The sequence below is a fragment of the Bradyrhizobium sp. MI1.4 genome, assembly GCF_055811315.1.
On the sequence record NZ_JBVVPP010000016.1, the window covers coordinates 1 to 109,158 of the forward strand.

128 protein-coding genes, 3 tRNA genes and 4 pseudogenes (1 of these 135 only partly in view) are annotated in these 109,158 nt (G+C 60.5%); 80 read left to right on the forward strand and 55 right to left on the reverse strand.

Going from position 1 to position 109,158, the window contains the following annotated elements; genetic code table 11:
* Window positions 1-286 (forward strand): transposase (locus AC0L23_RS19370; protein WP_473357250.1); only part of this gene is annotated, 286 nt, incomplete at its 5' end.
* 392 nt (window positions 287-678) lie between these two features.
* Here AC0L23_RS19370 and AC0L23_RS19375 read toward each other — a convergent pair.
* A tRNA-Thr gene (locus tag AC0L23_RS19375) sits at window positions 679-753 on the reverse strand.
* A gap of 165 nt (window positions 754-918) precedes the next feature.
* On the reverse strand, window positions 919-1,428 hold the full coding sequence (locus tag AC0L23_RS19380; protein WP_035961364.1) for a hypothetical protein: 510 nt from the start codon (window positions 1,426-1,428) through the stop codon (window positions 919-921).
* Between the two features lie 283 nt (window positions 1,429-1,711).
* On the opposite strand from AC0L23_RS19380, the gene AC0L23_RS19385 reads away from it, so the two are divergent.
* Both AC0L23_RS19385 and AC0L23_RS19390 read left to right on the forward strand, forming a co-directional pair.
* Window positions 1,712-2,197 carry a hypothetical protein gene (locus tag AC0L23_RS19385; protein ID WP_446480733.1) on the forward strand — a complete coding sequence of 162 codons (486 nt, stop codon included), beginning with the start codon at window positions 1,712-1,714 and terminating at the stop codon, window positions 2,195-2,197.
* 42 nt (window positions 2,198-2,239) lie between these two features.
* Window positions 2,240-2,767, forward strand: a complete 528-nt coding sequence (locus AC0L23_RS19390; RefSeq protein WP_473357251.1) for a hypothetical protein — start codon at window positions 2,240-2,242, stop codon at window positions 2,765-2,767.
* A 45-nt stretch (window positions 2,768-2,812) separates the two neighbouring features.
* Here the strand turns inward: AC0L23_RS19390 and rlmB are convergent, their stop codons facing one another.
* Window positions 2,813-3,643: a 23S rRNA (guanosine(2251)-2'-O)-methyltransferase RlmB gene (gene rlmB / locus AC0L23_RS19395; protein WP_473357252.1), complete on the reverse strand. Its 831-nt coding sequence runs from the start codon at window positions 3,641-3,643 to the stop codon at window positions 2,813-2,815.
* Between the two features lie 205 nt (window positions 3,644-3,848).
* On the opposite strand from rlmB, the gene AC0L23_RS19400 reads away from it, so the two are divergent.
* Window positions 3,849-3,934: transfer RNA gene (locus tag AC0L23_RS19400), tRNA-Tyr, on the forward strand.
* A gap of 25 nt (window positions 3,935-3,959) precedes the next feature.
* Here AC0L23_RS19400 and AC0L23_RS19405 read toward each other — a convergent pair.
* Window positions 3,960-5,039: a tyrosine-type recombinase/integrase gene (locus AC0L23_RS19405; protein WP_473357253.1), complete on the reverse strand. Its 1,080-nt coding sequence runs from the start codon at window positions 5,037-5,039 to the stop codon at window positions 3,960-3,962.
* 144 nt (window positions 5,040-5,183) lie between these two features.
* On the opposite strand from AC0L23_RS19405, the gene AC0L23_RS19410 reads away from it, so the two are divergent.
* Window positions 5,184-5,405 carry a hypothetical protein gene (locus AC0L23_RS19410; RefSeq protein WP_473357254.1) on the forward strand — a complete coding sequence of 74 codons (222 nt, stop codon included), beginning with the start codon at window positions 5,184-5,186 and terminating at the stop codon, window positions 5,403-5,405.
* A gap of 318 nt (window positions 5,406-5,723) precedes the next feature.
* Here AC0L23_RS19410 and AC0L23_RS19415 read toward each other — a convergent pair whose 3' ends face one another.
* The 12 genes from AC0L23_RS19415 to AC0L23_RS19470 all read right to left on the reverse strand — a co-directional run bounded on the left by AC0L23_RS19415 (window position 5,724) and on the right by AC0L23_RS19470 (window position 10,792).
* A complete protein-coding gene (locus tag AC0L23_RS19415; RefSeq protein WP_473357255.1) occupies window positions 5,724-5,972 on the reverse strand; it encodes a hypothetical protein in 249 nt (82 codons plus the stop codon).
* The gene (locus AC0L23_RS19420) at window positions 5,969-6,208 is read right to left on the reverse strand and encodes a hypothetical protein (protein WP_473357256.1); all 240 of its coding nucleotides are present in this window, start codon (window positions 6,206-6,208) and stop codon (window positions 5,969-5,971) included. Before AC0L23_RS19420 ends, AC0L23_RS19415 begins: the two co-directional genes overlap by 4 nt.
* A 1-nt stretch (window position 6,209) precedes the next feature.
* On the reverse strand, window positions 6,210-6,548 hold the full coding sequence (locus AC0L23_RS19425) for a hypothetical protein (protein WP_473357257.1): 339 nt from the start codon (window positions 6,546-6,548) through the stop codon (window positions 6,210-6,212).
* Window positions 6,545-7,309, reverse strand: coding sequence for a hypothetical protein (locus tag AC0L23_RS19430; RefSeq protein WP_473357258.1), 765 nt, complete (start codon window positions 7,307-7,309; stop codon window positions 6,545-6,547). Before AC0L23_RS19430 ends, AC0L23_RS19425 begins: the two co-directional genes overlap by 4 nt.
* A complete protein-coding gene (locus AC0L23_RS19435) occupies window positions 7,302-7,508 on the reverse strand; it encodes a hypothetical protein (RefSeq protein ID WP_473357259.1) in 207 nt (68 codons plus the stop codon). Before AC0L23_RS19435 ends, AC0L23_RS19430 begins: the two co-directional genes overlap by 8 nt.
* A gap of 38 nt (window positions 7,509-7,546) precedes the next feature.
* Complete coding sequence (locus AC0L23_RS19440) at window positions 7,547-8,065, reverse strand: hypothetical protein (protein WP_473357260.1); 519 nt, start codon at window positions 8,063-8,065, stop codon at window positions 7,547-7,549.
* A gap of 7 nt (window positions 8,066-8,072) precedes the next feature.
* Complete coding sequence (locus tag AC0L23_RS19445; protein ID WP_473357261.1) at window positions 8,073-8,255, reverse strand: hypothetical protein; 183 nt, start codon at window positions 8,253-8,255, stop codon at window positions 8,073-8,075.
* 123 nt (window positions 8,256-8,378) lie between these two features.
* On the reverse strand, window positions 8,379-8,600 hold the full coding sequence (locus tag AC0L23_RS19450; RefSeq protein WP_473357262.1) for a hypothetical protein: 222 nt from the start codon (window positions 8,598-8,600) through the stop codon (window positions 8,379-8,381).
* Entirely contained in the window at window positions 8,597-9,292 is a 696-nt protein-coding gene (locus AC0L23_RS19455; RefSeq protein WP_473357263.1) for a TerC family protein, read from the reverse strand. Before AC0L23_RS19455 ends, AC0L23_RS19450 begins: the two co-directional genes overlap by 4 nt.
* A 21-nt stretch (window positions 9,293-9,313) precedes the next feature.
* Window positions 9,314-9,820, reverse strand: a complete 507-nt coding sequence (locus AC0L23_RS19460) for a tellurite resistance TerB family protein (RefSeq protein ID WP_473357264.1) — start codon at window positions 9,818-9,820, stop codon at window positions 9,314-9,316.
* A 175-nt stretch (window positions 9,821-9,995) separates the two neighbouring features.
* Window positions 9,996-10,304 (reverse strand): hypothetical protein, encoded by a 309-nt coding sequence (locus tag AC0L23_RS19465; RefSeq protein ID WP_473357265.1) that lies wholly within the window; start codon window positions 10,302-10,304, stop codon window positions 9,996-9,998.
* A gap of 170 nt (window positions 10,305-10,474) precedes the next feature.
* Window positions 10,475-10,792, reverse strand: a complete 318-nt coding sequence (locus tag AC0L23_RS19470; protein WP_473357266.1) for a helix-turn-helix domain-containing protein — start codon at window positions 10,790-10,792, stop codon at window positions 10,475-10,477.
* Between the two features lie 98 nt (window positions 10,793-10,890).
* Between AC0L23_RS19470 and AC0L23_RS19475 the strand changes: the two genes are divergently transcribed.
* From AC0L23_RS19475 to AC0L23_RS19645, 35 genes are all read left to right on the forward strand, one after another.
* On the forward strand, window positions 10,891-11,091 hold the full coding sequence (locus AC0L23_RS19475; protein ID WP_473357267.1) for a helix-turn-helix transcriptional regulator: 201 nt from the start codon (window positions 10,891-10,893) through the stop codon (window positions 11,089-11,091).
* 430 nt (window positions 11,092-11,521) lie between these two features.
* Entirely contained in the window at window positions 11,522-11,884 is a 363-nt protein-coding gene (locus tag AC0L23_RS19480; protein ID WP_473357268.1) for a hypothetical protein, read from the forward strand.
* A gap of 107 nt (window positions 11,885-11,991) precedes the next feature.
* Window positions 11,992-12,426: a hypothetical protein gene (locus AC0L23_RS19485; RefSeq protein WP_473357269.1), complete on the forward strand. Its 435-nt coding sequence runs from the start codon at window positions 11,992-11,994 to the stop codon at window positions 12,424-12,426.
* Between the two features lie 54 nt (window positions 12,427-12,480).
* Window positions 12,481-12,969, forward strand: coding sequence for a GcrA family cell cycle regulator (locus AC0L23_RS19490; RefSeq protein ID WP_473357270.1), 489 nt, complete (start codon window positions 12,481-12,483; stop codon window positions 12,967-12,969).
* A complete protein-coding gene (locus AC0L23_RS19495; protein WP_473357271.1) occupies window positions 12,966-13,133 on the forward strand; it encodes a hypothetical protein in 168 nt (55 codons plus the stop codon). The genes AC0L23_RS19490 and AC0L23_RS19495 overlap by 4 nt, the downstream gene beginning before the upstream one ends.
* Window positions 13,130-13,597: a hypothetical protein gene (locus AC0L23_RS19500; RefSeq protein ID WP_473357272.1), complete on the forward strand. Its 468-nt coding sequence runs from the start codon at window positions 13,130-13,132 to the stop codon at window positions 13,595-13,597. Before AC0L23_RS19495 ends, AC0L23_RS19500 begins: the two co-directional genes overlap by 4 nt.
* Window positions 13,594-14,325: a PD-(D/E)XK nuclease family protein gene (locus AC0L23_RS19505; RefSeq protein ID WP_473357273.1), complete on the forward strand. Its 732-nt coding sequence runs from the start codon at window positions 13,594-13,596 to the stop codon at window positions 14,323-14,325. Before AC0L23_RS19500 ends, AC0L23_RS19505 begins: the two co-directional genes overlap by 4 nt.
* Before the next feature lie 58 nt (window positions 14,326-14,383).
* Complete coding sequence (locus AC0L23_RS19510) at window positions 14,384-15,076, forward strand: hypothetical protein (protein ID WP_473357274.1); 693 nt, start codon at window positions 14,384-14,386, stop codon at window positions 15,074-15,076.
* A 109-nt stretch (window positions 15,077-15,185) separates the two neighbouring features.
* Window positions 15,186-17,330, forward strand: coding sequence for an AAA family ATPase (locus AC0L23_RS19515; RefSeq protein WP_473357275.1), 2,145 nt, complete (start codon window positions 15,186-15,188; stop codon window positions 17,328-17,330).
* 207 nt (window positions 17,331-17,537) lie between these two features.
* On the forward strand, window positions 17,538-18,143 hold the full coding sequence (locus AC0L23_RS19520; RefSeq protein ID WP_473357276.1) for a hypothetical protein: 606 nt from the start codon (window positions 17,538-17,540) through the stop codon (window positions 18,141-18,143).
* Between the two features lie 997 nt (window positions 18,144-19,140).
* A complete protein-coding gene (locus AC0L23_RS19525; protein WP_473357277.1) occupies window positions 19,141-19,320 on the forward strand; it encodes a hypothetical protein in 180 nt (59 codons plus the stop codon).
* A gap of 70 nt (window positions 19,321-19,390) precedes the next feature.
* The gene (locus tag AC0L23_RS19530) at window positions 19,391-19,624 is read left to right on the forward strand and encodes a hypothetical protein (protein WP_473357278.1); all 234 of its coding nucleotides are present in this window, start codon (window positions 19,391-19,393) and stop codon (window positions 19,622-19,624) included.
* A 94-nt stretch (window positions 19,625-19,718) separates the two neighbouring features.
* Window positions 19,719-19,886 carry a hypothetical protein gene (locus AC0L23_RS19535; protein WP_473357279.1) on the forward strand — a complete coding sequence of 56 codons (168 nt, stop codon included), beginning with the start codon at window positions 19,719-19,721 and terminating at the stop codon, window positions 19,884-19,886.
* A gap of 28 nt (window positions 19,887-19,914) precedes the next feature.
* Window positions 19,915-20,199 carry a hypothetical protein gene (locus AC0L23_RS19540; protein WP_473357280.1) on the forward strand — a complete coding sequence of 95 codons (285 nt, stop codon included), beginning with the start codon at window positions 19,915-19,917 and terminating at the stop codon, window positions 20,197-20,199.
* Window positions 20,177-21,472 (forward strand): PBSX family phage terminase large subunit, encoded by a 1,296-nt coding sequence (locus AC0L23_RS19545; RefSeq protein WP_473357281.1) that lies wholly within the window; start codon window positions 20,177-20,179, stop codon window positions 21,470-21,472. The genes AC0L23_RS19540 and AC0L23_RS19545 overlap by 23 nt, the downstream gene beginning before the upstream one ends.
* The gene (locus AC0L23_RS19550) at window positions 21,472-21,651 is read left to right on the forward strand and encodes a hypothetical protein (protein WP_473357282.1); all 180 of its coding nucleotides are present in this window, start codon (window positions 21,472-21,474) and stop codon (window positions 21,649-21,651) included. The genes AC0L23_RS19545 and AC0L23_RS19550 overlap by 1 nt, the downstream gene beginning before the upstream one ends.
* 1 nt (window position 21,652) lies before the next feature.
* Window positions 21,653-23,890 carry a hypothetical protein gene (locus AC0L23_RS19555; protein ID WP_473357283.1) on the forward strand — a complete coding sequence of 746 codons (2,238 nt, stop codon included), beginning with the start codon at window positions 21,653-21,655 and terminating at the stop codon, window positions 23,888-23,890.
* A gap of 181 nt (window positions 23,891-24,071) precedes the next feature.
* Window positions 24,072-24,329, forward strand: coding sequence for a hypothetical protein (locus tag AC0L23_RS19560; RefSeq protein WP_473357284.1), 258 nt, complete (start codon window positions 24,072-24,074; stop codon window positions 24,327-24,329).
* Window positions 24,298-24,693, forward strand: coding sequence for a co-chaperone GroES (locus AC0L23_RS19565; RefSeq protein ID WP_473357285.1), 396 nt, complete (start codon window positions 24,298-24,300; stop codon window positions 24,691-24,693). The genes AC0L23_RS19560 and AC0L23_RS19565 overlap by 32 nt, the downstream gene beginning before the upstream one ends.
* A 14-nt stretch (window positions 24,694-24,707) precedes the next feature.
* On the forward strand, window positions 24,708-25,541 hold the full coding sequence (locus AC0L23_RS19570; RefSeq protein ID WP_473357286.1) for a hypothetical protein: 834 nt from the start codon (window positions 24,708-24,710) through the stop codon (window positions 25,539-25,541).
* A 4-nt stretch (window positions 25,542-25,545) separates the two neighbouring features.
* Complete coding sequence (locus AC0L23_RS19575; protein ID WP_473357287.1) at window positions 25,546-25,995, forward strand: hypothetical protein; 450 nt, start codon at window positions 25,546-25,548, stop codon at window positions 25,993-25,995.
* A gap of 79 nt (window positions 25,996-26,074) precedes the next feature.
* Entirely contained in the window at window positions 26,075-26,695 is a 621-nt protein-coding gene (locus tag AC0L23_RS19580; protein WP_473357288.1) for a hypothetical protein, read from the forward strand.
* Between the two features lie 15 nt (window positions 26,696-26,710).
* Window positions 26,711-27,619 (forward strand): phage major capsid protein, encoded by a 909-nt coding sequence (locus tag AC0L23_RS19585; RefSeq protein WP_473357289.1) that lies wholly within the window; start codon window positions 26,711-26,713, stop codon window positions 27,617-27,619.
* A 100-nt stretch (window positions 27,620-27,719) separates the two neighbouring features.
* Window positions 27,720-28,649 carry a hypothetical protein gene (locus AC0L23_RS19590; protein ID WP_473357290.1) on the forward strand — a complete coding sequence of 310 codons (930 nt, stop codon included), beginning with the start codon at window positions 27,720-27,722 and terminating at the stop codon, window positions 28,647-28,649.
* 61 nt (window positions 28,650-28,710) lie between these two features.
* Entirely contained in the window at window positions 28,711-29,004 is a 294-nt protein-coding gene (locus tag AC0L23_RS19595; protein ID WP_473357291.1) for a hypothetical protein, read from the forward strand.
* Entirely contained in the window at window positions 29,004-30,944 is a 1,941-nt protein-coding gene (locus AC0L23_RS19600) for a hypothetical protein (RefSeq protein WP_473357292.1), read from the forward strand. Before AC0L23_RS19595 ends, AC0L23_RS19600 begins: the two co-directional genes overlap by 1 nt.
* Window positions 30,944-31,297 carry a hypothetical protein gene (locus AC0L23_RS19605; protein ID WP_473357293.1) on the forward strand — a complete coding sequence of 118 codons (354 nt, stop codon included), beginning with the start codon at window positions 30,944-30,946 and terminating at the stop codon, window positions 31,295-31,297. The genes AC0L23_RS19600 and AC0L23_RS19605 overlap by 1 nt, the downstream gene beginning before the upstream one ends.
* On the forward strand, window positions 31,297-32,253 hold the full coding sequence (locus AC0L23_RS19610; RefSeq protein ID WP_473357294.1) for a phage adaptor protein: 957 nt from the start codon (window positions 31,297-31,299) through the stop codon (window positions 32,251-32,253). Before AC0L23_RS19605 ends, AC0L23_RS19610 begins: the two co-directional genes overlap by 1 nt.
* On the forward strand, window positions 32,250-33,659 hold the full coding sequence (locus AC0L23_RS19615) for a hypothetical protein (RefSeq protein WP_473357295.1): 1,410 nt from the start codon (window positions 32,250-32,252) through the stop codon (window positions 33,657-33,659). The genes AC0L23_RS19610 and AC0L23_RS19615 overlap by 4 nt, the downstream gene beginning before the upstream one ends.
* Window positions 33,656-34,096, forward strand: coding sequence for a hypothetical protein (locus AC0L23_RS19620; protein WP_473357296.1), 441 nt, complete (start codon window positions 33,656-33,658; stop codon window positions 34,094-34,096). The genes AC0L23_RS19615 and AC0L23_RS19620 overlap by 4 nt, the downstream gene beginning before the upstream one ends.
* Window positions 34,093-34,503: a hypothetical protein gene (locus tag AC0L23_RS19625; RefSeq protein WP_473357297.1), complete on the forward strand. Its 411-nt coding sequence runs from the start codon at window positions 34,093-34,095 to the stop codon at window positions 34,501-34,503. The genes AC0L23_RS19620 and AC0L23_RS19625 overlap by 4 nt, the downstream gene beginning before the upstream one ends.
* Window positions 34,503-35,252: a hypothetical protein gene (locus AC0L23_RS19630; protein ID WP_473357298.1), complete on the forward strand. Its 750-nt coding sequence runs from the start codon at window positions 34,503-34,505 to the stop codon at window positions 35,250-35,252. The genes AC0L23_RS19625 and AC0L23_RS19630 overlap by 1 nt, the downstream gene beginning before the upstream one ends.
* Window positions 35,252-36,499 (forward strand): hypothetical protein, encoded by a 1,248-nt coding sequence (locus AC0L23_RS19635; RefSeq protein WP_473357299.1) that lies wholly within the window; start codon window positions 35,252-35,254, stop codon window positions 36,497-36,499. The genes AC0L23_RS19630 and AC0L23_RS19635 overlap by 1 nt, the downstream gene beginning before the upstream one ends.
* On the forward strand, window positions 36,499-38,442 hold the full coding sequence (locus AC0L23_RS19640) for a hypothetical protein (RefSeq protein WP_473357300.1): 1,944 nt from the start codon (window positions 36,499-36,501) through the stop codon (window positions 38,440-38,442). Before AC0L23_RS19635 ends, AC0L23_RS19640 begins: the two co-directional genes overlap by 1 nt.
* Window positions 38,443-38,503: 61 nt before the next feature.
* On the forward strand, window positions 38,504-39,904 hold the full coding sequence (locus AC0L23_RS19645; protein WP_473357301.1) for a hypothetical protein: 1,401 nt from the start codon (window positions 38,504-38,506) through the stop codon (window positions 39,902-39,904).
* On the opposite strand, the gene AC0L23_RS19650 is transcribed toward AC0L23_RS19645, so the two are convergent.
* Entirely contained in the window at window positions 39,870-40,919 is a 1,050-nt protein-coding gene (locus AC0L23_RS19650; protein ID WP_473357302.1) for an acyltransferase family protein, read from the reverse strand. The two genes, AC0L23_RS19645 and AC0L23_RS19650, sit on opposite strands and share 35 nt — an antisense overlap.
* Before the next feature lie 102 nt (window positions 40,920-41,021).
* Here AC0L23_RS19650 and AC0L23_RS19655 point away from each other — a divergent pair, with 102 nt between their 5' ends.
* The 5 genes from AC0L23_RS19655 to AC0L23_RS19675 all read left to right on the forward strand — a co-directional run bounded on the left by AC0L23_RS19655 (window position 41,022) and on the right by AC0L23_RS19675 (window position 43,900).
* Window positions 41,022-41,582, forward strand: a complete 561-nt coding sequence (locus AC0L23_RS19655; protein ID WP_473357303.1) for a lysozyme — start codon at window positions 41,022-41,024, stop codon at window positions 41,580-41,582.
* Between the two features lie 4 nt (window positions 41,583-41,586).
* Window positions 41,587-41,739 (forward strand): hypothetical protein, encoded by a 153-nt coding sequence (locus AC0L23_RS19660; protein ID WP_473357304.1) that lies wholly within the window; start codon window positions 41,587-41,589, stop codon window positions 41,737-41,739.
* A gap of 13 nt (window positions 41,740-41,752) precedes the next feature.
* Window positions 41,753-42,133 carry a hypothetical protein gene (locus AC0L23_RS19665; RefSeq protein WP_473357305.1) on the forward strand — a complete coding sequence of 127 codons (381 nt, stop codon included), beginning with the start codon at window positions 41,753-41,755 and terminating at the stop codon, window positions 42,131-42,133.
* A 366-nt stretch (window positions 42,134-42,499) separates the two neighbouring features.
* The gene (locus tag AC0L23_RS19670) at window positions 42,500-42,940 is read left to right on the forward strand and encodes a hypothetical protein (RefSeq protein ID WP_473357306.1); all 441 of its coding nucleotides are present in this window, start codon (window positions 42,500-42,502) and stop codon (window positions 42,938-42,940) included.
* A gap of 33 nt (window positions 42,941-42,973) precedes the next feature.
* On the forward strand, window positions 42,974-43,900 hold the full coding sequence (locus AC0L23_RS19675; RefSeq protein WP_473357307.1) for a metallophosphoesterase: 927 nt from the start codon (window positions 42,974-42,976) through the stop codon (window positions 43,898-43,900).
* A gap of 85 nt (window positions 43,901-43,985) precedes the next feature.
* Here the strand turns inward: AC0L23_RS19675 and AC0L23_RS19680 are convergent, their stop codons facing one another.
* On the reverse strand, window positions 43,986-44,138 hold the full coding sequence (locus tag AC0L23_RS19680; RefSeq protein ID WP_473357308.1) for a hypothetical protein: 153 nt from the start codon (window positions 44,136-44,138) through the stop codon (window positions 43,986-43,988).
* 97 nt (window positions 44,139-44,235) lie between these two features.
* Here AC0L23_RS19680 and AC0L23_RS19685 point away from each other — a divergent pair, with 97 nt between their 5' ends.
* From AC0L23_RS19685 to AC0L23_RS19700, 4 genes are all read left to right on the forward strand, one after another.
* A complete protein-coding gene (locus AC0L23_RS19685) occupies window positions 44,236-44,517 on the forward strand; it encodes a DUF6378 domain-containing protein (protein ID WP_473357309.1) in 282 nt (93 codons plus the stop codon).
* 69 nt (window positions 44,518-44,586) lie between these two features.
* Window positions 44,587-44,766, forward strand: coding sequence for a hypothetical protein (locus AC0L23_RS19690; RefSeq protein WP_473357310.1), 180 nt, complete (start codon window positions 44,587-44,589; stop codon window positions 44,764-44,766).
* Window positions 44,767-44,773: 7 nt separating this feature from the next.
* Entirely contained in the window at window positions 44,774-45,898 is a 1,125-nt protein-coding gene (locus AC0L23_RS19695; protein ID WP_473357311.1) for a hypothetical protein, read from the forward strand.
* A 10-nt stretch (window positions 45,899-45,908) separates the two neighbouring features.
* Entirely contained in the window at window positions 45,909-47,150 is a 1,242-nt protein-coding gene (locus AC0L23_RS19700; protein WP_473357312.1) for a hypothetical protein, read from the forward strand.
* Between the two features lie 288 nt (window positions 47,151-47,438).
* Here the strand turns inward: AC0L23_RS19700 and AC0L23_RS19705 are convergent, their stop codons facing one another.
* From AC0L23_RS19705 to AC0L23_RS19740, 8 genes are all read right to left on the reverse strand, one after another.
* Window positions 47,439-47,651, reverse strand: coding sequence for an FtsB/FtsL family cell division protein (locus AC0L23_RS19705; protein WP_473357313.1), 213 nt, complete (start codon window positions 47,649-47,651; stop codon window positions 47,439-47,441).
* 14 nt (window positions 47,652-47,665) lie between these two features.
* The gene (locus AC0L23_RS19710) at window positions 47,666-47,884 is read right to left on the reverse strand and encodes a hypothetical protein (protein ID WP_473357314.1); all 219 of its coding nucleotides are present in this window, start codon (window positions 47,882-47,884) and stop codon (window positions 47,666-47,668) included.
* A gap of 20 nt (window positions 47,885-47,904) precedes the next feature.
* Window positions 47,905-48,096: a hypothetical protein gene (locus tag AC0L23_RS19715; RefSeq protein WP_473357315.1), complete on the reverse strand. Its 192-nt coding sequence runs from the start codon at window positions 48,094-48,096 to the stop codon at window positions 47,905-47,907.
* Between the two features lie 22 nt (window positions 48,097-48,118).
* Window positions 48,119-48,298, reverse strand: a complete 180-nt coding sequence (locus tag AC0L23_RS19720) for a hypothetical protein (protein ID WP_473357316.1) — start codon at window positions 48,296-48,298, stop codon at window positions 48,119-48,121.
* A complete protein-coding gene (locus AC0L23_RS19725; RefSeq protein WP_473357317.1) occupies window positions 48,295-48,537 on the reverse strand; it encodes a hypothetical protein in 243 nt (80 codons plus the stop codon). Before AC0L23_RS19725 ends, AC0L23_RS19720 begins: the two co-directional genes overlap by 4 nt.
* Before the next feature lie 44 nt (window positions 48,538-48,581).
* The gene (locus AC0L23_RS19730; RefSeq protein WP_473357318.1) at window positions 48,582-49,637 is read right to left on the reverse strand and encodes a hypothetical protein; all 1,056 of its coding nucleotides are present in this window, start codon (window positions 49,635-49,637) and stop codon (window positions 48,582-48,584) included.
* 185 nt (window positions 49,638-49,822) lie between these two features.
* Window positions 49,823-50,854 (reverse strand): LLM class flavin-dependent oxidoreductase, encoded by a 1,032-nt coding sequence (locus AC0L23_RS19735; RefSeq protein ID WP_473357319.1) that lies wholly within the window; start codon window positions 50,852-50,854, stop codon window positions 49,823-49,825.
* Between the two features lie 155 nt (window positions 50,855-51,009).
* The gene (locus tag AC0L23_RS19740) at window positions 51,010-51,936 is read right to left on the reverse strand and encodes a LysR family transcriptional regulator (RefSeq protein ID WP_473357320.1); all 927 of its coding nucleotides are present in this window, start codon (window positions 51,934-51,936) and stop codon (window positions 51,010-51,012) included.
* Window positions 51,937-52,046: 110 nt separating this feature from the next.
* On the opposite strand from AC0L23_RS19740, the gene AC0L23_RS19745 reads away from it, so the two are divergent.
* Genes AC0L23_RS19745 through AC0L23_RS19755 form a run of 3 tightly spaced genes read left to right on the forward strand, consistent with a single transcriptional unit; the run spans window position 52,047 to window position 55,170 of the window.
* A complete protein-coding gene (locus AC0L23_RS19745; protein WP_018458110.1) occupies window positions 52,047-53,405 on the forward strand; it encodes an MFS transporter in 1,359 nt (452 codons plus the stop codon).
* A complete protein-coding gene (locus tag AC0L23_RS19750) occupies window positions 53,402-53,899 on the forward strand; it encodes a GAF domain-containing protein (RefSeq protein ID WP_473357321.1) in 498 nt (165 codons plus the stop codon). The genes AC0L23_RS19745 and AC0L23_RS19750 overlap by 4 nt, the downstream gene beginning before the upstream one ends.
* Before the next feature lie 17 nt (window positions 53,900-53,916).
* Complete coding sequence (locus AC0L23_RS19755) at window positions 53,917-55,170, forward strand: metal-dependent hydrolase family protein (RefSeq protein WP_247371713.1); 1,254 nt, start codon at window positions 53,917-53,919, stop codon at window positions 55,168-55,170.
* Between the two features lie 2 nt (window positions 55,171-55,172).
* Here the strand turns inward: AC0L23_RS19755 and AC0L23_RS19760 are convergent, their stop codons facing one another.
* Window positions 55,173-56,153 carry an NADPH:quinone oxidoreductase family protein gene (locus tag AC0L23_RS19760; protein WP_473357322.1) on the reverse strand — a complete coding sequence of 327 codons (981 nt, stop codon included), beginning with the start codon at window positions 56,151-56,153 and terminating at the stop codon, window positions 55,173-55,175.
* A 56-nt stretch (window positions 56,154-56,209) separates the two neighbouring features.
* Window positions 56,210-58,267: an ATP-dependent helicase gene (locus AC0L23_RS19765; protein ID WP_473357323.1), complete on the reverse strand. Its 2,058-nt coding sequence runs from the start codon at window positions 58,265-58,267 to the stop codon at window positions 56,210-56,212.
* A 127-nt stretch (window positions 58,268-58,394) separates the two neighbouring features.
* Between AC0L23_RS19765 and AC0L23_RS19770 the strand changes: the two genes are divergently transcribed.
* Window positions 58,395-58,985, forward strand: coding sequence for a TMEM175 family protein (locus AC0L23_RS19770; RefSeq protein ID WP_247299708.1), 591 nt, complete (start codon window positions 58,395-58,397; stop codon window positions 58,983-58,985).
* Window positions 58,986-58,994: 9 nt separating this feature from the next.
* On the opposite strand, the gene AC0L23_RS19775 is transcribed toward AC0L23_RS19770, so the two are convergent.
* On the reverse strand, window positions 58,995-59,381 hold the full coding sequence (locus tag AC0L23_RS19775) for a YciI family protein (protein WP_018458115.1): 387 nt from the start codon (window positions 59,379-59,381) through the stop codon (window positions 58,995-58,997).
* A 197-nt stretch (window positions 59,382-59,578) separates the two neighbouring features.
* Between AC0L23_RS19775 and AC0L23_RS19780 the strand changes: the two genes are divergently transcribed.
* Entirely contained in the window at window positions 59,579-59,758 is a 180-nt protein-coding gene (locus tag AC0L23_RS19780; protein ID WP_473357324.1) for a hypothetical protein, read from the forward strand.
* A gap of 29 nt (window positions 59,759-59,787) precedes the next feature.
* The gene (locus AC0L23_RS19785; protein WP_473357346.1) at window positions 59,788-59,991 is read left to right on the forward strand and encodes a hypothetical protein; all 204 of its coding nucleotides are present in this window, start codon (window positions 59,788-59,790) and stop codon (window positions 59,989-59,991) included.
* Between the two features lie 7 nt (window positions 59,992-59,998).
* Here AC0L23_RS19785 and AC0L23_RS19790 read toward each other — a convergent pair whose 3' ends face one another.
* On the reverse strand, window positions 59,999-60,712 hold the full coding sequence (locus tag AC0L23_RS19790) for a substrate-binding periplasmic protein (RefSeq protein ID WP_473357325.1): 714 nt from the start codon (window positions 60,710-60,712) through the stop codon (window positions 59,999-60,001).
* Between the two features lie 361 nt (window positions 60,713-61,073).
* Between AC0L23_RS19790 and AC0L23_RS19795 the strand changes: the two genes are divergently transcribed.
* Both AC0L23_RS19795 and AC0L23_RS19800 read left to right on the forward strand, forming a co-directional pair.
* Window positions 61,074-63,485: an ATP-binding protein gene (locus AC0L23_RS19795; protein ID WP_473357326.1), complete on the forward strand. Its 2,412-nt coding sequence runs from the start codon at window positions 61,074-61,076 to the stop codon at window positions 63,483-63,485.
* A gap of 352 nt (window positions 63,486-63,837) precedes the next feature.
* A tRNA-Gly gene (locus AC0L23_RS19800) sits at window positions 63,838-63,911 on the forward strand.
* Window positions 63,912-63,983: 72 nt separating this feature from the next.
* On the opposite strand, the gene AC0L23_RS19805 is transcribed toward AC0L23_RS19800, so the two are convergent.
* The 5 genes from AC0L23_RS19805 to AC0L23_RS19825 form a co-directional block, all read right to left on the reverse strand.
* Window positions 63,984-64,109, reverse strand: coding sequence for a hypothetical protein (locus AC0L23_RS19805; protein ID WP_368507841.1), 126 nt, complete (start codon window positions 64,107-64,109; stop codon window positions 63,984-63,986).
* 85 nt (window positions 64,110-64,194) lie between these two features.
* Window positions 64,195-64,857, reverse strand: a complete 663-nt coding sequence (locus AC0L23_RS19810) for a hypothetical protein (protein WP_473357327.1) — start codon at window positions 64,855-64,857, stop codon at window positions 64,195-64,197.
* A 251-nt stretch (window positions 64,858-65,108) separates the two neighbouring features.
* The gene (locus AC0L23_RS19815) at window positions 65,109-65,384 is read right to left on the reverse strand and encodes a hypothetical protein (RefSeq protein WP_085351254.1); all 276 of its coding nucleotides are present in this window, start codon (window positions 65,382-65,384) and stop codon (window positions 65,109-65,111) included.
* A 168-nt stretch (window positions 65,385-65,552) separates the two neighbouring features.
* Window positions 65,553-65,726 (reverse strand): hypothetical protein, encoded by a 174-nt coding sequence (locus AC0L23_RS19820; protein ID WP_162847287.1) that lies wholly within the window; start codon window positions 65,724-65,726, stop codon window positions 65,553-65,555.
* A gap of 73 nt (window positions 65,727-65,799) precedes the next feature.
* Window positions 65,800-66,096 (reverse strand): hypothetical protein, encoded by a 297-nt coding sequence (locus AC0L23_RS19825; protein ID WP_245288494.1) that lies wholly within the window; start codon window positions 66,094-66,096, stop codon window positions 65,800-65,802.
* Window positions 66,097-66,962: 866 nt separating this feature from the next.
* On the opposite strand from AC0L23_RS19825, the gene AC0L23_RS19830 reads away from it, so the two are divergent.
* The 8 genes and pseudogenes from AC0L23_RS19830 (at window position 66,963) to AC0L23_RS19865 (ending at window position 72,548) form a co-directional block, all read left to right on the forward strand.
* Complete coding sequence (locus AC0L23_RS19830) at window positions 66,963-67,487, forward strand: hypothetical protein (RefSeq protein WP_473357328.1); 525 nt, start codon at window positions 66,963-66,965, stop codon at window positions 67,485-67,487.
* Window positions 67,488-67,919: 432 nt separating this feature from the next.
* Window positions 67,920-68,195 (forward strand): hypothetical protein, encoded by a 276-nt coding sequence (locus tag AC0L23_RS19835; protein WP_473357329.1) that lies wholly within the window; start codon window positions 67,920-67,922, stop codon window positions 68,193-68,195.
* A 175-nt stretch (window positions 68,196-68,370) separates the two neighbouring features.
* Entirely contained in the window at window positions 68,371-69,126 is a 756-nt protein-coding gene (locus AC0L23_RS19840) for an outer membrane protein (protein WP_473357330.1), read from the forward strand.
* A 357-nt stretch (window positions 69,127-69,483) separates the two neighbouring features.
* A pseudogene (locus tag AC0L23_RS19845) lies at window positions 69,484-69,970 on the forward strand (metal-dependent phosphohydrolase); the annotation flags it as partial.
* A 65-nt stretch (window positions 69,971-70,035) separates the two neighbouring features.
* Complete coding sequence (locus AC0L23_RS19850; protein ID WP_085351222.1) at window positions 70,036-71,151, forward strand: AI-2E family transporter; 1,116 nt, start codon at window positions 70,036-70,038, stop codon at window positions 71,149-71,151.
* 151 nt (window positions 71,152-71,302) lie between these two features.
* Window positions 71,303-71,797, forward strand: a pseudogene (locus AC0L23_RS19855) (acetate kinase); the annotation flags it as partial.
* Between the two features lie 262 nt (window positions 71,798-72,059).
* Complete coding sequence (locus AC0L23_RS19860; protein WP_473357331.1) at window positions 72,060-72,314, forward strand: hypothetical protein; 255 nt, start codon at window positions 72,060-72,062, stop codon at window positions 72,312-72,314.
* 9 nt (window positions 72,315-72,323) lie between these two features.
* Window positions 72,324-72,548 (forward strand): potassium channel family protein, encoded by a 225-nt coding sequence (locus AC0L23_RS19865; protein ID WP_473357332.1) that lies wholly within the window; start codon window positions 72,324-72,326, stop codon window positions 72,546-72,548.
* On the opposite strand, the gene AC0L23_RS19870 is transcribed toward AC0L23_RS19865, so the two are convergent.
* Window positions 72,496-73,182 carry a helix-turn-helix domain-containing protein gene (locus tag AC0L23_RS19870; RefSeq protein WP_247362263.1) on the reverse strand — a complete coding sequence of 229 codons (687 nt, stop codon included), beginning with the start codon at window positions 73,180-73,182 and terminating at the stop codon, window positions 72,496-72,498. The genes AC0L23_RS19865 and AC0L23_RS19870 overlap by 53 nt on opposite strands.
* A gap of 374 nt (window positions 73,183-73,556) precedes the next feature.
* Between AC0L23_RS19870 and AC0L23_RS19875 the strand changes: the two genes are divergently transcribed.
* Together AC0L23_RS19875 and AC0L23_RS19880 are read left to right on the forward strand one after the other, a co-directional pair.
* Window positions 73,557-74,180 (forward strand): response regulator transcription factor, encoded by a 624-nt coding sequence (locus tag AC0L23_RS19875; protein WP_473357333.1) that lies wholly within the window; start codon window positions 73,557-73,559, stop codon window positions 74,178-74,180.
* Window positions 74,181-74,367: 187 nt separating this feature from the next.
* Window positions 74,368-74,742, forward strand: a complete 375-nt coding sequence (locus AC0L23_RS19880; protein ID WP_026233508.1) for a response regulator transcription factor — start codon at window positions 74,368-74,370, stop codon at window positions 74,740-74,742.
* A gap of 15 nt (window positions 74,743-74,757) precedes the next feature.
* Here the strand turns inward: AC0L23_RS19880 and AC0L23_RS19885 are convergent, their stop codons facing one another.
* The 3 genes and pseudogenes from AC0L23_RS19885 to AC0L23_RS19895 all read right to left on the reverse strand — a co-directional run.
* The gene (locus tag AC0L23_RS19885) at window positions 74,758-75,369 is read right to left on the reverse strand and encodes an invasion associated locus B family protein (protein ID WP_473357334.1); all 612 of its coding nucleotides are present in this window, start codon (window positions 75,367-75,369) and stop codon (window positions 74,758-74,760) included.
* A gap of 28 nt (window positions 75,370-75,397) precedes the next feature.
* Entirely contained in the window at window positions 75,398-75,649 is a 252-nt protein-coding gene (locus AC0L23_RS19890) for a hypothetical protein (protein WP_247335786.1), read from the reverse strand.
* Between the two features lie 11 nt (window positions 75,650-75,660).
* A pseudogene (locus tag AC0L23_RS19895) lies at window positions 75,661-76,799 on the reverse strand (aspartate-alanine antiporter-like transporter); the annotation flags it as partial.
* Between the two features lie 152 nt (window positions 76,800-76,951).
* Between AC0L23_RS19895 and AC0L23_RS19900 the strand changes: the two are divergent.
* On the forward strand, window positions 76,952-77,410 hold the full coding sequence (locus AC0L23_RS19900) for a hypothetical protein (RefSeq protein ID WP_083926504.1): 459 nt from the start codon (window positions 76,952-76,954) through the stop codon (window positions 77,408-77,410).
* A gap of 100 nt (window positions 77,411-77,510) precedes the next feature.
* On the opposite strand, the gene ppk2 is transcribed toward AC0L23_RS19900, so the two are convergent.
* Together ppk2 and AC0L23_RS19910 are read right to left on the reverse strand one after the other, a co-directional pair.
* On the reverse strand, window positions 77,511-78,311 hold the full coding sequence (gene ppk2, locus AC0L23_RS19905) for a polyphosphate kinase 2 (protein WP_018458145.1): 801 nt from the start codon (window positions 78,309-78,311) through the stop codon (window positions 77,511-77,513).
* A gap of 36 nt (window positions 78,312-78,347) precedes the next feature.
* Entirely contained in the window at window positions 78,348-78,800 is a 453-nt protein-coding gene (locus tag AC0L23_RS19910; RefSeq protein WP_204511558.1) for a hypothetical protein, read from the reverse strand.
* Between the two features lie 181 nt (window positions 78,801-78,981).
* On the opposite strand from AC0L23_RS19910, the pseudogene AC0L23_RS19915 reads away from it, so the two are divergent.
* The 6 genes and pseudogenes from AC0L23_RS19915 (at window position 78,982) to AC0L23_RS19940 (ending at window position 85,203) form a co-directional block, all read left to right on the forward strand.
* A pseudogene (locus AC0L23_RS19915) lies at window positions 78,982-79,393 on the forward strand (hypothetical protein).
* Between the two features lie 9 nt (window positions 79,394-79,402).
* Window positions 79,403-80,608, forward strand: coding sequence for an HlyD family secretion protein (locus tag AC0L23_RS19920; protein WP_473357347.1), 1,206 nt, complete (start codon window positions 79,403-79,405; stop codon window positions 80,606-80,608).
* Window positions 80,609-80,721: 113 nt separating this feature from the next.
* Window positions 80,722-82,089: a TAXI family TRAP transporter solute-binding subunit gene (locus tag AC0L23_RS19925; RefSeq protein ID WP_473357348.1), complete on the forward strand. Its 1,368-nt coding sequence runs from the start codon at window positions 80,722-80,724 to the stop codon at window positions 82,087-82,089.
* Window positions 82,090-82,193: 104 nt separating this feature from the next.
* Complete coding sequence (locus AC0L23_RS19930) at window positions 82,194-83,840, forward strand: DUF3300 domain-containing protein (RefSeq protein WP_473357335.1); 1,647 nt, start codon at window positions 82,194-82,196, stop codon at window positions 83,838-83,840.
* Window positions 83,837-84,754 (forward strand): DUF2950 domain-containing protein, encoded by a 918-nt coding sequence (locus AC0L23_RS19935; protein WP_473357336.1) that lies wholly within the window; start codon window positions 83,837-83,839, stop codon window positions 84,752-84,754. The genes AC0L23_RS19930 and AC0L23_RS19935 overlap by 4 nt, the downstream gene beginning before the upstream one ends.
* Window positions 84,755-84,915: 161 nt before the next feature.
* Complete coding sequence (locus AC0L23_RS19940; protein WP_456653983.1) at window positions 84,916-85,203, forward strand: hypothetical protein; 288 nt, start codon at window positions 84,916-84,918, stop codon at window positions 85,201-85,203.
* Between the two features lie 41 nt (window positions 85,204-85,244).
* Here AC0L23_RS19940 and AC0L23_RS19945 read toward each other — a convergent pair whose 3' ends face one another.
* The 5 genes from AC0L23_RS19945 to AC0L23_RS19965 all read right to left on the reverse strand — a co-directional run bounded on the left by AC0L23_RS19945 (window position 85,245) and on the right by AC0L23_RS19965 (window position 89,658).
* Window positions 85,245-85,742: a sensor histidine kinase gene (locus AC0L23_RS19945; protein WP_018458153.1), complete on the reverse strand. Its 498-nt coding sequence runs from the start codon at window positions 85,740-85,742 to the stop codon at window positions 85,245-85,247.
* On the reverse strand, window positions 85,739-86,938 hold the full coding sequence (locus AC0L23_RS19950; protein WP_473357337.1) for an MASE4 domain-containing protein: 1,200 nt from the start codon (window positions 86,936-86,938) through the stop codon (window positions 85,739-85,741). Before AC0L23_RS19950 ends, AC0L23_RS19945 begins: the two co-directional genes overlap by 4 nt.
* Window positions 86,939-87,107: 169 nt before the next feature.
* A complete protein-coding gene (locus AC0L23_RS19955) occupies window positions 87,108-87,305 on the reverse strand; it encodes a hypothetical protein (protein WP_157643029.1) in 198 nt (65 codons plus the stop codon).
* Window positions 87,306-87,583: 278 nt separating this feature from the next.
* The gene (locus AC0L23_RS19960) at window positions 87,584-88,582 is read right to left on the reverse strand and encodes a hypothetical protein (protein ID WP_473357338.1); all 999 of its coding nucleotides are present in this window, start codon (window positions 88,580-88,582) and stop codon (window positions 87,584-87,586) included.
* A 197-nt stretch (window positions 88,583-88,779) separates the two neighbouring features.
* Window positions 88,780-89,658, reverse strand: coding sequence for a hypothetical protein (locus AC0L23_RS19965; RefSeq protein ID WP_162496436.1), 879 nt, complete (start codon window positions 89,656-89,658; stop codon window positions 88,780-88,782).
* A gap of 234 nt (window positions 89,659-89,892) precedes the next feature.
* Here AC0L23_RS19965 and AC0L23_RS19970 point away from each other — a divergent pair, with 234 nt between their 5' ends.
* Window positions 89,893-90,501: a hypothetical protein gene (locus AC0L23_RS19970; RefSeq protein ID WP_231190730.1), complete on the forward strand. Its 609-nt coding sequence runs from the start codon at window positions 89,893-89,895 to the stop codon at window positions 90,499-90,501.
* Window positions 90,502-90,590: 89 nt separating this feature from the next.
* Here the strand turns inward: AC0L23_RS19970 and AC0L23_RS19975 are convergent, their stop codons facing one another.
* The 9 genes from AC0L23_RS19975 to AC0L23_RS20015 form a co-directional block, all read right to left on the reverse strand.
* Entirely contained in the window at window positions 90,591-92,177 is a 1,587-nt protein-coding gene (locus AC0L23_RS19975) for a methyltransferase regulatory domain-containing protein (RefSeq protein ID WP_473357339.1), read from the reverse strand.
* Between the two features lie 5 nt (window positions 92,178-92,182).
* Window positions 92,183-94,822: a type VI secretion system ATPase TssH gene (gene tssH / locus AC0L23_RS19980; protein WP_473357340.1), complete on the reverse strand. Its 2,640-nt coding sequence runs from the start codon at window positions 94,820-94,822 to the stop codon at window positions 92,183-92,185.
* 97 nt (window positions 94,823-94,919) lie between these two features.
* Window positions 94,920-95,984 carry a type VI secretion system baseplate subunit TssG gene (gene tssG / locus AC0L23_RS19985; protein WP_473357341.1) on the reverse strand — a complete coding sequence of 355 codons (1,065 nt, stop codon included), beginning with the start codon at window positions 95,982-95,984 and terminating at the stop codon, window positions 94,920-94,922.
* On the reverse strand, window positions 95,948-97,915 hold the full coding sequence (gene tssF / locus AC0L23_RS19990; protein WP_247362314.1) for a type VI secretion system baseplate subunit TssF: 1,968 nt from the start codon (window positions 97,913-97,915) through the stop codon (window positions 95,948-95,950). The genes tssG and tssF overlap by 37 nt, the downstream gene beginning before the upstream one ends.
* 1 nt (window position 97,916) lies before the next feature.
* Window positions 97,917-98,465, reverse strand: coding sequence for a type VI secretion system baseplate subunit TssE (gene tssE / locus AC0L23_RS19995; RefSeq protein WP_026233415.1), 549 nt, complete (start codon window positions 98,463-98,465; stop codon window positions 97,917-97,919).
* 182 nt (window positions 98,466-98,647) lie between these two features.
* A complete protein-coding gene (locus tag AC0L23_RS20000; RefSeq protein WP_018457635.1) occupies window positions 98,648-99,133 on the reverse strand; it encodes an Hcp family type VI secretion system effector in 486 nt (161 codons plus the stop codon).
* A 49-nt stretch (window positions 99,134-99,182) separates the two neighbouring features.
* Entirely contained in the window at window positions 99,183-100,685 is a 1,503-nt protein-coding gene (tssC, locus tag AC0L23_RS20005) for a type VI secretion system contractile sheath large subunit (RefSeq protein ID WP_018457634.1), read from the reverse strand.
* A 16-nt stretch (window positions 100,686-100,701) separates the two neighbouring features.
* Window positions 100,702-101,229: a type VI secretion system contractile sheath small subunit gene (gene tssB, locus AC0L23_RS20010; RefSeq protein WP_026233414.1), complete on the reverse strand. Its 528-nt coding sequence runs from the start codon at window positions 101,227-101,229 to the stop codon at window positions 100,702-100,704.
* A 124-nt stretch (window positions 101,230-101,353) separates the two neighbouring features.
* Entirely contained in the window at window positions 101,354-102,667 is a 1,314-nt protein-coding gene (locus tag AC0L23_RS20015; protein WP_473357349.1) for a type VI secretion system protein TssA, read from the reverse strand.
* Between the two features lie 349 nt (window positions 102,668-103,016).
* Between AC0L23_RS20015 and AC0L23_RS20020 the strand changes: the two genes are divergently transcribed.
* The 5 genes in view from AC0L23_RS20020 to tssL are tightly spaced (at most 48 nt apart) and all read left to right on the forward strand, a layout consistent with a single transcriptional unit that may run on beyond the window.
* Entirely contained in the window at window positions 103,017-104,885 is a 1,869-nt protein-coding gene (locus tag AC0L23_RS20020; protein WP_473357342.1) for a type VI secretion system Vgr family protein, read from the forward strand.
* A gap of 5 nt (window positions 104,886-104,890) precedes the next feature.
* Entirely contained in the window at window positions 104,891-105,454 is a 564-nt protein-coding gene (locus AC0L23_RS20025) for a DUF6931 family protein (RefSeq protein ID WP_085383668.1), read from the forward strand.
* A 12-nt stretch (window positions 105,455-105,466) separates the two neighbouring features.
* Window positions 105,467-106,837 carry a type VI secretion system-associated FHA domain protein TagH gene (gene tagH, locus AC0L23_RS20030; RefSeq protein WP_473357350.1) on the forward strand — a complete coding sequence of 457 codons (1,371 nt, stop codon included), beginning with the start codon at window positions 105,467-105,469 and terminating at the stop codon, window positions 106,835-106,837.
* Between the two features lie 48 nt (window positions 106,838-106,885).
* Complete coding sequence (tssK, locus tag AC0L23_RS20035; protein ID WP_018457628.1) at window positions 106,886-108,223, forward strand: type VI secretion system baseplate subunit TssK; 1,338 nt, start codon at window positions 106,886-106,888, stop codon at window positions 108,221-108,223.
* On the forward strand, window positions 108,220-109,158 hold the 5' portion of the coding sequence (tssL, locus tag AC0L23_RS20040) for a type VI secretion system protein TssL, long form (RefSeq protein WP_473357343.1). The gene runs 588 nt beyond the window's last position; 939 of the gene's 1,527 nt are visible here — the first part of the coding sequence; the start codon lies at window positions 108,220-108,222; its stop codon lies off the right edge, out of view. The genes tssK and tssL overlap by 4 nt, the downstream gene beginning before the upstream one ends.

Below are 109,158 nucleotides of genomic sequence, written 5' to 3' on the forward strand. Positions count from 1 at the left end.
TATGCTGGCCGATGCCCAAGCTCTCGTTGGCCGCTTCCACGCGATGATCCGAAAGAAGGCCGAGATGGAGCTCGAACCTTGGATTGATGACTCCAAGCGGAGCCTCATTGCCTCGTTCGCGAATGGCATTGCCAACGATAAGGGCGCGGTGCACGCCGCTATTACGCAACCATGGTCCAATGGCCAAGTGGAAGCTCAGATCACCAAGCTCAAGCTGGTCAAACGGCAGATGTACGGGCGCGCTAAGCTCGATCTCCTTCAGGCTAGGCTGATTGGCGCGCCATAAACACAATCACGATCATCGAATGTGCGTCAGAGCCCCAGTCGAACGCCGATTGACAACGTGAAGCCCCGGACCCAACGCGTCTTCGGCGAACCGGCTGTTTGCCAACCAACCGGGCTCCACTGGCACGGCCAGGATGGGCCGATGGGTGAAGCGGGTAAGGAAACGCAACTTGAAGCTGCGCTGACATTCGAGGACCGCGCGACGCGATCAGCTGGAGCCGTGTTTCGGCGCAATTGCTCAGACTAGGTTAGTCGGGTTTAGATCGTTCCTTACAGTTGGTCCCCATGGAGCTTCATTGCCTCTGGTGTAGCCCCCTGTAGCCCAGGAGCGTTCTCGGCTCGAAATGCGGGAAATGGCGGGGCTACATTTTAGCAGCAAGCCATTGCAAGCGATGGTGCCGGCTGAGGGGATTGAACCCCCGACCTTCGGTTTACAAAACCGCTGCTCTACCGCTGAGCTAAGCCGGCGACGCCTGGAGAAGCGGGGCAAGGCCGGCCTATGCCGGCGCCGTCCGCCCGTGCGCGCCGCAATACCAGACTTGACCGGAAAGTGCCAGAACCCGCGTCCTCGACGCAGACATGAATCAGGCGGCCCGAAGGCCGCCTGATCTGTCGCGTTCGGTTCAAACCGCCTTACTGGCAGATGTGGCGACGGCCGTCTTGGCCCTTGAACCAGGTGCCGGGCGTGCAGACGAAGCCGTTGCGCTGGGCGTAGGTGCGGGTGTCCCAGCCGCGGTTGTCCCAAGAATTATTCCACGAATTATCCCAGCCATTGTCGTAGGCGTAGGCGTCGTTGGTGGCACGGAACGGGGCGGTTGCGATCGCGCCCGCAGTCCCGATGGCCGCGCCGGCCACGCCAGCGGCTGCTCCGACTGCGCCGGCGGCGACGTCGGTCGGCCAGAAGCCGGTGCGGCTCCTGTTCCAGTCGTTATTCCAATCGCCGTTGTTGGTCTGGCGATAGGACACGCGACGATGCCGATAGCCGCTATCGGTGTACGGATTTCCCGGTCCGACGTTCTGGCAGTTGGCGTTGGGGAATTGCGCCGCGCAGCGGCCGGGATTGGTGATCACGGCCTGCGCCATGGCAGAGCCCGTCACCAAGGTCGCCGCAATCGCCGTGGCTCCGAGAAGTTTGATGTTCATGATTGTTTGGCTCCCGTTTTGTTGACGGGGGCTAAATGCCGAGGGCGCCGGACGTTCCGCCGAAACCGGCGGATTTTTGTCAGCAACAGTCAAACGGAAGTGAGCACGCGCCTTGGTTCCGGACTGCTGGATCCGGCGGCGTTAATGCTTCACTAGTTCGCTTTAGAGGATTTGAGCGGCGCGGAATCCTTACACATTAGGCTTACCGGCAATTGGTGAGAGGGCCTTAACCCTCTCTGCGTCGCCATCGGGTAGGTTGTCGCCGGATAAATGGGATCCCCTTATGCGCGTTGTGGCGCTCGCTGCCTTTCTGATCGGACTGCCCGCGACGGCGTTTGCCGGCGGGGGCTTCGATATCGTCGTTCCCGGCCGGCCGGGCGTGCCCATCATCATCAACAACATCGACGCGTCCTATGCCGTGATCGAGGGGACCTGGGGCTTGGGGAAGAACGTCCAGGTGCAGCCTACGATCTATGGCGGACGCTATGTCGCCGAGCGCCAGCCCACGGACGTCGGCCACTACTACCCGACGCTGGGCCTGCGGCCCGGCTATGGCCGGCTCGAGGTCGAACCGCCCGCGAACCGCAAATTGCCCAAGCCGCCCGATAGCTATCACCAGAGCTGGGGCGCCCAATCGGCGCCGCTGCCGCCGCAGATGGACGTGCCCGTCAATCCGCCGCCGGTGATCCTCGCGCCTGAGATCAACGACTATCCGCGGCGTCCTCGGCCGCGGCCGCGTGCAGAGATGCCCGGCAAGCCGCCGGGTTAAGAAACGACAAATCCAAAAAACGGAAATCAACAGGAGAGAGTAATGCGTCAGATGATTTCGGGACTGGTCGCGGCGGCTGCCGTGATGTTCATCGGGGCCGCGCCCGCTGCGGCCTGCGGCTTCGATCCGTGCCAGCCGGTCGCGCCGGTCTATTCCGGCTGTAACACCGGCTGCGGCGGTTATGGGGCCGGCTACGGCTACGGCGCCTATGAGCGTCTCGCCGAGCCCACCACGCAATATTATCACGTCAACCAGGGTCCGACCTACACCGGCCCGGGCGCCTTCGCGCCGTATCCGACCTACCGTGAGGACGCGGTGGTTGCGCCCGCCAATTACGGCTACGGCCGTGGCTATGGCTATGGGCACGGCTATGGCTATCGCGCCGCCGCGGTCGAAGCGCCGGCCGCCTATCCCTACCGCCGCCCGCATTACCGTCCGTATCGCTACGGCTACGGCCCGCGCGCCGGCTATCTGCCGCGCACGCATTACGGCTACGGTCCCCGCTACGGCTACGCCCCGCGCCATGCGCCGTATTATGGCGGCCACCGTGTGCTGCGTCGCTATTACTGAGCCAACGAGACGCCCGTCCGCGATGCGGAGGGGCGTTTTGTTTTGTTACCGCTTCATCAGCCCGAGCCGGCTCGCGCCGACATAGAGCGAGAGCGCGGCAGCATTCGAGACGTTGAGGCTCTTGATCTCGCCGGGCATGTCGAGCCGCGCCACGACGCTGCAGGTCTCGCGTGTCAATTGCCGCAGGCCCTTGCCTTCCGCGCCCAGCACCAGCGCGAGCGGCTCGAGCAGGGTGACCTCGGAAAGATCCGCACTGCCTTCACTGTCCAGCCCGACAGTCTGGAAGCCGAGCTCGTTCAGCGTGGTCAGTGCCCGGGCAAGGTTTTGCACCGTCACCATCGGGACCAGCTCCAGCGCGCCGGAGGCGGCCTTGGCCAGCACGCCGGTCGCTTCCGGACTGTGGCGCGCGGTGGTGACGATCGCCTTCACCGCAAACGCCGCCGCCGAGCGCAGGATGGCGCCGACATTGTGCGGGTCGGTGATCTGGTCGAGCACCAGCACGATGCCGTCCTGCTCCAGATCCTCGATGTCGGGCGAGGGCAGGGGATCGGCCTCGGCCAGCAGGCCCTGGTGCACGGCGTCGGGCGACAGCAGCCGGTCGATCTCCTGGGGCCGGACGATCTCGGGCGTGACCGGGATCGCGATGTTCTCGTCCGCCAGACGCCTTGCGGCGTTCTCGGTCAGCGTCAGCTTACGGATCTGCCGCTGGGGGTTGGCGAGCGCCATGGAGACGGTGTGCCAGCCATAGAGGATGACAGGCCCGTCGGCGTCCGAATCGCGATCGCGGCGGGCCGGGCGACCGGCCGATTTTCCGGGCCTGTTGAAGGGCTTAGACCCGCCGCGGGGGCCCCTCGGGTTGAATTTTCGATCCTTCATGGGCTCGCTTGTGTCACGGGTCCCGGAATATGGCAATTTGGGTGGTGTCGGGGGCGATTTTAGCTGTTCGCCTCGGTTGACTTTACCCCATAGCTTCGCCGATAACCGCGCCCGGTCGCGCCCCCATCCGGGCTGTCGCGGCTTCACGTTCCATGGCCGTCTTCGGTCGCCGGCAAGGTCCGGCCCGATTGTGCTGCCGTCGAGCGGGGGAGTGTCCCGAGTGGCAAAGGGAGCTGACTGTAAATCAGCCGCCTTATGGCTTCGCAGGTTCGAGTCCTGCCTCCCCCACCATCGTGGGAAATTGACGTTGTTTCCGTTAGGGTTTTTCGCCTGACGCCCGCACCTGCCCCTGAGGTGCGGGAATAGAAGTTTCCGGTTCGGTTCTCGCCAGCGTGCTCATCGCACCGGACGCCAGCTTCTCGCGGTTGGCCGTGCGCGTGTAGAGCGCCGCCATCTTCCCGCCTTCCCATCCAAAGATCGCCTCGAGCTGAGCCTCGGTCGCGCCGTTGTTCGCCGCCCGGGTCGCCGCAGCCTTGCGCAAGCCGTGCGCGGATTTCTTGATGCCGGCGGCGCGGCAGGCATCACGGAAGGCGTTACCCACGCTCTCCTTGGTCAGCCGATCGCCCTTCTTCGTGGCGATGAACGCCAGATCCCCGGTCGGACCAGCGTCGAGTGTCTTCTGCAAGACCTCGAGCACGGGGATGGTGACGCGCGTTCCGGTCTTCTCCGTGTCGATGCTGACCACGCCATTCTTGATGTGCTGACGGCCGAGGGCGGCGGCATCACCGCGGCGCAAGCCCGTATAGCAGTAGATGTCGAACATCACGCGCTCGCGAGTCCCGCGCGGCCAGCGCTGCTCGAACTGGATGATCTCGTTTTCCTCCCAGACCGGAAAGCCCTTCGTCTTCGGCTTCGTCACGGCCTTGCCAGCGGTCGGGTCGATCTTCACGTGCTCAGCGTCTATGGCCCATTTGTAAAGGCCCTTCATCGTGTCGAGGAAGTGGCGAGCTGCGTGCCCCTTGCGGCGATCGATGCCGGCCTTGATTGACTTGCTGCTGATCTTCGACAGCGGCTGGTTGCCGCCCGTCTTCAGCACGTTGCGCATGATGTTTTCGCGCTGCCGGCGCGTCGCCATCGAAAGGTCTGTCCAGGCTGCGGTCTGGCGATACAGCATCCACAGCCACTCGAGCGAACCCTTGGCAGCCTTCCCGGCCGGTCGCGACGTCTGCCCGCTCAGCGCAGCCTCATAGGCCTCCGTGAATTCGACGGTGCCGTATTCGTGCTTGATCCGGATGCGCGGCCCCTTGCCCTTCCGGACATACCAGACGGCGTTGCCGTGACGGTTGATCTCGTGGTGCAGATGTGGGGGGCGGGGACGGGGCATGTCGTCGATCACAGGACGACCTCCTCGTCTTCTTCAACATGAATCTCTTGTGGCTTTGCAACATTGCTCGGTTGCATGTCGATCAATATTGTGCCGTCAGGCAACACTCGGACGGCGCCAGCGCCTGCCTGTTTCGCAGCTCGGAGCGACCGTGCGATGTCGGCTTGCGTGACCTTGGCTGCTCTGCGGCTCATGAGGTTGATTATCGCTCTAAAAGTGCATTTCGGGAAGAAAGAAAGTAAGTTGTGCGCGGAAAATCTGCACTTTCACGGTTTCGACGACACCGCGCATGTGGCGGCGCAATGGCGCAGCGCCGCGATGGCTGCCGTGATTATCTCGCCGCGTGGCAGCAAGAACTTCTGCCGGTTGTGGATGTAATACTGCGGCTTCTCCAGAATAGAAGCGTAGAGCAGCATGGTTTCGGGGGGAGGGAGATTCACTCTGTCCCCCGCATATTTGAGGGGAATGGTGGTGCGGGAAGCGGCGTCCAGTGGGTGACAAGCACGTTCACGCCGTTGTCGATCCCGACCCAAGCACCAAATCCGCCATAGTGCGGATCATACGATTGCCAATTATGATCCTTCCATCTCACGTGGGTGCACCGATGACAGTCAGCCACGGGATGCCGCCTGTCCTCTACCCAGACATCAATCTCGGTGCCGTCCTTCGGCGCGGTTGCTATCGGTTGCCAATTGCTCATGAGCGCTCCTCTGAAGCCACTGAGGGCGAGCGGCACCAGAGGCCCTCGAAGGATTCTTGGATAAGGGAGACACCTTCGAATTCTCGGTCGCTCATCCCCTCAAGCAGCATTTTGCAGCCCGTCAGGGTGAAATAGAAATCCTGGATTCCATCAATCTCTTTGAGATCTTGGCTAGTGCAAATCTGCCCGTGCCAGTAGTGCCCGGATTTATTGTGAATACGTACCTTCCACCACCAGTGCATCATGGCTTCGCCCCCACAGTTCCCACACGACCGAGGATGATGCGGATGCTCTCCAGCCGCTCGGAGTCCGTCAGGCTGTCCTTGCGCGAGGCGTATTCGATCTGGCTCAGTGTCTTTACAAGTGCCTCGATTTGGCGGTCCTTCTTGCCATCGATATTTGACATGACGCGCCTCATAAAATCGGTTCGAACGCCATCCTGCTTGCGTCGGAGTGCTTCCATGAATGTGATTGTTGGCATGTCACTTTCCATTCTGCGAAGGCAGCGAGGCGGCGCCCATACAGCCGACGCAGGTGTTGCCGATCTTGACGCCGTGGACACAGTGCTCAGGGCGCGACAGCGCAAGTCTGACACGAAGGTTCTGCTCGAAATCCAACCAAAACTGATGCAGCTTGATCCCGGCAGCGCGAGCACAGTCGATGCGACGCAGCGTGTCTTTCTGCCCCTCGGTAAGCACGATCACGGCCGGCTGCGCTCGTAGAGCCGTGATCTCGCGACAATGGCAGCCGTGTGGGTTACGACAGCCGGCGCGATTGCGTTCGTCGCAGCTCCAGCCGCTCACCAAATCGAGATTGTTCACTTGCCTGCTCCCTGCGGTGGAACGCTGAAGTCGGCATTGCGTGCCGCTAGGGCGCAATCCACAAGCTCCTTCAGGTGCCCGGTCAAAACGATCTCGCTGTCGATCGCTTCAAGCGCGTCTAGGGCGTCGATCAAAAACCGGCGCTCCAGTGGCGCATTGCCGGCAGAGGAGTGGTGGCCCCGGTCGGGAGAATCAAACTCCCTGTTCGGCTCTTTTGCAGGCGGGATTGAACCGCTTTGCTCAGCTCTGCTGTCAGCACCGGGATTGTTGGCCGTCTCGACCGGAGCGGCCGGCGGCTGGGCGGCGAGTGGATAAAGCGGCTGATATTTGATGCCGCTGTCGCGCCATGCATCAAGCGTGATTTCGCTAGTCGTGACGATGCCCTGTATCCAAGGATATCGCTCATCGCAGCAATGCCAAGCTAATGCCTCGCGCGTCCCCACGGATTGGGCAAGAACGCAAGTGACGGGCACCGGCACTGCATAATCGGTAGCACCAGCCACATATGCAGCGCGGCATTGCCGGTGCAGGTCGGTATCGTCGGGCCAATGATAGCAGGCCCTTTCAGAAGCTGAGAGACCAAGCCACGCGCTGTCGCGCCACGCCTGATCCGGCGCAAGGTATGGAGCGTGCAGCGAATTCCCTTGGGCATCATCGCCAGTGACAGATGCCATCCGGACTGCGTCTTCCATCGAATGCCCTTCCTTCACAAACTCGCCTGCAAGCGCCCGCTGTCTCGGGGAAAGATCATTTTCAGTCATAGTCGGGCACCTTTTTTCCGCGCGGCCACGTTAGGGGAAGGCCGGACACTTCCGAGATCCCCCAGCGTCTCGCCATCTTGGTAGCCTCAAGTCGGACGGCGTGGGCGACTTCGGGGAAGCCGGCTTCATCCTTGGCCAAGGCCGCGCTCACAAGCGCCGCAATGATCGCGTCTTGAGCATCCTGCTTGAGCTGCTTCACGTCCACGCTTCCAGCGGATCTGTGAAAGTCTGAATTGGTCATGGTGCATACGCCAGCGTCGGCGCTCCCTCGTGCGTGCTATTCCAGATGAACCATGCGTGGTTGAACGAGGGCTGCCCCTTGGAGTCTTCGAACCACTTGATGCGCTTGGTGAGGACAACCTTCTTCGCGAACTCCGGGCAACCAGCAAACAGAAATGCCCGCGTCTTGGCGTGGTCGTAGTCGGTCCTCAGAAGCATCGCCACGCAGTCAGCAATCGTCAGCGATTTCTCGATAAACTCCCGCGCAAGCTCGTAGGGCGGGTTTGTTATGACGGCATCGAAGAGACCGTCTTCGCGGGTCTGGTCGAGAAAATCGACTCCCTGGGAGATGTCGCTGGAATAGACTTGATACCCGGCCACCTGGAGAACCGCGACCATCTTGCCAGATGCGCAAGCCGGCTCCAGCACGGAGGAGATGCCGGCAGGCAGATGGGGCAAAAGAGCCTCCGTTGCCCATGCCGGCGTCTCGTACAGATCCCGCTCTTTGCGCTCGTATCCGGAATCGCGTTGTGACATTTCGGTCTCAGTTGCTATGCTGGAGAGCATGCGAGGTAGTGAGCGCGACCTTCTCCAGGGCAGCACGAGCGCGAACCACTCGCTGAGCTTCGGTGCCGGGCAGCTTCGCAAACAGGTCCGCTGGCGCCATGTCCTCGTAGGGCTCAAGAAGTTCGTAGAGGCTGTCGATGAGTTCGCGCTGAATGGTCATTTTAACCCCTGAAAAGTCGGACTAATTCTGGTTGGAAATCACCGCTGACGTGGATTCAGGTCAGTGAGGCCAGACAAACCAGCTCATTGAAGATCAGCCAGATCATGATTGCTTCGTAGAGGGTCATGCCGCGCCCTCGACTTCGAGCGGGCGCTCTGCGATCGTATCGACGCCGAACACGTTACAGACGCGCACGATCAGCTCACGCAACTGGATCTCTTCGTCGAGCGGCAGGAGGCCGCGCGATGCGATCTTCTCGGCAGAGACTATGATGGCTGACACGGCCAGGAGCTGGCGCAGGCTTGGCTCGGGATCGCAGGGGAGGGAGAGGATAACGGCGGTCATGCTGAGCGTCCTTCGAGCTTGCCGGCATTCGCACGCCAGAGGGCGCCAGCACTCAGAACCAGGGCGCACCCAAACACGGCGTAGAATGGCGACGGGCGAATGAACGGGGCTAAGGCGTGGTCCTCCGCGATCACTTCGCCGGAGATCCAGCCGAGAAGAGCGGCGCCGGCCCAAATCAATATCGGCAGTCGGTCAAGTAGAGAGACGATCAGGGACGCACCGGCCACAATAAGCGGAATGCTCAAGGCGAGACCGATGCAGAGCAGGAGCAGACTTCCCTTGGCTGCGGCAGCAACTGCGATCACATTATCTATGCTCATGGTCGCGTCGGCCATCATGACGATTCCGACCGCCGCCCACAGGCTGGAGGCCTGTTTGAAATCGGCCTCTTCATTCTTGGGGGGCGCAAGAAGCTTGATTGCGATGACGAGGAGGGCAGCCCCGCCGATCATCTTGATATAAGGAAGCCCCATAACCTCAGTGGCGACGCCAGTTAAGCCGACCCGCATCAGGACGGCAGCGCCGGCCCCAAGGATCATGCCAAGCGCCCTCTGACGTGGCTCCAAGCCGCGACACACCATCGCAATAACAAGCGCATTGTCGCCGGATAGAAAAACGTCGATCCAAACGATTTTGGAGAACGACAACCAAAATGCTGGCTGCATGATCTCGACTTGAAATTGCTCAAACATGTCGCGGCTCCGGGGCTGGCCTTAGAACTCAAACTTCTTGGGATCGACGCCGAGCCGGCGGGCGATCTTTTCAAGGATGGCGGTCTCCTCAGCAGATACGCTGCCGTCCGCCATCGAGATATCGACAGCGACGAGGTAAACGTCCTCGGCCATCTGCCCCCCATTCGGCATCCCCTGGATAGATTCCAGATTGCGGGCGAGGATTTGCCGGCCGGAAGTGTCCTTGGAGTGCTTGAACGCAGCTTCCAGCGCGCTCTCGATGTCATTGCGCTGGTAGAGGGACGACAGCGAAGCGTTGCTGGTGATCAGTGAAATCGCCTTCAGCCGCTCTGTGTCGTCGATGCTACCGTCTGCGTTGGCGACAAGAGCTGCCGACGCGCAGACCGCATTCAGGAAATTGCGGTTCGATCCGTATTCCTTGTTGATCTCACGGGCGCCGGAAAAAACGGCCTTCTTCAGTGCTCCGAAAATGCTCACTTCATTGCTCCATGTTGAGAACGGCTCCAGACGTGTCTCGAAGTGCGCCACCGCTCGAAGCGCATCCCCGCCCAAACCATCGTGTAAGACCAACAAACCCCAAGGGCGATTTCGGGAATGTTGTTGAACAGCGCGATCCACATCAGACGTCGCTCCGGTATGCGGCGTAGACGACAATCGCCACGCCGATGATTGTGAGAATGAAGATGATCTGGCCGGTCACGGGTCACGCCACCTCATGCCGCAGAAAGCTGCGAGCGGCGCGGGTGCCGACGTGCATCTCGACGAAGCTGTATTGCGCGTGGGTGAGGGGTTCGCCCTCGTGCGCCCACTTGGTCATGACGGCGCGGGAGATCTTGTCGGTCACATCGGAGGCGACGCCATCGGCGACCTCAAGGACGGAAACGATATCCTCGATCTGGCCGTCTGCGATGTCCTCGACGGTCGAGTTGAGGTCCATCGACGCCGGGTCGCGCTCGACCCAGTAGCGGCTGGACTTGCCTTGAACCTGAACGAAGTAGATTTGCTCGGTCATTGCGACCCCCGTCGGTTGATGACGAGAGCATTATAGGCACAAAACGTTATGAAGCGCAATAGGACTAGGCAAAAAAAGTTATAAGGAAAATCCGCAAGTAGAATCAGGGCGTTGAAAATGAAAAGGCCCGGCGCATGGCCGAGCCTGGTTCAAAAATATGGGGCAGGGAACTATCGGCGGATCGCCCTGAGCATCTTCATTGCGCTCTCTATTACGTCAGGGGGTTGGTCGCGAAGTAATTGGTTGGGCGTTGGCTGGTCAGGATGATGATAGAGGTCTTCCGGCTCCATCAGATCCCCGCCTAGGGCCTCGGCCAATACTGCAAGCGTATCGGTTGAGATCGCGACGCGCCTATTCTCCCACCTGGAAATAGTCATGACGTCCGTCCCAATGCGCTCAGCGAGCTGCTTCTGGGTCAGGGACTTCGCCTCTCGCCACTCCGAGAGGTAAACGCGCCTGGGGCGTCGTGGGAAGATTTTTGCTGGCATCGCACCTAAACACTACTAACACTTTGTGTTTACGTCACTATTCACAAAACGATATGTCTCTTGACGCATATAACGTTTTGTGCCTATAGTGGCGAACGATGACAAACCCTCTCAAGACATGGCGTGGCGACCTGACCCAGGATGAAGCTGGCGAGCTTTTGGGCGTGGACGCAATGACGCTATCGCGCTGGGAACGTGGTGTGCACCTTCCTCGCAAAAAGCATTGGGCGAAAATTGAAGAGGTCACGGGCATCAAAGCACGCGACCTTGTGGCCTCGGTTGCGGAGGCTGCTCAGTGAGCGACCAGACATCCCCGCGCGACCTTCTGTGCGAAGTCCCGAAACATCGGGCCGTCCTGCAATGCCCCATGAGCTGGGATCACGATGCTTACGACCGGGAGCAGAACTCCATTTCGCTTCACACATCGGACGATGCGGAGCATTCCCTCGCCAGCGTCTTCCAGAGGCCCCAAGTGCGTCGAGAAAAATTCCGGCACACCATAAGAATCGATCAATCCATCTTCGCCCATTCGACTTGCCCCGCACTTTTTGGCGCTCAACTCGCGCGACGAAAAGCATGCGGAGGTTGCTGCAATAACACAAGTGAACTTTGGCCCCTTTGCGACAGAAATCCGTCAAGCCGTAGCAGTACGGCCACATTGTCTGTTCCGTTTTGGGAACGTCTCCAATTTTGCGAAAACAGAATGCACGTGGCGCGCGAGGTACGCACGTGATCGTGCATAGCGGCGTATCGGAATTAGGCAAAATGAGCAGCCGCCCAGCACCTGACGGGGGCAATACCAGTGCGCTGGGCGGCTCTCGCGACGCGGAACGCAATACGATTTCACGCGCCGTAACTCTTTCGCCGGTTCTTTCCTCCCTACCGGCCAACTCGCGGGCTTTGCCGCCCGCGTCTTTTATTCCGCTGCCGTCAGGATCGATCGCTTCTCCTGTAACGGCGCTCAAATCTCTCAATCTGACGCAGGCCCTGATCGACGGCCTTTGCGTGCTCTTCGGCTTTTTCTTCCTCTGTGCGCTCGCTGCGAGTTTGCCGCTCGCCGTCGCGCTGATGATTCTGGGAGTCGTCCATTAGGTATCGAATCAGGTTCGCGGTTGCAGCCCCGAGCCTGATGAAACTGAGTTCGTCGTTTTCGTTCGTCGCGTTGCTCATGGCCCCACTAACCATGAGGAGTATCCGGAATGCCGGAAAAGAAGGTCGTAGAGATGGAACAAGCGATCAAATGGCCGGACGAGATCGGCGTCATCGCCGGTCCTTTCGGGGGGAACCGCAAGAGTTGGTTGGCTCGTGCTGCTCGGGTTGCCGGTGTGACCTATCGCCAGATCAAGGCGTTGTACTACGGCGAGCATGACGACCCGCGTCACTCGGTTGGAATGAAGCTTCTGGCGGCGGCTCAGGAAGCAAGGATTCAAAGGGCAAGGTGTGATGCGCTCAATGTTGCGGAATTTTTTAGTCGGCACGCTCAGGCGCTTGCCGAAAACGATCCGAATTTTCATCGGCAGCGCATTGATGAGTTCATCGCTGCGGCGCGCGCGATTGGCGGCAGAGATCGCGCCGGAGATCGTGCAGCGGCCATAGGCTCTGTATCGGGGCCGTATCTTGGAAATGATCCGTAGGCAGTAACGCCCGCCAGCATCGCATGGCGCGGGCTTAAATATGGAGGCGGGGGAATGTTGGATAATTTGACTTGGACCGAGGAGCGTATTGCTACGCTCAAGAGGATGCACCGCGCCGGGTTTTCATTCGCTCAGATCGGTACAGAACTCGGCGTGAGCCGTAACGCTTGTATTGGCAAGGCTGGGCGCATGGAATTGCCGGGGCGTCATCTGAAGCCGCGCGGGCCTCGCAAGCCAAGGCCGTCAAGAGCGAAAGCCAAGCCCCAGCGGATTCTGCGTATCGTCAGAGCTGGCTTCGGGAACGGCTTGCGCGTTGCGTCGTCTGTCACGTCCTCCGAGATGCCGGTTTTCGAGTGCATCGAATTGGAGCCGCTGAACAAGACGCTTCTCGACCTCGGCACCAACGACTGCAAGTACATCGCGGGCGACCCGCGAGGCGGCGCGCTCTATTGCGGCCATCCCGTGTACCAGCGTTCGTACTGCGCCGCTCATTTCGCACGCTGCTACGTCGAGCCCTTGAAGCGTTGGAGAGTGGCGGCATGAGCGACCGCGGGGGCCACAAGAACCGTATCTCGAAAGAGCAGCGGGACGGCATCATCCAGACCTTCCTTGAGAAGGGCGTAGAGGCTGCGCAATCCGCGGCAACTGAACTCGGCCTTCATTCCCTCTATGCACTTCGCCTGGTCCGGGCACGGGGGCTGGCATGACCATCATACTTGGAATTGACCCAGGGATCTCAGGCGCGGTCGCCTTCTACTTTCCCATGGTGCCGTCGCGCATCGCGGTTGATGACGTCCCCGTGGCCGGCGGCGAGATCAACGGTTACGAGCTGGCGCGGCTGATCCGTATGCACCGCCCGACGCTGGCGGTTATCGAATCTGTCCACGCCATGCCCAAGCAAGGCGTGACGAGTTCCTTCAACTTCGGCCGCTCCTATGGAGAGGTTCGCGGCATCGTCAGCGCCTGCGACGTCCCCATGCACTTCGTGACGCCCCAGAAATGGAAACGGTACTTCGGCCTGTCCGCTGACAAGGACGAGTCCCGCTTGCGCGCTATCCGCATGTTCCCGAAGGCATCCGAGAGCTTCAAGCTCAAGAAACACGATGGGCGCGCGGAAGCCGCGCTGCTGGCGCTCTACGGCGCCGAAGTTCTGGTGAAGGTGGCGGCATGAAAGTGTTCACTCGTCATTCGCCAAGCAGCCTCAACCTGTTCTCAGGTTGTCCATCAATGTTTGTCCTGGAGAAGATCCTGGGGCATCGCCAGCCAGTCGGGTCTCCGGCCCACCGCGGCACCGCGATCGAGGACGGCGTAACTCACGGCCTAATGAACCCGAATGCAACGCTGGAAGAATGCAACGCTGTTGCATTCAAAAAATACGACACCATCACGGCGCTATCCGGCGACAAGCGGCGAGAAGAATACCGTGCCACCATCCCCGGCATGGTGGCGACCGCGCTCGCGGAATTACGCCCATACGGCGTCCCCAGTAGTTGCCAGGGTTTTATCGAATGGCGCCCTGAAGGGCTCCGATATCCGATCGTCGGTTATTTCGATTACCACTGGGCAGACAGCAATACGACCGTTGATCTCAAGACGACCGAGAAGATGCCGTCTGCGGTCAAGGTCGCCCACGCTCGCCAGGTCGCGCTCTACGTCACGTCGAACAATGCCGACGCCCGCGCATGTTACGTGACGCCAAAGAAGCAGGCCACGTACCGGGTTGATAACGTCAATGAGCACCGCGCGGCGCTTCATAAGATGGCACTTCGATGCGAGGCGTTTCTGGCGTTGTCGGAAGATCCGCAGTTTTTCGTCAACATAACCGTCCCCGATCTAGAGAGCTTCTACTGGGGCTCACCATCGGCACGGCAGTTGGCATTCGAGATTTGGGGCATCTGACCCCAATTGGCATGCCGTCTGCCTGAATGGCGGCTTTGTTGGAAGAAGGAGAGCCCAGATGGGTCTCGGATTGAGCACTGGCGGAACCGGGGGCGGAGATATCCAGCCTTACATCAACTATGACGCAAAGGCCGGCCGAATGTTCCGGGTCGATCGTTCGCAGGGTGGCGACGGCACGTGGCAGACGGACAAGATCGAAATCACCAGCACCGTGCAGATGGTGATGGACCTCGCCAACATCCGCGTTGGCTGGATCAATTACACGACGCAGGGGCCCGTTCGTAAGCTTGTCGTTCTCGGCCAGGAGGCCATTCCTCCGCGCCCGGACGACAAGAATGCAGAAGGCAAGCCGGCGTTCAAGCAGGGCTTCGAGGTCAACCTGCTTCTCGACAAGAACAGCGGGGGCGGGGCCCCGCGCGTGTTCGGCTCGGCGGCCGGCTGCGTGATCGAAGCCATGGATGCCCTGCACGACGCTTACTCGGCTGCACCCGAGAGCAAGGCTGGCAAGCTGCCGATCGTCAAGGTTGCCGGCGTGCAGCCGGTCAAGGCCGGCCAGTCCACGAACTACAAGCCTACCTTCGCTATCGTGAGCTGGATTGACCGTCCGGCGACCCTTGCCTGCGGCAACGTCCGAGAGATCGCTACTATCCCAGGGGGCACGATCGCGACTGCCCCGGCTACCGGCTCGACTGTCGTGCCTCCTCCTGCACCGCAGCCGGCCGCGATGGCCAGCGCTTCCGACTTCGGCTGATCCCCGGAAGTCCACGACAACGACCGGGCCCGCTGCGGCCCGGTCAACTTACATAGCGTCACAGTCGAGTCCAGTTGCGTAGGAGGTCATTTGATTAAGGGCAGGATGAATGAACGCCGTGGTTCAGCCGATTTTCACGCCGGACGTTGCTGCCATGCGGCAGCACGTCGAACACCTGTTTGGCGGGTATCTCGACGGCTGCCATGACGGCCTGATCGAGCTTTCCTGGACTGACACTCGGCCTGACCCGGCTGGCCGCTACCGGCTGGCCAACGCCAAGCTGTTTGGAACCGACAAGCTCGATGAGCTTGTTGACGAGGCCGCCGGCCTGAACGCGCAGCCCATGTGCAACGTCTACATCGGCGCCGCGCTCCGTCATCCCGACACGGCGCCCTTCGGCAGGGCGCAGGATCGCGATGCATGGGCGCTGACGTGCGCCTACGTGGATCTCGACGATGCCGAGGCTGCCACCAACGCCAAGAACATCTACGGCCTCGACAAGCCGACAATGGTGGTTGTCACCGGGCGGGCGCCCCACACCCGCGCGCAGCTTTGGTGGAGGCTGGAAGAACCGCTGAAGGACGCCAGCCAATGGCCGGCGCTGCTGCGGGGGTTCGCAAGCCGCATGCACGGCGACTCCACGGTAACGAACCCGTCGCGGGTGATGCGGCTGGCCGGCACAATCGCGTGGCCGGTCAAGCCAGGCCGGACGGTCGAGCTGACCTCCATTGCCCCGCTGCGCGAGCCTGGGCGCTGCGAGTATTCGCCCGAGCATCTGGCGCAGGCTTTCCCGCCTGTCGCTGGGCAGGCTCCTCCGGCCACTCCAGGGCACATCAACCACACGACTAATTCCCTTGGCCTGGCAGACAAGATCAACGACGGCCGCGAGGCCTATATGCGGGACACCATCTCGGCCTGCCTGATTGAGTTGATCGGCTCTACCGGCTGCTGCCCCACTTCTCAGGAACTCTACGAGGCGGCGTGGCCGCAATACGAGCGGAAGGTGGATCTGAGCCGCGGGGGCCGCGGCGCCGATGAGTTCGCACAGAAGTGCGGCTACACGGTTGCCCGCTTCGAGCGGGGCGACATCCGCGGAATTGAGACGCTGGACAAGGCGGTCGAGGTCTATCAGCGGAAGGAAGTGCGAAGGGCTGAACAGCCCCGCCAGCAACAAACTATTCTTCCGCCTCCGGCTCGCCAGGACCGCAAGATCCAGACCGTCGATTTTCTGACACTGCTGACCGAGGACGTCCCGGAGGAGCCAGACTACATCGAGCCAGGGTTCGCCGGCCCAGGAAACTTCGTCCTGATTGCCGGCCCGCCGAAGGCGCAGAAATCGTTCCTGCTCCAGGAGATGCTGGTCGCGTGCGCCACGGGTACGCCATTCCTCAACGACACGTTCAACGTGGCCCACCCGCTCCGGGTGTTCTACCTCCAGGCCGAAATGAACCGGAAGCTCCTCCGCAAGCGCGCGAGGGAGTTCAAGATGCTGGCCCCGGACCAGCGGCGCATGCTGTCCACCAACCTGATCGTGTCCGAGCGCTTCCACATGATCCTCAACGAGGACGGTGTGAAGACGGCGATTGAGACCATCCGCGAGTCCTTCCCGGACGGCCCACCGGACATCATTGCGGTCGATCCTTTGGCGAATGTTTTCGACCAGGAAAACGAGAACGACAACTCCCAGATTATGAGGTTCCTGACCGGCCGCATCGAGGCAATACGGCAGGCAATCAACCCGCTGGCGGCCATCGTGATGGTTCACCACGCCGCTAAGAAGTCGTCGGAAGATATGGCCCGAGACCCATTCGTCGCCATCCGTGGCGCGGGCTCGTTGAGAGGCTATTACGATAGCGCGATCGTCATTTTTAGAGCGAGTGAAGAGGGCAAAGCCCGCAAGGTGCATTTCGAGCTACGGAGCGGAGAGTCGCCCGAGCCGATGGTGGTCGAGTTGGAGAATGGCAGGTTCATTACCGCCAATAAGGTCGCGTCGAAGATCGACAAGCCGATCGCCCGAAGGATGCTTTCCGCATTGCGGGATGCATGGGATTCCGGGGCGCCATGGTCATCAAAACCTCAAGCCAAATCGACCGGCAGGTACGCCGTGGACAATCTCTCCAGGCAGTTCGAGGTGCCCAAGAGAGAAGTCGAAAAGCTGCTGTCCGACTGGATGGCGAACCACGTCATTACGTGGCGCGACGAGCTGTCCAGGAAGCGGCCTGCCGGCTTCGAAGTTACCGGATCTATCGATTGATGCCGTGCAGAGATGCAGAGAAGGGGGTCGTAAGTTGTTGAAATCATTGTGCAGAGAAGTTGCAGAGAAGCTGCAGGAATGCAGAGCAGCACCAACTAAGCCATTGATAACATTGCTGCAGAGAAGCAGTGCAGAGAAGCTATATAAATATAACCGCTGCGCCTTCGGCGCGCGGATTTATATGACGACATCAGAGGGAGCGCTCTGATGGCCAAGACAGCGATGCTCGGCGACACCCATGTCCGCCCCCTCGGAGCCGAACGATCATGGGCTCGGACCAATGGCACGTACATCTCGGGCCGGGCCTACATCGATGGCGCCGACGAGACCGCATGCGAGATGGAAGCGAAGTGGGGGGCCGACAGGCTGAGGCTCCTGGTGTCAGCCGAGCTGCGTGAGAAGTTCGACCGCCAGCGCTACCTGTTCAACCAGGCGATCTGGCATGGCGAGCTTGAGGACGTCAGGACGCAGAGCGCCCGCATGGTCAACGCCTGGCTGGCGCTGGACGCCGCGGCAACGGCGGCAGGCAAGGAGCGGCTGTCGCCGGCTGTCTGGGAGGTCGCATCCAACCATGGCGTATTCGCGATCGTCCAAACAGACCACGACGCCGCAGCCGTCAGGGCCGATGGCCGCCAGGTGACGGTCTACACGCTGGAGGAGGTTGGCAGGTTTCTGTCGGCGTATCCAGACGTCGCCAAGGCGAAGGCCGTCTTCCCTGGCGCGACTATCACCGAAATTCGGAAGAGCGTTGAAGATCCGTTGCGTGCGATTGCGGACACGGGAGACGACCTGAACGACGAGATTGGCTTTTAACGCGGGGCACCAGCATCACATGGCACGACCTAAGCGCCGACAACCATACGACCCAGCGGCGCACGATCGCCGCGCGACTGACTTGCTTCGAAACGCCCAAGTGGCGCCGATCGAAGTTGACGACCCCATGGAGCTGGGCGGGAGGCTCCTCGTCATGCGGTCCACACGAGACGACCCTTTGGCAGACTTGCATGCGAGGGGGCATATCGACGAAGCGCAGTACCAATCCGGGCGGGCATTCCAAGACGACTTCGAAACCGCGGAGCGAGGGCCAAGGGCGATCGATCCGAGCAAGGAAGCCGTTGATGGCGGGCTGATGCCAGAGCCTATCACGGAGGCACAGCGGAGGGCCGCCAAGCAGTTGGCCGTGGTGTACCGCGCATTGGGGCAGGACGGGTCCGCGCTCACCCACGACGTTCTGGTGCACTCCAAGACGCGGGCTCAGGTTGCGGCCTCTCGCGGCCTGTCCGGGAAGAGCTGGGAGGAATACTACGGCCGGAGATTCCGTGAGTGCCTGGATTGCATGGCGGTCGTATACGGGTTTGCGGTGCGGTAAACAGATCTGTGTAATTGGAGTTGACACCGGGTGCAAATCAGGTGCATATTGCCATCGTCGCAAGAATTTTGATTCGGCCGCCAGGGAGCAATCCTTGGGCGGCCGTTTTCGTTCGGGCGGCACATTGAGCACCCGCGAGACTGCTCCCCCTGCTGATGCGCCGATTTTACGTGCGCCGAGTCCGCACCGCCCTTGTGCCGCCCGATACCAACTCCTGGAGCCAAACATGACCGCAGAGCAGTTGAAGCTTCTCGCCCGCATGATCCGCGATGGCCAGGCCAAGCTCGTTGAGAGCAATGGCGTGATCAAGCCCGTGAGCCTGATTTGAGATGGTCTTCGGCCCCGCGATCGATCCGGCGGTCATTGCCGCGGCTCAAGCGGTCGTATCTGGATTGGTACTGCTGGCCGCATTCTGCGCCGGGTATGTCTGCGGAGGCATCTGTGGCCGCTGAGATCTTGAACATCCGAGACTTCAAGCGTCGAGAAGAGCGCGAGGCTGAGCTCGCTCGCTTCGCCAAGCATATCCTGGACGACACTGCGCCGTCTGAAATTGTTCCCTTTGAGGGTGCGGGCATTGACGGCATGTCGTTCACCGAATTTCCCGAGCGTGACCCAGCTTAGCGCTACCCACCTCAGCCTCCTCGAAACTAGGCTCATTATCGCGGCCTATGACACCAATGCGGAATTCAAAATGAGCATCTCCGACGACATCAAGGCGGCAAAGGCTGAACTGGCCAAGATCCGGGCTGAAACGACCGATGCGGTTCAGGAAGCCAAGAGCGTTGCGGTATCTGGCGCGGCTGAGCTGAAGAAACTGAAGGACGAGACTGCCGCGATGCGCGCTGACCTGGCGGGGCTTACCAACGGCGGCCCTGCGATCGATGAGCCGATCGGCGCCACTGTGATTCCGCCGGTGATGCCATGATGGTCAGCCTGTCGCACTGGGGCATGTTCTTCATTCCGTTGCGCTCTCAGGCCGGGAGCGCGATGTATCAATACCTCAACTTTGGTGAACTTTCATGAACGAATTAATCCGCCAGCGCAAGCGCCTGGCAATGGGCGAGGGATTGGTTGAGATCCCTGCGATTGAGAACCCGTTCTGTCAGGTCAAGGGCTCCGACATCCCGCGCGGCGAGATGAAGGACAGTAAGCGCAGGGCTTCCGACCAGGATTACGACAAGGACTGAACATCAGTTCTAAACTAGAGGCAGTTAGATGGCGGTCGGGAAGAAAACCGGCGGTAGGCAGAAAGGCACACCGAACAAGATTAGCGGGCAGCTCAAGGACATGATCCTTGAAGCGGCTGATCTTGCGGGGGAGGACATGGGCGGCGGCGGGACTGTCAAATATCTCCGCATGCAGGCCACGTTGAACCCGGTTGCGTTCTTGTCCTTGCTGGGCAGGGTTCTTCCGATGCAGGTGACTGGCGAGGACGGCGGCGCTATCAAACTTGAGACGATCCAGCGCACGGTCGTAAGTGCTAAACATACCAACGGCTGAGGCCTTTGTACCTCTACTGGCGCCGGCTCGATACAAGGGCGCGTGGGGCGGGCGAGGTTCTGGCAAGTCGCATTTCTTCGCGGAGATGATGGTTGATGATCATTACCGCAATCCTGGCCTTCGTTCGGTTTGTATTCGAGAGCATCAAAAGAGCCTGAAGGACTCAGCCAAGCGGCTGATCGAGGATAAAATCCAGGCTCTAGGGCTTGGTCCTCATTTCGAGGTTCAGAACGATCAGATCAAATCGCGCGGCGGCGGTCTGATCCTATTTCAGGGTATGCAGGACCACACGGCGGAATCGATCAAGTCGCTTGAGGGTTTTAACCGTGCATGGGTTGAAGAGGCGCAGACGCTTAGTGCTCGCAGTCTCTCAATGCTGCGCCCTACTATTCGCGCCGAAGGTTCTGAAATCTGGGCGAGCTGGAATCCCAGGCGCAAGGTTGACGCGATCGACGAATTCCTGAGAGGCGAGCCGCCGGCTGGCGCGGTTGTCGTTCAGGCGAATTGGCGAGACAATCCCTGGTTCCCGAGCGTTCTCGATGATGAGCGCCGGTTAGACCTGGAGCGCTACCCGGAGCGTTACGATCATATCTGGGAAGGCGGCTATGCGAAGGCCTTTGAGGGGGCTTACGTGGCGAGCCTACTAACCAAGGCCAGGTTGGATGGGCGCATCACGCGCCTTCCTGCCGATCCTATGAGGCCCATAAGGGCGTTCTTCGACTTGGCATCAGCTTCTGACAAGGCTGATGCGATGGCCATCTGGATTATCCAATGGGTTTCTCACGAAATCCATGTGATTGATTATCTTGAGGGCGTTGGCCAGCCGGTCAGTTATTACACCAATGAGATGCGGCGCCGTGGGTACAAGAACGCCATCTGTTATATTCCTCACGATGGCAAGCATGCTGACTTTGTGGGGAAAACGTTTCACAGCCACTTAGCTGACGCCGAGTTTGAATCTGTGCCTGTACCCAATCAGGGTAAGGGTGCAGCTATGCTGAGAGTTGAGGCAGTTCGCCGGCTTCTGCCGCGCTGCGTCTTTGACGAGCAGCGAACCGAATCCGGCCGGGATGCGCTGGGTTTCTACCATGAACGTAAGGATGAAACTCGTAACATCGGACTTGGCCCCGAACATGATTGGTCAAGCCATGCCTTCGATGCTTTTGGCTTGATGGCGTGTTGCTATGAAGGACCAGACGGCCCTCTGACGATTGACGGCATGTTTGGCGACGACTGGGTCGACTCCACCAGGTCGAGCGTGACGGGATATTGATGAAATTCGACGCCGCGACGATCCGGGAAGAGCTTTCGGCGCTGGAAACCGCGCTCAAGGATAACCCGAAGGACGCGAAAGCGGTCCAGCTTTACCTCTCTCACGCTCGCAAGTTGCGTGAGATCGAATTCACTGAAAACGGCTACGTGACAGCCAGATCAAACGTAACGGGATATTGAATTGAACGCCCTCGCTGCCGCAGCAGAACCAACCGGCATGACTGCGGCCAATCCTGAGGGCGCCGTCGATACGTCAGCGACTGGACCAGATCAGCAGCACATCGCCAAGCTCCAGAAGTGGATCAACTCCGTAAACATCGCGGAGGATCTTGACGACGAGACGCTGATCAAGATCGGAACACGCGTCGTCGAAGAATACAAGATCGACGACAACAGCCGGGCCGACTGGAAGGAAAAGACCGAGCAGGCGATGGACCTCGCCATGCAGAAAACCAAGGAGAAATCCTTCCCTTGGCCCAAAGCGGCGAATATCATCTATCCGCTTGTTACCACGGCGGCCACGCAGTTCGCAGCCCGTGCCTATCCTGCTATCATCAACGGCCGATCGGTCGTTAAAGGCGTTGTGGTGGGCGAGGACAAGGGTGAGCCGCAGATAGGCCCCGACGGTACGCCCATGTTGCAGGGCGATCCTAGCGCCCCGCAGCCGGTCTGGAGGGTGCCTCCTGGCGCCAAGCGTATCAGGGCCGACCAGATCGCCGATCACATGTCCTGGCAGCTCCTGGATGAGCAGCCGGAGTGGGAGCCTGAGACCGATCAGTTGCTGCATGTGCTGCCGATCGTTGGTGGTGCGGGCCGCAAGACCTATTTTGACCCCGGCAAGGGGCGCAATTGCTCGACCTACGTCTCCTTGATGAAACTGGTGTGGAATTACCACGCCAAATCGTTCGAGGTTGCGCCGCGTCACACGGAAGAGATCGACTTCTATCCTCGTGAGATCGAGGAGATGCAGCGGGCAGGGCTGTTCAAGGAGCCCAAGACGCCGTATGGCGAGGCCGAGAATGCGCAGGGCGACCGGGACAAGCCACACGCTTTCCTGGAGCAGCATCGCTATTGGGACTTGGATGAGGACGGCTATCCCGAGCCCTATATCGTCACGGTTCATAAGGCGTCGCAGCAAGTCGCGCGGATTGTCGCTCGTTATGATGCCGACGGTATCCATTTTAACTCCCGCACGCACAAGATCGCCAAGATCGACGCGGTTGAGTACTATACGCTGTATTCCTTCATCCCGAATCCAGATGGCGGATCATATCCTGTGGGGTTTGGTCAACTTCTCCGGCCGATTAACGAGGGCATCAACACCGTCCTGAACCAGATGCTGGACGCGGCGACGCTCCAGAACGCGGGAGGTGGCTTCATTGGCAAGGGATTGTCGATGAATGCCGGCGCTATTCGCTTCCAAATGGGCGAATACAAGACGGTTAACGTTGCCGGCGGTACGCTTCGCGAAAACATAGTCCCGATGGACTTCAAGGGGCCGTCTCCGGTCCTGTTCGAGCTGCTGGGCTTCCTGGTTGAAGCCGGCAAGGAGATTGCGGCGGTCAAGGACGTGCTGACCGGCGACCAGAAGGCCTCGAACGTCCCGGCGACGACCACGCTGGCGCTTATCGAGCAGGGGCTGAAGGTCTTCACGGCGATCTACAAGCGCGTTCACCGCTCCCTGAAGAGCGAATTGAACAAGCTCTACCGCCTGAACCGCATCTACGGCGATGAAAAGTCGCAGTACAAGGTTGGCGATACCTGGAACGTGGTCCTCAAGCAGGATTACATCATTGGCTCGGGCGTTGAGCCCTATTCCGACCCATCGATGGTGTCGGACATGCAGCGTATGGCCCGCACGCAGTTCCTGCTGGGCTTCCTGCAAACGCCATTTGTCAATCCGCTCAAGATCCTGGAGCGTGCTTTCGACGCCGCCGACATTGAGAACCCGTCCGAGCTGCTGGTTCAGCAGATTCCGCCAAACCCTGAGATTGTCTCAAAGGGCATGGAGCTTGAGCTTAAGCATCAGGAAGTCTCGGACAACGGCAACCTGAAGCGAGCACAGGGCGTCGCGGCCTACGCGTCTGCGATCAAGTCGCTGGCCGACGCTGACAAGAATGTGGGCGATCAGCATCTGGCCTGGCTGGACAAGGTTTTGCGGGTTCATGAGCTTGAGCACGACGCGGCGATGACGCCGAAGCAGAACGCGGACGGATCGAAGGGCGGGCCGTCTGGAACGCCTCCGAAGGCTCCGGACCTGCCGCATCCTGTTATGCCCAGTGCGTCAAATGGCGTGCAGCCGGACATTTCGGACGTTGACACGATGGACGGTAAGATCGCGGGAGACCCGGACGGCAACCATCGGATGGACCCGGACAGCAAGTTCGCGGCCGATCACGCTGCGCAGGGGCCGATGTGATGACTGTTCAAGATCGGGTTGAATACGTAGCCAAAGCAATGTGGGAGGCGCGTGTTAAGTGGGCTGCCGCTTTGGGCATTAATTTGGAGCCATGGGGCGACGGAAGCATTCCGCAAGCTAACGGCATACTTACTGAGGCGAGGGCGGCCATAGAAGCCCTTGCTGAGATCGATCCGACCATATGATTGCTAAAGAGCAGTTCAATCTTTGGAAGCACGATCCTGTTTCCAAGCTGTTCTTTGAGTTTCTGAGAGACAAGCGAAAATTCCTGATCGACTACGCATCAAGTGCGTGGGTTGACGGCGCGGAAGTACCGCCGGCAGTCCGTGGCCAAGTCATCGAGCTTGGCGAGATAGCAGGCCTTGAGTTCGAGGCCGTTGAGGAATTCTATAAGGCACAGAGGGAAGATGGCACTGAATCCGAAGGTTCTGAACGTTAGTCGTGTCGAATATCTGCCGGCAATCTATTCCGGCGCCAATAGATCAGGCGTTGAGCCCGTTGGGGATCGTGTTCTGATCCTGCCCGACATGGCAATGACCAAATCGCAGGGCAACATCGCGCTTCCTGACGACGTTGTGGAGCGGATGCAGCTCTCGGCATCCTCCGGCGTGATTGTCGCCCTTGGTGACGATGCCTTTGCCTGGAATTCGGATCGAACGCGCCCCTTTGGCGGCTACAAGCCGAAGGCTGGGGACCGCGTGCACTTCGAGAAATATGCCGGCAAGGAAATCGTCGGCGATGATGGTGTCAAATACCGGCTTTGCGATGACAAGGCGGTCGGTGGCGTGAAGAAGTCAGTCTAAATCAGGAAACAGTCATGACAGAAGCCAACCTGGAGAAATCCGGGGACGACGGCGTATTGCCCGAGGGCAACGAAGCCGAAGCGAAAGCCCGCCGTCTCGGCTGGGTTCCGAAAGAAGAATTCAAGGGCGATCCCGACAAGCACCGCTCCGCCGAGGAATTCCTTGAGCGCGGCGAAACCATTCTCCCGATCTTGCAGCGCGACAACAAGAAGCTGCACGACACGGTTGGCCGGCTCGAACGGAAGCTGGAAGAGACCACGGAGACGCTGAAGACGTTTTCGGAGTTCGCCTCCAAGGCAGAAGAGCGCGCCTACAAGAAGGCCCGTGCCGATCTGGAAGCAAAGCTTGACGGCGCGATTGCAACCGCGGACGTGGATCAGGCCCGCCAAATCCGCAAGGAAATGGCTGATCTTGAGGTCGATCCCCCGAAGCCGCCCAAGGCGCCGACGAAGCCTGTTGGCGAGCCTGACAAGCCCTCGGTTGATCCTGATATCCAGTCCTGGATCGATCAAAACGAGTGGTTCAACAAAAGCGCGTCACTCCGCTCCTACATGAGCGAGGAGTTTGGCGAGCTTGAAAAGCGCTACCCCGGCAAGAACAAGTCGGAAATCCTCGCTGAAGCCAAGCAGAGGACTGTTGATCGCTTCCCGGATAAATTCGGCGTCAATCCCAAGCGGGATGCCGCCGCCGCTGTAGCAACCCCGAGCGGGGATGCGCCGCGCGCCAAGAAGTCGGGCCGTACTTACGAAGAACTGCCGGCAGAGGCCAAGAAGGCCTGCGACAAGTTCGTAAAGACGATCCCCGGTTACACCAAAGAGAAATACTGCCAGGCATACGATTGGGATTGATAACATGGAAGAGATCAAGCGCGGCCCCGGCCGTCCGAGGAATGACCAGATGAACGCTCCGGAAGCTCCGGCTACGGGTCTCCCGCAGCGTCCAGCACGCAAGCCCTTTGGCTCCATGAGCCTCAAGCTCGATTATCCCCAAAGGGAAGGATTTCATCGTCATTGGTTCAATGACATCCCCGGTCGTGTCAGCCGCGCTCTTGAGGCAGGTTACGAGCACGTCAAGGACAGGGATGGCAAGCCAACGAGCAGAACGGTCGGACTCGCCGAGGGCGGTGGGGCTCTGACTGCATTCCTGATGGAAATCCCCGAGGAATGGTATCTCCAAGACATGGCCCAGGAACAGCGGATCATCGACGACAAGGAAGCGGCGATGAAGCGTGGCGTTTCTGACGGGCCGGAGGGCGAAGGTCAATACGTGCCCAAGCAGGGCATCAAGATCAGCCGCGGCTAACCAGCCACTCCAACTGAATTCACCCGCGCGTGCTCCGGCACCGCGCGATGCTTTTTCACGCCTTTTAAGGACATCCTAAATGGCAAACGCAAACGTCCCGCGTGGGCTTATCCCCTACGCCACTGTTTGGGGCCAGAAATACAACGGCTCCTTCAATACCTACTTCGTGCCGGCGTCCTACGCGACCGCTCTATTCGTCGGCGATCCCGTGGATATCGTCTCGTCTTCGAACGACGCTAACGGCATTCCCGCCTGTCAGCTCGCCTCCGTCGGTTCGCCGTCGATCGGCGTGGTGGTCGGCGTGATTAACGGCGGCGACATGGGTTCGATGAACACGATCACTCGTGATCTTCCTGTCTACCGCCCAGCCTCCACGGCGCTTTACCTCGCCGTTGCGGATGATCCGTTCCTGCTCCACGAGATTCAGGACGACGCTTCCTCGCAGGCGACCGCTCCGAAGCTCTGGGCCGGCAAGAACGCCAGCCTCGTGACCGGAACCGGCTCGACCGTGACCGGCTACTCGGGCTGGCAGTTGGCGGCGTCCACTGTGGCGACCACCAACACGCTTGACTTGAAGATCATCCGTCCGTTGCAGCAGGCCGACAATACCATCGGCACCACTGCGAACACCAACATGAACGCAAAATGGCTCGTGAAGCTGAATAACAGCCGCTTCTCGAACCTGATTGCTGGCGTCTAAAAGGAGGCGTGACACATGGCTACGATCACTACTGGCACGCATCCTAAAGCACTTTGGCCCGGCATCAAGGAATGGTGGGGCCGGTCCTATTCGGAGCATCCCGAAGAGTACGTCGATCTCTTCGACAAGGAGACCTCCGACAAGGCCTACGAAGAGGATGTCGAGATCACCGGCTTCGGTCTCGCTCCGGTCAAGCCGCAGGGCACCTCGATCAACTACGACGTTGAGAACCAGGGCGCCGTCACCCGCTACACGCACGTTGCCTATGCTCTCGGCTACGTCGTGACCTTCGAGGAACTTCGCGACGACCTCTATGAGGTGGTTTCGAAGCGGCGTGCCAAGCAGCTCGCCTTCTCGATGCGGCAGACCAAGGAGAACGTTGGCGCCAACGTCTTCAACCGTGCGTTTACTTCGACGTACACAGGCGGCGATGGCGTGAGCATGATCAACACCGCGCATCCGACCACTGCCGGCAACCAGTCCAACCAGCTCACCACGGCTGCGGACTTGTCCGAAGCGGCTATCGAGGATCTGACGATCCAGGTCATGCAGGCGCAAAATGCCAAGGGCCTGCGCATCTCCCTGATGCCGCAGTCTCTGCACGTTCCGGTTCAGCTTTACTACGAAGCCAACCGCATCCTGAAGTCGGTCCTTCAGAATGACACCTCCAACAACTCGATCAACGTGTTGAAGGCGACGAACGTGTTCCCGAAGGGCATCAAGATGAACCACTATTTCACGTCGGCAACGGCGTGGTTCATCCGCACGAACGCTCCTGCGGGCCTGAAGATGTACGAGCGCGATTCGATCATGTTCGATCAGGACAACGATTTCGATACCAAGAACGCCAAGGCGGCTTGTTACGAGCGTTATTCGATGGGCTGGTCCGATTGGCGCGGCGTCTATGGAACGGCTGGAGTTTAAGAGCCAACCACAATGAACTAAGGGCGGGGCTTCGGTCCCGCCTTTTCTTTCCCGATGCCCTACACCCGCTGCTCACTGGGGGCAGCAAGGAGAATACGAAATGACGACCGCATTTAAAGGCCCGATTATTGTCTATGGTCAGCGCCCGCCTCCGGGCACTGGTGCCACTGGCTCTGAAAACCCCTATCTCGCGCCCTCGATGTTCTATGGCGGCAACGGCTTCCTGGATTCGCGCGCTGGTTACAATAATACCAAAGCTGGTTGCGCTGGCTTCGTCGGCTCGGATATCCTGGCGCTCGACGCGACTCCGGCCACGCTTTCCGCGGTCAATATTGCCGCCTCACAGTCGCCTGCCGCGGGCGCAATCACGCTTGTCTCGACGACTGGCGCTGGCGTTACTGTAACCTCTGCTGCGCAGTACATGCCGGCTTCAGGCGTGACGATCCCGGTCGGTACGCTGGCGATCGATGGTCCCACTGGCTTTATCGGATATGGCCGCGCGACCAACGCCAACTCTGGCCAGTACGAAATCAGTGCTTACGACCCGTCCACGCTGGTTTCACGGGCCATTCGGCTCGTGTCCGGCAGCAACGACTCCGGCATTACCTTCACCGTGAGCGGATGGGATGTCTACGGTTTCCCGATGACGGAAACCATTACCGGCGCCAACGCAGGCACCGCAAACGGCGCCAAGGCATGGAAGTACATTTCCGGCATCACGCATACGGGTACCGTCGCGGGCACCCTGACGATTGGTACTCAGGATGTGATCGGCCTCCCGTTCCAGGTTCTTCGCTTCGGCCGCACCTCGATCAACTACAATAACACGGGCATCACCGCGAGCACGGGCTTTACGGCGGCGGTCACGACCTCGCCTGCAACCGCTACCACGGGCGACGTTCGCGGCACCTATGCCCTGCAGTCCGCGTCCGATGGCACCAAGACGATCCAGGTGTTCATCACCGTCCCGCCGGCCAACCTGAACACTGTCAACGGCGCCGCCAGCGTCTACGGCGTCACTCAGGCCTAACCCCATCAACATGAACTTTAAGGGCGCCTCCGGGCGCTCTTTTTCTTTTGGAGAATGATTGATGGCTAAACTCTATGTCGCGGAGTTTGAACGTCCGCGCAATCAGTGGGTCAATATCGCGAACGCTCCGCCGGTTGCAGAGCAAACCATCGCGATCGGAGCCGGCAGCGTTACGGCGACAAACCCGTTCGGCTCTAAAACTGCCATGATCCGCGTTGCCACGGACGCCATTTGCTCGATTGCAATCGGGACTTCGCCGACTGCCACCACGTCAACCATGCGAATGGCGGCAGATCAGGTCGAGTATTTCAGCGTCCAGCCGAACCAATACATTGCAGTGATCAGCAACACCTAATGGCACCCCGCACCACTTACGCCAATCTAGCGGACGGCCTGCAGCCGTTCAGCCTATGGGACCAGTCCCTGGCGGACATGGCGAACCTCGGCGTTATTCCGTGCTCGGCAACGGGGACGAACGTCATTACATTGACGCCCCTGGCTGCTGCCTTCGCTCCCAACGTCACGTCCTACAATAACTACATCCAGTTCTCGTTCGTTCCGGCGAACAACTCAACTGGTCTTGTGACGCTGCAAATAGGCTCTCTCTCGGCGCTCCCGCTCTATCGGCCAAACGGTTCCGCTCAAGCGACAACCAATGATGTTTTGACCGGGCGCGTCTACGCCGTTAGCTACAGCGCCTCGCTGAATAGCGGGAATGGCGGATTTCAGATCCTTTATCCCGTGGATACCAGCAACGCCTCGAATATCACGACCGGGACTCTGCCTGCCAGTGTGCTGCCTACGCCAACGGCCTCCACGCTTGGCGGCGTCAAATCTCTGGCGAACGCATCGAACAAGTGGCTCAATTCGATTGGTACGGACGGCACTCCAACTCAGACTCAACCGGGGTTTAGTAATCTTTCGGGGAATATTGCCGTTGGGCAGATGAATAGCGGCACGTCTGCATCTGCGGGAACCTATTGGCGCGGCGATGGAGCATGGGTGCCTGGTGTACAGGTATTTGACACTGCTGCAGCTATGGCCGCAGCCAGTTCTGTCACAGCCTCAGACACCATCATCCGCACACGTGGTAAATTGGCTGTCGGAGACCTTGGCGGCGCTTGGTACACCCAAGTTGTAGGCAATCCGAGCGAGCCAGGCTCCTTTATTCTCGCCAACGGTAACTATGCGAAGCTGATTGAGCCCATAGTTACGCCGGAAATGTTCCTGCTTTCCACCGATGCCGGTGACGACGCGCTGATGTTCACCCGCTGGGCGGACTATGTAAATACGGTTGGCGCGATTGGCGTAGTTGCAAAGAAGAAAACATATTCCTTCGCCACGACTTGCAGCATTACGGTTCCTGGCACTTGGAGATCAAAGTTTTACGGTTACGGGGCGACAATAACCACAACTGGCGCAATCTGGGCATTCACGGTCAATGGCGGCGGTTATGCCGGAGGCGCCGACTTTGAGGGATTTACGATTTCCCAGCAAGGCAACGCAACTGCCTTGGGGGGGTGGAGGTTGCGACAGGCCGGATGTTGTAGGCTCATCAGCCCGATCATCCTAGGCGGCCAGACGACGAACACCAATTACATTGGCATTTACGTGGGCCAATTGGTTACGTCGGATACTGCGACGGGATCGTTTTGGAATACGATTGAAACGCCTCAGATATTTTCGAATACGGCCGATCAAGTTCCCTACGGGATTTATGTGGAAGGCGCCGCGAACGCAACCAGAATTGTCGGCGGCAATATAGAAGTGGCGTTGCGCGGGGTCTCTCTCTACGAACAGACCGCCTCAAGCAATTACAGCCCGAATGGTGTTGTCATCGATGGCGTGGCTTTTGAGAGCTGCACCTATGGCGTTTATTACCACGGCGTTCTGGGCGATGCGAACACGCAGCCTCTTGGTCTTCGCATCGTGAACTGTCGCTTTGAAACAGTCACCTCATCGATCATCTTCGTGAACACTGATCAAAGCAGCAACTCTCCCACGGAAATCCACCACAATATGCTGCTAGGGAGCGGTATACTGAATTACGGCGGAGGTTTCAGGATCAATTGTACTGACAATCCTCAGACACTTTCAGGAACGGTTACTTTTTCCGCCGCAACATCAGCAGCCGTTTCTTTCAGCATTAATCAGCCTAGCGCCAATTATGTTGTGAACCTGGAGCCCCAGGACAGCAAGACCTATTGGGTAAGCGCGAAGTCGGCGAGTGGGTTCACAATCAACGCATCATCCGCAACCAGTGCAACTGTTGGCTGGAAAGTAACGAGGCTCTGATGGGTACGGAGCGCTTTTACAAGCCTGGCTCATTCTACCGCATCTGTGATCGCACTGGCTTTGCGATCCGCGCCGAGAGAACGCGAACAGAGTGGAATAACCTGATCGTATCGGATCGGGTCTGGGAGGCGCGACAGCCGCAAGATTTCGTCAAGGGCGTTTCCGATAATCAAACCGTTCCATTCCCGCGCCCTCGTCAGCCCAACCCAACGGTTGGTTCATCCACCGTCGCTCAATTCGAGGTGTATGGCGACCTTCCAGGTAGGGTCTCGTTCGAAAAGCAGGATGGTAAGATCATGGTTTATCATGCCGCTTCTGTCGTTAATCCGGCCAATTTCCCGAGTGGGTTCTAATGACGACCTCGGGGACGGCGACCTTTGTCTATAACCGCGACCAGATCATAAAGATGGCATATCGCAAGCTCGGCGTGATCAACGCCAGCGAGACGCCGAGCGCTCAATTGATCCAGGACGGGTCAGACGCGCTGAATCTCTGGGTTAAGGCACTCAACGCAACGGGTCTGCATATCTGGACCGAAACTGAAGCGACTCTCTTTCTTCAGCCAGGTCAGAACTCATACACGCTTGGTACTGGTTCGAGCGATCACGCTACCGAGAGCTATACAGCCACGACACTCTCTGCATCGGCCGCATCGAGCGGCGCCAGCATTAGCGTGACCTCCTCCACTGGTTTTGCGACGACCTACAATATTGGCGTGGTTCTTGATGGCGGCTCGATCTTCTGGACTACCCAGAATGGGGCCGCGTCTGGCTTGTCTATCCCGCTCTCGTCGGGCCTGACAGGATCTGCATCTGCCGGGAACGCGGTTTACGTTTATCAGACCAACATCATCAGGCCCCTGCGCGTGGTCTCAACGCGCCGATATAATTTTGCCAGCGCGATAGATACCCAGATGACCCTCATGTCGCGCATCGACTATCGCAACCAACCGAGCAAAACTGCGACCGGCGTTCCCACCATGACGTTCTACGATCCTCGGGGAGGAGCGAACACACAGGGCATCCTTAGTGTCTGGCCAACGCCATCAGATGCGGCCTACGCAATCAAAATGACGTGGTGGCGTCCAGTCCAAGACTTTACATCCGCCGCTAACACGCCGGACCTCCCCCAGGAATGGGGGCTTTGCTTGGTATGGAATCTCGCCAAGGAAATGGGGCCAGAGTTCGATGTGACCCCGAACCGATGGGCGATGATCAAGGAAATGGCGGCCGGACATCTCGATAATGTTTCAGGTTGGGATCGTGAACCGGAGTCCTATCTGATCGGACAGGACTTGTCGCAGCAGTGATTATTCCGTTTGCTGTTAATTCATACAGCTCTCGTTCTCTTCCGGTCGGCGCTCAGCGCGTTGTCAATTGCTATGCTGAGAAGGAGCCGCCGGATGCCAAGACGCAGGTAGCCGTATTTGGTTGCCCCGGAATGTTGCAGTTTGCAACTTGCGGCGTCGGCCCGGTTCGCGGCTTCACTTACATGAACGGTGTTGCCTACGTAGTGTCCGGCCAGAGGCTTTATAGCCTTACTTCTGCGGGTGTTTCTACTGATATCGGCGGATCGATCTCCGGAAACGGGTTCGTTTCCATGTCGAACAACGGGACGCAGGTCTGTATCGTCAATGGAGCAAATGGGTTCATCTGGAGTACGACAGGTGGGTTTCAGGTCATAACGGACTCGAACTTTCACGCCGCAAGCACGACGACATTTTTTGACAATTACTTCGTGTTCCCCTGGGACGGCACGAACAAGTTTTTTATCTCCGGCTCCTTGGATGGGACGAGCTACAACGGAGCCGACTTCGCATCCGCAGAGGTGTCGAGCGACTTTGTTTTGTCGATCGTAAACCAGCAGGAGAATTTGCTGATCTTCGGCGAGAAAACGATCGAGAGTTGGTACGACGCGGGAGCGGTAAACTTTCCGTTCCAACGCACGGGATCGAGCACAATCGAACGCGGGTGCTCTGCGAGACAGACGCCAATCAAGGAAGACAATTCGGTTTTCTTCCTTGGCGATGATTTGATGTTCTATCGACTGAACGGCATTCAGTTGCAGCGGGTGAGCACGCACGCAATTGAGCAGGCATGGCAGTCCTATGCGTCGGTCTCTGATGCTTATACCTTCTCTTACACGTTTGAGGGTCACAAGTTCATCAATCTGGTGTTCCCGACCGCAAACACCAGTTGGGTGCTCGATATCGCAACGGGATATTGGCACGAGCGCGAATCCTGGGACATCAATAACAACTCCTATGGGCGCTGGCGCGGCAATTGCTGCTTGACCGCATTTGGCAAGGTTCTTGTTGGTGACGCCTATTCGGGGAAAATAGGATATCTCGACGCCAACACGTTCACGGAGTTTGGCAATACGATGCGATCTCTGATGATCTCGCCACCAATCCATAAAGACAGGCGCCGTGTTTACATTTCGACGTTGGAATTGGACGTTGAAAGCGGCGTTGGCTTGATTTCTGGGCAGGGCTCTGATCCTCAGGTAATGATGGATTATTCCAGAGATGGCGGGCGCACGTTCATCAACCTGCAAATCTGGAACTCGCTCGGTAAGATCGGGGAATATTTGCAGCGTGTACGTTGGTTCAGATTGGGCCAGGCACGACAATGGTTGATCAGAATCATGATAAGCGATCCCGTAAAGCGGGTCATCATCAGCGCTAACGCTGACATTACGATCGGTGAACCGTGACGATCTCGGCTGCCTCACAAGTTGAAGCGCTGCTTGAGCCTGGCCAACGCATCGGGTTCGTGGACTCTAACGGCATCTTGACCAACAACGGTTGGCAAGTTCTGGAGGGGCTGTTCGGCTTCATCAACGGGACAAACCGCATCATTCCATGCAACGCCAGCGGGACGAATGTCATTACCCTGACGATGCTAGCGACCGCGCCGCTTGTGAAGGGGTATCGAGATTATGATACTTATCGGGCGGTTGCCGCAAATACGACTACTGGGCTGGTAACGGCTCTAGTAACGACCCCGCAAGGCGCTCTCGCGACTATCAAGGTTTTCAAGTCGAACGGATCGGCTCAAGCCACCAACGGGGATATTGCGGCCGGCCTCCTCTATGACTTCACCTATGTGAACTCTCTCGACAGCGGCAATGGTGGGTTTGTTCTGCGATGAATGAAGTATCACGAGCCAAGGTCTTTGAGCTGGAAGCTCATGTCCAGCAGATGCCTCAGTGCCATATCGGCATCAAGCACTACTTCTCCGATGGAGTATATGCCCGCGAAATGAGCGCTCCGGCTGGTGCAGTCGTAACAGGCAAAATCCACAAATACCGGCAGCTTAACATTCTGTCGGCGGGGACCATGAGCGTGATGCTTGGCGACAGAACGGAGACGGTTTCGGCGCCGTTCACGATCGTCGCCTCTGCTGGCGCAAAGCGCGCCTTTTACTGCCATACGGATTGCGTGTGGACGACGATTTTAGGGACAGACGAGCGAGATCCCAACAAGATCGAAGAAGAATACACAACCAACTCGGAACAGGAGTTCCTTGAGTTTACCAGGCTGATCGGATCGAACTGATGGCATTCTTCGTTTCTGGCGCGATAATTGGTAGCGGCCTTCTCGGTGCTGGCGCATCGCTTTACGCCTCAAACAAGCAGTCTGAGGCTGCTGGTAACGCCCTGAACTTCCAGAAGCAGACGTTTGACACCAATCAGCAAAATATGAAGGCTGCGCAGAGTTCATTGCAGCCATATTTGGATATCGGCAAAAACGCTACCTATACGCTCGGGCAACTGACCGGGACGGGCAACGGAGGAAACCAGCCGGATTATTCGCCGTTCTTCAAAGACCCCTCCTACACGTTCGCGCAACAGCAGGGCGAATTGGGAATCGAGCGCGGAGCGAATGCGCGCGGGCTCAATCTATCGGGTGGTGCACTCAAGGACTTGGCGACCTTTAACAGTGGTTTGGCCTCTCAGCAGTACGGGAATTACTTCAGCCGTATGATGGGCCTTGCTGGCATCGGTCAGGACGCGACCAAGACGAATGCGAACCTTGTGACTGGTAACGCAACGAATAACACGGCGGGCGCTGGTCAGATCGGGAATACGATGATGGGGCAGGGCCAAGCCCAGGCCTCCGGCGCGGTTGGCGTTGCGAATGCAGCCAATGGAGCGGTCGGCAACTCGCTGATGTACAATTATCTTAACAAGAACCCGAGCGGCTACGGCACTGGCGAGGCTTATGGCGGCGGTGGTGCGTGGGGCGGCAGTTCGAGTAACCCATTGCCGGGGCTCAGTGCGTCTGATTACGGGGCCGGATACTAATGGCTGAAATCGACAACAATCTAGCGGCCAGCATCAAGCCGCTCGATATCGCGGGCTCGCTTGGCAAGGCAGCCCAAATTCGTGAGTCGAACGCCAAAGCGGATATTCTCCAGCAGTCGTATGGCGAGCGCGAGCGGGAGTACGATGAGAATGGCGGCCTGACCTCCGGCCAGCGGGCAACCATGTCCAAGACCCAGCAAGAGGCCATGGGTCCGATCGGCAACATCCTGGCGAATGACCAGAGCCCGCAGGCCCGCAAGCAGGCCATCAGCCTCGCCCGGCGATCCGGTATTCCAATGGACGACATGACGGCGGGCCACTTGATGAGCGCTCCGCCGGATCAGATCAAGCAGTATGGGGTGAATGCCCAGCGGCTCGGGCAGTCCTCTACGTCGAATGTCGAGCAGAACCCATCTGCTATTGCTCAGCGCACGCAGGCCCATTCGGGCGGCTCTGAACTGGGTACAATGTACGGGCCTCCTGGCGGGGCTCCGACGCCCGTGGGGAGTCCGAGCGCTGGCGGGGGCAGTCCTGCGCCCGGCGCAGCTCTGGCCGCTCCCACCGCCCCGCTGAGCCTCCAGGAACGCAAGCTGGAAGCCGCCGGCAATGCGGGCAAGCGGGTGGAGGAATTCACCCAGTATCGGCAAGAGAACGAGGGCGCCTCGGTTCAGAAGGTTGCCCTTCGCCAGCTCATGCAGGACGCCGAGAGGGTTCGCACTGGCGCGGGGGCGGACAAGGAGCAGGCGGCCCGCAAATGGCTGCTGGCGGCCGGTCAGCTCATTCCCGGCCTTCAGGGCGTGGCGGACAAGTATTCCGACCCCGTGGCGGCATTCGAGAGCATCAACAAGAACGCTGGCCTGATCGCCCGGACGGCCATCAAGCAGGTGGGCGGAACGGCCGCCTCGGAGCTTGATGCGATCTCCAAATCGCTTGTGGGTACGGAGACCTCGCAGAAGGGCATTATGGTGAACGCCTCACAGCTCGTCGGGCTGGAGACCTATAAGCAGGCCCGCTTCAATTCCGCCCAGCAGTACCAGGACGCGAACGGAACGCTGAAGGGCTTTGCCGCTGACTTCAACAAGAACGCTGGACCTGCGGCTTGGGTTTATATGTCTCTTCCTCCTGAAGAACGAGCCAAGGTCGGGGAGTCCATGAGAAAGACCCCTGAGGGGCAGCGGACGCTTGGATCAATCGCGAAGCAGTTGAAGTACATCCACGACAACAAGCTTGATGAGGGCGTTGAATAATGGGGTCGGCCGCCGACGCGCTCTCGGATCTGACTGGTGTTAAACCCGTCTCACGTCCGACGCAGGCGCAAAAGCTCGATATCACGCCCAAGGACACGGGCTCGGCTGCGAACGCGCTGCGGTCCATCTATGGGATTGAGCAGCCCACGACGTTTTCTGAGCGTTTTTCTCCCGCGGAAGACCGGCCATTGGAGCGGGTTGAGCCCAGCGCGAAGCCGCCGGTCAAGCCAGACGCTTTTGGACGTATCCTCTCGGACACGCTTAACACCTATGCCGGCGCCAATCAGCGCAGTTCGCCGCACGCCGAAGACTACAAGAAGGTTCTTTCGTCCGACGTATACGAGAACGACTCCGGCGACCTGACGTTCAAGGACGCGACTGGAAACTTCATCACTGCCGACAAGGACAAGCACGTTGTTTTGCTTGACCCCAAGGACGGCAAGATGAAGGTCTATGGCCGCTCGGATGCCACCAATGAGGGCGCTCTGGCGGGGGCAGGGCGCCTTGTTGGCCTCGGCATGGCAACAGGTGCCCCCGTTAGCCGCGCGATTGCCCCGACCGTTGCCGCTGGCGAGGAAGTCATTGGTGCTGCCGGACGACTGTCAAAGTCCGGCGCTCCAGTGGTCGTTCCGCGCGCGATCTCCAGCGACTCCCCCTTGACGCAGGAAGTTGGCGCGGTCGTCCGCAACATCCCGATTGCGAACGCTCCACTTACCAAGGCTGCGGAAACGACGATCTCGCAGTTGGGGGAGAAGTCGGCAGAGGTCGCGGGGAAATTCGGCTCTGCCTCGTCGGCGGACGCCGCAGGCAATACGGCCAAGGAGTCTATCCGCGATTGGGTGACGAAATCCAGCCGGGCCAACGAAAACAAGCTTTATGATCGAGTCGATACGCTGATCAACCCAAACACCAAGGGCTCGGTGAGCGCCACCAAAGGCATTGCAGATACCATCAACGCTGAACGTGGAGCTGCGGCTCTGGGCGATAGCGGAGCGGTCAAGCAAGTTCAGGCGGCGATCGATCGAGGCGGGTTGACGTATGATGGCGTCAAGAAGCTGCGCACCACCATCGGCGAGCAGCTTGATTCTGGTATCCTGCCGGACGGCACGTCTAAGGCCGAGCTGAAGCGCATTTACGGTGCGCTGACGCAAGACCTGAAGGCAACGGTCGAGGCTTCAGGAAGCAAATCAGCGTTGGATGCATTTAATCGCGCCAACAACTATTCGCGCTTGGCGAACGAGCGCCGCGAAAGCCTCGCTAAGATCATCGGATCTCATGGCGATGCCCCGGCTGAAGCCGTCTTTGACAAGCTCAAGACCATGGCAGGCAGTTCGTCTCGCGCCGATATTGGGAAGCTAGCACAAGCCCGCAAGGTAATGGGCGGTGATGACTGGAACGAAGTCGCATCTTCGGTTGTCGGTCGAATGGGCCGTGACGTGGAAGGCAACTTCAGCCCGCGCCGCTTTTTGACGGACTACGGCAAAATGTCGGACGCGGGCAAGAATCTCTTGTTTCGCTCGGGCGGTAAATCTCAGCTCGCGGAATCTCTTGATGACATCGCCAGGATATCAAGCCGCTTTAAGGATCTGGAAAAGTACGCGAACCCTAGCGGCACATCGCGTAGCGTGGTCGGGGCCATTGGCGCTCATCTGATGGGTGTCGAACCTCTGACCATGCTAAAAAGCGTCATCGGAGGAAGAATGCTCGCCTCCTACTTGGCGAACCCCGCAGGGGCATCCTCGATCGCTAAATGGTCGCGCGCCAATCTTTTACTCAATCAGGCGCCGTCTCCTGCCCGTCTGGCAGCATTCGAGACGGCGACACGGAATTTGATCTCCACTACCGGCGCGCAAGCGTCAGTCCCCGACTTCCTCAAGGCGCTTCAGTCTCCGGCGACAAGCCGCGCCGACGAGAAGGAAGTTCCACGGAAACCACGCGAATAAAATCACTACCACGCAATAAACGAGCAGGCCCCAGTGGGGGCCTTTTTCTTCGGGAGCCGTAATGGCCAATCGCTTCTACTCCCCTAATCAACAGTTCTCTGATGGGACGGGAGTTCCATATGCTGGCGGATCGCTTGCGTTCTATGCATCCGGCACCTCAACCCCTCTCGCGACATATTCAGATTCCGCCCTTACGATCGCCAACGCCAATCCTGTTGTGCTGGATTCCTCGGGCCGGGCCGGCAACATTTTCCTGCAAAATCTTGCCTATAAGGTAGTTCTCTCAGACGTAAACAGCAATATCATCTGGACCGATGATCCTGTCTATTCGTCAGACTATTCCGCCAGGGCAAAGTTTTTGTCGGGGGCGGGCAGCCCTAACGGGACCACGGCAGGAACGGCTGGGTCCGCTTCAATCGGCGCCGACAGCTATTGGGATACGACCAACAACATTCTTTATATCTGCACACAGACCGGCACGACCTCAACGGCTGTTTGGACTGCCATTAATGCGGGGGCTGCGGCGGCAGTTGTCACACAGCCTCAAGGATATCTGACGCTGACCAGCGGAACGCCGGTCATCTCTTCGGATGTGGTTAGCGCAACGACCTTATATTATACTCCCTTCGTCGGAAATTTGGTTCCGATCTACAATGGTTCGTCTTTTGTCCCAACGACTTTCTCTGAATTGACTTTGACGCTTACGAGCCAGACTGCAAACACCCTCTATGATGTTTTCGTGTTTAATAATTCTGGTGTTTTGACGTTGGCGGTCGGTCCAGCGTGGGCGAGTTCAGGCGCCGGCAGTTCATCGCGAGGCACGGGAGCTGGAACGACCCAGATCTCAAGACTTAATGGCTTGTGGGTCAATACCGTATCTATGTCAGCCAAGAACGGTTCTACCACATACACGATCCCAGCAAACCAAGGGACACTTCTTGGCACAATCTTGATTGATGCGGTTGCAGGCCAAGTGACTTGCCATCTATCTTGGGGCGTTCTGCGGCGATGGGCGGTTTCGAACGCCTACAATCGAGTGCCCATTCAAGTTCAATCTGGCGATGTCACGTCGTATACCTATACGACAGCAGCATGGCGGGCCAATCGCGGCGGCGGCGCTACTGTCATAACTCTTGTTAGTTGCCTGGCAGAAGAAGCCTTTGACATAACGACCAGTGGTTTTTCTGGCGGGACGACCAACAACAATCTGAGCATGGGCGGCGCTGTCGCCGTTGGGTTCAACTCCACATCGCCGGCAGGAAGAATTGGAGAATACATCCATACCAATTCCAGTGGCGGCACTATGGTCTTTAACGACATGGTGATCGGGCAATATATGGCGCCCCCATCTCTTGGTACTCAGACGATCAATGCCCTGGAAAACGGCCTCGGCGTCACCGGATCGCAATCGTGGACCGGCGGCGCATCTACTCAGACCCTGACTGCGAAGTGGCGCGGTTAATCTCATCTTGAGCTTTGGGCACTCTCAAATAGGAGGAAAGCCTTTGACCAAATTCAATGAACTTAGATTCCATGATGCGCCAACTGCATATGGCGGCAAGACAGGTCAGCAGAAGCGCTGCATACCTGACGGGCTCCTGTGATTGTATTGGTAACTTACCGATGGGCACTACGCGCAAGAAAAACGCGAATACCGTCGTGTGCAGCAGATAGATTGAGTACGATGCGTCGCCTAACAGTTCTATTGTTTTGCCCACCGGGCCACGCACCTTGAGATTGGCAAAGCCAACTATCAAGAAAAACCATACGACCGGGAATCCGGAACTAGCCGGTGTTATGTAGCTCACCACAATCCAGAAGATTAGCCCAGCCAGTACGAACGGGGTGGTTACACCAATATTTTTCAGTTGGTCGCGAGCCCAGAACGCGACGATTCCGGCCAAGAAGTCCGGATAGTGAGTAGCGTAGGCCGCCGCCCACCACGGCAGTACAACGAGGTGATTAGCTATAACTGCAATTAGCATAAATACGGCTAATCCCACTGTCCCGGCGATCGGAACAAACAAGGCGGCCAACAAATAGAACGCGATCTCGTGTTGGAGGCTCCAGCCTACATCGACAAGCGGGTAGTCCTGCGTCGGGAGAAGCGTGATCGACTGGAAGAGAAATTCTGGCGTATCGGTCACGCGCCATGGACGAATTTGCGGGATGCTTACCAGGGTGAAAAGTGCGAGCGCGAGAAACCACGGCGGATAAATGCGGAAGGCACGCTTGATCAGAAATGAAGTTCGATCAAAGCTGGAACTATTTGCCACGAGGCAAATCACAAAGCCGCTGATCGCGAAAAAGAAATTCACTCCATAGCCGCCGTAAGTCATCAGGAAGGGCAATGGATGCACGCCCTCCGGAGCGCGAAAATAGAGAAGAAGATTACCGGAGTGGAAGTAGGCGACAGAAAGAGCGGCAAGAGCTCTAGCGACTTGCAGCCCGGTTATCTTGTTTTCAGTCGGTGACACCGCGTTCCCAGCTCCCGCCCCACGCCGAGACCTATCACCACAACCCATAACCGAGTCAACCCATGGTAGCCGAAAGGTCTAGCCAATGATCCTGCTTACCCAATGAAAACGTCTCATAAAGCGGGCGCTGCTGGCGCTGGCGTCCTCGTGCTCGCCTGTAGCTTCATCCAGCCGTGGGAGGGGCTTTGGACGACCGCCAAGGTTGACACGATCGGGACCGGCCGCCCTGTGACGGTTTGCTACGGCGCCACTAAGTCAGAACTCCCGAATCTGAAGGCCGGCGAGAAGTTCACGCAGCAGGAGTGTAGCGACCTCCTGAAGAAAAGCCTTCCGAAATACTGGAACGGCATCGCTCCCTGCATTTACGTTGATCTTCCGGACAAGGCAAAAGCCGCGCTGATTTCCGCAGCCTATAACGCCGGCCCTGCCGCTGTCTGTAAATCTCCGATGGTCGCCAAGATGAACGCTGGCGATCTTGGCGGCGGCTGTAACGCTTTCGGCACCTGGTACGTGCGCGCCCAGGGTCGAGTCGTCAAGGGCTTGGTCAACCGCAGGGCTGGCGAAAAGCAACTCTGCCTCGAAGGCCTCAAGCAGACTCCGGCCAAGCCTAGCTTCCTCGAAAAGCTCAAGCTCATCTTCTTCTCTATTTTCAAAGGAAACTGACATCATGTTTGCAGTGATCGATATCGTTTGGTTCGTTGCTGGTGGTGCCGCTGTCTGGTTCGGCCGCGAGCCGATTACGCGCTGGTACAAGGGAGCCGAAGACTATGCCGGCGCCCTGAAGGATAAGGCCGAAGCCATCCTGAAGGCCGTCAAGTAAGATGTGGAGCTGGTTGGCTTCGTTCCTCGGCGGCCCCGTTATCAAGGGGCTAGTCGATGCCTATAAAGCCAAGCTTGAGGCCGGCAGCAATCAGGACACGCTCGCCGCCGATCTAGCCGGGAAAGACCTGGAGCTTCAGGCGAAAGAGCGTGAGCTAAACACCAAGCAAAACCAGGCTGACGAGGGGCGGTGGTGGACAGCCGCGCCACGCGCCGTCGTGTGTTGGTCGATGGCGCTTTACGTTTTCAAGATCGTGATTTGGGACACAGTTCTGCATCTTGGTTCAACGATCGCTCTTAAGGGCGTGATGGCTGAGGCCTTCAGCGCCGTCATCGTTTGTTGGTTCGGCGGTCGGACCATCGAAAAGGTAGCAAGAATCTGGAGGCCTCGATGAAGTTGCTAACCGCGGCGGCGGTCGCTCTGTTGCTCGGAGGCTGCGCAACGATGCAGCAGCCAAAACCATCAATCCCCAAGGCTGCGAAGGTCGTCAAGCACGTCGATCCTTGCCCGTGCAGCCCGACAGCAAATCAGGTGGTGCGCAAGCGCTGGTACGACGGCTTTAGGGTGCGGTGGTTGCACTGATGACAAACGGAGAAATCGTGACTGATACAGGCGCCGTTGCTGCCATAGTAAGCCCATGGTGGCTCCCGGCGCTTCACTCGGTCTCTGACGTTGCCGCCTTGGTTCTGCCGATCCTTGGCGTCTTCTGGCTGTGCTTGCAGATCGTGGCGAAGATCTATCAGGTCAAGCATCGCAAATGATGGATGACCTGAAGGACTTCCTGCGGGAGATGAAGAATCCCGCCATCCTCGTTGCGCTCGGAGCAATGATCGCTCTGCTCCTCATCCTGGCTAACGTGCGGTTCGTCATCGCCCGCGACGCCGGCCAGTGGCAGGAAAACGAGGTCAGCCAGTGGTACAAATCCCTGATGCAGCCCGACGTTCCCACGCTCTCATGCTGCGGAGAGGCTGACGCCTACTACTGCGATGATATCCACGTCAAAGGCGATAAGGCGTATTGTCGGATTACTGATAATCGTCCTGATGGTCCTCTCGGTCGTCCACATCGTGAGATCGGCGAGGAATACGAGATCCCGCCGAATAAACTGAAGTTCGATAAGGGCAACCCTACGGGACACAGCATCATTTTCCTGAGCACTGCCGGCTATACGTGGTGCTTCGTTCAAGCCGGAGGTGTTTGATTGCCAGCCGCTAAGCTCTCGGACGACGAGTTCTTGCGTATCATCAAGCAACACGGGATCACGGAGAAGTCGGCGAAGCTAATCGGGTCAACCGTCAGGAACGTAAACCATCGCAGGCGCCGCCTGGAAGCCAAGTACGACGAGCCAATCCACCCGCCCAGCCTGGCCTATCTGGAAGCCAAGTACCCTCATCGGCTCCAGCACGAAATCAAGAACGGCACGGTTCTTGTTGGATCTGACTTTCACATCTGGCCCGGCCAGGAATCGACGGCGCTCCGGGCATTCAAGAAGTTCGCAGACGACCTCAGACCGGCCATTGTCATCCTCAACGGTGACGTTCTCGACTTCCCGTCGATCGGCAGGCACGCCCCGATCATGTGGGAAAGTGCGCCAGAGCCATGGCAGGAGATCGAGGCGGCGCAAGACCACCTCCACGACATCGCGACCGCCAGCCGGCGCGCCCGCAAGGTCTGGACGCTTGGCAATCACGATGCCCGGTTCGAGGCTAATTTGGCGAACAACGCTCGCCAGTATCGCAACATCAAGGGCGTCCATCTCTCAGACCACTTCGGGCTCTGGGAGAAGGGGTGGTCCTGCGCCATCAACAGCCTCAACGAGAGGGGCCGGACTATGGTGAAGCACAAACCCAAGGGCGGCGGGATGAACGCTGCACGGGCTTCCGCGCTCAATAGCGGGGTGTCCTACGTGCACGGCCATCTGCACAGCCAGAAGATCAGCCCGATTACCGACTACAACGGCGATCGGTACGGGGTGGACGCGGGCTGTATTGCCGACCCGTCGTTCAAGCAGTTCATCAACTATACCGAAGACGCCGCCCTCGACTGGCGGTCTGGCTTCTGTGTGCTGACCTACCGCGACGGCCGGCTGATGGCGCCTGAGTTGGTGACGGTATGGGACGACAAGCACGTACAATTTCGGGGGGCGCTGCACCGTGTCTAAGAAGCCGGAGTATTACCAGGTCAGCCATGGCGAATGGATCGTGGTCCCCAAGCGGGGCTACAAGGAGCAATGCTGTGACTGCGGCTTAGTTCACCAGCTCAATTTCAAGGTTGATGAGAAGGGCCGTATCCACATCCAGACCTTCAGGGATCACCGCGCCACGGGCGGCGCTCGGACGAGGTTTAGAGAAGAATGATGAGCGCAGGATTAGTCGCACTTGTCGGCGGAATTTACGCATATATCGCTGCTGAGCAGTTTTATTTAGACAACCCTGCGATGGGAATATGCTATGCTGGCTATGCGTTTAGTAACGTCGGCTTATGGTGGTTTGTGAAATGAACGCCCCGGAGATCGCTACCAAGGCCGCTGAACTCGTCGGCGGGGATCGCGCCGAGTCCCACGGGGACATGCATTCCCACTTCGCGCACGTCGCAGCACTGTGGAGCGCCTATCTCAAGCTTGACCGCCAGCTTAGCGCTACTGATGTTCCGCACATGATGGCGCTGCTCAAGATCGCCCGCACACAGAGCGGCGGCGTCAACGTAGACGATTGGGTAGACGGAGCCGGCTATCTCGCCTGCGCTGGCGAAGTCGCCACCAAAGAATACCGCCGCTAACACTTCTCACAATTAGACCTGACCGGCCGGCTTCACCGCCGGCTTTTTCGTGCTTGGAGACATGAACACATGAGATTTGGAGCAATGGGCGCCAAGGGCGGATTTGGCTCCCTCGGTGGCCTTGGGTCAACGGGGGCCTCAGCGGGCATGCCGCCTGCGCCACCCGGCTACCACTGGGAATTCGTCACCTACAACGGAACACAGGTCACGTCGAACGGCGTGAACGTCGTCGCACTCGCGCCGAACTGAGGACATCATGAGCATCGATATCAAAGCGATCCCGGCAGCGTTTGCGGCCACCACTCCGATCACCCAGAACTTCCAGTGGTCTGGATCAAACACCACGGCAGCGCCAGCGGCGTCCACGGGGCTGTCTCAGCCGCCAGCGGACTCGACCGTAAACGTCACGGCCGGCTCTGGCGTCTCGAACCTGTTTGCGCAGGTGCAGGCCACACAGGATACCACGCTGGTCTCTGGTTGGACGACGGTCGCAAGCGTGAGCTTGACGGCGCCGGGCACGTCCTCCGTCGTCATCGGAATCCCGTATTACGGCTTGCGCGTGAACGTGGTTTCCTTGACCGGCGGCACCGCCTCGGCAACGCTGGTCGAAGGGCAGGCGCCTCTTACCGCCACCAGCGGCACGGTGCTGACGAGCCCGGCTCTGACCGGCGTTCCGCAGGCCAGCAGGAACATCGTCGCCAACTGGGGCTGCCCCGTCGTTCTCCCGTCGTCCGGCTCGATCGCCAATAACGGCGCGCTGACGCTGACGACCGCGCTCTACAAGACGTTTGCAAATTGCTGGATGTACTTCCCGGCCAACGCGATCGTGGCTGGCTCGGCCGCGGGCGTCTATTTCGTCCAGATGTCGAGCACCACGGCCGGGACGATCTTCAACAACGTGCTGACGACCGGCGCACCCTATATCCCGACCTCGCCTACCGCATTTGCCACGACGGGGCCGGGCGCTTATGCCCAACAGACCAGCAGCGCCTCGCTGGTGACGCTTCCGATCCTCGGCGGGTCCATGGGCGCGAACGGGGCAATCATCGTCGATTGCGGTTTCTCAATGATCAACAACGCCAACGCCAAGCAGAGCCAGATCACATTCGGCGGCTCGGCTGCGTTTACCTACAGTCCGGCAAGCCAGAACTGGTGGGGCGAGAAGCGCACGATCCAGAACAGCGGCGTCACCAATGCGCAGGAAATCATCGGGGCCTCGACCTCGAACTCCAGCGACATCGGTTCGTCCAGCGCCGCGCTGACACAGCTCGCGATCAACACGGCCAACACGCAGAACCTTGTCTTCACAGCCCAGATTGGAACGGCCACGGATTATGTTTCGCTAAGCCGGGCGACCGTCGAACTGATCTCGGCGGCGTGAGGAATCTGGAATGCCAAGCTATGGCGGCCTCGCGCGCTCCGACCGGAATATTCTTGTCAGTGCTGGATCTCCGGTCATCGTGCCAGCCGATTTCGTCGGGATGCATGCAAACGGGCTGGTGTGGGACACAACGATAGCGAACTTCCTCAACACGTCCGGCCATCCCTACCCGCCGACAGGCCCGTCACCCACTCCCTCGATCGGATACGGGGCCTTTCGTCTCCACGAGATCACCGCGCGGTGGGATTGGATCGAGACGGCTGCCGGCGTCTACAACTGGTCATACCTCGACCAGGCCATTACCCGCGAGAAAGCGCTGGGCCATACGGTCTCGTTCTGCCCGCACGACACGCCGCTATTCTATCTCTCGCCGGGCAATCCGCTGCGCAGCTCGGCGCACCCCAGCGCGGCCTATCCGGACAGTTCGTCTCCGAACGGGCTCACTGGCTGGGCCAACTTCATCACGGCCGTATTCACCCGCTACAACACGGCGGGCGGCGGGTGGGCTTCCCAGGTCAATGGCGGCGGCACGAACTGGAGTGCCTACGGCCGGGGCATTGACGAGCTGGAGTATTGGAACGAACCGGGATTCGTCAGCCCGCATCCGTACTACCAGAACGACGTCGGCTCGTTCGTCGATATGTGCAAGGCGGCGAGCGACGCCGTTCTTGCCGTCGATCCAACCGTCAAGCGGCTGTCCGCCGGCTTCGTCTCAACCGCGACCCTCAACACGTTCCTGCCAGCCACGGGGACGATCAACACGACCGTCGCCGGCAAGACGCTCTGCGACGTGATCTGCATCCATTATTACGGCATCGCGCCGCCGTGCCAGACGCTCGGCGTGTGGGGCACCGGCATCACCGCGGACATCCTCTCGGCCTTCAAGCAAGTCCGCAATTCGATGACCTCGAACAGCGTCGGCAATCTTCCGCTGATGTGCTCCGAGACGGGCCTTGACGGGAGCTATCCGACCTCCGAAACAACGATCTTCGCGTCAATGACCACGCAGCAGCGCTATCAGTGGCTCGGGCGGCTGATGCTGATTGCGGCTTGTCTCGGGTATCAGCGTTGGATGGTCTACGGCTGGGACTTGCCGTTCCTGAACTACCCGATGAACGATCTCAGCGGCGTCGCTGCCGCCATCAACGACGTGCATGTGAACGTGGCTGGCAAGACGATCAAGAAGGCCTATTATGAGGTCGGCGGTCCGGTGACGGTGGAGCTGACGAGCGGCAGCACGTTTACTATCTGACGCTCGCTCAGGGGCAACGAAAGTGAGGTTAGAAATGGAAATCACGGGACAGGTACTAGGTTAGCGCTAGTCTTTCGATGGTTGCCCAGCTGTGGGCTTGCCCCACCTGACGCGCTCGCTTGCCTTCCATCTATCGGAGCCAAGCGGCATCTCCGTGTCCGGCACTGGCTTGTCGGCCACATAGTCCCACACGTAATTGATCGCGTTACCGTCGTTTCCGACCACGCGCATGCCGCCAAATGCCTTGCAGATTCGTCTAAGGCCGCCCATCGCACTTTCCCTCTTCGCTTAGGATTTGGGTAGCGCTCGGCGAAGGATCGTGATGGCGAAATCCTTGTCGCGCGTTTTGAAGCCCTGCTCTCGGTCCTTTTCAAATGTCTTGGCGACGGTCTCGATTGCTGCTCGCAGCCGTTCGACCTCAGCCTCCAGCTCATCGCGTCGGCGACGCAGATCAGCCACCTCGTCTGGGTGACCGCCGCAGTAGTAGCAATTGCCGCTCATTGTCGCTCCCCTGTTTATGAACGGGCAGGCGCCCGCCAGCGCAGCTCTACCTCAAGCCCAAGCGCCTTCGTTATCTTATCCCCGGGCGCTTTCTGGCGGGTGATGACCTTGCTGATGTAGGCAGATGAGACCTTGTGTTTTCTGCCCCATGCTCGCTGACCGCCGGCTTGGTCGACTGCTGCTTGCAACAGCAGTATCACATCGTCGGTCCCGAGCAGTTCCTTGTTTCTCATGCTCATGTCCTATTTATCTGTCAGGCTGCCAGCCGGAGATATGGCATCAGGTCGATGACCTCGCCCCCTCCGCCTGGATCAGTAGGACGCCACCCATCGACCAACAGGGCCATGCAGGCCAGAGATTTTACAGCATATGGGTCTCCGCTGATTGCGCGGTGTTCTAGATCCTTGACGTGCGCCACGAAGGCGGCTTCTGTTTTGGCGTCCATCTGTCTCTCCTGCGGTGGCTGCTCAAGAGTGCTTGAGTGCTTGCTGTAGGTCGGCGAGGGCATCCCTTACCTTGACGATATCTTGGCAGGCTTTGCCCATCTCGTGAGGCGGGTTCGCAGTTTCGAGCCATGCGGCGGCGTTCACATATCCCTCGGCGCGCTGAAGGGCATCGAATACCTTTTCCATCAATTCCCGCGTCATCGGACACCCGGCGGTAGGTCTGGAGTCTTGTGTTTCGGCCATTTCCGCATCTTTGCACTTTGGTCTTCGGTCAGCCGGGCGATATCAGTTAACCCGGCTTGGCGGCATAGATGCGCGTAATAGGAGACCGCCGCCGCTGCGAACTTGTCCTGCCCGCGAAGCAGAAAGACTGGTTCATCTTCTGGGATTTCGCCGGCTGGGTCTTGGATGCGATCGTAATCCGCTCTGGCGTGCTTCATGTCATCCTCTCTGTCTTAACAACTGTTCGGTCACCAATCCCGGACTAGCCGGTGTGCTTGAACTTTTCCTTGTTGCGAAACTCGATCCGCGACTTCTGAACGCTCGCGATCTTCTCCGTGGCGCCGCGGCTGTATCGCTGCGTCTGCGAGATGTCGCTGTGGGTCGCGGCATGCTTGACGTGCTCGAGATCGGCGCCGGCCTCGGTCGCCTCGGTGATAGCTCCGGCGCGCGAGTCCATGTTTTTGATCCCCTTCGGCACCCCAACGTGATCGGCCACGAGCCGCCACTTCCGCCGATACTCGTTGGCACTCCAGGGCAGGCCGGTTACGTCGTTGATGATGATCGGGCCGCTGGTCGGGAACATTGACCGGGTGATCTCCTCAACCGGCAACTGGACTAAAACCGCGAGCTCAGCCATCACCATATCCGCGGCCGCCAAGTTCCATTGGATGAACTTCTGACGTTTGCTGGTCTTGTGGTTCAGTATCCAATTCTCGTCGATCTCATCCCATCGGATGCCGCGCAACCACTTCTGCCCGTTGTGCCGGACGTCGGTCTCGCCGGGCTCGGCTTCGGGGACCCATTCTCCCAGGCAGTCGCGCTGCCGGAACATGCACTCGAACTGGAAGGCCTGAGCCAAGGCGAGATAGTACCAGCCGAAGTGCTCGCGGGCGGCCTTACGGATTGCATCGACCTGGGACGCCACGAGCCGCTCGGTGCGTGGCGGGCTGTTCGCGAACCTCATCCGATGCAGGACCAGAGAGATTCGGTCGCATTCCTCATCCTCGAGCATGCTGGCGCCGAACCCGCACAAGGTCCTGATCTGGGCGATGAAGGCGTGCGCCATCGAGACCTTGCCGCCGTTCGCCCAGTCCATATACCACTCCGCCAGATCCCGGCGCTTGATGGCCTTGAGCTCCATATGGCCGTGCGCAGCCACTATCCGCTTAAGGATCGACGCGGAGTTCTTGCGGGTATTGTAGCGGAGCTGGTGATAGGTCGAGATGCGGTCGGTCTGGTAAGCCTCGACCAGACCGCCCAAGGTCATGCCGGGTGAGGGCGCCTCCGAAATTTCCTTTTTTGCATCAACGGTATCCATAGGCCCGCACCTCGCTGTAAGTGGTTGATTTGTAGTTGCCATTTGACAACTGCCTCCCCCACCAGCCTTCGCTCGCTTCGCGAGCTACGGCTCGGCAAGCCGGCACCGATGGTCATGGCGCGAAGTGAGCGAAGGCTGTCGCGCCGCAGCCCGGAGGGCGCAGGCGGACTGGGTAAGCGCGCAAGTCACCCCATCATCTCCCGCACCATCGGCACTACCTTCCGCCCATAGAGCTCGATGCTCTTCATCAGCTTGCCATGCGGCAGCGGGCCCGCCGAATACTTCAGCTGAAACCGCGAAATGCCGAGCGCCTTTGCCGTCTTGGCGATCTTGCGCGCGACCGTCTCGGGCGAGCCGACATAGAGCGAGCCGTGCTCGGCCTCGTTCACGAACTCGTCGCGGCCCATCGGTGGCCAGCCGCGTTCCCTGCCGATGCGGTCGCGCATCGCCTTGTAGTCGGGCCACAGCTCCTCGCGCGCCTGTTCGTCGGTCTCGGCGACATAGCCTGGCGAGTGCACGCCGATCGGCTGTGCCGGGCGGCCGAACTCCCTGAACGCGCGGTGATAGAGCTCGACGAAGGGCGCGAAGCGCGCGGGATCGCCGCCGATGATCGCGAGCATCAAGGGCAAGTCGTAATGCGCCGCGCGCACCACCGATTGCGGACTGCCGCCGACGCCGATCCAGGTCTTGAGCGTGCCGTTCTCGACCGGGGGATAGACCAGCTGCCCGTTCAGCGGCGGACGCAGCTTGCCTTCCCAGGTCACCGGCTTCTGCGACAGCAGTGCCGCGAACAGATCGAGCTTCTCCTCGAACAGCGCCTCGTAAGCCCGCAGGTCGAAACCGAACAGTGGAAAGGACTCGGTGAACGAGCCGCGGCCGAGGATCACCTCCGCACGTCCGTTCGAGAGCGCGTCCAGCGTGGCAAAGCGCTGGAAGACGCGGATTGGATCGTCCGAGCTCAGCACCGTCACGGCCGAGCCGAGATGGATGCGCCTGGTTCGCGACGCGATGGCGGCCAGCACGGTCTCAGGGGAGGAGATCGCGAAGTCGGCGCGGTGATGCTCGCCGAGGCCGATGAAGTCGAGGCCGAGCTCGTCGGCGAGCACCGCCTCGTCGACGACGTTGCGGATCACCTGTGCGTGCGGAAGCATCGCGCCGGAGGCGTCCCTGGTGACGTCGCCAAAGGTGTCCAGTCCGAATTCGAGCGTTGCGGTCATTGATGAGGTCTCTGCGGGCGCGGCTTTCGCGCCTGTCACTGGGGAGAGGATTGCTTTGGTTGGAGCTAAGCAGCAGGGACTGGCGCGCAATGCTGCTTCGAGAAACCCATTGTTTCCCTTTTTTCATGGTGTCCGGGGGCGCACCACCCGCGGCTTCAGTCGGACCTGGCGAACATCTCGACCAGCGTGTCGCGCAGCCAGCGCTGCGCCGGTACGGTGTCGTTGCGCTGGTGCCAGAACAGGCTGACGATGCGCGGCGGCGCCTTGAGCGGAAGCGTCATGGCGTGCAGGAACGGCGCGTGCCGGGATTGCGAGCGCAGATCGCTCGGCAGCACGGCGATCAGGTCGGACTGGCGCACGATTTCGTAGGCGGCGCTATAGTGATTGACGGTCGCGACCACGTTGCGCGACAGCCCTCGCGAGGCGAGGAAGAGGTCGTAGGACGGCAAGGTCTTGCCGGCGAGGCTCACATCGACATGCCCCGCGTTGAGGAAACTGCGCGTGCTCAGCCGCTTCATCGCCGCGAGCGGATGGCTGCGCCGCATGAAGCAGGCGTAGTCGACGGTCCACAGCGAGCGCGAGCGGATGGCGGCCGGCTGCTGCGCCTCGTTGACATAGACGCTGAGGACGCAATCAACGCGATTGTCCTCGAGCTGGTCGGCGATCTCCAAAATGGTGTTGGGAACGGTGTGGATTCGCGCCTTGGGCGCGACCTTGCCGAAATGGTTCAGCAGGTTTGGCATCACCAGCGAGGCGACGTAATCCGACATCGACAGGCTGAACTCGGTCTGAGCACGGTGCGGATCGAACACCTGCTCGTCGAGCGCGCCGCGGACGGTTTCGAGCGCTTCGCCGATCGGCTCCCACAGCACCACGGCGCGCTGGGTCGGACGGATGCCGGTGCCGGACCTGACGAACAGGGGATCGCCGAGCGCGTCCCGCAGGCGTGCGAGCGCATTGCTGACCGCCGGCTGCGTCATCAGAAGCGCGTTGGCGGCGCGCGTGACGCTGCCCTCGGTCATCAGGGCCTCGAACACTTTCAGCAGGTTGAGGTCGAGCGAGCGAAACGACAGAACATTCACCCCAGTGATGTACTAGATCATGATTATAAATTATGACGATAATATCTCCTTGTCTATGGTTCCCCCGGGAATGAGCGGAGTGCCGGCCCGCCAGACAGAGGGGGACTTTCATGTCGATGATCTCGGCGCGGATCGAGCGCCTTCCATTCGCACGCTTCCACAAGCATCTACTGCTGATGGGCGGGCTCGGCTACATGTTCGACGCGATGGACGCAGCCGTGCTGGCGTTCATCCTGCCGGTGCTGCGCACGACCTGGAATCTGTCGAGCGTCCAGATCGGCGTGCTCGGCAGCAGCACCTATATCGGCTTCCTGTTCGGCGCGCTGCTGGCGGGCACGCTGGGTGACCTGATCGGCCGTCGCGCGGTGATGATGTCGGCGCTGGCACTCTATTGCGTCGCATCCATCGTCAGCGCTGCGGTGAACGACTGGTCGTCCTTCTTCGCCGCCCGCGTCGTCGCGGGCATGGGCACCGGCGCGGAGAGCGCGATCATTGCGCCCTATCTGGCGGAATTCGTCGCACGGCGTTACCGCGGCAGCTTTACCGGCGCGCTGGCCGGATTCTTCTCCTTCGGTTTCGTCGCGGCGGCCTTGCTCGGCTATTTCATCGTGCCCGCCTCTGAGAACGGCTGGCGCATCGTTCTGGTGATCACCGCGGTGCCGGTCGTCATGCTGCTGTGGTGGCGCAGGGCGCTGCCGGAATCGCCGCGCTGGCTGGAAAGCCGGGGCCGGGAGAAGGAAGCCGCAGCCGTGCTGGACAGGATCGAGGCCGGATTTGCGAGCCAAGGCCATGTCCTGCCGCAACCGGTCGTCGAAATCACGGCGCCTGCCGTGACTGGTGGGACGCTGCTTGCCAATTTCGCCGCGCTCCTCGCCGGCCGCCAGGCGCGCATCACCATTATGACCTGGATCATGTGGCTTACGATCACGTTCAGCTACTATTCCTTCTTCGTCTGGATCCCCGGCCTTCTGGTCCAGAACGGCATGAGCATCACCAAGAGCTTCGCCTATTCGATCGCGATCTATTGCGCGCAAATTCCCGGCTATTTCAGCGCTGCGTACTTCAACGAGCGCATCGGCCGGCAGGCGACGATTGCCTCCTACATGGTGCTCGGCGGCGCCAGCGCGCTTGGACTTGCATTCGCGCAGAGCGATCAGCACATCATGGTCGCCGGAATCTTGCTGTCCTTCTTCATGAACGGCACCTATGCGGGGGTCTATGCCTATACCGCCGAGGTATTTCCGACGGCCGTCAGAACCACCGGCGCCGGGCTCGCCTCCGCGATCGGCCGCATCGGTGCGATCGTCTCGCCGATCCTGGTCGGCTATCTCTATCCCAATTTCGGCTTCGCCGGCGTGTTCGGCCTCACCACGAGCGTGCTGCTGTTAGGCGCGCTCACCGTGGTGCTGATGGGCGTGCCGACACGCGGCCGTTCGCTGGAAGAGATCGCGGCAGGCGAAGTCGCATGAGGGAGACGAAACACCGATCCGATCCGCTGCTCTGCGCGGTGGCGGCCGCGCAGGGCAGGGCGGATCAGCCGGATGCCCTGTACTCGGCGCTGGACGGCGCCCTGAAGTCGGCGATCGGGCACAAGCTGTTCACGATCCTGACCTATGACGACGACACGAGGGAAGCCGCGCGGGTGTATTCCAATCTGCCCGGACCTTACCCCGCGGGCGGCCGCAAACGCCTGGCGCCGGGGCCGTGGACCGAGGCCGTGCTCGACCGCGGCGAGGCCTATATCGGCCGCACCCGGGACGATCTGCGCGAGGTGTTCTCCGATCACGAGCTGATCGCTTCGCTCGGCTGCGAAAGCGTGCTCAACATGCCCGTGCGCTGGCGCGGGCGCACACTCGGCTCGCTCAATCTGCTCCATGAGGCAGGCTGGTACGTCGAGGACGATAGCGCCGCGTGTCTTCCATTCGCCCAGCTCGCCTTGCCCGCGCTGCTCATCCAGTCCTGATAAGACAGGAAGTCGTCATGTCCCGTGTGCTCTTCAAGAACGCCGCTCTGCTCGATCCGCTTCAGCCGGACCTCCTGGAGGGACATCACGTGCTGGTCGAGGACGGTCTGATCAAGGAGGTCTCCGATCGGCCGCTCCAAGTGGAAACCGACCGCACCGTCGATCTGAAGGGCAAGACGCTGATGCCCGGCCTGATCGACCTGCATGTGCATGCGATCGCCGTCGAACTCAATCTGGCGCAGCAGGTGCACATGCCGAACGTGCTGGTGACGCTGCGCTCAACGCTGCTGCTGCGCGGCATGCTGCGGCGGGGCTTCACCACCGTGCGCGACGCCGGCGGCGCCGGCCATGCGCTGAAGCAGGCGATCGAGACCGGTCTCACCGACGGTCCGCGGCTGTTCGTCTCGGGACGTGCGCTCAGCCAGACCGGCGGCCACGGCGACATGCGGGCCCGCTCGGATTATCTTGCCAGCGACGCACCGTGCCCCTGCTGCGTGCGTGTCGGCGCGCTGGCGCGCGTTGCCGATGGTGTCGACGGCGTGCGCAGGGCGGCGCGCGAGGAACTGCAGATGGGCGCCGACCAGATCAAGATCATGGCCTCCGGCGGCGTTGCTTCACCGACCGATCCGGTCGGCGCCTTCGGCTACTCCGAGGACGAGATCCGCGCCATCGTCGAAGAGGCGCGCGGGCGTCAGACCTATGTGCTCGCCCACGCTTACACCGCTGCCGCGATCGAACGGGCGGTGCGCTGCGGGGTGCGCACCATCGAGCACGGCAATTTGGTCGATGCTCCGACCGCGCAGCTGATGGCCGAGAAGGGCGCCTATGTGGTGCCGACGCTCGTCACCTACGAGGCGCTGGCTAACGAGGGTGCCCAATATGGCCTGCCGCCCGAAAGCGTTGCCAAGATCGCCGATGTCCGCGACGCGGGCCTGCGTTCGCTCACGATCTACCGCGACGCCGGCGTGAAGATGGGGTTCGGCAGCGACCTGCTCGGACCGTCGCAGCGTCTGCAGAGCGACGAGTTCCGCATCCGTGCCGAGATTCTCGGTCCCCGCGCCGTCATCGCCAGCGCGACATTGGTCGGCGCCGAGGTGCTCGGCATGGACGGCAAGCTCGGCCGCATCATGCCCGAAGCCATTGCGGACCTGCTCGTGGTCGATGGCAATCCGCTGCGCGACGTGGCCTGCCTACTCGGCCAGGGCGAGCACATCCCGATGGTGATGAAGGCAGGCAAGGTCCAGTTCGACCGGCTGGGGGCGCGCAACTAATCCTATTTCGAGATGCGCACGACCATCTTGCCAAGCGCCCCGCGCGTCTGCATCGTCCTGAACGCTTCCCGGAAATCATTCAGCGCGAAGATGCGACCGACCACAGGCTTCAGCTGCCCCTCGACCAACCAGGCCGTCAGCTCCGACATCAGGCGCTTCTGCACCTCGGGCTCGCGGATTGGAAGCTGCGCGAGGTCGACGCCGAGCAGGGCGCCGCCCTTCAGCAGTGGCAGGTTGAATGGCAATGCAGGGATCGCGCCGGCGGCAAAACCGACCACGAGATGACGGCCGCGCCAGGCGATGGAGCGAAAGGCCTGTACTGAGACTTCGCCGCCGACAGGGTCGAAGATCACGTCTGCGCCGCGTCCTGAGGTCAATTCCTTCAGCGTGTCGCGCCAGTTGGTCTGCGTGTAGTCCACCACAGCGTCGGCGCCGTGCTGTCGCGCGAACGCGCGCTTGTCTGGTGTCGATGCCGCTGCGATCACACGGGCGCCGAGCAGCCTGCCAATCTGGACGGCCGCGATTCCCGTGCCGCCCGCTGCGCCCAGCACCAGAAGCTGTTCGCCTGCGCCGAGCGACGCGCGCGCACTCAGCGCATAGAGGGCGGTCAGGTAATTGGCACGAAACGAAGCGGCGACCTCCGCCGCGACGCTGTCCGGCAGGGGATAGAGCGCTTCGGGGGTGACGACGATCTCTTCGGCAAGCGCGCCCGAGCGCGTCATCCCCATTACGCGCATCCCGGGTTGATAGCCGCCCGGTGCGCCGGGGGCTTCGTCCACGATGCCTGCGAATTCGGTTCCGGGAATGAAGGGCAGGGGATCCTTGGTCTGATAGCGCCCCTCCATCTTCAAACCGTCCACAAATCCGATTCCTGCAGCCTCTACCCGGACACGCAGCTGTCCGGGTCCGATGTGTGGAGACGGAACGTCCTTCAGGGCGATTTGATCGATCGGCGCGTATTGCTCGACGACGACGGCTTTCATGTCGGACCTCTGTTGTCCAGTTATGCTGACAGGTCTCGACACCAGCCTCTTGTGTCTTACCGCCACATTCCGCGCATGCGCGCCCCGATGTCGACCTTCGGCCCCTGCGCCGCCGTGCGGGCCGCGCTTGCCCCAGCCTTCGGCCAAGCGGTGCGTTCGAACAGATAGACCAGCGGCTCCGGGATGAAGCGGGTGCGCGAGGCGTAGACGTGGCGGTCGCCCTTGGCTTGCTGGCCGTGGGTGAAGAAGCGCTGCGGCACCACGAGGTGCAGGTCGTCCTTGGCGCGCGTCATCGCGACATAGAGCAGGCGGCGTTCCTCCTCAAGCTCGGCGCTGGTGCCGGCGCCGAGATCCGACGGCATGCAGCCGTCGACGACGTTGAGCACGAACACCGATTTCCACTCCTGGCCCTTGGCGGAGTGGATGGTGGAGAGGATCAGATAGTCCTCGTCGCGCAAGGGCGGCCCGGATTTGTCGCTGGTCGCATCCGGCGGATCGAGCGTGAGCTCGGTCAGGAATTTCTCGCGCGAGGCATAGCCGCTCGAGATCTGCTCGAGCTGCATCAGATCGGCGCGGCGGGTCTCGGAATCCTCGTGGAGGCGATCGAGATGCGGTTCGTACCAGAGCCGCACGCGTTCGAGATCGGCCGGCCATTCCGAATAGCGCAAATTTTCGATGGTGCGGACGAAGCCGGTCCAGTCCGCGCCGGTGCGCGGCGGCACCGGGAGCTGGCCGAGCGCGGCGAGCGGATCGGAGCTTTCCGCCATCTGATCGAGCACACGCTGCGCGGTCGCAGGTCCGATGCCCGGCAAGAGATGCAGGATGCGAAATCCCGCGACGCGGTCGCGCGGATTTTCGGTGAAGCGCAGCAGCGCGAGCACGTCCTTGACATGCGCGGCATCGAGAAATTTCAGCCCGCCGAACTTGACGAACGGGATGTTGCGGCGGGTCAGCTCGATCTCCAGCGGGCCCGAATGCGAGGAGGTCCGGAACAGCACTGCCTGGTGCTTCAGGAGCGCGCCTTGCTCGCGGTTGGCCAGGACTTCCTCGACGATGTAACGGGCCTGGTCGGTCTCATCGTGCACGGTGACGAGCTGCGGCTTTTGCGCGGAGCTGCGGTCGGTCCAGAGGTTTTTTGTGAAGCGCTCGCGCGCCAGGCCGATGACGCCGTTCGCCGCCGCCAGCACGGGTTGCGTCGAGCGGTAATTGCGGTCGAGCGTGATCATCTCGGCGCGGGGCGAGAAGCTCTGCGGAAAATCCAGAATGTTGCGGACCGTGGCGGCGCGGAACGAATAGATCGACTGCGCGTCGTCACCGACGACGGTGAGGCCGCGTCCGTCCGGCTTCAGCGCCAGCAGGACCGAGGATTGCAGGCGGTTGGTGTCCTGATATTCGTCGACCAAGACGTGATCGAAGCGGCCGCCGATTTCTTCCGCGATCAGCGCATCGCTCATCATCTGCGACCAGTAGAGCAGCAGGTCGTCGTAATCCAGCACGTGCTGGGCCTGCTTGGCCTCGACATAGGCCGCGAACAGGCCCTTCAGCTCGGCCGCCCAGCCTGCGCACCAGGGATAGTGCGCCCCCAACACCTTCTCGATCTCCATCTCGGCATTGACGCAGCGCGAGTAGATCGACAGGCAGGTGCCTTTGGCGGGAAAGCGGCACTCCGTCTTCGACAATCCGCGCTCGTGCCGGACCAGATTCATCAGGTCGGCGGAATCCTCGCGGTCGTGGATGGTGAAGGCAGGATCGACGCCGATCCGCTCGGCATATTCGCGCAGCAACCGTGCGCCGATGCCGTGGAACGTGCCGGCCCAGGTGAGCGCGTCGCGCATGATCGCGGCATTGTTCTCGCCGAGCACTTTTCGGGCGATGCGCTCGACCCGGCCGGCCATCTCGGCCGCGGCGCGGCGCGAGAACGTCATCAAGAGGATACGGCGCGGATCGCTGCCCGCGACGATCAAATGCGCGACGCGGTGGGCCAGCGTGTTGGTCTTGCCGGAGCCCGCACCGGCGATGACGAGCAGGGGCGCGCCCACGGTCGCACCATCGGCCACGCCATGCTCCACGGCGCGGCGTTGCTCCGCATTGAGCGTGTCCAGATATGTCGCCACGAATCGCCCCGGTGAAACAGCCAGCGTCGGCGATCCCGCTGCGAATCGCAATGCGTCTGGACGGGACCGATGTTAAGACCTAGGGACAAGACGGCCCAAGGTTCCATTCCGAAAAGCGCCACCCGGCATGACCGAGCTCAAATCCGACCAGTTCGAGATGCGACGGCTGGAATCGCTCAGCAACACCATCTTTGGCGTCGCCATGACGCTGCTCGCCTACGATCTGCCTAGGGCCGCGGTCTTCACCAGCGCGCCGGACTGGAACGATCTCGCCCGGGTCTATTCCGGCAAGCTCGCGGGTCTTGCGCTCAGCTTCATCATCGCCGGCGTGTTCTGGATCAGCCATCACCGGCGGCTGGCGCGCCAGCCCGTCGGCAGCCGCGGCGCGGTGATCCTCAATTTGTTCTTCCTGCTGTCGATTGTGCTGCTGCCGGTGACCAACGGCCTCTACACCAACTACGCCACGAGCAGTGCGGTCGCCGTGCTCTACGGCCTGCACCTGACTGCAATCGCCGGCCTCAATGCCTGGCTGTGGTGGAGGATCTTGGGCGGCTGGCGCCAGGAGATCATGGCCTCGTTGTTTCCGCTGCTGGTGTTCATCCCGGGCACGGTCGTTGCGGCGTTCGCGCCGCAAGTCGCGCCGTTCGTGTGGTTCATCGCCTTCGGCGGGCTGCTGATCCAGCGCTTCTATGTCGGGCCCACCGGGACGGACAATTAGGCCTGCCGTTCATTCGCCGGAGGGCGTCGCGCCGAACCCGTCGGCCGGTACGTAAAGCTTGACCGGGCGGATTTCGTAGACCGCTGAGGGATTGACCTGGCGCAGCGTTCGCGCCGCCGCGATCGCCTCCTCTTCCGTGTCGTACTCGACGAGGTGGAAGCCCAGAAGCTGCTCCTTGGTCTCGGCAAATGGGCCGTCCAGCACGACCCCCGCGCCGGGGCCGCGCAAGGTGCGGGCCTTTCGGGTCTCATCCAGGCGGGCGGCCGGGCCAAAATGGCCGCTTGCCCGGAGGGGAGCCTGAACCTCGATGACCTTTGCCACGACCGCGGCGTCCTTCTCGGGCGTCCAGGACAAGATCTCGTCTTCCACGTGATAGGCCAGGATGGCGTAAAGCATCGTCACCTCGTTGATTTTCGCTGCGCGCGTCCAAAGGACGTATCACCACCGTCGCAGCCGACAATGGGGCTGCGGAAAATATTGCGTCGCGGGGTGCGGCGACGAAACCTTCCCGAAACCAGATTGCGGCCGAAAGGTGTGAACGCCCCGCGAAATCGGCGCGACTGATTGCCACCAAGAGCACTTCGGAGGCGGCCATGTCGACCACCAAGATCATCTGCGACGCGCGTCGGACGGGAAAGTCGGAGCTTGCGGATCTGCACGACCAGAGCAGCCACCATCGCTATTACGGCAGCTCGGCCGAGAGCGGCGGCGAGCGCATCGTTGAAAGCCGGCGCGGCAAGCGCCCGCGCGCAATAAACGTTTGCGGCTTCTAGGCCCAATGCTTGCGAAACAGCCTGCGACCATGAACGTCGTGCAGATATCGATCGCCGCGATGCCGTTCCTGCTCTCGCTCGCGAGCAGGTCCGGCAAGGCGATGGCGCCAAGCCTGCTGGCGGGCATCTTCACCGTGCTTCTCGGCAGCGAGCCGCCGTGGGCGGCCATGGCCTGGTGCGTCGGGCTGTTGATCGCGGCGGTTGCGATGCGGGAGCGGACTCGCACGACCTAACCGCGTGTCACATCCCGCTCAGCACCTGCTTGATCAGGGTTTCCCGCAACCGGGCGATTTCGCCGCTCGCCTCCATCTGCTCGATCATCCTTCCGACCTTCGGCACGAGATCGCGATGCCGTTCATGCAGATGGTGGTAGATGCTGATGCGCTCGAGGGGTGGTGAGAGCGGGTGGATCCTGGCCTGGAGATTGAGTTTCCTCACCGCAGCCAACCCGCTGAAGAGGTCGGTGACCAGCACGTCGATGCGGTCGGCGTCGAGCATCTTGACCATGTTGTCGAGGCTTGTCGTCGCCGTGACCCGGGTCATGCCGCGCGTACCGGCTTCCGACGAGCCGACGCCGCGTACGATGCCGATGCTGTAGTCCCTAATTGAATTCCAGCCGGCGACGTCGAACTGCAGTTTCGTGGTGAAGACAGTAGGCTCGATGTAATTGATCGCAGGTGTCACCTGGATCAGCGTCGGATAGTCGCGAGAGAGCGTTCCAATCCGCTGGACCTCGCCGTCGACCTCGCCGGTGCTCGACAGCGCGAGCGCGCGCTTGCCGGGCACATCCTCGAATTCGAGCTTGATGTTCAGCCGGGCATAGACCGCGCGGAGCATCTCGCCGCCGACATATTGATCGGGGATATCGGCGATGCGCGCCAGCCTGATGACCTCTTGCGCCTGCGACGGGCCTGCCGCGAGCAGCAACAGGCAGACCACGACTATCCGCCTCATGACGCATCTCCCTGGCCATGCCTCTTGGGCGTGCCCTGCTACCATCGGATTCCGGTGCCGCGATCTACCGGAGATGGCGGCTGCGCCGGTCCGCAACGTTGAGAGCGCGTTCCCGCTGTATGGCGGCTCCGGACTTTCACCGATGTCATTCTAGCACGCGAGGTGGTAGTTTGCCTGGGAATCCTGCTGCTGGGCGCAAGATATGACCCCGTCGAGCTCAAGCCGCCCAAGGGCCAACAGGATCATCGGCCGACAAGATCGCCACGTGTATCGCGTGCTGAGGCAGCGCCTCAACCGTTCACCTGCTCGCGGCTGCGATCGGTAAGCTGAGCAGGTGCCGCCATTTTCGAGGACATGGTGCATGGGCGACGCAGGTGACGATGATATCAAGCGTGGCCGCGCCATTGCGCCGGCGGCTGCGAAGCAGGATTTGACCGGCATCGGCGCCCCGCTCGCGCCTCCGATGTTCGCGGCGCTCCTGTCGCGGATCTTCAACTGGTCGCGCAGCGGCGTCGGGCCTCGGCTGCTTGCCGCCGTGCTGCTGTTCTCATCGGTCGTGACGCTGACCCTGACCGCGCTCCAGCTCTATCTGGATTACAATCGTGAGGTCGGACTGATTGAGACGCGGCTCGACGAGATCGGCCGCAGCACTACGGGCAGCCTCGGAGAGAGCCTGTGGAATCTCGACCAGAACCAGCTCAAGCTCCAGCTCGATGGCATTCTGCGGCTGCCTGACATCCGTGCGGCGGAAGTCCGCGAGATCGCCGATCGGCCAAATCCGATCCGTGTCGAAGTCGGCGAGCGAAACACCCGTTCGATCATGACCCGGGAATTTCCGCTGACCACCGTGTTGCAGGGGACCTCGCGCGCCATCGGCACGCTCCGGGTCGAGGCGACGCTGACCGACGTCTATCAGCAATTGCTGAACAGGGCCCTCGTCATTCTGGCAAGCCAGGCGGCAAAGACGTTCCTCGTCTCGTTGTTCATCATCTACATGTTTCATCTGCTGGTGACCCGGCATCTCGTCGCCATCGCTGAATACGTCGGCAAGTACAGCCTCGGACGGCCGCCGCCGCCTCTGCGCCTGGAGCGCCGGTCGCCTGACGATGCCGACGAGCTGGACAAGGTCGTCGTTGCTTTCAACGCCATGTGCGCCAACCTCGAACATGCCTATGGCGAGCTGCGCGAGGCCAATGGGAATCTCGAGCGTGACCTGAAGATACGGCAGCGCGCCGAGGAGAACGCCCGCGCGAGCGAGCAGCGCTTCCGTGACTATGCCGAGACCGCATCCGACTGGTTCTGGGAGACCGGTCCGGATCACGTGTTCACCTATATTTCAGATCGGGCCGGTGCTTTCGGCATGGACCCCAAGGCGCTGATCGGCAGGCGCCGTTCAGACGCCGCCTTCGACCACGATGCCGAGCCGCAGAAATGGCGCAGTCACTGGGCCACGCTGGATCGCCACGAGCCGTTCCGGAAGTTCGAGTATCGCGGCCGCGATGCGGCTGGCCGCGCGCACCATTTCAGCGTTAACGGCCAGCCGGTGTTCAGCGCCGACGGACGCTTCATGGGGTATCGTGGTTCGGCTACTGATCTGACCGAGCAGCACGAGACGGAGGAGCGGCTTCGCCAGTCGCAGAAGATGGATGCGATTGGTCAGCTCACCGGTGGCGTCGCGCATGACTTCAACAACGTGCTCACTGTCATCACCGGCACCATCGAGATCATCCGGGAGGGACTGGCGGACAAGCCCGACCTCGCCGCGATCGCCCAGCTCATCGACGATGCGGCGGCGCGAGGCGCGGAGATCACCTCGCAGCTCTTGACCTTTGCGCGTCGCCAGCCGCTGGAACCGCGCGAGATCGACGTCAGCGGCCTCGTGCTCGAGACGGCGAAGCTGTTGAAGCCGATCCTGGGCGGAAACGTCGAAATCGTGACCCGCCTCGCGGACGACGCCTGGCCGGCGATGGCCGATCCGTCGCAGCTGTCGTCGGCGATCATCAATCTCGCCGTCAATGCGCGGGATGCGATGCCTGGCGGCGGCACGCTGACGCTCGAGACCGCGAACCGCGAATTCGATGGCGCGGATGGTGCCGGTGACGGCGACGCCACGCGCGGCGCCTTCATCATGGTCGCGGTGGCGGACACCGGCCATGGCATCCCCGCCGACATCCGCGACCGCGTGTTCGAGCCGTTCTTTACCACCAAAGGGGTCGGTCGCGGCGCCGGGCTCGGCCTTAGCATGGTCTACGGCTTCGCCAAGCAGAGCGGCGGCAGCGTTGCGATCGAGAGTGAGGAAGGCCGCGGCACCGTGATTCGGCTGTTTCTGCCGCGATCTGCGGGCGGAGCGCAGGCGAGGGCCGGGTCGCTGCAGGCGCCCGCGGCGGCACGCGGGCACGAGACGATTCTCGTCGTCGAGGACGATCCGCTGGTGCAGGGCTATGTCATCGCCCAGCTCGGCAGCCTTGGCTATCGCACCCTCGCAGCCGGCGACGGCGCAACCGCGCTTGCGCTGGTTCAGCAGGGCGCCCAATTCGATCTGCTGTTCACCGACATCATCATGCCCGGCGGCATGAACGGGCAGGAACTGGCCGAGGCCGTGCGCCGCCTCCGCCCGGGGATGAGGGTGCTCTATACGTCCGGCTATACCGACAACGCCCTCGACCACGACGATCATCTCGGTCCCGGCGTTGCGTTGCTGAGGAAGCCGTACCGGAAGGCGGACCTGTCATCGAGGATCCGCGAGGTGCTCGCCGGCGAGCCGCCCGCCTGAGCAGCCGGCGCGCGACGCCAACGAAAAAGGCGCGGCGGGGGAAGTCCCCCGTCGCGCCCGATTTCTTGCTCGCTGGTCCAGGGCTGAGAGCGCCCCGATGCCAAGCCTCTATTCAAGGCTTAGCGGGCGATCCCAGCGAGGTGACAGCGCTTGGTAAAAGACACTGGATCACCTCCTTTCGTTGGTTGCGGAAGATTTCAATATAGGCGGCAATTCCGCCATTGTTAAGGGGAGGCGGGTCCGGAGGAACCAGCGGCTGTTCGCAAGGCCGGGAAAGCGCTGGAAGCCCCATCTGGGCAGTTGATCTTGGGCAGTTGAGACCGCCGCCCGGCCGTGTTAGGGAGCCCCTGTCGCGGGTGTAGCTCAATGGTAGAGCAGCAGCCTTCCAAGCTGAATACGAGGGTTCGATTCCCTTCACCCGCTCCAATTATTTCAATAACTTAGCGCGTTAAGGCCTTTCCATTCTGACAAGCCGCGCATTCTCATTCTGACAAACGTTCACTTTCCTTTCGCTTGTTTTGCACGCCGCTTGATGCATTTCATTTGCGCATCTTGCTTTGCCTGATCGTCGTCGTGCAGATAGTGCGCCATAGCTGCCGTCGACGACCACTGACCCTTCTTCATTAGCTGCGTTTCCGTGAGCCCGGATGTGCCTTGCTTCGGTCGTGCCGCGGTGGCGGCCGAAAGAGGTAAAAGTTAGCTCGGGCCGTTAACCTGCAGCCAAGATAATCTTCTTCGTGATGCGTTGGACTTGAGTCAGCGTCTCGCCCTTGCCAAACCAGGGTAGACTGCTCCCATCACGTCGCAACATCAGACCTCCTGTCGGACGCAGCTCCTTGATCGCGTCGAGCTCTGCCATTAGCAGCGGGTAAAGTGCCTTCCCCTTGGCGTTGAATAGGGGGTCCCCAGATCCAGTGCTGGTCTTGTAGTTGATGACGTAGACGTGGCTCGGGGGGCGGTAGTGATCAGCCGTGGAACGAATGAAAATGTGGGCCTCGCGCTGAAGCAACTCCCAGCCGATCAGTGCACTGGTGGCAAGCGACGGATAACCCATTTCGATCGCTTTCGTCCGGAAAGCTGCAAGCTCCGCAAAGGTCGCGTGCGACGTTTCGCGCGAACTGGACTGCAGGCCCATCTTTTCGAAGGGATTTCGAGGCGGGAGCAAGCCCGGATGTGCTCGGGAAATGGCGTTCCATGCGCTACGTGCGGTCTTCATCGCGTGATTGACCGTCGTACGGCGTTCGATCTTTTCGCCTTTCACTTCTTTGAAGAGCAGTTTTTCGAAGAGCTGATCGACGAAAGCGGTGTCAATACTTGCGACCCGGCGCGTCCCCAGTCGTCGGCCATCTTGCAAGATGTACTCACCGATCATTTTGATGCCAGTCTCATGAACCCGGCACTGACCGGGGCTCAAAGGCTGAAGTCGCTTAGCTGTCTTCTGGGGACCACGTTTGACGGTAGAGATGAAACATCCAATCTACCGTGCCGATGACCACGCCAATGCCAATCGGATTTTGCGTCCTCGCCGCCCATGCGCCAGCTATCTGAAGCTCGACCTGAACAGCACATCCTGCAAGAACTCATCCTGCAGGATGCGGTGTACGTACTGCCCAGCAAGAGCTGTTAGCGGCAGACGTAGCTGCCGTTAACCAGAACGCGGACACAGGCGGTGCCCACCGCAGCCGCACCAACTGCCGCGCCGCCTACGACCGCACGCCTGGTGGTGCGCCGTGCAACGCCGGCCACTGACACGGGTGTCAAGGGGCGTCCGACCCGTGCTTCTGCCCGGCCTAGCGAGAGCGACAGGCCTTCGTCGGCCGACCAGTCGATTGAGCCGGACACTCCGAGGGCGATCACGGCACCTGCGAGTGATAATCTTGTGAGCATGCCACGCTTCATGATGGTCTCCGTCCTGTGAGAGTGAATTTGGATCGCTCCATGGTTCGCTGCTCGGACCATTGATCAAGGTCAAGGAATCGCAAGAAAACGGTGCAGCTGGTAAGCGCGGGCGACACGCGAAGACGCTTCCAGCAGAATGGGGGCGGGAGCGACAGCTTCTCCGACTCTTTACTTCTGCACGCAGAGCGGTCTCAGCGTCTCGTCGCTGCTGCGCGCTTTCGCGTATTCCATCAACGCCATCCGGGCTACCTCGCAACGCTCTGCGCTTGAAAACTCTTGTGTCGATATGACGGCGCCATTCGCGACGCCAAGCCAGCTGATGACGACCAGAACATAGGTCATGGTATCCTCCCCCTAGTCTCCTGAGCGCAGATTGGCGCACATACATGCACATACATGATGCCATCACCGCCCTTCACCAACGAGCCTGGGACGCATCCGGTGCAATTGCGCGCCGCATAGTCGGCCAGCCGCTATAGCCGTAACTCCACGATCCGCCGAAGTAATAGGCTCGCACCGCGTACCAGGGCAAACCGTCATTCGTGTAGTAGTGACCGCGATAATAAGGAGTGACGTACAATCGGGCGGCCGCTTGGGCGTTGTCGAGTCGCAGCGAGATCCCGCCTCGGTCGGTCAAGCCAATGAACAGCGTCGTGCCGCATACGAGCGCGGCGACGGCAACGGCAATCTTCCTTGCGCTTATCGACTTCATGGACGTTCTCAAAAAATGAACTTCAACGCCACAACAGGGCGGCGATTTGCGTTAGATCAAGGGAATCAAACAAATCGAATCTGCTTCTCCTTCGAATTCGCCGGATCAGTTCGGATCAAATAATGCGAATCTGGAGGATAGCGCTCCAGCCCGACAAGTGCGGCCCGCCATCGGAAAGCTCGCTGTCACGGTGGCAGCGCCGGCTCTCTCTGCACTGGAGCCAAGTATGCAATTGTGCGAGTGCTTTTCGCCAGAATGCTTCAGGCAGTCGGGGACGAGCTCGGAGACGGCATCGCGGTTCGGGATCTGCTCTTCATCATCTCTGCCGATCGGTTCGTAGGATCCTGTTGCGCAGCGACCAATTTGCTGAACGCACAGAAGAATCTGGCGACGATACCCTCGTCCGATCCGCGCTCATCACGAAGCGCCTCTGCCGCCATAAGCGACCAGCTTCTTGCCTCAGCCATCCAGACGGTGCGGTTTGCCGCATCCTCGCTTGCGAGCTGCCGACAAAGTGCTGCGCGCGAACTCAGCTCGAATTGACTCATCATCGTCCCTCCCTGCCAGAAGCTCGATGTACGCGGTGAGAACTCTGTGTTGCGTGCCACATCTCTGCAATTGACCTTCCGGTCATTGTACCAAGGGGCATGTCACAGCCACTGACCAAGCCGCGCGATACTACGCGAGGCGGTGTTGCGAAAATTCAGTTTGTTGATCTGGCTCAAGCGACGCCGCATTCGAACGCGGTGAACATTAGCCTGCTGCAGCGTGCGTGCGCTCACCAGTGAAGCGCCACCGATGCATCAGCAAGTGCTTCACCAGGGGCGCGCCGCGGCGGAAGCAACGGCGGCTCGATTTAGGCAGCCATGCCCATGCAGGTCGCATTTCTTCGCCAATCCTGCCGCCGTGGCCCGTTGCTTGCCAGACGAAGGTCTGCGGCGGCAATGGCGCCGACAATGCCCATCTCGCGATATCTGGTCTATGTCGGCGGTGCGTTGCTCGCGATGCTCTTCGTTGTGGACGCCCTGGTGCAGGATCGGCCTGCCATCCACGGTGGAGCTGCGCGCTCCGCGACCATCCGCATCCATTCCGATTGGAAATTGCCCGAGCGGGTCGTTCTCGACACTAGCCTGCCGACGATCGTCGCAACCGACATCGCCAAGGTCGAGCCTGGTGCCCTGCCGGGCGCCGACCTCTCACAGATGCGCGCTCGCGAGGCCTTCGCTCAGCTAGGAGCAGCCGATGCCGAACGACCGCCGGCGCGTCCGTCGACAAAAGCTGATGTGAAGCCGCAGCGTCAAAACAAAAGTGCGAGGAGGCACATCGAAAGAAATATCCGGCTCGTCGCGCGGCCGCCGCAGTACGGCTGGTTTGGCAACCAGGTTTGGTGAGCATCTTCGGAGGGGGGGCCCGCCATCGACACTATCAACGAGTGCACGTCGAGGCATTGCCCAATCAAACGTCCTTTAAGATCGGGAGTAACTGGCATGAGTGAAACGTCAAGGTCTGACGGCATCGATCGTCGCGGGGCTCTTTCATTGCCCGGATGGGCAGCTGTATTCGGATTGGCGGCATCCGGCACCGTGCTGTTAGGAACAGAAGTGTCGGCGCAGACGATCGGCATGGAGCGACGCCAGGAGAGGCGGGGAGCCCGCCACGAACGGCGTCAGGAACGGCGCACGGGCCGGACTGAACGCCGCCAGGAAAGGCGTACAGGGCGCACGGAGCGCCGTGAAGAGCGGCGCAACTAGGACGTCAACATGCTCTCACCGATCATCGTTGGCCGGCAGATGTCTGCTTGATCGCGATCCGGAAGCTGGTGGATGCCGCAGACCTGGTACGTCACATTCGAGGTGCACAAGCGTGGGACCTTGCCGAAGCGGCGAAGTCTACGGGAGACACGCACATTCGAGGGCGAAGCCGAGGCGCGGGCTTTCGCGCGAGAGAAATTCAATGAGGGATTGATCGTGTTTGCAGGCACGCTCAATCCCTTTTTGCCACGACGGCTGATTCCCTCGAGCGACATTCCGTCCTGGATAGAGCAAGACCGAGGCGACGAGGTTGGCGGCCACGATGACAAGCGCGACCCGGAGAAATAGGCAGCATGTCTTGGTGCTTCATGCCGATGTCGCGTTCGAAATGTCTTGAGTGTTGCCATTATGGCACGTGGAGTTTGTGCCCTCGCCCGTAGAGTTTCAGCTGGAAGTTGGGGGATGATCGCAGTGCAACAAGTCGCCGTTCGAGCAACCAAAAAGCGGCCGGCAAGGAGAGAGCATGATGAAAAGACTTCTGCTGACAACCATTGGCGTGGTGACGCTGGCCATGGGACCCGCCATGGCTGCCGATATGGCCGTGAAGGCGCCGCCCCCGGCACCGATTATTCCGATCTACAATTGGACGGGGCTCTACATCGGCGGCAATGGTGGCTGGGCGCAGAACCACAACTGTGTCGATTTCCTTGACGCGGCCGGCGTCGCCGTCGCTTCCGGCTGCCGCGATCGTTCCGGTGGTGTTATCGGTGGCCAGCTTGGTTATCGCTGGCAGGCCAGCCAGTGGGTGTTTGGTTTGGAAGCTCAGGGCGATTGGGCGGATTTGAGCAATCAGCGCGTCAGCCTGTTCGATCCAACGCTCTCCACGCGCGCCAAAACGAGCGCTATCGGCCTCTTCACCGGCCAGATTGGCTACGCCTGGAATGCGTCACTGCTCTACGTGAAGGGCGGCGCTGCGGTGACAGACAATCGCCTCAGCGTACTTGATACTGCGACCGGCGCCGAGCTCGCGGCGCAAAGCGCAACCCGCTGGGGTGGTGTTATCGGTGTCGGATTCGAGTATGGCTTCACGCCGAACTGGTCGGTGGGTCTCGAATACGACCATCTGTTCATGGGGCACCGGAAAAATTCGTTTACGGTCGCTGATCCGCGACTTGCTGCTTTCGTGAACGATCGGATCACCCAGGACGTGGATATGCTCACCGTGCGCTTCAACTACCGGTTTGGCTGGGGCAGCAATCCGGTCGTCGCGAGGTATTGAACTCTCCCGATCTGATGTCTTCAGGGGGCCGGCAGCAACGCCGGCCCTCTTTTTTTGCGCTTTGTCGCGTCCTATCCTCAGCGCCTGGCCACGCGATCGACCGGACCGCCGGGATTGGTCGGGGTGCCGGGCCGCACTGCTTCTCGTGCGGCAGCGCGCGCGACGGGACGCACCCAGGACGACGCCCGGTCTTGCAACGCAATGCGCGGGATAGTCCAACGTATTGGCAGTATGCGACGGCGTTGGCGCTCCCAGAACTCGTGAAGACGAACCCGACCGTCATCAATGCAACTGCTAATGCGATGGATGGCTTCATTTTTGGCCTCCTGTTTTTGGAGCCGTAGTGGAAGCCTGCGCGTTGCGGACGTTACCGGCACAACGGTTCGTCTGCCGCGAGGATCGTCCGATGCGGCTCTCGCGCCATACCATGTCGGTCGCTCAAAACTGTTCGTGCTGGAGCGGCTGGATTCCGTCGAGCAGCTGGATGCCGGCCGAGTTGCTCGGGCGATCGAGTACACTCGGTTTCCTTACACGATGTCTTCCAGGATTGCTGTTGCGGGCGGCCGATCTCATCGGTCAGCTCGGCGATCCCAACTACCTGAAGAAGTCCAACGCGCTGTTCTACGAATTCGAAGAGATCGGCCTCAACAAGACCTTGGGCTACGCGGCAGCGGACATCGTTTACAAATATCCGCCATTCTATTGGAGTAACGTAGCTCCCCAGATCCAGCCGGCGATACGTCATCTCAACGTGACGTCCCGAGGCCGGCAATGGATAACAAGTCTCTACGGCAACGTAGTTCGGGCCGAGCGCGAGCTGACTCTGTCTGGACCTCAGCCCTAGAAGAGGCTCGACGCTTGATCTGGATCAAGCGTGCGGCGTGAGAGCAGGGGTTAGTTCGCCTCAGCATGCGCGGCATGGCTGAAGGCGCGTCCGTGAAAACACTCCGTCAGATATTCTCCGGAGACGAGATCATCCAGCTTCTGATCCGACTCGGATTGCTGGGGCTGCTGCTCGTCTGGGCGCTCCTGCTGGTCCGTCCATTCATCCCCATTTTGGCCTGGAGTGTCGTGCTTGCTGCCGCGCTGAACCCGGCTTTTCGGCGCCTCAGCGACATTCTCGGCGGACGGCCGAAGCTTGCGGCGACAATCCTCACGCTCGTCAACCTGGCTGTGGTGATCGGACCGGCGACCTGGCTGGGCATGGGCGCGGTCGACGGGATCACCGATCTTGCCGCCCAGGTGACGGCCGGTGAATTGCATGTGCCTTCGCCGCCGCAGTCGCTCAAGGAGTGGCCAGTCATCGGGCCTCAGCTCTTCGATCTCTGGGATCAGGCGACGACCAACCTCCGGTCGCTCTTGCGCGCGGTCGTGCCCTATTTGAAGCCATTCGCGACCACCTTGCTTGGGTTTGCCGGCAATGCCGGTGTGGGAACGGTCAAGTTTCTGCTGTCGGTGGCGGTGGCCGGCGTGCTGTTTCCGTATGGACCTCAGCTCGTGGCCGCAGGGCGCAGCTTTCTGTCCCGCATCGTGCCGGACCAAAGCGAGCATTTTCTGGACCTGGCAGGAGCCACGATCCGTGCGGTGGCTCAAGGCGTGATCGGCGTTGCCATCATCCAAGCCTTGCTGGCGGGAATAGGTTTCAAGCTCGCCGGCATCGCCAGCGCGGGCCTTCTTGCTTTCGTGGTGCTGTTGCTGTCGATCGTGCAGATCGGCGGGACCATCGTCATCCTGCCGGTCATCATCTGGATATGGACCGACAAGGAATTCCCGATCGCGCTCCTACTGACGGTGTTTCTCGTGATCGTGTCGGTGCTCGACAATATCCTGAAGCCGCTCGTCATGGGGCGCGGCCTGACCACGCCAGCGCTGGTCATCCTGATCGGGGTGATCGGCGGAACTCTCTTCCACGGAATCATCGGCCTCTTCATCGGACCGATCATTCTGTCTGTCGTCTGGGAGTTGACAGTCGCCTGGATCCGCGCTGAACGGGCTGCGCCCGCACAGCTGGCAATCGAGCGTTGACCTCCATGAGCTCGATGGAAGCTCTCGGGTGAAGATACGACGACCGGTCGGAGATGGTGGTGGAAATGCCTGGATGGCCAGCTGACGTTGCTCGGACCGTCAGAGTCGATGCCGGGCGTCGGCATGCCGCAACATTTGCCGTGTGAGTGCGATGGACACCATCCTTGTCATCAATGCCGGCTCCTCTGATCTCCGATTCCAGATCTACTCTGTCGAAGGAGAAGGCAGGCTACGGCAATGGCTCAAGGGGCAGATGGACGGCATCGGGCGCTGTCCGCGCTTGCGGGCGAGCAAGGCTGGCGGTGGTCCGCTCGCCAATCGCGCTTATCCAGTCGAAACAGTGCCAGATGTTGCGGCTGCGATGGACATCACCAGCACCTGGTTGCGGGACGAGCTTCATATAAATCCGATTGCAGTCGGGCATCGCGTCGTTCGCGGCGGTCCAGAGCATGACCGCCCCGTCTTAATCGATCATGAAGTCATGGCCTGCCTGGAGCGGTTGACCAGGTCCGCACTTTTTGATCTGCCGCACAACTTGGCGCCAATCCGTTCCATCCAGGCGAATTTCCCGGCAATCCCGCAAGTCGCCTGCTTTGATGCCGCATTTCCCCGAACGCATGCCGCAGTCGCCGACCATTCTGCGGTTTCTCCGGCGAGCCGCATTCCGGTCCATGTCATCCCCTCCGACGAGGATCTTATGATCGCCAGGCACACGCTGGCACTGCTGATGAAGGGTAGCCCGAGAACGCCAAGCTGAGCGTCATGACCGGGCCCCTTGGTGGCCGGGGTGCGGGCAATGAGCGTACACGCCCGCGCCACGTTGATCTGCATCAAACGCCCGCATCATACCGCGGGCCGGATGGCAGCGCTGACCAACCAAACCCCGGCAGCGTCGGAGGGAGCTCGCGATGGCCGTCCAATTTCTGCTCGGCACTTTCATTAGCGTGATCAACATCATGATTCACGCGCTGGTGACCGTTGCAGCGATCGACATCGCCCGCAGCGCGGGATTGAAGCATACAATGCGGCCCCGATCTCACATGATGGCGATGATGGTCACGATAGCTGTCATTTTGATGGTTGCACACACGGTCGAGGTTCTTGTCTGGGCGCTGGCTTACGCTCTGGTTGGTGCCGCGCCCGAGGGGAGCGAGTTGCTGTAGTTCACCTTCGTGAACTACACCACGCTGGGCTACGGCGATGTCACGCCAGTGCAGGGATGGCGGCTGACGGGGCCGATGACTGCCATGAACGGCATTCTGATGTTCGGCTGGTCGACCGCAGTCCTGTTCGAGGTGTTACGCAAGACCCTTGAACATCTCTCGGCAATCGCGGCGCCCGGCTTCAATTCTGGAGATCATCAAGAGCTGCGAGCTGATGCCGGTCCAGGAGCATGATCTGCCGCTGGGTGTTGCCGATGAAGCCGAGGATGCCGAGGTCGTGAAGGCGGGACAGGGCGCGGGACACGGTCTCCAGGGTCAATCCGAGGTAGTCCGCGATGTCGCGCCGGGACATTGGCAGGGCCAGAATTCCTGCGGCCGTTAGCCGCGTATCCATCTCGAGCAGGAAGGCCGCCACCCGCTCCAGCGAGGTCTTGCGGCCGAGCAGCAGCATGTGATCTTCCGCATGCTGAAGGTTGTTGGTGGTCATGCTGAGCAGGTTCCGGGCAACCATGGCATCGCCTTCTGCGACGAGTTCGAGGCTCTGCCGTTTAACCAGGCGTACGGTCGTGTCGACGATCGCTTCCGTTGTGAATCTATGCTCGCTGCCGTTTTCGAGCCCGAAGATGTCGCCAACCAGGTGGAAGGCGCCGATCTGGCGACGCCCGTCTGACAGGAGCTTGTAGCTTCGCACGGCGCCTGATTTGACCTGATAGACGTATTCGGCCGGCTCTTTCTCGCCGTAGATTTCGGTGCCTTTTTTATAGGTAAATTCGTTTAAACTGATGATCGGATTTGAACTGGTATTCAGGCCAAGCTCGCGGAGTGAATGATGCCGCGAGGAAGCGTCGGCAGCGTTGCGAACCAGCATGGCCAACTCCCGAACTGGTGCTGACGCGATAGCCGCGAGCAGCTTATTTCCATCACCGGGAATACGGAGCCGCCGATACATCACCCTTCCCGCAAAGGTTGTTTACGCCAAAAGCCGGCTTTGCAACCATTGTCTGTAGGTGCATTGTACCAAAGTACAGGGACGGCGATGGTGCGCTGGATGAGAAACCTGTCAGAACATCTGTCGGATTGCGCGGCGTAGGCTTACGTCGCGCATTCCGCCTGAAGTCGTGCCACTGCGGGCGGGCTGCTTTCATTGATGTTGACCTCGGGGTGCGAGGCGTCTTGAATTGCTTCTAAGGCTTGCGCGAGCGGTGGGCGTTCTGCTTGCAAGAACAGGTCGGGAGGAAAACATTGCCTGGCTTCGTCTATGTGGTCGACGACGACCCATCGTTTCGCACCGCCATCCAGCGTCGGCTCAAGCTTGCCGGCTATGAGGTTGTGACCTACGCGTCGGCGCAACAATTGCTCGAGGATCCCCCGGGCTCCGAACATCCGGGCTGCATCCTGCTCGACGTGCAGATTCCGGGCCTGAGCGGCCCTGAGTTGCAAGCGTGCCTCGCCCAACGACCTTCGCCGTTGCCGATCGTATTCCTGACAGGGCATGCTGATACCGCAACGACTGTTCGCGCGATCAAGGCCGGAGCGGAAGACTTTCTGACCAAACCAGTATCTTCGGAACAGTTGATCGACGCGATCGAGCGCGCACTGGTTCGACAAGAGGTGGTGCGCGACCAACAGGGCAAGCTGGATTCGTTTCGTGCTCGTTTGACGTCTCTGACGCGACGCGAGCGACAGGTCTTCGACCTCATCGTGCGCGGGAAGATCAATAAGCAAATCGCTTACGAGCTTGGAACCACCGAGCGCACCGTAAAGGCCCATCGGCACCAGGTGATGACAAAGATGCAGGTGCCGTCCTTGGCCGAGCTGGTCTCCGTTGCCGAGCGGCTCGGACTTCTGAGCTCGCAGCCGGCGTGAACCGTCGGACTGTTTGCGGTAGGTGACGTCAATCTCGCGATCAGACCTGTACGATAGGACAATACGAAATATTGTTGACAGATTCTGGCAACGACTGCCTAGTTGGCCGTTGGATTTGCGCAGGAACATTTGCGGCGCCTCGCCGTTGTGAGGCGGGTGCAGAGTGTTTGATGAGAAAGCTCACCCATTGTTTGCACGCAGGTCAATATACGTTGTGGATGACGATTCATCGATGCGGCGAAGCATGGAGCGGTTGCTGCGGAACCACGGCTTTACCGCGGTTGTTTTCGAGTCCGCCGGTGCATTGCTTAGTCATGGCCACCTCGAAGACGCGTGCTGCCTCGTGCTGGACGTCAATCTGAACGGCGAGTCGGGTATCGCCCTGCGGCGCAAGCTGGCAAGTGACGGCGCTAAGGTGCCTGTCGTCTACATCACGGGCAACGACAGCCAGGCAAATCAGGCGGCCGCGATCGATTCCGGCTGTGCGGCCTATTTGAGCAAGCCCTTCGCGGCCAGCGAGCTGATCGCAACGGTTGAACGCGCCTGCGCCAAGAGCGCTTGAGTTGTTCTCACCTGCTCACTCCTCGATGTCCTGCTCCAGGATCTGTGCAGGAGCGCCTTTGTGAGCCGGGCCGAACTGTGCCAGCGGCAATGACGTCGTCAGAGACAGAAGGTTGGAGTCGGTGACCTCAAGGACGAGAGCCGTGCCGGCATCCATGTCGTTGATGAACTTGGGATCGGCTGCGTCGGCGGCAATGCAGGTATTGCTCAGGCACCAGGTGTAAGGCAATGACTGGACGTTGGCCCCGTCGATCGTCAGCTTGACCGGCTTCTGCAGATACATGCCGACGGGAACGAACACTTGTAGGCGCGCAATGGGGTCGCCGTCACGCTCGATGAGGTCCACGCGGATTGCCATCTGACCCGTAGCAAACCGCCCCGTGATCGAGGTTCGGCACAGCATCGGCGTTCCTGCAGGCCGTACGCAAAGCTTCGTCCAGCCGCCATAGGTGATGTCGTTGGCTTCGCGCTGCCCGCGAGGTGCGATTTCGGCGGACTTTACCTCTGGGGTCGGCTTTGGTGCGGCTATATTCTGCGCTGAAGCTGGTCGGGCAACAGCCGCCGCGAACAATATCGACACGCAGACGAGCGCACGCCCGGACAAAAGCACTGAAGTTGCGTCGATCATGTTCTGCCTCCAGGCGCCAGCTCTGCGGCTATTTCTGCGCGTCAAGGAATCGTTCGACGAGCGGTGCCCACATCGGAATCGTGCCGGGCGAGCCGATGAGGAAATGTCCTTCGCTGACGGGCCGAACCACATAGGCGAACATAGGTAGCGGCAGTGGCAAGGCCCAGACCTCTTCCTGGATACGAACATTGTGGTCGGCGCGTCCCGGGGCTAGAAAGCAGGCCAGGATGCTCAATGCCGCGGCGAAGTAGGTCACTGTCGAAGCATGCCGCAGGTTCATGCGCGCCTCCTTCAACCGGCGAAAGTGCTGGCCACGATGATCGGTCCAAGCACGGTGAGCACAACATTGCCGACAGCGTAAGGTACGGCGACCCCGAGCACGGGGGTTTGGCTTTCTGCTACTTCGCAGGCGCCGGTCACGGCGGCGTCGACCGTCATGGCGCCGGCCAGCGCTCCGCAAATGATGACCGGGTTCATGCGGAGTACGCGATGGGCAAACAGGGTGGTCACGATCAGCGGCACCAGCGTGACGACTAGGCCCATGCCGACCAGCAACATGCCATGCGACTGGATTGCGACCCAGGCCGCGTGGCCGTTCCCGAGCCCGATCGCAGCGATGAAGCCACCAAGGCCGAGATCGCTCAGCGTCTGCTGCGCTGCGGGGGGCATTGCACCCATCGTTGGCCGCCGAGAGCGCAGCCAGCCGCAGAAAAGCCCTGCAATCAGGGCGCCGCCGCCACCTCCCAACGTCAGGGGCACAGACCCGATCTTGACGCTCACGAGACCGGCAATCAGACCTATGGCAATGCCTGCGGCAAGGATGCGATGTCGGTACGATCTTCGGAGCTCAGGATCTGTCCAACCTGCGAGGCGGCGCGCTCGATGTTGCGGGTGCTGCCGACAAGCGTCATGACGTCACCGACATAGACGCGGGTGTCCGCGCTCAAGGGGACTTCGCGTCCCATCCGCGTCAAGGTGCGCAGGAACACGCCGCGCGCGGCGTCGCCGACGCGGTCGGCCACGTCCTTGACGGAGCGGCCGTGGAGCTTGCGATTGTCGACGAGGACGTCGACCATATTGCCTGGAAGAGCCTTCAGGATCTCGTCGGCGTCGATTTCGGTGCCAACAATCGGCTTTGCGGCGACAATGGCCGCCGTGCGACCCGCGATGACGATGTCGTCGGCCGCTTCAAGAACCGTGTCGCGATGCGGCTCGACGTCAGCTCCCCCGCGCACGATCCGCTCGATTACGCTGCGGCTGCCGATCTCGTCTTCGAGCGCGCCGACCGTGCGTCCCGCCGCTGCCGACACCCGGTACGCGCGCGCCTGGAATTTTCGATAATGCAGATTTTCGGTCTGCGGCGGGTTTCCTCCCGACAGCTCCGCTTCCAGCTTCGCAGCCTCCGCCTTCAAATCGATCCGCATCAATTCGGCGGTCGCGGCGCTCTTGAATGGCGGCTGCTTCTCTCATGCACGTAAGTCAGGGAAGCGGCCGCAACTCAGGCCATGTTCGGGTGCCAACCGCGTTCCGCGAGGCATCGTCGAAAGCGGATCACGGCACCCATATCGAGGGAGGACATGCCATGCTTCGTTATCTTCTGGCTCTTGTTGCGGCCGTCGTTCTTCTCACGGCCACGCTCATTCCCGATGATGCCTATGCCCGCCGCGGAGGTGGCGGTGGTGGTGGCTATCGCGGAGGTGGAGGGGGCATGCGCGCCGGAGGTTTCCATGGCGGCGCCGTTCACGCCGGGCGGATCCATGGCGGAGGCGGACGCCATTACGTAGGAGGTCCGCGGCCAAGCCATCCGATCGCCGGTCGTCCGGGTCGCCCCGGTTACCCCGTTGCGGGCCGTCCGGGCCGTCCCGTCGCCGGTTATCCCGGAGGCTATCCGCGATATGGTTATCGAGGCGCGGCTTACGGTGCTGCTGCCGTCGGTGCGGCCGCCGCGGGCGCCTACGGATACTACAACAACAACTACAACAACGGTTGCTATCAGGACACGTACGGCAATTGGGTCTGCCCCAACCAGTATCCGTATTGAGGAGGGAATGCGCTGCTGACGGACCCAGCGAAGTCCGTCGGCAGCATCGATCTGACCGTCAACGATCGGACCGCGCGCGCCGTGCGGCCCGATCACTTCGTCAATAGCGTTCGGCGACGAAGTTCATCCCGCGCAAGGGGGCCTGGTCATTGTAACGTCCCTTGTCGGAGCGCTTCGGCAGCTTCACCTCGTCCTTCTTGATCCGCTTGTGCGGGATAGCCTCCAGGATGTGCGCGATACAGTTCAGCCGCGCCCGCCGCTTGTCGTCGGACCGAATGATGTACCATGGGGCGTCCTTCGTGCTCGTCTTCTTGAGCATCAGGTCGCGCGCGCGCGAATAATCATACCAGCGCTTGAAGGATTCGAGGTCCATCGGGCTCAGCTTCCATTGCCGCACCGGATCGTCGATGCGGGCGTGGAAGCGGCGCTCCTGCTCGTCCATCCCGACCTCGAGCCAGATCTTGATCAGGATGATGCCGCCGTCGATGACGTACTTTTCCATCTGCGGACAGAGCGAGAGGAAACGATCGTGCTCGGCGGGCGAGCAGAATCCCATGACATATTCGACGCCAGCGCGATTGTACCAGCTCCGGTCGAAGATCACGATCTCGCCGCCCGCCGGAAACTGCTTCATGTAGCGCTGGAAGAAGAGCTGCGTCTTTTCGCGATCCGATGGCGCCGGCAGCGCCACCACCCGGAACACGCGCGGGCTAACCTTTTCAGTGATCGCCTTGATCGTGCCGCCCTTGCCGGCCGCATCGCGGCCTTCGAACAGGACGATGACTCGAAGCTTGTTTTCCTTTACATAATCTTGGAGATGGCAAAGCTCGATCTGGAGCTTTTCGAGCTCCTTCTCGTAGTCCTTGCGCTTCATCCGCTCTGAGGCTTCGTCCTTTGCCATGCCGCTCCGCCTTCTCTTAACTCGGCCGAAACGTGATCAGTCGCCCCAGGAAATGATGACGCCGATGTCGCCGGGCACGCCGCCGGGAAAATCGATGACCTGATAGCCGATGCGATAGCCGCGCGGCTTGAGGTATTCGGACCAGAGCTCGAAGATCTCTTTTGGAATTCCCGTCAGCGTTTTCTCCCAGCCCGCCTCCATTTGGTTGATCGCGCGGCCCTTGTCGGTGCACAGGGTATTCGGGAAGCGATAGACCTGCACTTCGGTCAGGCCGTTGCGAACTGCGCGCTGGATGATGGTCGAGGCGAGCTTGATTTTCTCCTCCTCGGATTTTCCGGACGGTTTGCTTAGCCGTTCGATCAAGTCGCGTTTCTCGGCTTCGGCCGCGGCGGCGAGGCGAACATATTCCTCGGCCTTTCTGGCTTCCTCGAGCGCAGCTTCCTTGCGAATTTGCAGTGCGTTGGGAATGAGCTCATCGATGCCGGGCATGATTGGTGCGTTCCTGGCTTGCTGTGGGATCGGAGTCAGGGCTAAGGTATGTTTCGCGCCGTCCGGACCTTTGATTCATATCAAGCAATTTTCTCACCTGCGCGGCCACGGTAACGAGCCGGCGCGCAGACCGCCCTGATCCCTTCTGTGGAGGCGACCATTGACCGAGCAAATTCATCCGTTGGCCCCGCATCATCTGCCGTTCTATCTCGCGCCGGGAAGCGGCACGGACGGTGCTGATGGTGGTGATGGGGATCTTCCTGATCGGCAGCGTGCTCTGGGTCGGTACGCTCTATTGGAAGCTGCACAGCCTTCCCGAACGAATGGCGCACAAGTCGCAGAAGCTGCAGTTCGAGATCGTGGCCATGCTGGGCATCATCTCGCTCTTTACGCACATGCACATTTTCTGGGTGGCCGGCCTTCTGCTCGCGATGATCGACCTGCCGGATTTGGGCACGCCGCTGCGGAGCATCGCAGGCTCGGTCGAGAGAATCGCTGACGCGGCGCCCGGTGAGGGCCGCGAGCCTGAACTGCCAATCCTGCCGCCGGTCGAGAAGCCGATCGTCAAGGGGAAGGAACACAGCCATGTTTGAGCTCATGTTCTGACCATCCTGCCGGACTACCTCTACCGCCGCTATGCCCAAGGCAAACGTTTCGGCAAAGAGATCACGTTCTTTTCCATTTGGTACGAATTGCGATGGGGCATCACCGGCTGCCTGATGCTCACGATTTCTCTGATCACGATGATCTCCTACTTTCATCCGTCAACGACCTCGGCCACACTCTATTTCCGCACGGTGCCGATCCTGCCCGAGGGCTCGGGCCGCGTCGCGGAAGTCAATGTCGGCTACAGCGAGGCCGTGAAGAAGGGTGATGTGCTGTTCAGGCTGGACGGTTCGAAGCAGAAGGCTGCGTTGGAAACAGCCACCCGCAAGATCGCCGAGGTCGACGCTGCGATGACAAGCGCCGAAAACGACGTCGTCAAAGCCGAAGCGCAGATCCAGGAAGCCAAGGCCAGCCTTCAGCAGGCCAAGGACGAGCTGGATGTCAAGACGGAGTTGCAGCGCCGCAACCCCGGTATCGTCCCGCAACGCGATATCGAGAAATTACAGGTCGTGGTCAACCAGCGGCAGGCTGGTGTGGACTCGGCCACTGCGTCCAAGACGTCAGCGACGTTGCGGCTTTCAACGCTGTTGCCGGCTGAAAAAGCGAGCGGCCAGGCGGCGTTGGCGGAAGCGCAGGTCGATCTGGACAAGACCTTCGTTCGCGCCGGTGTCGACGGCCGCGTGGAGCAATTCCTGGTCCGCACCGGCGATGTCGTCAATCAGCTGATGCGCCCGGCCGGCGTGCTGGTTCCGGACGGCGCCGGCAGGCGCGCCTTGCAGGCCGGCTTTGGTCAGATCGAGGCGCAGGTGATGAAGGTCGGCATGGTGGCGGAAGCAACCTGCATCTCGAAGCCGTGGGTGATCATTCCCATGGTCGTCACCAGTGTCCAGGACTACATCGCGGCCGGGCAGTTCCGAAGTGGCGAGCAACTGATAGAAGCGCAGAACGTCGGCCGGCCCGGCACGATCCTGGCCTTCCTTGAGCCGCTCTATAAGGGCGGACTTGAAGGCGTGACGCCGGGCAGCAGCTGCATCGTCAATGCCTATACCAGCAATCACGAGGAGATTTCCGCGAAGGAGACCGGCACGGGTCGGGCAATCGCCTTGCATGTCGTCGATGGCGTCGGGCTCGTGCACGCCATGCTGTTGCGAATTCAGGCGCTGCTGCTGCCGATCAAGACGCTGGTGCTGAGCGGGCACTGACCGGCTTCGCTTTGGTTTGAATCGCACGTCGGTTCAGCGATGCGCCTCAGTTGAGCCGGTCTGGCATCATGAGCCAGTCCGACCACCCAGCGCATATCAACTGTGAGCGCCACATGGTCCCTGCGAGAATGCCGGTTTGGCTTCGTTCTATCATTGTCGCCAGCGCTGTTGTGCTCGTGCTTGGAGCGGGCCTGTTCGGCTACCGCTGGTACTCTCACCCGACGACGCTGACCATCGCGGTCGGATCGCTGGATGGCGAAGCCACGCGTCTGGTATCGGCGTTGGCAAGCCGGCTTGCCGTGGTGAACGCCCCGGTCCGGCTCAAGCTTGTGGAAACCACCAACGCGCTTGATGCTGCCGAGCAGTTTGCGGCGGAAAAGGTCGAGCTTGCTGTCGTCCGCGGCGACGTGGGCGACCTATCGCAGGCGCAGGCCATCGTGGTTCTCGCCCATGCCGTTGTCCTGCTGGTTGCGCCGCCGGGCTCCTCCATTACCGAAATCGCTGGTCTGAAGCGCACCAGCGTCGGCGTGATCGGCGGCGAGATGAATCGCAAGGTCGTCGACGTCCTCAGCGACGAATACGGCCTTGGACGCGCCAACGTGACATTCCGCAATCTCCAACCGGCAGACGCGCGGCGGGCACTCGATGCCAAGGAGGTACGGGCGATTCTGATCGTCGTTCCCCTTGCGGAAAAGTATCTCGCCCTCTTGCGCGGCCTCTTTCTGCAGACGCCGAAGACCGCGCCGGTCCTCCTTCCCGTCGAGGCGGCTGGTGCCATCGCTGAAAAGCAGCGCGCCTATGAAAGCTTCGATGTCCCGAAGGGCACGCTGCGCGGTTCGCCGCCTGTCCCGAGCGAGGATCTCACCACGCTGCGGGTTTCGTTCTATGTGGTCGCGCAGAAGCAGCTCAGCGCAGAGGTGGCGGGCAGCCTGGCCGACGCGCTGATGAAGGCGCGCAGGGGTCTGCTCGGTGAATTGCCGATCCTCTCGCAAATGACCGCGCCGAGCACGGATTCGGACGCCTTCCTCCCGGTTCATCCTGGCGCCGCAGCATTCTACAACGGAACGCAGCAGAGCTTTCTGGACGAATGGGGAAACGCGATCTTCCTCGCGCCCATGATTTTCGGCGGCCTCATCTCTATATTGGCGGCGGCTTGGAAATTCCTTCAGGTGCGTGATCCTTCTAAGGACGAACGGGGCCTGGACTTACTGTATGCACTGGGCGCGCGGATACGCAGGACGGAGGCGGAGGCCGAACTGTCCGATATCGAGGTCGAGATCGACCGGGTGCTCCAGGGCCAGCGCGCCAAGGCCGCTGCAGGAGACGAGAATGCGCTCGATGTCTCCACACTGAATGTAGCCGCGCACCGCCTTCAAAGCCTGATCCACGATCGCCGGATCTTACTTTCTGCGCGGCTGGGCAGCAGCGGCCAAGCGGTGCGGCCGGACATCGATCGGATCGAACGTCCGGCCGCGGAGTGAATAGCTCCGACCTCCGGGAGAGCTCCATCTTCTTTGATCTTGATCAATAGAAGACACTGATCGTCCAAGATGCTTGGTCCAACGGGAGCTCAAGGGAGGACGTGATGCTTCGTTGCGGGAACACTCTGATCGCGATGGCGTTGCTCTTGGCGATGCCTGTCGCCGCAGTAGCCCAAACCGCAGACGCTCCGGCGGCCCCAAGTAGCGGAGTCCAAACCGCCGGCAAGCCTCCATCGGCTGCTGAGTTGCTCAAGCCCGAGCAGCTCGAAGCTCTGGTCGCACCGATTGCGCTCTATCCGGACGAACTGCTTGCAAACGTGCTGGCCGCGTCCACCTATCCCTTGGAAGTCGTTCAGGCCGATCGCTGGCTGAAAGAGCGCAAGACTCTGAAGGGTGATGCCCTGAAGACTGAAGTCGAGAAGCAGCCTTGGGATGACAGCGTCAAGGCGCTGGCCTCAACCGCCGAAGCGTTGGCCATGATGAGCGACAAGCTCGACTGGACCAAGGCGCTGGGCGACGCCGTGCTCGCGCAGCAATCGGATGTGATGGATGCGGTCCAGCGGCTGCGGACCAAGGCTTATGACAACAAGAAGCTGGTGACCACCACGCAGCAGAAGGTGACCGTGAAGACCGAGGAAAGCAGGCAGGTGGTCGTGATCGAGCCGGCGGTTCCCGATACGATGTACGTGCCGTACTACGAGCCTGCGACGGTCTACGGCGCGTGGCCCTACACCGAGTATCCACCATATTACTTCGGCTACCCGTCCTACATCGGCGCAGGCGTCGTCGCGGCGGGTCTCGCGTTCGGCACAGCCTGGGCCATCGGTCGCTGGGGCAATTATTGGGGCGGCGGCTGCAACTGGGGTAACCGCAACGTCTATATCAATCACCGCACCACCAACATCGGAACTGGCTGGCAGCACAATCCGTCGCATCGCCAAGGGGTACGCTACAACAACGCCAACGTTCAGCAGCGCTTCGGCAATAGCAATCTGAAGGCCGGCGCCGCCGACCGCATGGATTTCCGCGGCCGCGACGGACAGCAAGTCTTGAAGCCGGGACAGGATCGGCCTGGTGGCGCAGATCGCGCTGGGGATCGTGCGGCAGATCGCGCTGGCGACCGAGGTGGCGACCGTCAAGGCGCCGGGGATCGCGCCAAGGCGGGAGGCGATCGCGCCAAAGGCGGTGGCGATCGCGCGGCCAAGGGCGGTGGTGCCAAGAATGCCGGCGCAAAGAGTACTGGCCCTAAAGCGGGCGGCGCCAAGGGTGGGGGCGCCAAAGCCGCGAACCGCGGTGGTAGCGGAAGCGTGCTGAACGTGTCGTCGGGCCGCTCGGCGGCCGCAGCATCGGCGCGTGGTCATGCGAGCATGGCGAGCATGGGACCGCGCGGTGGCGGCGGCGGAGGTGCGAGCTTCGCCGGCCGAGGCGGCGGCGGAGGCTTCCAGGGTGGCGGAGGCCGTGGTGGTGGTGGTGGCGGCGGACGGCGTTCCGATATCGCGCTGAAGCATGACGTCGTTCTGCTCGGCCATCTCGCAAGCGGTCTTGGTTATTACCGCTTCAGCTATATCGGCAGCGACAAGGCCTATGTCGGCGTCATTGCGCAAGAAGTCGAGGACGTGAAGCCGGTAGCCGTCACCCGCGGAGCCGACGGCTATCTCCGGGTCTATTACGAAAAGCTCGGTCTGAAATTCCGTACCTATCGCGACTGGCTCGAGAGCGGCGCGCGGATTCCTGGCGAGGTGACGCCATGATGGGTTTGAAGTCGCTTCGTCGCGCCATCTTGCCGGCCATTATTGCGCTGGGGCTCCTGAGCTCGCCATCCCTTGCGCAGCAGTCCTATCCGACACCGGAGGATGCGGCAGCGGCGCTCGCTGCCGCCGTGAAAAGCGGGCCGGACCGGGCCATCCTGAAAGTCCTCGGCAGCGCTGCCGAGGACATCGTTTCCTCCGGCGACGAGGTCGCCGACGTCGACATCCGGAAACGCTTCACCTCGATGTATGATGCGAAGCATGCGATCAAGGCGGAAGGTAACAGGAAGGCAGTGCTGATGTTGGGTCCGGACGACTTTCCGTTCCCGATTCCGCTCGTCAACACCAGGACCGGCTGGGAATTCGATACCGCCGAAGGCCGCATTGAGGTCCTGTATCGCCGCATCGGCCGCAATGAACTCGACGCGATCCAGACCAGTCTCGCCTTTGTCGATGCCGAGAACGAATACGCCGACAAGGATCGCGGTGAGGGTACTGGCGTGTACGCGCAGCGCATCGTCAGCAGCGCAGGCAAGAAGGACGGGTTGTTCTGGCGCGACGACAGCGACCCGAGCCCGCTCGGTGCATTGGCGGCGCAGGCTTCCGCCGAAGGCTACAAGGCCGAGGAGGGGCCGGCGCCCTATCATGGCTACTATTTCCGCATCCTGAAGGGGCAGGGATCGAACACGCCAGGCGGCGCGCTGAACTATGTCGTCAACGGCAAGATGATCGGAGGTTTCGCACTGGTCGCCTGGCCGGCCGAGTACGGCAATTCCGGCGTCATGACCTTCCTGGTCAACCATGCGGGCGTTGTCTACCAGAAGGATCTCGGGCCTCGGACCAAGGTCCTCGTTTCCCGCATCAGCGCGTTCGATCCGGACCAGACCTGGAAGAAGCTGGATGGTGCAAAACCCTGAGCGACGCACGCAGATCTTGCGTGGGCTTCTTTGGCGTTTGGCACGCCTCGTGCTGCTCGCACTCCTTATCCCGACGACCCCATCGTTTGCACAGGCATCCGCGCAGGTCCGGATCAAGATCGTAAAGGCGGGGCTGCTCGTGGGCGGTGGCGCTGGGCGGCGTGCTGACCTATCGCGGCCGCCATCATCCGTTCCGCATCAGCGGGGTAAGCTTGGGTTTTACCGTCGGCGCTACCGTTGGGTGGCTCGAGGGCTGGGCTTCAGGCATTCGAGAGGTCAGCGATTTTGCCGGCGCATACAGCTCGGTCGGTGGCGGGGCTGCCCTGATCGGCGGCATCAATGGCGCTCAGCTGCGCAACGACAAAGGGGTCACGATGGTGCTGCAGGGACCAAAAGCCGGGGTGGAATTCGCCGCTAGTCTCAGCACAATCATGATCTCTCTGAAGTGAGCGCGCGCGAAAGGCGGAATGGTCGTGACGGTCCCGTACCGTCATTGCACCGAAGCGGGGGCGGAGACGGGCATTTCCAGCTCGAAAACGGAGCCCCTGACGTCCGATTTGACCAGCCTCAGCTTTCCACCGCACCTTCCGACCAGGTTGGAGGAGATGGCCAGCCCCAATCCCATACCGCCTTGTTTCGTCGTGAAGAACGGATCGAAGATGCGCTCTTGGTGACGGGGTGTGATGCCGGTGCCGGAGTCTTCTACGGACAAATGGACCGTTGCGCCACCATCAAGGCTGGTTTTCATACGGAGCTGTCGTTGATCGGCGGGGACAGAACTCATTGCGTCAAGCGCGTTTTTGCAGAGGTTCAGGACAATCTGCTGAAGCTCAGTGCCGCCCAGAGCGACTGAGGGAATGTTGCCCTGAAACTCCGTAATTACTGATACGCCATTGGCAAGAAGATCGTGCCTCAACAGTCTCAGCGCAAGCTCGGCGACATCCTCGACGTTTGCTGAAGCGCCGCCCTGCGCCGTTTTGATTGTCATCTCGCGAATGTTCGATATGATGTCAGCGGCGCGGCTGCTGTCCGCTTCGATGTCAGACAGGATGTCTCGAGGTCCTCCAGTTCAAGGGGGGCAGCTCGCAGGTGACTTAGGCCTGTCGCAGCATTGAGCGAGATGGCCCCCAATGGCGATCTTAGCTCGTGGGCGATCGCGCCAGTGACCGCGTCGATGCTGAGAAGCCGGTTCGCTCGTTCGCGTCGTTGCAGGGCAATGACGCTGGCAAGGCGCGAATAGATAAACATCGTTTCGATGAGCAATACGGTCAGCAACATGCAACTGCCGACGAGAACGAAACCGCGTGCTGCGTACCAACCGATGGTGAACCGAACCGAGCTGCCGATGATTGCTACCAGAAAGTTCGGCAAGTAGGCGAGCAAAGTCACCATCAGCCAGAGGTCAAGAATGGTGCGCATGCGTGCAAACAAAACGGTGAGAGCAGTCAGATTCCATAGCAAAAGCATCAGGTTGACCTGATTGCCGAGAGGGGTCTGGTGCCTGACGTCGTTCACGTAGAAATTAGGAAGCCATTCGGCTTTCGCGTTCACGATCCACGTCAGTCCTGCCACGGCGGCGCCGATGCACCCGACAACTATTATGATCGCGGCTGTTGCAGGTTTGCCTGGTCTGCCGCCGGCGGAATGATCCTTCGTGAACCCGTAGCCGAAAATCGCCGCGGGGAACGTTGCGTGCCATAGCACGTAAAGCCAAGCTGGGCTGTTCAGTCCATCCCCAATGACACCCGCGGAAGCGTATCCGTTCGGAAAGGCGAGCGTTTGCAAGAATGCGAATGATCCGCTGAAAACGTATCCGCTTGCCAGTGCGAGAAGTGCCCGTTGAGGCTGGATCGAAAATTGAGCAAATAGCAGGGCTGCCGTGATGAACTCGGCCAAGGCCAACGCGGTCTGCAACACTGGAACGAAACCATTAATCTGGCCCAATTGGATCCGGGCGAACGGCGCGATGACCGCTGCAAGGACGATGAGCAAGACGGCGACACCCACCGCCCAGGCCTTTTGACGAGGGGTTGCGGGGATGTTCGCGATGATCAGTGGGAATTCTTGCTCATCATCGTAACCGGGCTCGGCGGCTGCGTTGGCTGATCGCTGGCTCGCTAGCGCAATGCCCGGCCCTGATGCTGTCGCACCGCCGACAAGTCCCATGAACTTGCGCTGGCTCATGCCGCCTCCGGGCCACGAGACAGCATCTTACTCGTCCCCACGCCCGTTGAAAGCCCGTAAGGGCAGACCAGGTTGAAGCCCCTCCGAGGAACGATCATGAAGCTTTGCGCCGCGTATACACCGGAATCCTGCAAGGACTGTGCGAAGCTTGCTAAAGCTTTCCCCAACCTTAATCCACAATAGTGTCGCGCCGGTTCACCGCGCCGGGATAATCATCCGGATCGTTGCTCGCCGGTTGAGCCCGGCAACACACCGGAAATTCGCCATGCGGGGCAATGTGCTGGTGTCGAGTTTGCTTGGTGTAGATTTGAACCTCGATCGATGATTTTGCGGTCTGGATTTCGTCGGCGGCTGCGAGGGCGAGCAAATTGTACGTCGAGCCCGGGCTATTCTGACCGCGGTTGTCGCGAGCTATGCGCCGCGCGCTAGCGACGCAGAAAACAGTCTGCCAGGACGTCGATTGCCTGTCGCATGGCGGCCGCGCAATTCTTCTCCGTGTGCTTGCGCTATGAAGCTGACCAGCACGCTGGACAAGTCGTAAAACTACTCTCGGAGAGAGGAAGAATGCGCTACCGCACCGCGTCGAATTATCGGCGTGTTGGTGCATCACTTGAGTAAGCTCCCGACCACTCCCTTGCGGCGGACCTACTCCAGGTGCCTTGCGCGCAGATCTTGAAGGTCCTTTTTCAATTCCGCCAGATCCAGCCCGCGAGGAAAAGTGAGGCGTCCAGATCGGATCACGAGCCGGACGTACGGATAGCGTTCCTCGGCAAGCATCGGAAGACTGATTTTGTATTTGTGCCAATCTTCAACGATGTGTGCCTGTTGCTCGACGTTGTATGAGTCCCAGGAGTCGCCGGGCGTGTACTCGTAGCCGGCACCGATTGTCTGCGCCCAGAAGGAGCGCGCCATCGTCCAGTTCGAATCGTTGAACGCCTGCCACACATGGGTCATTTCGTGCACGAAGAGGTCGCAAATTCGACCGAAGTTGTCGCACAGGAGGCCGAAGGTGGGGCTAGGAGATGCCAGGTTACTGAACGCGACATTGCCAAGATTGATGGCATACCGCATGCTCGGCACCATGGGATTGCTTCCTCTAAAGAACGGTCCGTCGTTCGTCCACGGTCTTCCGCCTGCTCCCAGGCCGTTGGTAATCGCGATCGTCTCCCACGGCGGCAGGGTCGGGCCAAAGACGTTGCGCGCGAAATCCCGTTCGCTGACGTCCAGCACGCGGGCGAAGTCGGGTCGGCCTCCTTCACATGCCGGTGGGATCGGGGCCACTGGTGTGGGCGCAACCGGTGGAATGGGCGCAATCGGCGGGGGAGGCGGCGTACCTGGCGGTAGATAGATGAAGCCGCCTTTCCATCCACCTTTCCCGCCGGTCGTACCGGAAGAAAACGCAAAATTCTGGCGGTCGGGCGATATCGCGCGGCAGCCTACATACTCGGCTAGGTACCAGTTCACCTGCCTTGTGGCTTGTTGGAAATCGCGCTGTTTGACGAGCTTGATGCCGGGAAAATTGAACTCGATGAGGTCCCATGGATCGATGCCGATCCGCTTGGCGAGGGATATCCAGGTCTCGCCTGCCGCCACCGCATGTCGCGTTCCCGCTGGCGGTACGTAGCTTTCGACGACAGGCCTCAAGGGTCTTTCCTGGTTCGGCAATGTAAGGACCTCCCTTGCTGAGTCCTGCAGAACTACTCTTGCCACCAATATTCATTGGTCGCCGTTACCTTGAGGCGGTTCGATGGTTCCATTCATTCGGACCGCGAACAGGTAGGCTAGGGAGGAGCCTCATTCGTAGCTTGGAGGCGTGGACAATCGAACCAGCAATCCCCGCTTTAGCGTCGGCCTTTTGACCTCGAGCCTAGCAGGTCATGCGTGCCGCTGACGCTCACGGTTCCGGAGCACTCGAAACCGCCGAAAATTCCGCAGGAGCCGGTGACCGTGACGCGCAGATCTTTGCGCTGGTACATGTCGACCGAAACGCCCACGCGCGAAAAGTCGTTCGCGCTGTTCGGCAATATCAAGTCGATGTGTTCGGCCGCCCAACGCGGCACATGTGAGTTGCTCTTCCAGAACAGCTCATTGCCGGCGTGGTGCATGAAGTTCGGCCCGACCGTAAGGGCACCGTCCACGCCCTCGAACACGAAGCCTGTTTCGTCGATGTGCACGTTCACCCGGTCGGGTGCTACTGCGAAATGCAGCGAGGTGATGTCCTGGGGCTGCGGGTCTTTGCCGAATTGCGAGCTGTAGGCATCACTCCATTGTCCGCGGTCGCGTCCGAGCCCGAAGCCGTGCCGGCCCGGGAGATCCCGCGTTGAGAGTGGCTTGTCGGACAGCTTTGGGCGCCAGATCTCCCGAAACCCCTTGCCGATCGTTGCCGCCATCGACAGATCGAGAGCCCAATGCGACGCCTTTTCCGGGCTTTGCCCTTCGGCGAATGCGTCGAATCCGTCCGTCGTCTTGGCAATGCGCAGCTTCTTGATCAGCTCTTCCCAGTCCTTGGGCAGGAAGGTGACGCCGTCGAGCGTGGTCGTCGCGGCAGCGACACCATACTTCTCGAGTTGGTGTCGGATGTAGGGCTTCTCGTCATAAAGGCGCACATTCGGGTTGGCGCCGGCAAAGTAATTCTTCAAATCGATCTGCGGTCGCAGCATGGTCAATCGCGCCGCGATCTTCCGGTAAGTGTCGGTCGTCGTCGGATCGGTCGTCGTCATGGCGCGCCCTCCGTGGCAATCCTCACCTCAGATTGGTCTCGCCCGAACGGGTTCGGGTTCAATGTCTGCTCGTTCTATGAAGTTACCGAACGCCCCATGCCAATTACGGCAAGAGTCAAACCCCTATTGCCCCAGCACCGACGCAGTTTGAACCCGCCAACTGGAATCGGCGACCACTATGCAGGGGGTACTTTAAGCGGCGAGGACGATCAGATGTCACTGCGAGGCAGGGTATTGGATATACTCAATGGGCCGGCGGTCGCACGCATTCGTTTCCGATTTCCGATCCGCGGCAGCCACGTGACGATTGCGCCGCAAACGTTCCATCACGTCGCCCGCGCGATCCGGTTGGGGCGGGTCACCGTCAGGGCTCCGACGGATCTCGCGGCAGGCGTTGCCGCACAATATAACGATGTGGCGAGAACCAGGGCGGACGGCACAGCGGTCGCTGCGAACACGCTGGAGGTCGTGTCGGCGGCGGGGCGGATGGACGGAGCCTATATCGTCCATGAGAGCCTGCATGCAGCCTACGATCTGTTGCGTACCGGCCTCGACGCCAATGCCGAAGAGGCGTCCGCGTACGTCTGCACGGCGCTCTATTGCCGCATGACCGGCCTCCCGCGGCCGCGCTGGGCCAACGGCCCGATTTACGCCAATGCCGCTGAGGTCGCCAAAACGTTACTGTCGCAATACCAAAAGGGCGATCCTGGCATTCCCTGGGTCGGCGAGAGTGAATGGCGGATGCTGCGCGCCGGCGTGGGCCTTCATCCGGTCTATACCAGCGGACCCGGTGGTATTCTCACCGGATGGCTGCTCGGCCAGCAGTACACCCACGATGGCTGAGTGATGGGCACCTCGCCTGTTTCGGGAGGTAGCAGATCTTCTGGTTCCTTCCGCCACTCCTTCCACGGTGCCCGGCGCACATGAGCGCGTCAGGCGATTAGCAAGCCCAGCTTGCCGACCATCGCAAGCGAGCGTTGAACGCTTTCTCGCGTTGATAGCAGCAGCGGCTCGGCGGGCTTCCTGGCACGATCCTTCTGACCTACCTGGATGGTCGGGCCGAATTTCTCGGTCATTTCGGCCGTGATCTGGTCGATCGTCCGCGTACCATCGAGCAATTGCAGGAAATCCCTGGTTCGGTCGTCCTCCAACTGCACGGTTTGGTGGAGGAGATTGGTGACGAGCGGACCTGTTTGCGCTTGTTTTCGCGCGAGCAGGCTCGCCTGCGGATGCTCGGTCGCTTCCGTCAATAAGAAGGGACGCGACAGCAGGAACGAGACCTCGCCGCTGCAAGCCAGGATAAACATCGCCTCGGTCAACGCCTTTTGGTCATCATCTGCCTGCCCGCCGCCAAGCAGCACTCGCGCCCCATCGAGCAATTCGTCAAATGACAGCGCGCGAGGCCAAGCGCGGCCGAGGCATAGGTGCGCCGCCTTCAAGAGCGAATTGGTCACCGTGATCCTGCTACCGTCCTCATTTTCGAATTCCATCGCTGAATCGTCCGTTACGCAGGCGTCCGGATCAACCGGGCTCGTCGTGCTCAGCAAATAGAACCGGGTGACGAAATCGAGGTCGGTCTGGCGGGAGAGCGAGACGTTGTCGTGGCAGAGCAAGGTACGGCGAAAGCCGTTACCGTCGATAAAGTCCTGATACTGATCGCGTGCCATGAACTCGGTTTCCGGGAAGCGTTGCAACGTCGCGCGTACCTCCTCGGAATAGCCCGCCAGATTGCGTCGCGAGAAATCGGCGTCGCTTAGATATTGCAAGCCATGAGAGCCTGCAAACTCGACAACCTCGTGCAGCAGGAAGGCCTCGGCGCCTTCGTCGAGATCGTCATGAAACAACAGCTCGTCGGGCGCCTTGAGGACGCGGTTGTACTGATCGCGCATGATCGCGCCGTGAACCGAGTTGGCTTTCGATCCCTCGCTCAAGAACTTTAAGATTGCGCGGGCCTGTCCTACTTTTTCTTTCATGCCGGTGAGGCGGCGGGTGTGATACCGCATCATGTCGCGGACCATGTCGCGCATATGTGAGAACGGGTGCGCATTGTAACTGACGTAGCAGACCCCCTGCGGCGCGAGGTTCTGTTTGAAGATCATCATCATCTTCTCGCGCACCGCCGGTGGCACCCAGGAATACACGCCGTGCGCGATGATGTAGTCGAACCGTCCGAAGCTTGCATCGACATTCATGATGTCGCAGTGGAGAAGCTTGATGTTCTCCAGGCCCAATGTAGCGACATTGTTCTGACCGCGCTCGATCGTCACGCCGCTCAGGTCGACACCGACGAACTCGCTGTTCGGGTATTGAAAGGCCATCGGCAACAGGTTGCCGCCGACGCCGCAGCCAAGCTCCAGCACCCGGCAACGCTCGACCGGCGCCGGCTGCATGCCGTAAACGGCGGTCATGGTAGCAAGATGGTTGGGATGAGTAAGCCCATAAACATGGCCCGGGTAGTAGACCTCGTCGTATGGCGTTGGACCGATGTTTGGGTGACGATGCTCGGTTTGAATGTTCATCGTGCTCAATTCCACGAATATGCGAACTTGTTGTTGTCGATCGAGACACGTGCTTCCTTCACCTCTTCCTTGGCGAGCGACTTGCTGAGGAATTCGCGCGACAGCTCGGGGAGCAGGGTGTTGGTGATGATGTTGTCAATCATTCGCCCACCGGAGTCGGGGTCGTTGCAGCGCGACACAATGTGCTCGACGACCGCGTCGTCATAACCGAAGGTCGCGTTATGATTGTCGCGAAGGCGCCTTCCGATGCGGTCGAGTTGCAAACGCACGATCCCGGACAGCATCTCGTCCGATAGCGGGAAGTACGGTATCGAGACGATGCGTCCGAGCAGCGCCGCTGGGAACACCTTGAGCAACTCCGGCCTTAGCATCCTGGCGAGCTCTTCCGGCTCGTCGCGATACTTTGGATCGCGTGATAGGCCCATGATCATATCGGTGCCGACGTTGGTGGTAAGGATGATCAAAGTGTTCTTGAAGTCGATCCGTCGCCCGTTGCCGTCCTCCATGGTTCCTTTGTCGAATACCTGAAAGAAAATCTCATGGACGTCGGGATGAGCTTTCTCCACCTCGTCGAGCAGAATGACGCTATAGGGCTTGCGCCGGACGGCCTCGGTGAGGCGCCCACCTTCGCCATAGCCGACATACCCGGGAGGTGCGCCTTTCAAGGTCGAGACGGTGTGCGCTTCCTGGAACTCTGACATGTTGATCGTAATCATGTTTTGCTCGCCGCCATAAAGAGTCTCAGCAAGCGCCAGGGCGGTTTCGGTCTTGCCCACACCGGACGGGCCAGCCAGCATGAATACGCCGATCGGTTTCGACGGGTTGTCCAGCTTAGCGCGGCTGGTCTCAATTCGCTTGGCGATCATTGTCAGCCCATGGGACTGGCCGACGACGCGGCGGTTGAGGATCTCCGGTAGCTTCAGCACGGTTTCGATCTCGTCGCGCATCATCCGGCCGACCGGGATGCCGGTCCAATCAGAGACAACGGACGCCACCGACTGCTGGTCTACATGGGCATAGACCATTCGCTTTTCCGGATTGATGGTCTCAAGTGTGTCGAACTTGCCCCGCAGCTCCGCGCGCCTGGCAGCCGGATCTTCGCCTTCCTTGGGCCTGGACAGGATTTCACGAATGCTGCGGATGTCCTTGATGAGCTCCTGCTCGACCGCCCAATCGCCATCGAGGTTCGTCAGCTTGTCTTTCAGTGCGGCGATGTCGTTGTCGATCGCGACAATGCGCTCGTTGTCCTCTATCCCAAGGTCGCCGTCGCTGACGAGCGCAGATCTCTCAGCTTCACGAGCGGCAATCGCCACGCGTGCATCCTCGATCAAGGCCGGCGTCGCGCTCTGGCTGATGGCTACGCGTGCCGAGGCTGTATCAAGCAGGCTAACCGCCTTGTCCGGCAACTGCCGTGAAGGAATGTATCGGTGGGACAGGTTAACTGCTGCGACGATCGCAGCATCCGAAATGCGAACGCCATGGTGCTTTTCCATCGGACCGAGAAGTCCGCGAAGCATGATGCAGCAGGTCTCCACATCAGGTTCATCGATCTGGATTGGCTGGAAGCGCCGGGTGAGCGCGGGATCCTTCTCGATGTACTGGCGATATTCCGCCCATGTGGTGGCGGCGATCGTACGAAGCGTGCCACGGGCGAGGGGAGGTTTCAGGAGATTGGCCGCATCGCCGGTACCGGCGGCGCCGCCGGCGCCGATGAGTGTGTGGGCCTCATCGATGAACAAGATGATGGGAGTAGGTGAGCTCTGGACCTCGTCGATCACCGACCGCAAGCGCTGCTCGAACTCGCCCTTCATGGAGGCGCCGGCTTGCATCAGGCCGATGTCGAGTGCGCAGAGCCTTACACCGCACAGCGGTGGCGGCACGTCGCCGGCGGCAATGCGCTGCGCGAAGCCTTCGACAACTGCGGTCTTGCCGACGCCAGCCTCGCCGGTGAGAATTGGATTGTTCTGCCGCCGACGCATCAACACGTCGATCAGTTGGCGGATTTCTTCGTCCCGGCCAAGGATCGGATCCATTTCGCCCGATTTAGCCTTGGCAGTGAGGTCCTGGGAGAACCGGTCGAGCGGCGTCGTGCCCTTCGGACCAGCTTGGGCCGCGCCTTCCGTGCCGGCGCCAACCAGGCCCGATCCGTCCATCGGCCGCATGGTCTCCTCATCGGAGCCGGTCCAGACAGCGCGGCGTTCCGCCGCCAGTGCGTCGACGTTGACCTTGGCAAATTCCCGCGAGAGGTTGTTCAGCGCGCGACGAATATCGTTCGATTTCAGGCCGGCAACGAGCAGATGACCGGTGCGGATCTGGGTCTCGCCAAAGAAGAGCGTGGCATAGTGCCAGCCGCGATCGAGCAGATCGATGACCGAATTCGCGACGCCCGGCATGTCGGTCTCGTTTTTAGAAAAGCCGCTGATCACGCCGGCCAGGTCCGACAATAAGCGCGCGCGGTCGAGCTTGTAGTGATCGACCGAGAGGCTGAGATCGTTGCCCTCCTGCTGCAGAATATGAAACAGCCAGTGCGCAAGCTCGACGTTGCGATTGCCGGCGCTCTTTGCGTGGCGCAGGGCCTGTATGAAGGCATCATAGCCGGCCCGGTTCAGCTTGCCCGTTACAGCTTCAATGCTGATGTCGGTCACGGCGGCTCCTCCTGCTCAACTCCTCCGCGGATGCTTGTCATCATGCGGAATTGGCTTCAAATTCCATAGCATTAGGCGATCAGCACTATGGATAGGTTCAAATCGCCGTGGCATTGGCTGCGGCGCTCCGGCGGGATCTCAATCGCTCCCCGAGCTGAAAGCGGGCATCGCGGCGATATTCTTCTGTGGAGGCCCAGTTCGGCGAGACCCAAGAAGTCCATCCAAGTCGACCACTTTGTCCGAGCCTGACCGGTACAACCTCTCCGGCAGGAATCGCGAGCTCTACTTCCCATTCCAATTCGTCGCCGACATAGAAGAAAACGGCGTCGGCCAGTGGCTCCGACAGGTTGGGTGTTTCGGTCGGCAGGAATTGTTCGTACTGAGCAAATGTTCTGACAAAGACCCGAACTCTGATCTTGTCCTCGACGCTGAACACGCGCGAGCCCAGAAGGGCGTCCTGACCGAGCCTCGCATGCGTTCCGCCGAGCCGGCTGCAGTGACTTGGGTCGAACGAGAGCCAAGTGCCGACGAATTCGTCGATCTCGACTTTGACCTCGAACAGTCCTTGCAGGAATCGCGTCAACCGTGATGCACACTTCGCCCTTGGCGCGACCAGCCCAGCGAAGCTGAGCTTCGCCATGTCCGGAACGGTATCGCGATCGGCGAAAACATCGGTGCCCAAGCCGGCGAAGGAGCCGACATAGGCAATGAAGCGATCGTCCGCCGGGCGGTCGTGCTGCGCGATCGGGCGCGCGTCGGCCCAGACACGAAAGAAGAGTTGCAGGAAGCGCCCGTTAAACAGATCGAGAAAGCGCGGGAAAGCGTCATCCCGCATCAGCCACCAGCTGAGGCTTTCGTCGGTGGTGGCAATGGGCAGGGCGCCCTGCGGGCCCAGGAGGCCGAGAAATTTGACGAGGATCCTGAGCCGGCCACTCTGGTCGTCCACCGCCGCGAGATTCGAGGCGGGAAACTCCAGATAAGGCACTTGGCCGAGGTCGACATATTCGTCGCGGCGGGCGGCACTGTCACCGATCCGCGGTCGATCCGGGTTGGCGCGCTCGAACTGGCGTAACGTATGGAAAAAATCGAAACGCCAGGGCTCGGCCTTCATCTGGTCGATCAGCGTCATAGCGGTCTCCGCGTTCCCATGCGCGGCGGCCATCGCATGATCTCGCCGCGCTCCGGCGTCGAGATGACCGTCTGGGTGAAGGTGTTGAAGCCGGAATAGTCGGCGAAGAAGCGTTCCAGGATCGCCCCGAGCAAGAACACGCCGCTGCCCTCAAATGCCTTCTCGTCGAGCGTGACGATAATCTCCAAGCCACGTGCTGCGCCGCTGCCGGTGCGCTCACGCACGCGTCGCACGATGGGGCGGCTTTCTATGCTGCGCACGCCGCGGATCTTGCGTTCCGTGGCGTCGTCGAATTGGTCGGCGAACAAGGACAGCATCTCGCGCAGCGCTCCGGCGTTCTTGCCGCCACCGCGCTCGACGAGCCCAAGATAGTTGAGGCTGAGCATGTTGATGAGCCGCCAGCTGACAACGCCGCTGTTGACGATTTCGCTGCGGCTGCGCAATTGGGCCACCACCGGCTCGCGCGGCGGCGTCGGACCGGCGACGCACATCAGATCAAGAGATGTGTCGTCCAGCAAACGAAAATCGGCGCCGCCCTGGCCGACCGGCAAGTGCTCCGTGAGATGGCGATTGGAGCAGAGAGCCCGAACGCTCAGTTCGGCGACAGAGCCTTTGCCGCTCAATTCACCGGGCTCGAGCAGTGACAGGAACATGTCCGTCCCGGTGTAGTCTGAGGAGGCGCCGTATGTCTTTTCTTCCACTGTGCGGCGGCGCGGCAAGCGGCGCACAGTGAAATAAAGCCTGTCGGCCGACCCGCCGCTCCGGTCGACGGCGGCCGAATATAGCGGGCGCACGGGGCGCTTATCCTTCTCTGCCGGAAGGTGTGCGTAGACTTCGAGCACCTGGTGCGGTTCGTATTCCAGATAGCGGCTGCGGTCTGGCACCACATGGTACTCGTGCGTATTCGACTTGACCGGAATACGATCACTCGTCTTCTCGAACAGATTGATCGCCGGCGCGGTATAGAGCCTGAACGTCTCGGGGCGCACCGAGGCGGCCAATCGGGAACTGTGTTCATCGAATGCGAAGACAATATCGATCGATTTGCTGCGCAGCCGTGACATCACGCCGCGAAGTCCGGTGAGGGTAATGCCGAGGAACTTGCGTGGAAACATGAAATATTCACGCAGCAATTCCGAGCCACGAAAGATCCGGTTATCGTTAGGAAATAGAGACTCATTCTCGTCGAAACCAATTTGCTGCACGCTGTCATGGGGGGCACGAGTCACCACCGGATCGCCAAAGTCGTCGAGATGCCGGAAGTAGACCCCCCTGCAATTCGAGATCAACTGCTCGTAAAGCGCGATGGCGTCGGATTCCGCACCGGACAGGTAGATCGGAAGCTCGCTCACGCGGCAGCCTGCGAACCACGTTTCCGGCTTGGTCCGAGCCTCCGCGTCCGGCGGCTCGTCCTCGAGCCGGGCCGCACTACGATGGGTCAACGATAGCCTCAGCCCCGCGATGACGTCACTGCCGATCGGGATACCAAGCGCCTGCAGAGCGCCTGCCGTCGAGAAATACTCGGCGCTTGTGACGTCAAATGGCCAGAGCACGATGTCGCGGCAAAGTCGAAACCGGCAGGAAAGACTTCGCTCTCTCTCGCGATAGGTCGCGTCGAAATAGGCGCCGCGCGCGATCTTCCTGCCGTCACGCAGCGCCGGGTCGGCATAGGGTGGCCGTGCGGTCACCAGCATGGCCGAAGGTGTCGGCGCAAGATAGTTCGGTACCAGTTGCTCGAGCAGGTTTGCAGTGAATTCCGGGAACTCGTGCTTGAGCTTGAGTTGAACGCGGGCGGCAAGAAAGGCAGCGCCTTCCAGCAGTCCCGTGATCATCGGGTCCGAGCGGTCTCGGATCAGGCCGCCGAGGCGCTCTGCGATACCTGGATATTCTTCGGCGAAATCTCCCGCCTGCTCGTACAGCAATGACAGTTCACGATTGTAGAAATCGAGGAATTCGCGATTCATGCTAAAGTCGATTGATCTGGATGTCGCCGCTGTCGAGATCGACGTCGGCGACAAATTCCACGGGGACGTTGAGCGGCTCAGCTTTGAGGTCGGCGTGAACGATGAAGCGCAGCTTCAGCTGCTCAGGGCCCACCGAGCCGTCGCGACGAACCCGAATCGTCTTGCGGTCGAGTCTGGGTTCGTAGGTCGCTAGCGTCTCGCGTAACGCGTCGGTGAGTTCGTCGTCCGTAACCTCGTCGATCGAGCGGTGGGCGATATCGGGGAAGCCGTAGTTCAAGATCGATCTCCGGACGCAATCCCGGTCGCTCAGATCCAAAGTCGATTCCAGAGCAATGGTATTGAGAAGGGCTTCAAGGTCATGAGAGATTTCCCGCCGCAACAGCGTTTCCGAGATCGGAAAGCGGCCGGCGCTACGCCGTCCGGCAATGACCCGTTCACCGAATTCATCGCGCAAATTGAGCTTCTTGCGCGCATCGCGAGCTTCATGAGCCAAGCGAAAGGCCAGCATTAGCGGGGGAGAGAGACGATCCCTCTTTGGAGTAATGGTCATTTACCTTCCCCAAGATGCCGGGCCCGCTATGCCCCTTTCGCGGAGCATCAGCTGGTCTCCAGGATGGTTGTCGCCTCGGCAGGCGGTCGTGCTCGTAACCGCTCCCGCCGAGACGTCAACGCAATCGCACCGTGCGGCGCCGGCTCAGCTAATCGCAACCGACGCCAAGCAGAAGCCGACGATCAGGCCCATTCCTTGTTGGCGGGAACGTCCCAGCCAAACACCGGCGCCGCTCCAGCGCCGCCTTTTTCCGTCTGGGTCTTGTACGTCATCTTGACCTTGGCGAAATTCAGACTCACGTTTTCAGTGAGGCGATCTTCGCCGTGCGATCCGCCCGTCGATACACTCGTGACCAGAATGTGCTTCATCTCGATCTTGAGATACTCCAGCGGATTTTCACCCGCCTTGCGCACCGTGAGGATCGCCGTATCAATGTGCTTGCCGTTCGCACAGACTTTGAAAAGCTCCGGCGTGGCCTTGTCGACGAAGTGCGTGAAGTGAAGGTCCTGGATGCTGACCTTGCCGGCACCGCCGCCCGAACCGCTGTGGAAAGTGCCTGACTGGCTCTCGCCGAACGACCAGCTCAAAATATCGATTTCGTCCTTGTGCTTGTCGTCCAGCGACTCGCCCTTAATCGGATCGAGTTTCAGGAAAATGTCGACAGCCATAGCATAGTCCTTTCAAATTTCTGCATGTTACGGTTGCGATGCTGCGGCGTCAGGAGCCGGGGCCGGGAAGGCGCGAAACCAGACTGAGGCCGACGTCCATCGCCTCCAACTGAAAGTGTGGACGAAGAAAGAAGCGCGCGTTGTAATATCCCGGGTTCTCCTCGTTTGCTATGACCTCTACCTTCGCAGCGGCCAGCGGCTTGCGCGCCTTCTGAGCTTCTGACGACAGGGCTGGATTGGCATCAACGTACTCGTTGATCCAGGTCTGCAGCCAGACCGTCAGCTCATCCTTCTCCTTCATGGATCCGATCTTGTCGCGAACCATGCACTTCAGATAGTGCGCAAAGCGAGACACAGCGAACATGTAGGGCAGTCGTGACGACAGGTTATCAGAGGCGGTGGCATCCACGCCTTTCTCGCCGAAATACTTCTTCGGCTTGTAGAGCGACTGAGCGCCGATGAACGCCGCCTTGTCGGTGTTCTTGCGATGGATCAGCGGGATGAGGCCCGCCTTCGCAAGTTCGTGCTCACGGCGATCGCTGATGGCGATCTCGGTCGGGCATTTCAGGTCGACGCCGCCGTCATCGGTCGGGAACGTGTGCGTCGGCAGGTTGATAACTTCACCGCCGGACTGCACACCGCGGATGCGCGTGCACCAGCCAAACTCCTTGAAGGCGCGGTTGATGTTGACGGCCATTGCGTAGGCGGCGTTGATCCAGCCATATTTGTCGCCGGTGTGTCCGTCCGTCTCCTCTTCGAAGGCGAACTCTTCCACGGGCTCCGATTTCGCGCCGTAGGGGAGGCGGCCGAGCGCGCGCGGCATGCACAGGCCGAGATAGCGCGAGTCGTCCTGATCGCGCAGTCCCTTCCATGCGGCATATTCCGGCGTGTCGAACACCTTGCCGATGTCCCGAGGGTTGGACAGCTCGGTCCAGGAGTCCATTCCCATCAGCGTCGGCTCGGCGCCGCTGAAGAAGGGGGCGTGTGCGGCGCCGGCGATCTTGCTGAGATCGCGGAGCAGTTGCACATCGGTGGGGAGGTGACTGAAATAATAGTCGCCGATCAGGCAGCCGAAAGGCTCGCCACCCAGCTGGCCGAATTCATACTCATAGATCTGCTTGAAAAGGGGGCTCTGGTCCCAGCGTGCATCGGGATAAAGCCGCAGATTTCGATACAGCTCGTTCTTTGAGACGTTCATCACCCGGATTTTCAGGTTGGCGTCGGTCTCGGAATTGAAGACGAGGTAGTGGAGACCGCGCCACGCACTTTCGATTGCCTGGAACTCAGGTGTATGAAGAATCTCGTTCATTTGCGCGGTCAGCTTCTGGTCGATCCGCGCGATCATCTCCTCGATGGTGTCGAGGACGTCCGACTTTATGACGCTTGTGTCCTTCAACGCCTCTTGAACGAGCGTGGATACGGCGTTTTCGACTTCGGTCGCTGCACGTTCAGTGCGCGGTTTGAAGCTTTGCTTTAGCAGGCTGGCAAACTCATCAGCTTCGACGGTTTTGACTTGGGTAGGGCTCTCTGTGTGAACAGCTTCTTTTGCCATGGTCCCCATTCCTTCCTTAGCTCTCGGTGCCAGGTTCGCTCGACTGGCTTGTCGCGCGTTCCCGCAGCGCTGCCATCAGTTGAGGATCGGCGAGAAGTTTTTTCAGCTGGTCCTCGGCGGCCACCTTGCCGTCCATATAGCGCAGCAGGTTGGCGAGTTGTTCGCGTGCCTCGAGCAGCTTGGCGGTGGCCGGCACCTGGCGGGCGACTGCCACCGGAGTGAAGTCTGCCATCTTGTTGAAGCGCAAGTTGACCGAGATCTTTTCGTCGGAACCATCGCTGAGGCGATTGGCGACGCGCGCCGTCACGCCAGGCTGGATTGCGGCCATGCGGTTGTCGAAATTGTCCATATCGAACTCGAGGAACTTACGCTCCTCGACCTTCGACTTCTCGATGCCGGGGTTATTGCCGGAGAGGTCGGAGAGGACGCCCATGACGAACGGCAGCTCGATCAGCCGCTCGGCGTCGTAAGGATCCTCGTATGTTATGTGCACGCGTGGTGCGCGGTTTCGTCGAATGAATTTTTGACCGCTGTCAGTAGCCATGGTTCCCCTCCCTGCGAAATCGCATCAGAAGCCAAATTGCACGACGCAGATTGACTAAGGCGTCTCAACTTGCGGTCGGCAAAACATTCTTATGTCCAGTTAGTGCCTTCGAGAGAAAGGTGGTTCAATACGATTTGTCGATTGTCTTGAGAGCGCCCTCAGGAAGGACATCATTCAGAAGGCTGAGGAAATCCCGCTGTGCGAGGTCGCGCGCGCGATCGACCAAAAAGGGGATCGGGCTGGACGGCTCCGCGGTTCGGAAAAACGACGCCACCTTCGTCAGCAGACCCAAGGCCTGCGCTCTATTTTCCACCGAAAAAACAATATCTTGGGCGCTCTCATCCGTCGTTGATGAGAGCGGGGTCGCGAACTCCGCCATCCGTTCGATCGGCAGGTCGAAGACTTTGTCCCGTCCGATGTTGATGGCAGCGCTCTCCACGTGGGACGGCACCAGCATCCGCATCACTTCAATAAATGATTTGCCGACCATCTCCTGCGCTTGACGTACCAGCAACAGCGCCGGGTTGGATGGTTCCATTCGGGCAAAATAGGCGGCCGCTGCGCCGAGCGCTGCGGACGCCTGTGCAGATGAAGCAAACATCGTGGTTGCGTCCAACGGCACCTGCGTATCGACGGGACCGGCATCTTCCGCAGTTGCGGCAATCGCCACCGGATCGCGCAACGCGACAAGACCCGCAAGCCAGGCAGCCATGCCGTCAACCAAGCCGGAGAGCCTGTCGAGGCTGATAGGTTGCCCCGAATTCATCTTCTCACGCCAGGTCGCCTTGATACCTGCGATTTCAGCAGCGACCGCGGAGCACCGCGCGCTGATTGCCTTGAGAGTATCGAGATCCGTCTCGCTGACGATGCGCTCGATGGTCGCGAGATCGAGCCCGTCGGCGTCGGCATCGCCGGCGGGAATTTCGCCTTGCGCGATTTGATAGGCACGGTAGTTGAGGTTGCCGTGTCTGCGGTTCTCGATCAGGGGGAGGAACTGGAGCGGGTTGATCACGGTCGGAAACACGTCGATTGCTTCGACCGTGACGGCCCGAAGCGCGTAGTCGCCGTTCTCGCCCCTCGGATGTACTGCTTCCCACTGCTCGCGCAGCAGCAAGTTGGTCGCCCTCAGGCAGTTAAGAAAGCCGTCGAGATCGCGGTTGAGGATTGAAAACTTCGCGAGCAGCAGGTTTAGGCGCAGATCGCGGGTACGCGCCAGGAGGGGCTGTGCAGCGGCAAATTGGCCGGCAAAATCGACTGCCTTTGGATCGAAGCGTCCACGCTCCCCATTGGCATTGACGACCTCGAAGAACGACATTGGCAGCAGGGATTCCGCACCTGCGAAGAAGTTCAGATATTGGACGTCTCCGATGGCGTCGAGATCCGGTCCGCAGGGATCGTCAGCGGTAATGGGCAGCGTCAGGGAGGCGACATCAAGCATGCGAGGATCGTCCATCTGCTCGGTCACGGCCCCGCTGCCGAGCCGTGACGACTAAGGGATCGCGCGGGGCGCATGATCCGATTCTATACCTATGGGTCAGATGCCTGCTGATCTTGGTTCATTCCCGAAGATCATGCCATTTTCCTGTGAACCGGCAAGCTCTTGGAGCCGACTACTTGATGGCCAGGGTGGTTCTTTGGACGGCTGTCGTGAAACGTCAGGAGGCCCAGCCCCGGGGCGGACTTGCCGGCACTGCCAGTTGGCGGGGCAGGATTTCCGCGGATCTTGCATACGTCTGATCAGCTCTTTGCAGCGGGTCATTCGATCGAAGGAGGGAGTTTAAGCCCACATGGGCCAGCTTACTCAGGATACCCGCCTCTGCGAACTCAAGACGCCTCTTGGCAAAGACGTTCTGGTTTTTGCCGGATTCGAGGGCTCGGAGGGTCTCAGCGAACTGTTCGAGTATCGCATAGAGTGTCTCAGTGAGGATGCCGACCTCGACTTCGACCGAGCCATCGGTCAGCAATGCACGCTGACCATAAAGCTGCATGAAAAGGAGCGCGAGTTCAGTGGCATTCTGACGGAGGCCCAGTGGCTCGGGGTAAGGAACGACTATTTCAGCTACCGGATCGTGCTGAGGCCCTGGTTTTGGCTGTTGTCGCGGACCACCGATTGCCGGATCTTTCAGGACAAGAAAGCGCCCGACATCATCAAGGAGGTATTCAACGAACGCGGCTTCACCGATTATGAATCCAAACTGACCGAAGAGGGGTCCTGTCCGAAGCTCGAATATTGCGTTCAGTACCGCGAGACTGACATGAATTTCGTGTGCCGGCTGATGGAACAGCACGGCATCTACTACTTCTTCAAGCACGAGGGCGGCAAACATACGCTGGTGTTGGCGGACTCCAAATCGTCGCATAGCCCGATCAACGGTCTTGCTACGATTCCCTATATCCCGCTAACGGGGGCCGATCGTCGAGGCGAGCAGCATATCTACGAATGGGTCTCGGAGCGCCGATTTCGAACCGGCAAGATCGAGCTCAACGACTACAACTATCAAAAGCCCAACGCGCAGATGATCAGCGACGCCAAGGGCTCCGAGCACTACACCCGGTCGGAGATGGAGTTCTACGACTATCCAGGGAAGTTCAAGGAAAAATCCGACGGCGAGCGCTACGCGAAGATCCAGCTCCAGGCCGAGCAGGCAATGGACCGAAGGCGCCGTGGCAACGGCGACGCCGTCAACCTGTTCCCCGGTGGGTTAACGAAGCTTGAAAAGCACTCCAAGGATTCGCAGAACGTGGAATATCTCATGGTGCGAGCCACGCACTCGTTCTCGATCGAATCTTATCGCACCGGAGGTCCGAGCGACGCCGGGCAACACGTCTATTTCGGCAGCTACGAGTTTCTGCCGAGCGATCGGCCGTTTCGAGCGCCAATGACGACGCCGAAGCCAAGGATCAATGGCATCCAGACTGCCAAGGTAGTGACCAAAGACGACAATTCGAGCGAGGAAATCGACGTCGAGTCGCTCGGCGAAATCTATGTCCGCTTTTTCTGGGATCGCAAGAAGAAGCGGTCGTGCCGGTTGCGGGTGGCCCAGGTTTGGTCCGGCAAGCGCTGGGGCGGGCAGATCATTCCGCGTGTCGGACAGGAAGTCGTTGTCGAATTCCTGGAAGGGGATCCGGACCGGCCCCTGGTGATTGGCACCGTGTACAACGACGAATACAAGCTGCCTTACGATCTGCCGTCGAAAAAGACGATTGGCGGCTTGAAGTCGGACTCCACCAAAGGTGGGGGCGGCTTCAACGAGTGGAGCTTCGAGGACAAGAAGGGGTCCGAGAAGATCACGGTGCATGCCGAGAAGGACCATGACGTGACGGTCCGGGACACCGAGACACGGACCATCGGCGAAGCTGCATTCGGCGGCGATACCCGCAAGACCACGCTCAAGAAAGGCAATGACAAACTCGATATCGAATTGGGCGGTCAACACATCACGCTGGCCATGGACCAGTCTGTCAATGCGGGCATCAGCATCACGCTCACGGCCAACGCCAATATCACCCTGCAGGTTGGTCCCAGCCAGATTATCCTGACCCCGGCGGGCATCGTCATCAACGCGCCGACGATCGCCATGACAGCGCAGGCCGGCATGGCGCTTGCTGCCGGCGGTCCGCTGGTCGCTCACGGCACTCCAACTCTTGTCGGCTGACGATCATGGGGCAGGTTCGATTCGGAACGGTACAGGATCTGTTTCAGGCCTATCCGTTGGCGCGCTATGATGTCGGCAGAGCCGACGCTGACAAGCCTTCGCTGGATTTCCTTCAGGAGGCCGCCGACGCGTGCAATTGGCACGCGGCCGTGTCTTATTGTGCATACCTACTTCCAAGGCGTGTGGCAATTGGCTGGGGATGTCGCTCTCTGCGGCGGATGTTCGATCATTTCGATGCCAGCGATAGCAGGTCGCTCAATATTGTGGAGACCTGGGTCCGGCAACCGGACGAGCAGTCCCGGAACAAGGCGCTGGCTGTCGGCAATGCCAACGATCCTGAGCAGCCGGCAACGTGGCTGGCGCTGGCGGCCGGCTGGTCCGGCGGAAGCGTGGTTCCCCCGGAATTTGCGCCCGTGGAAGCCAAGCCAGATCAGGCCGCACGGGCGGTGCGTACAGCACTGCTGATTGGCCTCTGCCGGCTCCCCCGTGACTTCCGGGACCAGATAATGACGTCGTGCCTGGAGGATGGTATTCAATTGGCACGCGGCGAACCGCGCCCTCCGCGCTAACGAGACGATGTGATGGTGCTTCGCTTTAATATCGAGAACGAACCGAATCTTCCGGACGGCGGACCTGTGACGTTTACGGTCACCGGCAGGCGTTCGGTCGATATTGGCCGGGACCGTCACCTCGACTGGACGCTGCCGGATCCGGCGCGGACTATTTCCGGAAAGCATTGCGAGGTGCACTTTCGCGACGGTGGCTATTGGCTGCACGACGTCTCGACCAACGGCACCTTTCTCAATGGTGCCGACCAGCGCATGCGGGGGCCGCACCGCTTGCGCGACGGCGATCGGCTCACGATCGGCCACTACATCATCGGAGTTTCGCTGGAGGATGAGGCTGGCGGGCGTATCCCAAATCAAGCGGCGCAACTGCACGAACCCTCGGTCCAGCAGCATGCGGATTACGGAGAGCTTTGGACGGCCGATCGTGACGTTCCGCCGCCGATCGATCCGCAACTGTTGAAGAAGCCACGCGAGGCGGCGCGGCCCGTCAATCCGGGGTTCCTTGATTGGGCAGCGAGCGTGCCGGCGCCGGGTGTAGACCCATTTCGATGGTCATCGCCGACGTCTACGTCCCAACCGTCCGTGCAGGACGATGACATGAACTGGGCAGCCGGTCCGGTCACCGCGCCGAAACCGCAAGTCGAGCGCCCGCAAGCCATCCCGACTCCACGCCGGCCGTCGGTTTGGATCGATGATGAACCAGTCGCTGCCCAGCCGCCAACATCGCCATCGCACCCGCAGGTCGAGACGGCGCAAGCAGCAGACGAGCGACCTGTCGCGGCCAACCCAGTCGGTGGTACCGAGTTCGCGCGACTGGTGGCGCGCGCTGCGGGATTGCCGGAGAATTTCTTCGCCAGCAAGTCCGATGCCGAACTCGCCGAACAGCTTGGCATCATCTTGCGTATGACCGTGGACAATCTGATGGCGCTGCTGCAAGCGCGAACCCAAGCCAAGCAGCTGACCCGTAGCACCAGCCAGACCACCGTCCAAGCCCTCGAAAATAATCCGCTGAAATTCTCGCCGACCTCGGAGGAAGCGATGCGCATTCTCTTTGGGCCGCCGACACGCAGCTATCTCGATGCACAGCGCGCCTTTGCACAGGGCTTCAGTGATCTCAAGTCACATCAGTTGAGAACCTATATGGCGATGCAGCACGCTGTCCATGAGCTGATTGCGGGCATAGATCCGACGCTGATGGCGCGCGAGCTCGAGCTTCAGCGTGGCGCAAGCTCCTGGCTCGGCACGAACAAGGGCAAACTCTGGGACGAGTTCTTGACGCGCTGGAAAGCGCATCTTGGCCGCGACAACAACGCGCCGATCGAAACCTTTATGTTGCTTTTCTCGAACTATTACGACCGCGGTGATAAGCCCGGCTCAAAGTAAACTCTCGGCGACCACGAGGTTGCCTACAATTTCTAAGTGGATATAGGAATGTCTTGGTACAGCAAGGTCTTCTGGTCGGAAGGTTTGTTTCTGCGGCCGCATCATCTGCAGCAGAACGACCGCTACATCGAACACTTGCTGGAAAAGCGCGTTCGCTACACGACACCATATCCTTGGGGCTTTGCCGAGCTAGAGATCGATAGGGATCTTACCGAACAGAGCAAATTCGCGGTGCGCAGTGCGTCCGGCCTCATGCCGGACGGTACGCCGTTCGATATCCCTGCGGACAGCCCAATACCCGAATCGATCGAGGTGCCGGAGACGGCTGCAGGCCAGATCGTCTGGCTGATGATGCCGGTCGCGGCGCCAAACACCCGCGAGGTCGACGAGGACCGCACCGACAGCGCCAGTCGTTATGTTCGCACTTCGGAAACCTTCATTGACTCGACCTCGGCGCTCCGTATCGAGGAAGAGATCGACATCGCTTATCCGCGCCTGTCTTTCGAACTGCGCAAGACGAGCAAGCCCGGATACATGGGCCTGGGTATCGCGCGCATTCTCGAGGTGCGCGACAAGAACATCCTGTTCGACGACAAGTTCGTGCCGCCGATGCTGGTCTGCGCCGCGCATCCGATCATCGATGGCTGGCTCAACCGCATCATCGGCTGGGTTGAGACTAAACTCGACGAGCTGGCGCGTTACGCCGTCGATCCGTCATCCGGTGGTGGGTTGCAGAGCGTCGACTATCTGGTCCTGCAAGTGCTGAACCGTACCATTCCCGTGCTGACTCATTTCCAGCGCTCCGGCAGCGTTCACCCCGAGCGCCTGTACGAGGAATTGCTGAGGTTCGCGGGTGAACTTGCGACGTTTTCCACGGCGGAACGGCGGGCGCGCAACTATCCGGCGTACAATCACGACGATCTCGAGAACGTCTTCACACCCTTGGTGAGCGACATCCAGGACTTCTTGAGCGCGCGGCTGGGCCGGCGGGCGATCCGCCTGGAGATCATCGAGCGCGCACAGAATGCGTTCGTATCGCCGATCCGCGATCGAGCGCTATTCCGAAATGCGACCCTGGTGCTGGAAGTTGCCGCACGGCGGCCGCTTGTGGAGATCCAGAACGATTTCCCGCACCTGTTCAAGGTCGGGCCGAACACAAAGATGAACGAGATCGTGCACGCAAACCTGCCGGGCCTCACGTTGGCGCATTTGCCGACGCCGCCGCCGCATATCCGGGCCATCACGGATCACGTCTATTTCTATCTCGACCGCAAGTCACCGCTGTGGCCCGAGTTCAGTACGGCTGCGTCGATCGGAATGCATTTTTCCGGCGACTGGCCCGAGCTTGAGCTGTATCTTTGGGCTATCCTGGAAGACAGGCCATGAGCGACAAGGACAAGCCGGTCAATCCTTTCGGGCGGGGCGAACGGACGATCATCCGTCCCAACCCCGGCGGGAAGTTGCCGCCGGCGCCGATCTCTCAACCTCCGCCGGGTGGGGGGCCCGCAGCACGCCCAGCCTATTCGCCATCACCCGTACCCTCTCCCGGCACGCCGGCCGCACCACCATCCTTTTCGCCCGTTCCACAGGGCTCGAACTACGCCTCCGCGCCGGCCAGCCATCCAGCCGAGGAATGGATCTCGACACCCGCGCAAGGCCAGGTGCCGCAACCCTTGATGCCGCCAGGGCCGCCGTTGCGCGTTGACGATCTGGTCGCGCCAAATGCCAATCCGGTGATGCGCGCTGCGGGCCCGTTGCTGCAACTGCTCGGTCGGTTGCGTGTGGCGCTCATCCGAGCGTCATTCGCCAGCCTGATGGAGCAGGTCGCAGACGCGATCAAATTCTTTGAGAAGGACATCCGTTCAGCGGGCATTTCCGAGCACCAGGCCAACACAGCAAAATACATCCTGTGTGCCACTGCTGACGATATCGTGCAGCACATCCCAACCGAAGAGCGTCACGTCTGGACGCAATATTCGATGCTGAGCCGGTTCTTCGGCGAGCGTGTCGGCGGCGTCCGTTTCTTTGAGATCCTCGACCATTTGAAGGTTGATCCACTGGTCAACTATCCGGTCCTCGAACTTCAGCACGCCTGCCTTGCGCTTGGTTTTCAGGGCATCCACCGGACGTCAGGGGGCGGACTTGCGAACCTGCAACTGATCCAGCGCAACCTCTATGAATTGCTGCGCCGGGTTAGACCGAAAACGATGAGCGACCTGTCGCCCAACTGGCGCGGGCAGGCGCTGGCGGGGCGCCGGCAGCGTCTGCGTGTTCCGGTTTGGCTCGTGGCAGCCGTGGTCGCCGCGCTGCTGACCGGGTCC

Bases quoted from the DNA above. Each gene is read 5' to 3' on its own strand.
- AC0L23_RS19965 (WP_162496436.1), bottom strand. From the start codon at position 89,658: ATGACGACGACCGATCCGACGACGACCGACACTTACCGGAAGATCGCG.
- AC0L23_RS19535 (WP_473357279.1), top strand. From the start codon at position 19,719: ATGAACGAATTAATCCGCCAGCGCAAGCGCCTGGCAATGGGCGAGGGA.
- AC0L23_RS19520 (WP_473357276.1), top strand. From the start codon at position 17,538: ATGGCCAAGACAGCGATGCTCGGCGACACCCATGTCCGCCCCCTCGGA.
- AC0L23_RS19550 (WP_473357282.1), top strand. From the start codon at position 21,472: ATGAAATTCGACGCCGCGACGATCCGGGAAGAGCTTTCGGCGCTGGAA.
- rlmB (WP_473357252.1), bottom strand. From the start codon at position 3,643: ATGAAGGATCGAAAATTCAACCCGAGGGGCCCCCGCGGCGGGTCTAAG.
- AC0L23_RS19490 (WP_473357270.1), top strand. From the start codon at position 12,481: ATGTTGGATAATTTGACTTGGACCGAGGAGCGTATTGCTACGCTCAAG.
- AC0L23_RS19860 (WP_473357331.1), top strand. From the start codon at position 72,060: ATGGCCGTCCAATTTCTGCTCGGCACTTTCATTAGCGTGATCAACATC.
- AC0L23_RS19745 (WP_018458110.1), top strand. From the start codon at position 52,047: ATGTCGATGATCTCGGCGCGGATCGAGCGCCTTCCATTCGCACGCTTC.
- AC0L23_RS19795 (WP_473357326.1), top strand. From the start codon at position 61,074: ATGGGCGACGCAGGTGACGATGATATCAAGCGTGGCCGCGCCATTGCG.
- AC0L23_RS19605 (WP_473357293.1), top strand. From the start codon at position 30,944: ATGGGTACGGAGCGCTTTTACAAGCCTGGCTCATTCTACCGCATCTGT.
- AC0L23_RS19870 (WP_247362263.1), bottom strand. From the start codon at position 73,182: ATGCTGGTTCGCAACGCTGCCGACGCTTCCTCGCGGCATCATTCACTC.
- AC0L23_RS19470 (WP_473357266.1), bottom strand. From the start codon at position 10,792: ATGCCAGCAAAAATCTTCCCACGACGCCCCAGGCGCGTTTACCTCTCG.
- AC0L23_RS19530 (WP_473357278.1), top strand. From the start codon at position 19,391: ATGAGCATCTCCGACGACATCAAGGCGGCAAAGGCTGAACTGGCCAAG.
- AC0L23_RS19450 (WP_473357262.1), bottom strand. From the start codon at position 8,600: ATGACCGCCGTTATCCTCTCCCTCCCCTGCGATCCCGAGCCAAGCCTG.
- AC0L23_RS19945 (WP_018458153.1), bottom strand. From the start codon at position 85,742: ATGACAATCAAAACGGCGCAGGGCGGCGCTTCAGCAAACGTCGAGGAT.
- AC0L23_RS19380 (WP_035961364.1), bottom strand. From the start codon at position 1,428: ATGAACATCAAACTTCTCGGAGCCACGGCGATTGCGGCGACCTTGGTG.
- AC0L23_RS19730 (WP_473357318.1), bottom strand. From the start codon at position 49,637: ATGGATACCGTTGATGCAAAAAAGGAAATTTCGGAGGCGCCCTCACCC.
- tssK (WP_018457628.1), top strand. From the start codon at position 106,886: ATGTCTTGGTACAGCAAGGTCTTCTGGTCGGAAGGTTTGTTTCTGCGG.
- AC0L23_RS19815 (WP_085351254.1), bottom strand. From the start codon at position 65,384: ATGAAGCGTGGCATGCTCACAAGATTATCACTCGCAGGTGCCGTGATC.
- AC0L23_RS19930 (WP_473357335.1), top strand. From the start codon at position 82,194: ATGCTTCGTTGCGGGAACACTCTGATCGCGATGGCGTTGCTCTTGGCG.
- AC0L23_RS19570 (WP_473357286.1), top strand. From the start codon at position 24,708: ATGACAGAAGCCAACCTGGAGAAATCCGGGGACGACGGCGTATTGCCC.
- tssE (WP_026233415.1), bottom strand. From the start codon at position 98,465: ATGACCATTACTCCAAAGAGGGATCGTCTCTCTCCCCCGCTAATGCTG.
- AC0L23_RS19445 (WP_473357261.1), bottom strand. From the start codon at position 8,255: ATGACCATTCAGCGCGAACTCATCGACAGCCTCTACGAACTTCTTGAG.
- AC0L23_RS19630 (WP_473357298.1), top strand. From the start codon at position 34,503: ATGGCATTCTTCGTTTCTGGCGCGATAATTGGTAGCGGCCTTCTCGGT.
- AC0L23_RS19505 (WP_473357273.1), top strand. From the start codon at position 13,594: ATGAAAGTGTTCACTCGTCATTCGCCAAGCAGCCTCAACCTGTTCTCA.
- AC0L23_RS19670 (WP_473357306.1), top strand. From the start codon at position 42,500: ATGGATGACCTGAAGGACTTCCTGCGGGAGATGAAGAATCCCGCCATC.
- AC0L23_RS19725 (WP_473357317.1), bottom strand. From the start codon at position 48,537: ATGAAGCACGCCAGAGCGGATTACGATCGCATCCAAGACCCAGCCGGC.
- AC0L23_RS20025 (WP_085383668.1), top strand. From the start codon at position 104,891: ATGGGGCAGGTTCGATTCGGAACGGTACAGGATCTGTTTCAGGCCTAT.
- AC0L23_RS20015 (WP_473357349.1), bottom strand. From the start codon at position 102,667: ATGCTTGATGTCGCCTCCCTGACGCTGCCCATTACCGCTGACGATCCC.
- AC0L23_RS19700 (WP_473357312.1), top strand. From the start codon at position 45,909: ATGCCAAGCTATGGCGGCCTCGCGCGCTCCGACCGGAATATTCTTGTC.
- tagH (WP_473357350.1), top strand. From the start codon at position 105,467: ATGGTGCTTCGCTTTAATATCGAGAACGAACCGAATCTTCCGGACGGC.
- AC0L23_RS19750 (WP_473357321.1), top strand. From the start codon at position 53,402: ATGAGGGAGACGAAACACCGATCCGATCCGCTGCTCTGCGCGGTGGCG.
- AC0L23_RS19655 (WP_473357303.1), top strand. From the start codon at position 41,022: ATGAAAACGTCTCATAAAGCGGGCGCTGCTGGCGCTGGCGTCCTCGTG.
- AC0L23_RS19515 (WP_473357275.1), top strand. From the start codon at position 15,186: ATGAACGCCGTGGTTCAGCCGATTTTCACGCCGGACGTTGCTGCCATG.
- AC0L23_RS19695 (WP_473357311.1), top strand. From the start codon at position 44,774: ATGAGCATCGATATCAAAGCGATCCCGGCAGCGTTTGCGGCCACCACT.
- AC0L23_RS19785 (WP_473357346.1), top strand. From the start codon at position 59,788: ATGAACGTCGTGCAGATATCGATCGCCGCGATGCCGTTCCTGCTCTCG.
- AC0L23_RS19465 (WP_473357265.1), bottom strand. From the start codon at position 10,304: ATGACCGAGCAAATCTACTTCGTTCAGGTTCAAGGCAAGTCCAGCCGC.
- tssF (WP_247362314.1), bottom strand. From the start codon at position 97,915: ATGAATCGCGAATTCCTCGATTTCTACAATCGTGAACTGTCATTGCTG.
- AC0L23_RS19575 (WP_473357287.1), top strand. From the start codon at position 25,546: ATGGAAGAGATCAAGCGCGGCCCCGGCCGTCCGAGGAATGACCAGATG.
- AC0L23_RS19735 (WP_473357319.1), bottom strand. From the start codon at position 50,854: ATGACCGCAACGCTCGAATTCGGACTGGACACCTTTGGCGACGTCACC.
- AC0L23_RS19635 (WP_473357299.1), top strand. From the start codon at position 35,252: ATGGCTGAAATCGACAACAATCTAGCGGCCAGCATCAAGCCGCTCGAT.
- AC0L23_RS19495 (WP_473357271.1), top strand. From the start codon at position 12,966: ATGAGCGACCGCGGGGGCCACAAGAACCGTATCTCGAAAGAGCAGCGG.
- AC0L23_RS19415 (WP_473357255.1), bottom strand. From the start codon at position 5,972: ATGATGCACTGGTGGTGGAAGGTACGTATTCACAATAAATCCGGGCAC.
- AC0L23_RS19820 (WP_162847287.1), bottom strand. From the start codon at position 65,726: ATGACCTATGTTCTGGTCGTCATCAGCTGGCTTGGCGTCGCGAATGGC.
- AC0L23_RS19685 (WP_473357309.1), top strand. From the start codon at position 44,236: ATGAACGCCCCGGAGATCGCTACCAAGGCCGCTGAACTCGTCGGCGGG.
- AC0L23_RS19475 (WP_473357267.1), top strand. From the start codon at position 10,891: ATGACAAACCCTCTCAAGACATGGCGTGGCGACCTGACCCAGGATGAA.
- AC0L23_RS19890 (WP_247335786.1), bottom strand. From the start codon at position 75,649: ATGAACCTGCGGCATGCTTCGACAGTGACCTACTTCGCCGCGGCATTG.
- AC0L23_RS19715 (WP_473357315.1), bottom strand. From the start codon at position 48,096: ATGGACGCCAAAACAGAAGCCGCCTTCGTGGCGCACGTCAAGGATCTA.
- AC0L23_RS19790 (WP_473357325.1), bottom strand. From the start codon at position 60,712: ATGAGGCGGATAGTCGTGGTCTGCCTGTTGCTGCTCGCGGCAGGCCCG.
- AC0L23_RS19835 (WP_473357329.1), top strand. From the start codon at position 67,920: ATGCCGCAGACCTGGTACGTCACATTCGAGGTGCACAAGCGTGGGACC.
- AC0L23_RS19455 (WP_473357263.1), bottom strand. From the start codon at position 9,292: ATGTTTGAGCAATTTCAAGTCGAGATCATGCAGCCAGCATTTTGGTTG.
- AC0L23_RS19560 (WP_473357284.1), top strand. From the start codon at position 24,072: ATGATTGCTAAAGAGCAGTTCAATCTTTGGAAGCACGATCCTGTTTCC.
- AC0L23_RS19440 (WP_473357260.1), bottom strand. From the start codon at position 8,065: ATGTCACAACGCGATTCCGGATACGAGCGCAAAGAGCGGGATCTGTAC.
- AC0L23_RS19420 (WP_473357256.1), bottom strand. From the start codon at position 6,208: ATGCCAACAATCACATTCATGGAAGCACTCCGACGCAAGCAGGATGGC.
- AC0L23_RS19710 (WP_473357314.1), bottom strand. From the start codon at position 47,884: ATGAGAAACAAGGAACTGCTCGGGACCGACGATGTGATACTGCTGTTG.
- AC0L23_RS19885 (WP_473357334.1), bottom strand. From the start codon at position 75,369: ATGATCGACGCAACTTCAGTGCTTTTGTCCGGGCGTGCGCTCGTCTGC.
- AC0L23_RS19430 (WP_473357258.1), bottom strand. From the start codon at position 7,309: ATGACTGAAAATGATCTTTCCCCGAGACAGCGGGCGCTTGCAGGCGAG.
- AC0L23_RS19780 (WP_473357324.1), top strand. From the start codon at position 59,579: ATGTCGACCACCAAGATCATCTGCGACGCGCGTCGGACGGGAAAGTCG.
- AC0L23_RS19900 (WP_083926504.1), top strand. From the start codon at position 76,952: ATGCTTCGTTATCTTCTGGCTCTTGTTGCGGCCGTCGTTCTTCTCACG.
- AC0L23_RS20020 (WP_473357342.1), top strand. From the start codon at position 103,017: ATGGGCCAGCTTACTCAGGATACCCGCCTCTGCGAACTCAAGACGCCT.
- AC0L23_RS19410 (WP_473357254.1), top strand. From the start codon at position 5,184: ATGTCGGCTTGCGTGACCTTGGCTGCTCTGCGGCTCATGAGGTTGATT.
- AC0L23_RS19660 (WP_473357304.1), top strand. From the start codon at position 41,587: ATGTTTGCAGTGATCGATATCGTTTGGTTCGTTGCTGGTGGTGCCGCT.
- AC0L23_RS19840 (WP_473357330.1), top strand. From the start codon at position 68,371: ATGATGAAAAGACTTCTGCTGACAACCATTGGCGTGGTGACGCTGGCC.
- AC0L23_RS19825 (WP_245288494.1), bottom strand. From the start codon at position 66,096: ATGAAGTCGATAAGCGCAAGGAAGATTGCCGTTGCCGTCGCCGCGCTC.
- AC0L23_RS19385 (WP_446480733.1), top strand. From the start codon at position 1,712: ATGCGCGTTGTGGCGCTCGCTGCCTTTCTGATCGGACTGCCCGCGACG.
- AC0L23_RS19640 (WP_473357300.1), top strand. From the start codon at position 36,499: ATGGGGTCGGCCGCCGACGCGCTCTCGGATCTGACTGGTGTTAAACCC.
- AC0L23_RS19975 (WP_473357339.1), bottom strand. From the start codon at position 92,177: ATGAACATTCAAACCGAGCATCGTCACCCAAACATCGGTCCAACGCCA.
- tssB (WP_026233414.1), bottom strand. From the start codon at position 101,229: ATGGCTACTGACAGCGGTCAAAAATTCATTCGACGAAACCGCGCACCA.
- AC0L23_RS19755 (WP_247371713.1), top strand. From the start codon at position 53,917: ATGTCCCGTGTGCTCTTCAAGAACGCCGCTCTGCTCGATCCGCTTCAG.
- AC0L23_RS19760 (WP_473357322.1), bottom strand. From the start codon at position 56,153: ATGAAAGCCGTCGTCGTCGAGCAATACGCGCCGATCGATCAAATCGCC.
- AC0L23_RS19600 (WP_473357292.1), top strand. From the start codon at position 29,004: ATGGCACCCCGCACCACTTACGCCAATCTAGCGGACGGCCTGCAGCCG.
- AC0L23_RS19910 (WP_204511558.1), bottom strand. From the start codon at position 78,800: ATGCCCGGCATCGATGAGCTCATTCCCAACGCACTGCAAATTCGCAAG.
- AC0L23_RS19850 (WP_085351222.1), top strand. From the start codon at position 70,036: ATGCGCGGCATGGCTGAAGGCGCGTCCGTGAAAACACTCCGTCAGATA.
- AC0L23_RS19720 (WP_473357316.1), bottom strand. From the start codon at position 48,298: ATGACGCGGGAATTGATGGAAAAGGTATTCGATGCCCTTCAGCGCGCC.
- AC0L23_RS19805 (WP_368507841.1), bottom strand. From the start codon at position 64,109: ATGAAGAAGGGTCAGTGGTCGTCGACGGCAGCTATGGCGCACTATCTG.
- AC0L23_RS19540 (WP_473357280.1), top strand. From the start codon at position 19,915: ATGGCGGTCGGGAAGAAAACCGGCGGTAGGCAGAAAGGCACACCGAAC.
- AC0L23_RS19565 (WP_473357285.1), top strand. From the start codon at position 24,298: ATGGCACTGAATCCGAAGGTTCTGAACGTTAGTCGTGTCGAATATCTG.
- AC0L23_RS19590 (WP_473357290.1), top strand. From the start codon at position 27,720: ATGACGACCGCATTTAAAGGCCCGATTATTGTCTATGGTCAGCGCCCG.
- AC0L23_RS19925 (WP_473357348.1), top strand. From the start codon at position 80,722: ATGGTCCCTGCGAGAATGCCGGTTTGGCTTCGTTCTATCATTGTCGCC.
- AC0L23_RS19830 (WP_473357328.1), top strand. From the start codon at position 66,963: ATGCCCATGCAGGTCGCATTTCTTCGCCAATCCTGCCGCCGTGGCCCG.
- AC0L23_RS19580 (WP_473357288.1), top strand. From the start codon at position 26,075: ATGGCAAACGCAAACGTCCCGCGTGGGCTTATCCCCTACGCCACTGTT.
- tssG (WP_473357341.1), bottom strand. From the start codon at position 95,984: ATGGCCGCCGCGCATGGGAACGCGGAGACCGCTATGACGCTGATCGAC.
- AC0L23_RS19585 (WP_473357289.1), top strand. From the start codon at position 26,711: ATGGCTACGATCACTACTGGCACGCATCCTAAAGCACTTTGGCCCGGC.
- AC0L23_RS19645 (WP_473357301.1), top strand. From the start codon at position 38,504: ATGGCCAATCGCTTCTACTCCCCTAATCAACAGTTCTCTGATGGGACG.
- AC0L23_RS19950 (WP_473357337.1), bottom strand. From the start codon at position 86,938: ATGAGCCAGCGCAAGTTCATGGGACTTGTCGGCGGTGCGACAGCATCA.
- AC0L23_RS19610 (WP_473357294.1), top strand. From the start codon at position 31,297: ATGACGACCTCGGGGACGGCGACCTTTGTCTATAACCGCGACCAGATC.
- AC0L23_RS19690 (WP_473357310.1), top strand. From the start codon at position 44,587: ATGAGATTTGGAGCAATGGGCGCCAAGGGCGGATTTGGCTCCCTCGGT.
- AC0L23_RS19500 (WP_473357272.1), top strand. From the start codon at position 13,130: ATGACCATCATACTTGGAATTGACCCAGGGATCTCAGGCGCGGTCGCC.
- AC0L23_RS19770 (WP_247299708.1), top strand. From the start codon at position 58,395: ATGACCGAGCTCAAATCCGACCAGTTCGAGATGCGACGGCTGGAATCG.
- AC0L23_RS19810 (WP_473357327.1), bottom strand. From the start codon at position 64,857: ATGATCGGTGAGTACATCTTGCAAGATGGCCGACGACTGGGGACGCGC.
- AC0L23_RS20000 (WP_018457635.1), bottom strand. From the start codon at position 99,133: ATGGCTGTCGACATTTTCCTGAAACTCGATCCGATTAAGGGCGAGTCG.
- AC0L23_RS19705 (WP_473357313.1), bottom strand. From the start codon at position 47,651: ATGAGCGGCAATTGCTACTACTGCGGCGGTCACCCAGACGAGGTGGCT.
- ppk2 (WP_018458145.1), bottom strand. From the start codon at position 78,311: ATGGCAAAGGACGAAGCCTCAGAGCGGATGAAGCGCAAGGACTACGAG.
- AC0L23_RS19510 (WP_473357274.1), top strand. From the start codon at position 14,384: ATGGGTCTCGGATTGAGCACTGGCGGAACCGGGGGCGGAGATATCCAG.
- AC0L23_RS19935 (WP_473357336.1), top strand. From the start codon at position 83,837: ATGATGGGTTTGAAGTCGCTTCGTCGCGCCATCTTGCCGGCCATTATT.
- AC0L23_RS19680 (WP_473357308.1), bottom strand. From the start codon at position 44,138: ATGCGTAAATTCCGCCGACAAGTGCGACTAATCCTGCGCTCATCATTC.
- AC0L23_RS19775 (WP_018458115.1), bottom strand. From the start codon at position 59,381: ATGCTTTACGCCATCCTGGCCTATCACGTGGAAGACGAGATCTTGTCC.
- AC0L23_RS19625 (WP_473357297.1), top strand. From the start codon at position 34,093: ATGAATGAAGTATCACGAGCCAAGGTCTTTGAGCTGGAAGCTCATGTC.
- AC0L23_RS19390 (WP_473357251.1), top strand. From the start codon at position 2,240: ATGCGTCAGATGATTTCGGGACTGGTCGCGGCGGCTGCCGTGATGTTC.
- tssC (WP_018457634.1), bottom strand. From the start codon at position 100,685: ATGGCAAAAGAAGCTGTTCACACAGAGAGCCCTACCCAAGTCAAAACC.
- AC0L23_RS19485 (WP_473357269.1), top strand. From the start codon at position 11,992: ATGCCGGAAAAGAAGGTCGTAGAGATGGAACAAGCGATCAAATGGCCG.
- AC0L23_RS19595 (WP_473357291.1), top strand. From the start codon at position 28,711: ATGGCTAAACTCTATGTCGCGGAGTTTGAACGTCCGCGCAATCAGTGG.